This is a genomic window from Citrobacter sp. wls714 (assembly GCF_005281025.1).
Classification (GTDB): domain Bacteria; phylum Pseudomonadota; class Gammaproteobacteria; order Enterobacterales; family Enterobacteriaceae; genus Citrobacter; species Citrobacter werkmanii.
The window spans coordinates 1-93,221 of sequence record NZ_SZWZ01000061.1 but is presented as its reverse complement, the minus strand read 5'-3'; the positions used below and the strand labels follow the sequence as shown (position 1 = coordinate 93,221).

Below are 93,221 nucleotides of genomic sequence, written 5' to 3'. Positions count from 1 at the left end.
ATCCGCTCGAAAACCTACAAAGGCGGTGGTTTTAACGAGCTGCGCTTCGAGGATGCGACGGGTCAGGAGCAGGTTTATATCCATGCGCAGAAGAACATGGATACCGAAGTGCTGAACAACCGCACCACTGATGTAAAAGTTGACCACACGGAAACCATCGGTAACAACCAGAAAATCACCGTAGGGCTGGGGCAGACGGTCACCGTGGGTAAGGAGAATGCGGGCGGTCACGACCAGACCATCACCGTGGCGCATGACCGGAGAATCACGGTACGTAACGACCAGACGCTGAAAGTGAAGAACGACCGGATGGTGAGCATCAGCCATGACGACGGGCTGTACGTGGCGAATGACCGGAAAGTGACGGTGGACGGGAAACAGGAGCACACCACCACCGGAGACCATATCAGTCTGGTGAAAGGCAGCCACAGTCTGGAAGTGAAAGGCGACCTTGCGCGGAAGGTGTCGGGCGCGCTGGGGATAAAAGTGGAAGACGATATTGTCCTGGAGAGCAGCAGCCGGATAAGCCTGAAAGTGGGCGGTTCGTTTGTGGTTATCCATCCGGGTGGCGTGGACATTATGGGGCCGAAGATAAATCTGAACAGCGGGGGAAGTCCGGGGGCGCCAGTGGGGACAATGCAACCAGGCTTATTGAAGTCGCTGTCAGATGAGGACAGTGGTTCCGAGGAGTCTGGTGGGGCAAACGGATCGGATCAGACAACAATTGAACCTGAATTAAATCATATGTTTGGGTCCATAAAAGGTATTGATGGTATTCAAAGTAAAGAGCTTGTATTCAGACGGTTTACTGAAGAGGAATAAAAGTGACTGGCAAACCCACCCCATTCTTTGATGAACCACAGGATAAACCAACAAAATATGATGGCCTATTTGGCTGGTCTGCTGACTGGAAATGTTATCTTGATCAGGAGGATAAGCCTGTACCATTAGATGATATCTGGTCATTGTCACCGGATAAGCGTAGCGTGGTTGTTCTTAAAGGAGATACGCTTGGACAAATTGCAAGTGAATATAACTGTTCCGTTGAGGAACTTACTGAATATAATAACATAAAAAACCCGGAGTTGATCTACCCCGGACAGGTAATAAATATTCCTCAACGTCATTACACTCTAACTGACGCCGAAAAAAAGAAAGATGATAACCAATGTTCGTTATCGTTATCTTTTGAAGATCTGATAGAAAAGCCTCTTTCCGGATTGAAGGTTAAAGTAACATCAGCACTGGGTGAGGTTTTCGAGTTTATAACTGACGGTCTGGGAAAGATTGATGAATTTACAGTGCAAGCCGAATCTGAAATTAAAATCACTGTGTCCAGTGGTATGGGGAAGATAAAGGAAGTTGCCAGATTCATATCTCAGGAAGGTAAATTAAATGCTATTATTTCAAGCCCCAAGGTAAGAGTAAAAGGAAAAAGCGCAGCAATAACCGGTCCGGCAGGCAATGCTGACGGTAAAAGTGATGAAATTAATAAAATCAATGTTGGCCGAGACTCTGAGGGCAACCCCAGAGTTCATATAAACCATACCTGCCCTAACAGTTATGATCTTATGCTAGGTAAGAATGTTATTTACTGGAATGAGATTATTCGCGCATCTGAGCGGAGTGGCATTATACCCCAGGGCATAGCAGCAGTTATTCATTCTGAAGCGGCTAAATATCGTGGTGGAGTCTGGAAACCAACCTCAGTGTGTAAGGATTCAAAAAAATCGACAAAACAAAACACAATATATAAAAGTTCAGCGGCGGGTATTACACAATTTTTAAATGGGACATGGATGACGGAGACGTTAAAGGAAGGGACATATCTTTATGAAAAGGCATCTGAACAAGGACTGGTAGCAGACAGGCCCTTACTCAATAAAAATGGTGTGGTGGTAAAAAACAAAAAAGATGAGATCGTATATGAAAAAAAATTTCAGGTTTCTACCAATAAATGGAAAAATCTCAAGGAATTAAAAAAAGGCAGATATATCACAGGAATAACGCCGTACCCGGTTCACGCAACGGCAGAGGTACAGCAATGGTTAAATCTGCGATTTAAACCGGAATATGCCATTATGGCCGCAGTTGATTATGGTGTCGAAAATTTAGCATCTCTGAAAAGGGCAGGATATAATATCGACGGACTTAATGATGCTGAAAAAGCCAAACTTATATATTTAACACATCATCTTGGTCTGAGTGATGCAATACATTTTATTAAAAATAATATCACCGAGGATAAGGCAAAAAAATTATTAACAGCACAGGTAGGCGATGAATCAGCCAAAGCAAGGTCCAAAACAGCAGGGTATGTAAAAGCACACAGGCAATGGCTGATAGATTATATAAATAGAAACATTGATTTAAGTAATTATTTTTGCCATGAGAAAACAGCCCGAAACATCCCTGAAAACTTTGATCTAATAAATACAATTATAAAAATTAATGAGGCAATATAATGACCAAGCATTTTACTACCTTCTTAACCTTACTAATATTCTCATCTACGGGCATAGCTGATTGCAATTCTGATTCATCATTTTGTCATTATACTAAGTTTGGGATTCTCGACCAAATAACAAGATCCAAATCTGCCGATTATTACTCTTACCTAACCCTCAATGGAGTCAATATATACAAGGCAAAAACCGATTACATGTCATTCATGGATGATGACATGCTTGATGATGATATGGGTTTTTTCAAGAATAACAAATACTTTACCACTAAGACAGTTATTACATATACTTTAAACGAGCGTTGCCTTGATAAAATAGAATACCAAGGCTTTTGCAGTATTAGTGTGGTTCTCGACTTTTCTGGCAACAAACCCATTATTTCCAATGGTTTTACCCCAGACTCAGGAAATTCAGTTATCGACTGGGTCTCATGGGGAAAAGCAAATGCGATCATTGTATTTGAGGATGGATCAAAATTTAAATATATGAATGGACATGTTGAGCGCATCATTAAATAGAATCATCTCATACTTACGCTGACTAAATATTATGAAGGTTCCTCATGCCTACAGCAGCCCGACTTAATGACAAAGGCACCCAGCACGATGGTTATCACGAAACTGTTATTACAGCAGGTTCCCCCACAGTATTTATCGACGGATTGCCAGCTGCCCGTATGGGTGACCCACTGACACCCCACGATAAACCTAAACATCCGCCTCACCCACGTAAGATAGCCAGTAGTTCAGGCTCCGTATTTATTGACGGCCTGCCTGCTGCCAGAAGCGGTGATGCCATTGACTGCGGCGGCGTGGTTATCGGCAGCGGTACAGTCAACATCGGTTGATATACGCTGATATAAAAGGGAAAAAGTTATATCACTAAAATGGACAGCGCTTAACACTGGAAGTGGAGGGGGCATGGTGATTGACACTGCCGTTGTCGGTCTATAGCGGTCAAGTAATACTGGTCACTGGTTAGCTAAATTTTTTGCAAATCAGAACCTGCGATGTGCCAGCAGAGTCGAGCACAACAGAAAATTACTCTGCTTTTAACTAGAGGGCAGGATTCCCCGTAATTTTTAGCTTTCTATGCTAATTGTTACGCTTATGTTGCTCTGCCGATCACTTAATTGTGTTTGCTCACCCCGTAATGCCCTTTCTGCGATACAATGCCTTTAGGTTATAAATCGGAGAGTAAGGCATGCCACACCCTGCGTTAACGCAACTGCGTGCGCTGCGTTATTTTGATGCGATCCCGGCGCTGGACCCGCAACTGCTCGACTGGTTGTTACTGGAAGATTCGATGACCAAACGTTTTGAGCAGCAGGGCAAAGAAGTCACCGTCACGTTGATTCGCGAAGCGTTCGTTGGGCAAAATGAGGTGGCTGAAGAACTGACGCTGCTGCCCAAAGAGTCCCGCTATTGGTTACGCGAAATCCTGTTATGCGCGGATGGTGAACCCTGGCTTGCCGGGCGTACCGTGGTGCCTGAATCCACCCTGTGTGGCCCTGAACTGGCCTTACAAAACCTGGGGAAAACCCCGCTCGGACGCTACCTGTTTACGTCATCGACATTGACCCGAGATTTTATTGAGATTGGCCAAGATGCAGCGCTGTGGGGGCGTCGTTCCCGCCTGCGGCTGAGCGGTAAGCCGTTGATGCTTACCGAGCTTTTTCTGCCTGCATCGCCGTTGTACTGAGAGGAAGATAAAGATGGAGTGGAGTCTGACGCAGAATAAGCTGCTGGCGTTTCACCGCTTGATGCGTACGGATAAGCCAATCGGCGCCTTACTGCTGCTCTGGCCTACGCTGTGGGCATTATGGGTAGCAACCCCAGGTATGCCGCAACTGTGGATCCTGGCGGTTTTTGTCGCCGGCGTATGGTTAATGCGCGCCGCCGGATGCGTGGTGAATGATTATGCCGACAGGAAGTTTGACGGCCATGTTAAACGTACCGCGAATCGACCGCTGCCGAGCGGCGCAGTCACCGAGAAAGAAGCCCGAACGCTGTTTGTCGTATTGGTATTACTGGCCTTCCTGCTGGTCCTGACCCTTAATACGATGACCATTTTGTTGTCCGTTGCGGCATTAGCGCTGGCGTGGGTTTACCCGTTTATGAAGCGCTACACGCATCTACCGCAGGTGGTGCTGGGGGCGGCGTTTGGCTGGTCGATCCCGATGGCGTTCGCCGCCGTGAGCGAGTCCGTACCGCTGAGCTGCTGGCTGATGTTCCTTGCCAACATCCTCTGGGCTGTGGCCTATGATACGCAGTATGCAATGGTTGACCGCGATGATGACCTGAAGATCGGTATTAAATCGACCGCGATTCTGTTCGGCCAGAACGACAAGCTGATTATTGGTATCCTGCAGGTGGGCGTGCTGGTGCTGATGGCGCTGGTGGGCTGGTTAAACGGGTTGGGACTGGGCTATTACTGGTCTCTGTTAGTGGCTGGGGCGCTGTTTGTGTATCAGCAGAAACTGATCGTCAACCGTGAACGTGACGCCTGCTTTAAAGCGTTTATGAACAATAACTATGTTGGTCTGGTGCTGTTCTTAGGCCTGGCAATGAGCTACTGGCATTTTTGAGTTTGGCTTAGCCTGCAAAATAAAAACCGGTCATTATGACCGGTTTTTTTATGCTTACTCGCCTTGTGTGGCGCTCTCGATGGTCAGACGCACATCCGACGTGACCAGTTCGGCCAGCATCTGATAGATCTTCATCGTCTCTTCCGGTTCGGCATCTCCGGTATCGCTGATATATCCCTCGTCACGCAGCGTCAGCACCAGAGAACTGAACACGGCCTTGTCGAAGAATTCTGGCGCGTTAATGCCGTGCAGGACGGAAAGACGCTGAGCCACGGTGCGGCTCTCTTTCTCCAGCGTACCACGGTTGATAGACGGATTAGCGCTCAGCAGCCAGAAGGTAATAGCATAGCGCTGCAACGTCTCACGAGCACCCGCCGCCAGCAGCTGTAGCGTACGGGAGCGGGCCGGATTGATATGCAGTTCGTCATCGTCCAGGGTGATGAGTCCCTGGCGCTGCATTTCGCTGGCCAGTTCGTCGATCACGCCTGCAAGTTCGTCACGCTCCCAGCGCAGGAACAGCTCCGCTTTCAGCATCGGGTATAGCGCTTCAATATGCTGCAGCAGCGCGGCGCGTGAAATATGACGATGCTGAGTTACGATGGCCGCCATTAACGAAGGCAGTACCAGCATATGCGCAATGTTGTTGCGGTAGTACGTCATCAATACCGCCTGCTCGCGCGGCAGAATGATGATGTCGCCGATGGTGTCTTTCTCGACCTCAAACTTGTTCATCTGCAAGGCATGGTCAATCAGTTCACTGGCGCTCTGCGCAGGAACCGTCGCATCCGGGGCATACGGTACGTTGCGCAGCAGACTCAGATAGCAATCGAGTTGTTCAGTCAACTGCTCACGGGTCAGAGAGCGCTGGCGGGAAGCCAGTAACGCGGTACAGCACAGGTTCATGGCGTTGGCTGCGCCTGCGTTGTTAATGCGTACCATCAGATCGGCGGCAATGTTATTTACCGTCGGCGTCAGCCAGGCAGGACGAATAGACTCAATAGGATCGATAGATTCACGCCACTCCGGCACATGCTGGTTGAGGTAAGTCATCAACGGCATCGGCTCGCCAAAGTTAACGTAACCCTGACCCAGATTACGCAGCTTGCTTAAGCCACGCAGCATTTGCGGCAGGCTCTCTTTCTCTTTCGTCGCGCCCCGCAGTTCTTTCGCATACGTGCCCACTTCCATTACGTGCTCGTAGCCGATGTAGATCGGTACGAGGGTAATCGGACGCGTACCGCCGCGCAGCATCGCCTGAATGGTCATCGACAGCGTGCCGGTTTTCGGGTCAAGCAAACGACCAGTACGTGAACGACCGCCTTCGACAAAGTACTCAACCGAGTAGCCGCGGCTGAACAACTCGCCCAGGTATTCGCGGAAAACGGTGGAATAAAGCTTGTTGCCCTTGAAGGTACGACGAATAAAGAACGCGCCCAGGCGGCGGAAAATCGGACCCGCCGGCCAGAAATTCAGGTTGATGCCTGCCGCGATATGCGGCGGAACCAGACCCTGATGATACAGCACGTACGACAGCAGCATATAGTCCATATGGCTGCGATGGCACGGAACATAGACGATTTCGTGTCCATCGTGTGCCAACTGGCGTACACGCTCTGCATTATGAACGTTAATCCCCTGATACAGACGGTTCCAGGTAAAGCCCAGAATACGGTCTGTCAGACGGATCATCTCGTAGGAGAAGTTGGCGGCAATCTCTTCCATCAACGCTATCGCATTTTGCTGCGCTTTTTCGTGGGAGATTTTTTTACTGCGCGCTTCATCTTCTACCGCACGCGCGATAGCTTTTGAGGCCAACAGTTTGTTAAACAGATCCTGACGGGCAGGGAGGCGCGGCCCGACTGCGGCCAGGCGCTGGCGAGCAAAGTGCATACGCGCTACGCGCGCCAATTTCTGGGCGATAATTTTATCTGTACCGTGTTCATCCGCCATGCGACGCAGGGAAACCGACGGGGAGAAGCGGACAAAGCTGTCGCGACCCAGCCAGGACACAGCAAAGAATTTTTGTACGCCGTTCAGCATACGCAGCGGCGGGTTGACCTCGCCTTTTTCGCGTCCAGGCGCACGGCCAAACATCACCGAAACCGGCACCATCTGTACATCCAGGTCTGGATTGCTGCGATGCAAGTCGAGATAGTTATGGAACAGCTTAATAGACTCTTCTTTTGGCGTGTAATAGGTGAAGACACGTGGGCCGCCGTGAATAAACACGTAGCGCGGCAGTAGAGTTCCGTCTATCTCCAGCGGTTCCAGGGGATCCGGGAGATCGTGCGCCAGACATTGGGCGCGCAGCGTCAGCAAGTCTGCTTTGGAGTTGTACGGTAGGACGTACATAATGGGGCGAGAAGTATCGAGCCTCAATTCCGGTGCAGGTTCCGCCGGAATAGACTTGCTTTTTACCAGCACGCTTAATGGTAAATTCAGTAATTTGTAGTAAATTCGTGGCCAGCCGGACATAAACGATGTAAAGCCTCTGGTTAATAATGCAAATGCGCTGCAAGGATATCAGAAAGTTTAGTGAATTTCTGGTGTATCCGGTCATACTTCGCGCTGCTTTGCCACACCCTGAAACAAACGGGGTAACGTTACAATGACATTGACGCTAATAATGTAAAAAGGTTCTTTTTGATGGCCAATAATACCACTGGATTCACCCGAATTATCAAAGCTGCAGGCTATTCCTGGAAAGGTTTTCGCGCCGCATGGATTAATGAAGCGGCATTTCGCCAGGAAAGCGTTGCCGTTCTGCTAGGCGTTGCCATCGCCTGCTGGCTGGACGTCGACGCCATTACGCGCGTGTTGCTGATTGGTTCCGTGATGCTGGTGATGATCGTTGAAATTCTTAACAGTGCGATAGAGGCGGTGGTTGATCGTATCGGTTCCGAGTACCACGAACTGTCTGGTCGTGCGAAAGATATGGGGTCGGCGGCGGTATTGCTGTCAATTTTTGTCGCCCTGATCACCTGGGGCATCCTGTTGTGGTCGCATTTGCGATAAAGATTCCACAACTTCATCATTCTTCTGTTTTTTGTGCAGTTTGCGGTTCCAAAATCACCTTTAGCTGTATATACTCACAGCATAACTGTATATACACCCAGGGGGCGGAATGAAAGCGTTAACGGCCAGGCAGCAAGAGGTGTTTGATCTTATTAGAGATCACATCAGCCAGACAGGTATGCCACCGACGCGTGCGGAGATCGCGCAGCGTTTGGGGTTCCGTTCCCCAAACGCTGCTGAAGAACATCTGAAAGCGTTGGCGCGTAAAGGCGTGCTGGAAATTGTATCCGGCGCATCGCGTGGTATTCGTCTGTTGCAGGAAGAAGAAGAAGGTTTACCGCTTGTAGGTCGCGTTGCGGCAGGTGAGCCACTTCTGGCGCAGCAACACATTGAAGGCCATTATCAGGTCGATCCTTCACTGTTCAAACCGAACGCCGATTTTCTGCTGCGTGTCAGCGGTATGTCGATGAAAGACATCGGGATTATGGACGGTGATTTGCTGGCTGTGCATAAAACACAGGATGTGCGTAACGGTCAGGTTGTTGTCGCGCGCATTGACGACGAAGTGACGGTGAAACGCCTGAAAAAACAGGGCAACAAGGTTGAGCTTCTGCCAGAAAACAGCGAATTCAAACCGATTGTGGTCGACCTGCGCGAGCAAAACTTCACTATTGAAGGGCTGGCGGTAGGCGTCATTCGTAACGGTGAATGGCTGTAATCACAGGTTGCTTTCCCGACAGCCGGATAAGACGTTTGCGTCGCCATCCGGCAACTAGCCCGGTGGTGCTGTGCTTACCGGGCCTGAACAACATCTTCCAGTACGTCTAACTTCTTTTCAGGCGCTATTTCATGCCTTTCTTTACCTCCTCCGACAAAGCACTCTGGCGTCTAGCCTTACCGATGATCTTCTCCAATATCACCGTTCCCTTGCTGGGATTGGTCGATACTGCGGTCATTGGTCATCTGGATAGCCCGATTTATCTTGGCGGCGTTGCCGTTGGCGCCACCGCGACCAGTTTTCTCTTTATGCTGCTGCTTTTTTTACGCATGAGCACCACGGGCCTTACCGCCCAGGCATTTGGCGCGAAAAATCCGCAGGCACTGGCGCGTGCGCTGGTGCAGCCGCTAATGCTGGCGCTGGGTGCGGGGCTGCTTATCGCACTGTTTCGTACGCCGATTATCGATCTGGCTCTGCATATTGTCGGGGGAAGTGAAGCGGTACTGGAGCAGGCCCGACGTTTCCTGGAAATCCGTTGGTTAAGCGCACCCGCGTCTCTGGCGAATCTGGTGCTGCTCGGCTGGCTGCTTGGCGTTCAGTATGCGCGGGCGCCGGTTATCCTGCTGATAGTCGGTAATGTTCTCAACATTGTGCTCGATTTATGGCTGGTAATGGGCCTGCATATGAACGTGCAGGGAGCGGCGCTGGCGACGGTCACCGCCGAATATACCACCCTGCTGATTGGCCTGATGATGGTACGTAAAGTCCTGCATATGCGCGAAATTTCGCTGGCAATGTTGAAACAGGCGTGGCGTGGCAATTTCCGCCGGTTACTGGCGCTTAACCGCGACATCATGCTGCGCTCGCTGTTGCTGCAGCTCTGTTTTGGTGCCATTACGGTGCTGGGCGCGCGTCTGGGGAGCGATATCATTGCGGTAAATGCTGTTCTGATGACTCTACTGACTTTTACCGCCTACGCGCTGGACGGGTTTGCCTACGCCGTAGAAGCGCATTCTGGTCAGGCCTATGGCGCAAGAGATGGCAGCCAGTTACTGGATGTCTGGCGCGCAGCCTGTCGACAGTCCGGTCTTGTGGCGATTCTGTTTTCGCTGGTTTATGCCCTGTTTGGCGAGCACATTATAGCGTTGCTAACCTCGCTCCCGCAGATTCAACTGCTGGCCGATCGCTATCTTATCTGGCAGGTGATTTTGCCGCTGGTTGGCGTCTGGTGTTATTTGCTGGACGGTATGTTTATCGGCGCAACACGGGCTGCAGAAATGCGCAACAGCATGGCCGTTGCCGCCGCGGGATTCGCATTAACGTTGCTGGCTCTACCGCTGCTGGGTAACCACGGCTTGTGGCTGGCGCTCACCGTATTTCTTGCCCTGCGCGGGCTTTCGCTGGCCTTTATCTGGCGACGTCACTGGCGCAACGGGACGTGGTTCGTTGAAGCCTGACGGTTAAAAATTCTGAATAGTGAATCGAATGCCGAATCAGTGACTACACTTATTCTCACGTCCAGCAGAAAAGATAGCAGAGTTGGACGAGATACTCTGGCTATTCACAACCTAACGATGAGGATTTGATGATGAATAAAGACGAAGTCGGCGGCAACTGGAAACAGTTCAAAGGTAAAGTGAAAGAGCAATGGGGCAAACTGACCGACGATGATATGACGGTCATTGAAGGCAAACGTGACCAACTGGTCGGTAAAGTCCAGGAGCGTTACGGTTATGCAAAAGATCAGGCGGAGAAAGAAGTCACTGACTGGGAAACCCGCAACGATTACCGCTGGTAATTAGTCCCCTCCTGAGAGTACAGGGATGTACGCTCTCTTGCTTAGCGACCGACTTTCTTTTTCACCAGAATTGAGTGGTCATGCTGGCATTCGCCTGGATGCCGACAGGCTTCAACCTCCACGCATGCCGGGCAGAGTCCGTGAGCTTCAATCACGTTATGCCGCAGAGCAAAGCCCATTTTTGCCGCCAGCATATGCATGATGTCTTCCACACCTTCCGCACACTCTTCTTTTACCACGCCACAGCGATCGCAAATAAACATCGCAGAACTGTGGGTCGGTTGATCGAACAGGTGACACAGCACGTAGCTGTTGGTCGATTCCACTTTATGTACAAAACCTTGTTCCAGCAGAAAATCGAGCGCACGATAAACGGTTGGCGGCTTGGCCTGCGGCTCGGTTTCCCGTAGCAGGTCGAGCAGATCGTAAGCGCTGATGGCGCCTTCCTGCAGGCTCATCAGGCGCAGCACTTCGAGGCGCTGCGGCGTTAGCCGCACGTTGCGTTGCGCACAGAGTTTTTCAGCTTGAGCCAATAACTCCTGCGTGGTGGTTTTGTCCATTTGGCGCCTCGATTTGTGTGAAAGGTTAATCCCTTACTTTATCATGTTCTGCTTAAAACGCCGAGATCCGCCGCTGTGTGCTATACCTGACGCATCGTATTCTGGAGAATCAACATGAAAAGACCCGACTGTATTCGCCACTGGCGAGAGGTGGAGGGGGCTGATGACTCCACCTACCCCGACAGCAATGAACTTTTTGCTATTGGCGCGCCGCTTGCCCGTAAACTTGGGTTAGGAAGACTGGGTATTCATCATGAACGCCTGCCGCCGGGGCGTCGCACATCTTATCCTCATGCGGAAAGCGATGAAGAAGAGTTTATCTATGTGCTGGAAGGCTATCCGGAAGCCTGGATCAACGGTTATTTATGGAAGCTCGAGCCTGGCGACAGCGTCGGTTTTCCGGCTGGAACCGGGGTGTGTCACACCTTTATCAATAACACCAGTGAAGAGGTGCGCCTGCTGGTCGTGGGTGAGGCAAACAAAAAATATAATCGCATTTACTACCCGCTTAACCCGGTCTATGCCGCCACGCGCGAGGATCGCTGGGTGGACCATCCGCCGCAGTTTTTTGGCCCACATGACGGCAAGCCGGGGCGCAAATAACGCACTGTGAGAATATGCTGCGGTAGCCACGATGATGGGGCGCACTATCGCACCGGTCTATGCTATAGTAGCGCCCCTTTTTTAACCGGATGCTTGAATATTCGCCATGCTGCCTGAATCTCAGTCTACCGCTTTTCCCGCTCATCGTTTTTCTATCGCGCCGATGCTCGACTGGACGGACAGACATTGCCGCTACTTTTTGCGCTTACTGTCCCGCCAGACGCTGCTGTATACGGAGATGGTGACCACCGGAGCGATCATTCATGGTAAAGGCGATTATCTGGCGTATAGCGAAGAAGAACATCCGGTCGCGTTGCAACTGGGCGGGAGCGATCCGGCTGCACTGGCGCAGTGTGCGAAGCTCGCTGAACAGCGGGGTTATGACGAAATTAACCTCAACGTGGGTTGTCCTTCCGACCGCGTACAGAATGGCATGTTTGGCGCCTGTCTAATGGGGAATGCGCAACTGGTCGCTGATTGCGTCAAGGCGATGCGCGATGTGGTGTCGATTCCGGTGACGGTGAAGACCCGAATCGGCATTGATGATCAGGACAGCTACGAGTTCCTGTGCGATTTCATCAACACGGTATCTGGCAACGGCGAATGCGAGATGTTTATCATCCACGCCCGCAAGGCCTGGCTGTCCGGGTTAAGCCCGAAAGAAAACCGCGAGATCCCACCGTTGGATTATGACCGTGTTTATCAGTTAAAGCGTGATTTCCCGCATCTGACGATGTCGATCAACGGCGGTATTAAATCGCTGGAAGAAGCGAAAAAGCATCTGCAACATATGGATGGCGTGATGGTGGGGCGTGAAGCCTATCAAAATCCCGGAATTCTGGCGTCGGTCGACCGCGAAATTTTTGTTGCCGCTACCCATGATGCCGATCCGGTCGCCGTGGTGCGCGCCATGTATCCGTATATTGAGCGTGAACTGAGTCAGGGCACTTATCTGGGGCATGTCACACGCCATATGCTGGGACTGTTTCAGGGGATCCCCGGCGCACGTCAGTGGCGTCGTTACCTGAGTGAGAACGCGCATAAAGCCGGAGCCGATATTAACGTCCTGGAACATGCTTTGAAGCTGGTGGCCGATAAGCGTTAGTTTCTCACTAATAGTTAGTTAATTTCACCACGCCCTGTGCTTTGTCACGGGGCGTTTTGTTTATAAATCAGTAGATTAACTTTGGCATGTTTCTTGTAAAGGAATGGAGAGTATTTCATTTCGGGAGAGAGTCATGCTGGAACTACTTTTTGTGATTGGATTTTTTATCATGCTGATGGTCACCGGCGTATCGTTGCTGGGGGTGCTGGCCGCGCTGGTGGTAGCCACCGCCGTGATGTTTTTGGGTGGACTATTTGCCTTGATGATTAAACTGTTGCCCTGGCTGCTACTGGCCGTTGCCGTGGTGTGGGTGATCAAGGCGATAAAAGCGCCAAAAGTCCCCCAGTATCAGCGCAATAACCGCCGATTTTACTAAGGTATTGAGTGGTCCGTCACAACCTGAAACATTGCCTTTAGAACCAAATAGGAATTGATTATCAAATCTGTCACTATTGCCAGGTTAACGAATTCATCGAGCTGTACCCTACATACAGCCGAACTAAAAAAAGAAAGGGCTTCCTGCGGGAAGCCCTAATTCTTTACGGGATCAGCAAACTCGATCCCTGCGTGGCGCGACTTTCCAGCACTTCATGGGCACGCTGCGCGTCGTGCAGCGCAAATGTCTGACCAGGTGCGACATCCACTTTTATTACCCCACTGGCAATCAATGAGAAAAGCTCATTACTGGCTTCGGTTAATTCGCGGTGGTTGGTGATGTAACCCTGCAGAGAGGGACGGGTCACGTATAGCGAACCTTTCTGATTCAGAATCCCTAAATTTACACCGGTCACTGGTCCGGACGCGTTGCCAAAACTGACCATCAGTCCGCGGCGCTGCAGACAATCGAGAGAGGCCTCCCAGGTATCTTTCCCCACCGAATCGTACACCACCCGCACTTTTTTACCGCCGGTGATCTCTTTTACCCGCTCAACAATGCTTTCTTCACGATAGTTAATTACCTGCCACGCCCCGGCCTGCTGCGCAATTTGCGCTTTTTGCGCATTGCCGACGGTGCCAATCAGTTTCGCTCCCAACGCTTTCGCCCACTGACAAGCGATCAGACCGACGCCACCTGCGGCTGCGTGGAATAAAAACGGTTCGTCAGGCTGGATTTCATAGGTTTTGCGTAACAGGTAAAAAACGGTCAGCCCCTTCAGAAACGAGGCGGCTGCCTGTTCAAATGAGATAGCGTTAGGCAGAATAGCGGCTTTATCAGCCGGCACGTTATGCACTGAGCTGTAAGCGCCAAGCGCAGACTGAGCATACACCACGCGATCGCCAGCTTTAATGTGCGTCACTTTGCTGCCAACTTTGCTGACCACGCCCGCGGCTTCGGTACCCAGACCGCAGGGCAGAGAAGGTGGTGGATAAAGACCACTGCGGATGTAGGTGTCGATGTAGTTGATCCCAATCGCTTTATTCTCGACCTGGATTTCGTTTTCCGCCGGGTCAACTGGCGTAAACTCCACAGCCTTGAGTACATCAGGCCCACCATGCTTGTGAAATTCAATACGTGTTGCCATGCTTCCTCCAAAAGAAATGTGGTAATCTTTCGACCCAATCATTATCTCGGTAACTCCATTCACTATGGCAGGAAATAAACCCTTCAACAAACAACAGACTGATGCTCGTGAGCGCGATCCCCAGGTCGCCGGGCTGAAAGTACCGCCGCACTCGATTGAAGCGGAACAGTCGGTGTTGGGCGGTTTAATGCTGGATAACGAACGCTGGGATGACGTGGCCGAACGCGTGGTGGCGGAAGATTTTTATACCCGCCCGCACCGGCATATCTTCACGGAAATGCATCGCCTGCAGGAGATGGGAAAACCCATCGATCTGATTACCCTGGCAGAGTCGCTGGAGGTTCAGGGCCAGTTGGACAGCGTCGGCGGTTTTGCGTACCTGGCTGAGTTATCGAAAAATACGCCAAGTGCGGCCAACATTAGCGCTTATGCGGATATCGTTCGCGAACGTGCCGTTGTCCGTGACATGATTTCGGTCGCGAACGAAATTGCGGAAGCCGGATTCGATCCGCAAGGACGTTCCAGTGAAGACCTGCTGGATCTCGCGGAGTCTCGCGTCTTTAAAATCGCTGAAAGTCGCGCCAACAAAGACGAAGGCCCGAAAAACATTACCGATGTGCTCGACGCCACCGTCGCGCGTATCGAGCAGCTATTCCAGCAGCCGCACGACGGCGTTACCGGGGTGAACACCGGTTATGACGACCTCAACAAAAAAACCGCTGGTTTGCAGCCGTCAGACCTCATCATCGTCGCTGCGCGTCCGTCGATGGGTAAAACGACATTTGCAATGAACCTCGTCGAAAATGCGGCGATGTTGCAGGATAAGCCAGTTCTTATCTTTAGTCTGGAAATGCCCTCAGAACAGATCATGATGCGTTCCCTGGCCTCGCTCTCACGCGTAGACCAGACCAAAATCCGTACCGGTCAACTGGATGACGAAGACTGGGCGCGAATTTCCGGAACAATGGGTATTTTGCTGGAGAAACGAAACATCTATATTGATGACTCTTCCGGCCTGACGCCAACGGAAGTGCGTTCGCGTGCCCGTCGTATCGCCCGTGAACACGGCGGTATCGGACTTATCATGATCGACTACCTGCAGCTGATGCGCGTGCCGTCGCTTTCCGACAACCGTACGCTGGAAATTGCTGAAATTTCCCGCTCGCTGAAAGCGTTAGCGAAAGAACTGCATGTACCGGTGGTGGCGCTGTCGCAGCTTAACCGCTCTTTGGAACAACGCGCCGACAAGCGTCCGGTCAACTCGGATCTGCGTGAATCAGGCTCCATCGAGCAGGATGCCGACTTAATCATGTTTATCTATCGTGATGAGGTTTATCACGAAAACAGCGACCTGAAAGGGATCGCAGAAATCATTATTGGTAAGCAACGTAACGGTCCGATCGGAACGGTTCGCCTGACGTTTAACGGACAGTGGTCGCGATTCGACAACTATGCCGGTCCTCAATATGACGATGAGTAATTTCTAAGGAATACAAATGCAAGCGGCAACTGTAGTTATTAACCGCCGCGCTCTGCGACACAACCTGCAACGTCTGCGTGAACTGGCTCCTGCCAGTAAACTGGTTGCGGTCGTGAAAGCGAACGCCTACGGCCATGGTCTGTTAGAGACCGCGCGAACGCTCCCCGATGCGGACGCTTTTGGTGTCGCTCGTCTTGAAGAAGCCCTGCGGCTGCGCGCGGGTGGGATCACACAGCCTATCCTGTTGCTGGAAGGTTTTTTCGATGCCACCGATCTGCCGACTATCTCCGCGCAGCGTCTGCATACCGCCGTGCACAACCAGGAGCAGCTCGAAGCCCTGGAGGCTGCAAAACTGGCTGAGCCGGTCACCGTCTGGATGAAGCTCGACACGGGAATGCACCGCCTGGGCGTACGTCCTGAACAGGCCGAGGCGTTTTATCAGCGCTTAACGCAATGTGAAAATGTGCGCCAGCCGGTCAATATCGTCAGCCACTTTGCACGCGCGGACGAGCCTGAGTGTGGCGCGACCGAAAAGCAGCTCGATATCTTTAATCGCTTCTGTGAAGGCAAACCGGGGCAGCGTTCGATTGCCGCATCCGGCGGTATTCTGCTGTGGCCGCAGTCTCACTTCGACTGGGCGCGTCCGGGGCTGATTCTGTACGGCGTATCACCGCTGGAAAACCACTCTATCGGCGCCGATTTTGGCTGCCGGCCGGTGATGTCGCTAACCTCCAGCCTGATTGCGGTGCGTGAGCACAAAGCGGGCGAACCGGTTGGTTATGGCGGCACCTGGCAGAGCGAGCGCGACACGCTTTTAGGCGTGGTGGCGATGGGTTATGGCGATGGTTACCCGCGTGCGGCGCCGTCTGGGACACCGGTGCTGGTCAATGGCCGTGAAGTGCCGATCGTGGGTCGCGTCGCGATGGATATGATCTGCGTCGATTTAGGTCCCGAGGCGCAGGATAAGGCTGGTGATTCTGTGATTCTTTGGGGTGAAGGTTTGCCCGTTGAACGCATTGCTGAAATGACGAAAGTTAGTGCTTACGAACTTATCACACGCCTGACCTCAAGGGTGGCGATGAAGTATATCGACTAAGTTCATGATATGCCGGACAGGCGGGAACCCCGCCATCCGGCAATATGCTCGCCAACTGCAACATCCTCTCGATCTTCTTCCGCTTCCGGTTTATTGTGTTCTTATCCTCTGCCTGTAAACCTGGAGAACCACCTCGTGTTTCAAAAAGTTGACGCCTACGCTGGCGACCCGATTTTATCGCTCATGGAGCGATTCAAAGAAGATTCACGTAGCGACAAAGTGAACCTCAGCATTGGCCTGTACTACAACGAAGACGGCATTATTCCTCAGCTTAAAGCGGTGGCGGAGGCGGAAGCCCGACTCAATGCCAAACCGCATGGCGCTTCGTTGTATCTACCGATGGAAGGTCTGAACACGTATCGCCATACCATTGCGCCGCTGTTGTTTGGCGCGGATCATCCGGTTCTCCAGCAACAGCGTGTCGCAACCATTCAGACGCTGGGTGGTTCCGGGGCGCTAAAAATTGGCGCAGACTTCCTGAAACGCTATTTCCCTGACTCTGGTGTGTGGGTTAGCGATCCGACATGGGAAAACCATATCGCGATTTTTGAAGGGGCTGGATTCGAAGTGAGTACTTACCCCTGGTATGACAACGAAACCAACGGGGTACGTTTCAATGACCTGCTGGCCACGCTGAATACCTTACCGGCGCGCAGCATCGTGCTGCTGCATCCGTGCTGCCATAACCCGACCGGTGCAGATTTAACCCCTGCGCAATGGGATGCGGTTATTGAGATTCTGAAATCGCGCGATCTGATCCCATTCCTCGACATTGCTTATCAGGGCTTTGGTGGCGGAATGCAAGACGATGCTTACGCGATCCGCGCCATTGCCAGCGCCGGGTTACCGGCTCTGGTCAGCAACTCATTTTCTAAAATCTTCTCTTTATACGGCGAGCGCGTCGGTGGGTTGTCTGTGGTATGTGAAGACGCCGATGCCGCCAGCCGCGTTCTGGGGCAATTAAAAGCGACCGTGCGTCGTAACTACTCCAGCCCGCCAAACTTTGGCGCACAGGTGGTTGCTACGGTACTGGGTGACGACGCGCTGAAAGCCAGCTGGCTGGCGGAAGTCGAAGAGATGCGGACCCGCATCCTGGCAATGCGCCAGGAGCTGGTTAACGTGCTGAACGCTGAAATCCCTGGCCGTAACTTTGATTACCTGCTGCAACAGCGCGGAATGTTCAGCTATACCGGGCTTAGCGCCGCTCAGGTCGATCGCCTGCGTGATGAGTTTGGCGTGTACCTGATTGCCAGCGGTCGTATGTGCGTGGCCGGATTGAATCACGCTAACGTGCAGCGCGTGGCGAAGGCATTTGCTGCCGTTATTTAACCCGGTTTGTTATTTCTCGCACAGTGTTGCCGGATGGCGGCGTAAACGCCTTATCCGGCCTACAAAGGCAGTGGATTTTTCGTTTGTAGGCCTGATGAGCGTTGCGCTATCAGGCACGCTTTTCTGTGTGATCGTGCTCTTTTTCTGTAACAAAACCAGAGAAAATCCTTCCTTTCCCTTCCCTCAGGGGGTAAGGTCAGATAGTTTTTTGACCAGTTGTTAATAAAAAAATGATAACTAACTGACTACTTAGGGAAAAATATGCGCAAGTTTACGTTGGCACTGAGTGCCGTTTGTTTATTGTTCACGTTAAATCAGCCTGCTCAGGCATTAGTTTCTTCTCCCTCGCAGCTCAATCCAGGCACCAACGTTGCAAAACTCGCCGAGCAGGCTCCCATTCACTGGGTTTCCGTGGCGCAAATTGAAAACAGTCTGACAGGCCGCCCGCCGATGGCCGTCGGGTTTGATATCGATGACACCGTCCTTTTTTCCAGCCCGGGCTTCTGGCGCGGTAAGAAAACGTACTCTCCGGACAGTGAAGATTACCTGAAGAATCCGGCTTTCTGGGAGAAAATGAACAACGGCTGGGACGAGTTCAGTATTCCAAAAGAAGTGGCGCGTCAGTTGATTGATATGCACGTGCGTCGTGGTGATAGTATTTTCTTCGTCACCGGACGTAGCCCGACGAAGACTGAAACGGTATCGAAAACGCTGGCTGATAACTTTCACATCCCAGCCGCCAATATGAATCCGGTCATTTTTGCCGGCGACAAGCCGGGCCAGAACACCAAAACGCAGTGGTTACAGGATAAAAACGTGCGCATGTTCTACGGCGATTCTGACAATGACATCACCGCCGCTCTCGACGTGGGTATTCGCGGTATTCGTATTTTACGTGCCTCCAACTCCACCTATAAACCGCTACCCCAGGCTGGCGCGTTTGGTGAAGAGGTGATCGTTAATTCTGAGTATTAAAGGCGTAGGCTGCTATTTGGTGGTTTTTTAAACAAATTTGCGTTACTGGCTTTTACCTTTTGCGGACTTGCTGCACACTGAATAAAAGATGTTCTCATTAGGCGAGTGCTGGTAAGGGGAATAAAGATGACGAATTCGGAGTTGCTGCAATACTGCATGGCAAAAACGGGCGCGGAGCAGAGCGTGCACAGTGACTGGAAAGCCACACAAATCAAAGTCGAAGATGTACTCTTTGCCATGGTAAAAGAGGTAGAAGAACGCCCGGCGGTCTCTCTGAAAACCAGCCCTGAACTGGCGGAATTACTGCGTCAGCAGCATAGCGATGTACGACCAAGCAGGCATCTGAATAAAGCGCACTGGAGCACGGTGTATCTGGACGGCTCGCTGCCGGATTCGCAGATTTATTATCTGGTTGATGCCTCTTATCAGCTGGCGGTGAACACGCTGCCGGAAGATAAACGCCGGATACTGGCGCAGCCCTGATAAGCGCTGCGCCATTGGGCATGATTACAACAACGGTTTGAGGAAGCGTGCCGTGTGTGAAGCTTCACACTCGGCGACAGTTTCTGGTGTGCCGGAAACCAGAATTTCCCCGCCGCCACTGCCGCCTTCCGGACCGAGATCGACAATCCAGTCCGCCGTTTTAATCACGTCCAGATTGTGCTCAATCACCACGATGGTGTTGCCCTGATCGCGCAACTGATGCAGCACGTCCAGCAACTGCTGAATATCCGCAAAATGCAGACCGGTGGTCGGCTCATCAAGGATATACAACGTCTGCCCGGTGCCGCGTTTTGACAGTTCGCGCGCCAGCTTCACGCGCTGCGCTTCGCCGCCGGAGAGCGTAGTGGCCGACTGGCCGAGACGGATATACGTCAGGCCCACATCCATCAGCGTTTGTAGCTTACGCGCCAGCGCCGGGACGGCATCGAAGAACTCGCGTGCTTCTTCAATGGTCATATCCAGCACTTCGTGGATGGTCTTGCCCTTGTACTTAATCTCCAGCGTTTCGCGGTTATAGCGCTTGCCTTTACACTGGTCGCACGGCACGTAGATATCCGGCAGGAAGTGCATTTCAACTTTGATCACGCCGTCGCCCTGACAGGCTTCACAGCGTCCACCGCGGACGTTAAAGCTGAAACGACCCGGCGTGTAGCCGCGCGCGCGGGATTCTGGTACGCCAGCGAACAGTTCGCGCACCGGCGTAAACACACCGGTGTAGGTTGCCGGGTTGGATCGCGGAGTACGACCAATCGGGCTTTGGTCAATGTCGATCACTTTGTCGAAATGTTCCAGGCCCTGAACATCGCGGTACGGCGCAGGTTCAGCCAGCGTGGCGCCGTTCAGCGCCGTCTGTGCAATCGGGAACAGCGTGTCATTGATCAGCGTCGATTTACCCGAACCGGAAACCCCGGTAATGCAGGTGAACAGGCCAACCGGCAGCGTCAGGGTGACATCTTTCAGGTTGTTGCCGCGTGCGCCGGTTAGCTTTAGCACTTTTTCCGGATCGGCTGCCACGCGCTGTTTCGGTACTTCAATTTTACGCTTACCGCTCATGTACTGGCCGGTCAGCGACTCAGGCACCGCCATGATGTCGTCGAGCGTCCCTTCGGCAACCACCTGACCGCCGTGAACGCCAGCGCCGGGGCCGATATCGATAACGTGGTCAGCGGCGCGAATCGCGTCTTCATCGTGCTCGACCACAATCACGGTATTACCCAGATTACGCAGATGGATGAGCGTGCCCAACAGACGTTCGTTATCGCGCTGATGCAGACCAATAGACGGTTCATCCAGCACGTACATCACGCCGACCAGACCCGCGCCGATCTGGCTCGCCAGGCGAATACGCTGGGCTTCGCCGCCGGAGAGCGTTTCCGCTGAACGCGATAGCGTCAGATAGTTGAGGCCGACGTTGACCAGGAATTTCAGACGATCGCCAATCTCTTTAAGAATTTTCTCTGCAATCTTCGCTCGCTGGCCGGCAAGCTTCAGGTTGTTGAAGAAATCCATCGCATGGCCGATGCTCATGTCGGAAATGGCGGGCAGCGGCGTATTCTCGACAAAGACGTGACGGGCTTCCCGGCGCAAACGCGTTCCTTCACAGCTGGCGCACGGGCGGTTGCTGATGAATTTGGCTAATTCCTCACGTACTGCGCTGGATTCCGTCTCTTTATAACGGCGCTCCATATTGTGCAATACGCCTTCGAACGGATGGCGACGTACGGACGTATCGCCGCGATCGTTCATGTATTTAAATTCGATATTCTCTTTACCGGAACCGTACAGCACCACTTTATGCACGGTAGGGTTCAGGCTGGCCCATGGGGCTTCAACGTCGAATTTATAGTGTTCTGCCAGAGACTTAAGCATCTGGAAGTAGTAGAAGTTGCGACGATCCCAGCCGCGGATAGCGCCACCGGCCAGCGACAGTTCCGGGTTTTGAATCACCCGGTCAGGATCGAAATACTGTTGTACGCCGAGGCCGTCACAGGTCGGGCATGCGCCCGCCGGGTTGTTGAATGAAAACAGACGCGGTTCCAGTTCGCGCATGCTGTAACCGCAGATCGGGCAGGCGAAGTTGGCGGAGAACAGCAGCTCTTCCGCTTTCGGGTCGTCCATATCGGCAACCACCGCCGTACCACCGGACAGTTCCAGCGCGGTTTCAAACGATTCCGCCAGGCGCTGGGTAAGATCGTCACGTACTTTAAAGCGGTCAATCACCACTTCGATGGTGTGTTTCTTTTGCAGCTCAAGCTTGGGCGGATCGGACAGGTCGCACACTTCCCCGTCGATACGGGCACGGATATAGCCCTGGCCTGCCAGGTTTTCCAGCGTTTTGGTGTGCTCACCTTTACGCTCTTTAATTATCGGCGCCAGCAGCATCAGACGCTTGCCTTCCGGCTGCGAGAGGACGTTGTCCACCATTTGACTCACGGTCTGCGCCGCCAGGGGAACGTCGTGATCCGGACAGCGCGGTTCGCCAACGCGGGCAAACAGCAGGCGCAGATAGTCGTGAATTTCGGTAATTGTACCTACCGTGGATCGCGGGTTATGGGACGTCGATTTTTGTTCAATTGAGATGGCGGGAGACAGCCCCTCAATGTGGTCGACATCCGGCTTTTCCATCAGCGACAGAAACTGACGCGCATACGCGGAAAGGGATTCAACGTAACGACGCTGCCCTTCGGCATATAAGGTGTCGAAAGCGAGCGAAGATTTGCCTGAGCCCGAAAGCCCGGTGACGACAATCAGCTTGTCGCGCGGGATGACGAGGTTGATGTTTTTGAGATTATGGGTGCGGGCGCCCCGAACTTCGATCTTATCCATTCATCTTTCCCGGATTAAACGCTTTTTTGCCTGGCTGCATGGTGCTACCGGCGATCACAAACGGTTAATTATGACACAACCTGACCTGAATGGATATACAGTATTGGAATGCAAAACGCAGGTGTCTGTGCAACAATGTCTATCCGGGGTTGTTTACTGGAATCGATCTCGCAACGTAGTAAAAGCGCTATTGGAAATGCTACAATCCCGCGCTTACACTTATTCAGTAACGTTTTTCAGGAGACACGATCATGGCCAGCAGAGGCGTAAACAAGGTGATTCTCGTCGGTAATCTGGGCCAGGACCCGGAAGTACGCTATATGCCGAATGGTGGCGCAGTTGCCAACATTACGCTGGCTACTTCCGAATCCTGGCGTGATAAAGCGACCGGCGAAATGAAAGAGCAGACTGAATGGCACCGTGTTGTGCTGTTCGGCAAACTGGCAGAAGTAGCCAGCGAATATCTGCGTAAAGGTTCTCAGGTCTATATTGAAGGCCAGCTGCGTACCCGCAAATGGACCGATCAGTCCGGCGTAGAAAAGTACACCACTGAAGTTGTGGTTAACGTTGGCGGCACCATGCAAATGTTGGGCGGCCGTCAGGGTGGTGGCGCTCCGGCAGGCGGCGGTCAGCAGCAGGGCGGTTGGGGCCAGCCTCAGCAGCCGCAGGGCGGCAATCAGTTCAGCGGCGGCGCGCAGTCTCGCCCGCAGCAGTCAGCTCCGGCAGCGCCGTCTAACGAGCCGCCGATGGATTTCGACGACGATATTCCGTTCTAATTTTTCTGCTTTATACGAAAAATTATGGCTACCTCAAAACTGGGGTAGCCATATGTAATTTTTTATCAGTTCAACACCATCGGCCAGTCTGGCGGTGTGTGGCTCATCACTTCAACCATCACGTTTTCAATGTTTTTCCAGATTGCGGACATATCCACCAGGGTTATGCCGAGCAGCCCGGTTGCAAACCAGCAGGCGAAAACCAGTCCCAAACCGCTACTAATGACGGCCAGGCCAATATAATCTGATTTACGAAAACGGATATTGAGCGTACTGGCTAAAAACATCAGCACCGCGCTGAGTAGCTGCCATCGCAGAAGAACCACGCCAGTTGTTATCGTTGCCATGAAAAAACGTCCTCAGAAAGTCTTGATGCCCATGACAGCGCGGGGGTGTTCACCGAGGGTGTAGTACTCTGGCTCTCGACGGGCAATAACACGAATGAAACATTGTTTCTGTTACATGAATTGTGTGAACTATATCACATTTGCTCGTTTGTTCACCAGTGTTAGAGGTTATTTTTGCAAGGTAATAGCCATGCTTTCTATATGGTTATATTTAATAAAAAAAACCGATAACAAATAATCTAATAAAAAGATGCATATGAATTACCTGTTATGTTTATCCTAAATTATTCGTTAAAAAATTTAATGAATTTCTTAAACGCGACCAGGATAATGCTCATAAAAAATTACTACTTGTTGATAATAATGTTATGAAATAAGCATAACTTTAAGTTTGCCTTACGGAAAAATAATATCATCATCAACTATTATCAGATTTTTACATAGAGAAGTCTGTTGCTAATAATGATAGATTCATGCAACTTAATCAGTCAGTGTTTATAGCATCCCGCCTAATGGGTTCTGGCATATACGAAACAGGGAAATAGGGCTGACATGAATCACAGTGCGCGACGCAAGATGCTGAAGTTCTTCGGAACATTCATGGTGGTATTGCTCCCCGTGGTACTGGCGTTATGGTTTGCTCACATCCGGGCGATGTCCGAAACCCGTAATCAACTCAGCTCTTTTGCTCAACTGGTGTTAAATAAAACGGAATTGGTGATCTTCCAGGCCGATTTAGCGCGTGATATGGCCCAGTTGTACCAGGGTAAGATGTGTACTCCTGCCCATCAGAAAAGTATGCTGAATATTATTCGTGGTCGTTTATATATCAGTGAGCTAATTTATGCGCAGGGCGATCATTTTTTGTGCTCTACGTCAATGATGCCGCGAGTCCCATATATTATGGCGACAGCCGACTATAAACGCGCGCCGGACGTCTCCATCTATTACTACCGCGATACCCCCTTTTTCGCTGGCTACAAAATGACGTACATGCAACGGGGAAACTACGTTGTCGTCATCAATCCATTATCTTACAGCGAAGTCATGTCAGATGATCCGGATCTGTCATGGGGGGTGTATGACACGGTAACGGATACCTTTTTCTCTTCCAGCGAAGGGGCGAATATTGCGCAATTCTCGCCGCTGATACGCGATGAGGCCTCAACATTCCAGCAGGGCGAGCGCTTCTATACCATCGTACATTCAGAAAAGCGACCCATCGCGATTATTGTTTCGACCTCTGACGCTCGTGTGAATCAGATTTTCTATCATGAGGCGGCGTTAACGATCCCCTTTGGGATTATCTGCAGCATCCTGATACTGCTCATGTGGTGGCGCACGCGTCAGGAATACCTCTCTCCCCGCCGCTTATTGAAACGTGCGATCAAGAAACGTCAGCTTTGCCTGTACTACCAGCCGATCATTGACATCAAAAATGGACAATGTGTCGGGGCGGAGGCTTTGCTACGCTGGCCAGGCTGTAAAGGTGAGGTGATGAGCCCAACGGAGTTTATTCCGCTGGCGGAAAAAGAGGGAATGATTGAGCAGATCACGGATTACGTTGTTGAGGAAGTCTTCAACGATTTGGGGTATTTTCTTTCGGCGAATCCTCAGTTGTCTATCTCGATTAACCTCTCTGCTTCTGACTTTCATTCATCCCGACTGATTGCCCTGATTGCTGAAAAAAATCATGAGTACTCCGTGGCGGCCCGGCAAATTAAAGTTGAGGTGACAGAGCGTGGCTTTATCGATGTACATAAAATGACGCCCATCATCCAGGCGTTCCGCCAGGCCGGTTTTGAAGTGGCGTTTGACGATTTTGGCACGGGATATTCCAACCTCCATAATTTGTCAGCATTGAATATCGATATCCTGAAGATCGACAAATCGTTTATTAGCACGCTGGCCACTAACAGCACCAGTCACTTGATTGCCGAACATATCATCGAGATGGCGCAAAGCTTAAATCTGAAGACGGTTGCGGAAGGGGTGGAAACGGCGGAGCAAATCGCGTGGTTGCTTGAACGCGGCGTACAGTATTGCCAGGGCTGGTATTTTGCGAAGGCGCTGCCGCCGCAGGAGTTCATGGATTGGATAAAACGCTCGCCCGCCATACTGACGCAGAGCGGGCAATAATTTTACAGGCGGTGGCGGTAATCGCTGGGAGTACGATCAAACTCTCGGCGAAATACGCGCGAGAAGGTTTGCTGCGATACATAGCCAAGATCCATCGCAATATCGAAAATAGGCCGTTCGGTCGTCCGTAGTTCAACGGCGGCCAGCAGAAGCCGACGTTGGCGGATGTAGTCACCCAGCGTCTGGCGCATCACCGTGCGGAACATTCTCTGCAAATACCACTTTGAGTAACCTGATTTTTTCGCAACCGCCTCAATGTTCAGCGGTTGATCGATATGTTCATCAATCCATTCAATAAGGGTCTGAATAATCTGCTGATGGGACATAGAGTTGCCTCTTTCTCAGTGTTCGATTCGTCGTTTTGTCTGTGGGCGAGTATAATTCCTCAAGTTAACTTGAGGTAAAGCGATTTATGGAAAAGAAATTACCCCGGATAAAAGCGCTGCTCACACCAGGTGAAGTTGCAAAGCGTAGCGGTGTAGCGGTATCGACCCTGCATTTCTATGAAAGCAAAGGATTAATCAGCAGTATGCGCAACAGGGGCAATCAGCGTCGATACAAACGCGATGTGTTGCGTTATGTAGCGATTATCAAGATTGCCCAACGTATCGGCATTCCACTGGCCACCATCGGCGACGCGTTAGGCGTATTACCTGAAGGGCATTCGCTCAGCGCCAAAGAGTGGAAGCAACTCTCTTCGCAATGGCGCGAGGAGTTAGACCGACGCATTCATACTCTGGTGGCGTTACGCGATGAACTGGATGGGTGTATTGGCTGCGGCTGTTTATCCCGCAGTGATTGCCCGTTGCGTAACCCCGGCGATCAGCTTGGTGAGCAGGGGACCGGGGCGCGCCTGCTGGAAGACGATTGATTGGTATAAAACTAAAGCGCCACAGAGGGCGCTTTAGTTTGGTTCCGGTCTTTGTCTTTCACTCTATCCCGCTGGTTCACGGGAGGGTTTCCCCCGACATCAACACCCCTCAGTCGAGCACGTTTGGGGAGGTTCCGGTCTGTGTTGATAAAGTAAGTGTAAGCCACCCCGTTCTATTTGCCAGTGAATTGATTGCTTTTTAGCCAAAAAATTTTCTGTATCTTCATGCATTTTTTTGCGCGAGCAGACGTGAAAAATAAATGCAAATCTTGTAATAACTCAGCGAAATTTGTTGCCAGATTGCGCATTGACGATAACGTTTGCGCATCGTCTGGCTATTTCTTGCGCATTATAAGAAGAAATGAGTAAAAAGCGGCAAAGTTCAGTTGAAAACCAACGTATGATCGCTGGATAATCGTTTGCTTTTTTTTATCACCCGTTTTTTATGCGCGGAGCTAAACGTTTGCTTTTTTGCGACACCCCTATTGACGCAAAGCTGGCACATGGAGAAATCGTTTAGCAGGCAGTGGATTGTCCACCACGCATAATGACGAAAAAATAAACTCTCAGGGGATGTTTTCTATGTCTACGCCTTCAGCGCGTACCGGCGGCTCACTCGACGCCTGGTTTAAAATTTCGCATCGCGGCAGTACCGTTCGTCAAGAAGTCGTTGCCGGATTAACGACGTTCCTGGCCATGGTCTACTCCGTTATCGTCGTTCCGGGGATGCTGGGTAAAGCCGGATTCCCGCCTGCCGCTGTGTTTGTGGCAACCTGTCTGGTTGCGGGCGTCGGTTCTATTGTGATGGGCCTGTGGGCGAACCTGCCGTTGGCGATTGGCTGCGCCATTTCGCTGACCGCGTTTACCGCATTCAGCCTGGTGCTGGGACAACATATTAGCGTGCCTGTGGCGCTGGGCGCGGTGTTCCTGATGGGGGTTCTGTTTACCATCATTTCTGCGACCGGTATCCGTAGCTGGATCCTGCGCAATCTGCCGCAGGGCGTTGCGCACGGTACGGGGATTGGTATCGGCCTGTTCCTGCTATTGATTGCGGCCAATGGCGTTGGTCTGGTTATTAAGAACCCGCTGGATGGCCTGCCGGTTGCGCTGGGCGACTTCGATACCTTCCCGGTGATTATGTCGCTGGTTGGTCTGGCGGTGATTATTGGTCTCGAAAAACTGAAAGTACCGGGCGGCATCCTGCTGACCATTATCGGTATCTCCATCGTCGGCCTGATTTTCGATCCGGCCGTGCATTTCTCCGGTATTTTTGCCATGCCGTCTCTGAGCGATGAAAACGGCAACTCGCTGATCGGCAGCCTGGATATTATGGGCGCACTGAACCCGATCGTTCTGCCGAGCGTGCTGGCGCTGGTTATGACCGCGGTCTTCGATGCGACCGGAACCATCCGTGCGGTGGCCGGACAGGCGAATCTGCTGGATAAAGACGGACAAATTATCGATGGCGGCAAAGCGCTGACCACCGACTCCCTGAGCAGCGTGTTCTCTGGTCTGGTAGGGGCCGCACCAGCAGCGGTTTACATTGAATCCGCAGCGGGTACGGCGGCAGGTGGCAAAACCGGCCTGACGGCGATCACCGTTGGCGTATTGTTCCTGCTGATCCTGTTCCTTTCTCCGCTCTCTTATCTTGTTCCTGTTTACGCAACGGCGCCTGCGCTGATGTATGTGGGGCTGCTGATGCTGAGTAACGTGGCGAAAATCGACTTTGCTGACTTTGTCGACGCGATGGCGGGTCTGGTCACTGCTGTATTTATCGTCCTGACCTGTAACATTGTTACCGGCATTATGATTGGTTTTGCTACCCTGGTCATTGGTCGCATTGTCTCTGGCGAATGGCGCAAACTGAACATCGGTACGGTGGTGATTGCTATCGCGCTGGTGGCCTTCTACGCGGGCGGTTGGGCTATTTGATTTTGCTTCGATGACGCTCCTGAAAACGGGTGGCTCAGGCCGCCCGTTTTTATTTTCAGAACACACTCGTTGTCTTTTGCGTTACTCTCAAGTAGATAGAATTAAGGCACGACGCCTTTATCACCAATCATAAGAAACATCGCAAACAGGGAACGCATGGAAATCTTTTTCACCATACTCATCATGACCCTTGTGGTCTCGTTGTCGGGGGTATTTACTCGCGTATTGCCCTTCCAACTCCCATTACCCCTTATGCAGATCGCCATCGGCGCCTTGCTGGCGTGGCCGACGTTTGGTTTGCATGTGGAATTCGATCCTGAGCTGTTTCTGGTGCTGTTTATCCCGCCGCTGCTGTTTGCCGATGGCTGGAAGACGCCAACGCGTGAGTTTCTGGAGCACGGGCGAGAGATTTTCGGCCTTGCGCTGGCGCTGGTTCTGGTCACGGTGGTCGGGATTGGCTTTATGATTTACTGGCTGGTGCCGGGGATCCCTCTCATCCCGGCTTTTGCGCTGGCGGCCGTGCTGTCGCCAACCGATGCCGTCGCCCTTTCCGGTATTGTAGGTGAGGGGCGTATCCCGAAGAAAATCATGGGCATCCTGCAGGGCGAAGCGTTGATGAACGACGCGTCCGGCCTGGTCTCGCTGAAATTTGCCGTGGCCGTGGCGATGGGCACGATGGTATTTACCGTCGGCGGCGCGACGGTTGAGTTCTTCAAAGTGGCGATTGGCGGCATCCTGGCCGGTTTTGTCGTCAGTTGGTTATACGGACGCTCCCTGCGTTTTCTTAGCCGCTGGGGCGGTGATGAGCCAGCAACGCAAATCGTCCTGCTGTTCCTGCTGCCGTTTGCGTCTTATCTGATTGCGGAACACATTGGTGTTTCAGGCATCCTCGCGGCGGTCGCTGCCGGCATGACGATTACCCGTTCTGGGGTGATGCGCCGCGCGCCGCTGGCGATGCGTTTACGTGCTAACAGCACCTGGGCGATGCTGGAGTTTGTGTTTAACGGCATGGTCTTCTTGCTGTTAGGACTACAGTTGCCGGGAATTCTGGAGTCATCTTTGGCGGCGGCAGAAGTCGATCCGAACGTTGAAATCTGGATGCTGTTTACCGATATCGTGCTGATTTATGCCGCGCTGATGCTGGTACGTTTTGGCTGGCTGTGGACCATGAAGAAGTTCAGCCTGCGCTTCCTGAAGAAAAAGCCGATGGAGTTTGGCTCCTGGACAACGCGTGAAATCCTCATTGCCTCCTTTGCGGGGGTTCGCGGGGCTATTACCCTCGCCGGTGTGCTCTCCATTCCGCTGTTGTTACCGGATGGTAGCGGCTTCCCGGCGCGTTATGAACTGATCTTCCTCGCCGCGGGCGTGATTCTGTTCTCGCTGTTTGTCGGCGTGGTGATGCTGCCGATTCTGCTACAGCATCTGGAAGTTGCAGACCACTCGCAACAGCAAAAAGAGGAACGCATTGCCCGCGCTGCCACGGCGGAAGTAGCGATTGTCGCGATCCAGAAAATGGAGGAGCGTCTGGCTGCGGATAGCGAAGAGAACATTGATAATCAGCTGCTGACCGAGGTGAGTTCCCGTGTTATTGGTAACCTGCGTCGTCGCGCCGATGGGCGAAACGATGTAGAAAGCTCAATGCAGGAAGAGAACCTGGAGCGACGGTTCCGTCTGGCGGCGCTGCGTTCAGAACGCGCCGAGCTTTATCATCTGCGCGCCACGCGTGAAATCAGCAATGAAACGCTGCAAAAGCTATTGCACGATCTGGATTTGCTGGAAGCGCTGTTGATCGAGAATCAGTAAATGTAACCGGATGGTGATTATGTCGCCATCCGGCATTTTACGACGCCTGCGTTAACCAAAACCCTTCGCAGCATTTCAGCCACGCCTGAGCGCTGTGCGACAGATACACACCTTCGCGCCAAATCATACCCAACTGCCAGCGTAAGTCGCTTTCCAGAGGGAGCCAGCGCAGCGTTTGCTTATCCAACCGCTGGCAAATCGGCTCCGGTAAAATGGCGATCCCGACGCCGGCCTGGACCATTGCCGCCAGAAAATCCCACTGTCCGCTACGCACAGCGATACGCGGTTTTACGTTGTGCTGGTTAAACAACTCAAGCAGTTGACGGCTCAACGCGAAATCTTCGTTGTATATAAGCAGCGGATGCTCCGCCAGCGCTTCGGGGGAAATGGAGTCGCACGTTGTCCATTGACCGGAGCGGGGGACCAGCACGCAGAGCGGATGACTGAAAAGCGGTAAGGTCGCCAGACCACTCTCTTCTTCAACCGGTAGCGCGGTCATTGCAACATCCAGATCGCCGTTCATCACCGCCTGTTGGACGGTTAAACCGCCAAATTCAGACACCTTCAGTTCCACGCCGGGATAACGCTGGCGAAAAAGGCTGATGGGGCCAGCCATCAACATACCAACCATGGGCGGGATACCGAGGCGCAGTATTCCCTTGTTGAGGTGATTAATGTCGCTGAGTTCTGCTTCGAGTTGGCGAAACTCGGCGAGGATCGCCAGGCCGCGTTCGAACACGACCTGTCCGGTATCGGTTAACAACAACCGCCGCCCGTCGCGGATGAGCAACGTGCAATTAAGCTCGTCTTCAAGGTTCTTCAACATTTTGCTGATGGTGGGCTGGGTGACAAAGAGCTTCTCCGCTGCGCGGGTAAAGCTCTGCTGACGCACCACCTCAACAAAATATCGCAGCGTTCTGATATCCATGATTATTCCTTAAGACTATGCCTGCAATGATTTTAATTCATTTCAGTCCTGGACGGGGGCTCTCTATACTGGCGCTCTCTATTTTTTAAGGACATACCCTCATGGCTGTGGCGATAAGCCGCGTGACGCCTGCCGTTATTCATCGACTCCAGATCCCCGTTCAGGTTCTGTTGTACGCAGGTCTCTTTGTTTTTGCTCAATACCTTGTCTCCTGGCTGCATCTGCCGCTTCCTGCCAACCTGGTTGGGATGGTGCTGATGCTGGCGTTGATTGTCTGCCGGGTTATCCCGTTGAACTGGATCCGCGCGGGTGCTCGCTGGTTACTGGCTGAAATGCTGTTGTTTTTTGTCCCGGCGGTGGTCGCCGTCGTTAACTATACGCAACTGCTACTGGTTGATGGCTGGCGTATTTTTGCCGTTATTGCGCTAAGTACGATGATGGTGCTTGGCGCAACGGCATGGGTCGTGGATAAAGTGTATCGCTATGAAATGAGCAGGTTAAACCGTGAGTAATTTCCAGTTAAGCGTGCTGTGTCTGGTGATTACGCTGGGCATCTATTTTGCCAACAAGCGCCTGTATCGCCGCTTTCGTAAATTACCGCTGATGCCGTTAGTGCTTACTCCGGCGCTGTTGGTGCTGATGTTGGTCTTTGGACATATCTCCTGGCAAAACTATATTGGTGAATCGCACTGGCTGCTATGGCTGCTAGGTCCTGCAACCATTGCCTTCGCCGTTCCGGTCTATGACAACCTCGCCGTGATTAAACGTCACTGGATGTCGCTGACGGCGGGTGTGGTTACGGCGACACTGGTGGCGGTCACCAGTTCCGTCTGGTTGGCGCGCCTGTTTATGCTGCCTGATGAAATTCAGCGCAGTCTGGCGGTGCGGTCCGTCACTACGCCATTTGCGCTGGCGGCGGCAGAGCCATTGGGTGGTCAACCGGATCTGGTGGCATTGTTCGTGGTCGTGACTGGCGTATTCGGGATGGCGGTCGGCGATGTGCTGTTTTTGCGGCTCTCTATTCGCGAAGGGATGGCGAAAGGCGCAGGTTTTGGCGCTGCATCGCACGGCGCAGGCACGGCTCGCTCATATGAGCTTGGCCAACAGGAGGGCGTAGTGGCTAGCCTGGTGATGATGCTTTCTGGCGTGGTGATGGTGCTGGTAGCGCCGCTGGTTGCAAGGCTGATGTTCTGAGAGAGGCAGTAATCCTCCGGCCCGGAAGCCGGAGGAGAGGGAAGATTAGTGCGCGCGACCTTGTTCTACGCCATACCCGGTCTGGGAACGGATGAACTGAGCACGGAACTGCTCGCGTTCGCGGTTACCTTCTTCTGAGTTATCGGTAGCAGAGAAGAACCAGATCCCGAGGAACGCTACGCTGATGGAGAACAGCGCCGGATATTCATACGGGAAAATGGCTTTTTCGTGACCCAGGATTTGTACCCAAATTGTTGGGCCAAGCACCATCAGCACGACGGCCGTCAGCAGACCTAACCAGCCGCCCATCATTGCGCCACGCGTGGTCAGTTTTGACCAGTACATGGAGAGCAGAATGATAGGGAAGTTACAGCTGGCTGCGATAGCAAATGCCAGTCCCACCATGAAGGCGATGTTCTGGTTTTCGAACAGCACGCCGAGCACGATGGCAATCACACCCAGCACCAGTACGGTAATTTTCGATACCTTCAGCTCTTCGCGCTCGGTTGCGCCTTTGCGGAATACGTTGGCGTACAGGTCGTGAGAAACTGCCGATGCCCCCGCCAGCGTCAAACCAGCAACCACTGCCAGAATGGTGGCAAACGCCACTGCCGAGATGAAGCCGAGGAACAGGTTCCCGCCCACCGCATTCGCCAGATGTACCGCCGCCATGTTGTTACCGCCGATAAGCGCGCCAGCAGCGTCTTTATACACAGGGTTGGCACCAACCAGCATGATCGCGCCAAAGCCGATGATAAAGGTCAGGATGTAGAAATAACCCATAAAACCGGTGGCATAGAACACGCTCTTACGCGCTTCGCGGGCATCGCTGACCGTGAAGAAACGCATCAGGATGTGCGGCAAGCCCGCCGTACCAAACATCAGGCCGAGACCTAACGACAGCGCGGAGATCGGATCTTTCACCAGCCCGCCCGGACTCATAATGGCTGAACCTTTCGGGTGTACCGCCATCGCTTCGGTGAACAGGTTGTTGAAGCTAAAGCCGACGTGCTTCATCACCATAAAGGCCATAAAGCTGGCGCCGAACAGCAACAGAACGGCTTTGATGATCTGTACCCAGGTGGTCGCCAGCATGCCGCCAAACAGGACGTACATCATCATCAATACGCCAACCAGCACGACGGCAATGTGGTAGTTCAGGCCAAACAGCAGCTCAATCAGCTTACCCGCGCCGACCATCTGCGCGATCAGATACAGCGCGACTACCACCAGGGAACCACAGGCCGACAGTATACGGATTGGGCCTTGTTTCAGACGATAGGAAGCAACGTCTGCAAAGGTGTAACGACCCAGGTTACGCAAACGCTCAGCAATCAGGAACAGGATAATCGGCCAGCCGACCAGGAAGCCGAGCGAGTAAATCAGTCCGTCATAACCGGAGGTAAAGACCAGCGCGGAAATCCCGAGGAACGATGCAGCAGACATATAGTCGCCCGCAATCGCCAGCCCGTTCTGGAAACCGGTGATGTTACCGCCAGCGGTGTAATAGTCATTGCGCGAACGTACGCGCTTAGACGCCCAGTAGGTAATACCAAGCGTAAAGATGACGAAAATCAGGAACATGATAATCGCCTGCCAGTTGGTTGGCTGGCGTTGGACTGCTCCGCTTATAGCATCCGCCGCGTTTGCGGCGAAGGGCAGCGTGGCGGCAAGCGCCGTCAGGACTCTCTTCATGATGCTTTAACCTCGTGCATAACCGCATTGTTCAGGCGATCGAATTCACCGTTTGCCCGCCAGATATAGATCCCGGTCAGGATGAAGGAGATAAGGATCACGCCGACCCCAATCGGAATACCCCGGGTGACGCTGGTTCCCGCGTGCAGCGGAGTACCCAGCCAACCAGGCGCAAAGGCAATCAGTAAAATAAAGCTGATGTAAACTGCCAGCATGATGATGGACAGAATGGTGGCAAACCGTTGCCGTTTTTCAACTAACTCCCTGAAACGCGCACTGTCTTCTATCCGCTGATAAATATTGTCATTCATCACAGAGCTCTCCAGAGGTCCCCCTGCGTCTTTCGCGCTACAGGTTCGTTGGCCGCACTCGCCCACCCCAGTCACATAGTGAACTATGCTCCTGAGGATGTGCTCGCTTGCCGCCTTCCTGTAACACGAAATCCTTTGGGGGAGGGTTTTTATATTTCCCTCCCGCTCAGGGGAGGGGTAGGGATAGGATTTGTAGGCCCGATAAGCAGCGCGCCATCGGGCATTTCACGGTTATGGTTATGATGGCATCGCGATGGCCTGCTTCTCTTCGAGCAGTTTCTCAACGACGCCTGGATCGGCGAGGGTTGAGGTATCGCCCAGATTGCTGGTATCGCCTGCCGCGATTTTGCGCAGAATGCGGCGCATAATTTTGCCGGAGCGGGTTTTCGGCAGTGAATCGGTCCAGTGCAGCACATCTGGCGTTGCCAGCGGGCCAATTTCTTTGCGTACCCAGTTGCGAACTTCTGCATACAACTCAGGCGACGGCTCTTCACCGTGATTCAGCGTGACGTAGGCGTAGATCGCCTGGCCTTTAATATTATGCGGAATACCGACCACCGCGGCTTCGGCAATCTTCGGATGCGACACCAGCGCCGATTCGATTTCTGCCGTGCCCAGACGGTGGCCAGAGACGTTCAGCACATCGTCCACGCGTCCGGTGATCCAGTAATAACCATCTTCATCACGGCGTGCGCCGTCGCCGCTGAAGTACATATTCTTGAAGGTGGAGAAATAGGTCTGTTCAAAACGTTCATGATCGCCAAACAGCGTTCTCGCCTGGCCCGGCCACGAGTCGGTAATGACCAGGTTGCCTTCGGTTGCGCCTTCCAGCGGATTACCCTCGTTATCGACAATAGCAGGCTGCACGCCAAAGAACGGACGGGTTGCGGAACCGGCTTTCAGCTCAGTGGCGCCCGGCAGCGGGGTGATCATGAATCCACCGGTTTCGGTCTGCCACCAGGTATCGACGACCGGACATTTTTCGTTGCCGATCTTCTTCCAGTACCATTCCCACGCTTCCGGGTTGATTGGCTCGCCAACGGAACCCAAAATGCGCAGCGACGAACGGTCAGTACCTTCAATCGCTTTATCGCCTTCGGCCATCAGAGCGCGGATGGCGGTCGGCGCGGTATACAGAATATTGACCTGGTGCTTGTCTACAACCTGCGACATACGTGCCGGGGTAGGCCAGTTGGGCACGCCTTCGAACATCAGCGTGGTTGCGCCGCAGGCCAGTGGACCGTACAGAAGGTAGCTGTGCCCGGTTACCCAACCCACGTCAGCGGTACACCAATAGATATCGCCCTGATGGTAGTCAAACACGTACTTAAAGGTGGTTGCGGCGTAGACCAGATATCCGCCGGTGGTGTGCAGCACGCCCTTCGGCTTGCCGGTTGACCCGGAGGTATACAGGATAAACAGCGGATCTTCGGCGTTCATCTCTTCCGGCTGATGTTCCGGGCTGGCTTTCTCGATAAGATCGGACCACCACAGGTCACGACCTTCCTGCCATTCTGTTTTTCCACCGGTACGTTTGAGAACGATAACGTGTTCGACGCTTTTCACATTCGGGTTTTTCAGCGCATCATCGACGTTCTTTTTCAACGGGATAGCGCGTCCGGCGCGTACGCCTTCATCGGCAGTGATCACCAGGCGTGAATTAGAGTCGATAATACGTCCGGCGACGGCTTCCGGTGAGAAACCACCGAAGATGACCGAATGCACCGCGCCAATACGGGCACAGGCCAGCATGGCGACCGCAGCTTCCGGCACCATCGGCATATAAATTGCCACTACATCACCTTTTTTAATGCCTAAATCCAGTAACGTATTGGCAAAACGACAGACATCGCGATGCAGTTCGCGGTAGGTAATATATTTGCTTTGGCTGGCGTCGTCGCCTTCCCAGATGATGGCGGTACGATCGCCATTTGCCTGCAGGTGACGGTCAAGGCAGTTCGCTGCCAGGTTTAACGTGCCATCTTCATACCATTTAATAGAGACGTTGCCTGGCGCAAACGAGGTGTTCTTCACCTGGCTGTACGGCTTGATCCAATCAAGAATTTTTCCCTGCTCGCCCCAAAATGTGTCGGGTTCGTTAACAGACTGCTGGTACTTCGCTTCGTACTGCTCCGGATTTATCAGGCAACGATCCGCAATGTTTGCGGGAATAGCGTGTTTATGTATTTGGCTCATGGCTTTTGTTCTCCTTGTAGGATGTTAATAATATGTCGCATAAACGTTAAATGTAGGGGCTTTGCGAGTTTTGTTTAGTATTTGGGCGGCAGATCACGCAATAAACGAATTGTGCAAATTAGCGACAAACTGAATTTTGAAGAGAACTAGCAAAAATTGATTAATTCTCGCGATAACATGAGGTTATCTGAGAATTGTTGAAAAGGTGATCTGCCTCAGAATTAAACAAAAGAGTGAGGGGTTTGAGGGGGTAACTAACTCTAAAGTGGTATTTTACATACACTTACAATTGATTAAAGACAACATTTTCAGTGTGGTTTCTTGTTACAAATTGGGGGGAGCAATGTCATGACAGTATTCGTGTGGTTGCTGTTATGGAAAACAATAAAAGAACCGCCATTGCAGATAATGGCGTCATCTGGATGAGACCCCTATGGCAAGGACAAAATCACGCGTACGCCGTTTCTTCAGCCTGTTATTACCTTTATTATTTATCTCTGCTGTTCACGCTGAACAAACTCCTGTACCCGCAAAGACCGTCACCGTTGAAGCGAAGAATGAAACCTTCGCCCCTCAGCATCCCGATCAATATCTCTCCTGGAAAGCCACGTCTGAGCAATCAGCCCGTGAAGATGCGCTGGCAGAAGATCCGCGTCTGGTGATCCTGTGGGCGGGATATCCATTCTCGCGCGATTACAACAAACCGCGCGGGCACGCGTATGCGGTGACCGATGTACGTGAAACTTTACGTACCGGCGCACCAAAAACGGCCGAAGACGGCCCGCTGCCGATGGCCTGCTGGAGCTGCAAAAGCCCGGATGTGGCGCGTCTGATCCAGAAAGACGGTGAAGATGGTTACTTCCACGGTAAATGGGCGCGCGGCGGTCCGGAAATTGTTAACAACCTCGGTTGTGCCGATTGCCATAACACCGCGTCGCCGGACTTCGCCAAAGGCAAGCCAGAACTGACACTGTCGCGTCCTTACGCTGAGCGCGCGATGGAAGCCATCGGCAAACCATTTGAGAAAGCTGGTCGCTTTGATCAGCAATCCATGGTCTGCGGCCAGTGCCACGTGGAGTACTACTTCGACGGTAAGAACAAAGCCGTTAAGTTCCCGTGGGATGAGGGCATGAAAGTCGAGAACATGGAGAAATACTACGACACCATCGCCTTCTCTGACTGGACTAACTCTCTGTCCAAAACCCCGATGCTGAAAGCGCAGCACCCGGAATATGAGACCTGGAGCGCGGGCATTCACGGTAAGAACAACGTGACCTGTATTGACTGCCACATGCCGAAAGTGCAAAACGCGGAAGGTAAGATCTATACCGATCACAAGATTGGCAACCCGTTCGATAACTTCGCCCAAACCTGTGCGAACTGCCACACCCAGGACAAAGCGTCCCTGCAAAAAGTGGTCGCCGAGCGTAAACAGGCCATTCATGACCTGAAAATCAAGGTTGAAGATCAACTGGTACATGCGCATTTCGAAGCGAAAGCCGCATGGGATGCGGGTGCGACCGAAGCGGAAATGAAGCCGATTCTGGAAGATATCCGTCACGCGCAATGGCGCTGGGATCTGTCTATCGCCTCACACGGCATCCATATGCACGCGCCGGAAGAAGGTCTGCGGATGCTGGGTAGCGCAATGGATAAAGCCGCCGACGCACGTACCAAACTGGTTCGTCTGCTGGCGACCAAAGGTATCACGCATGAAATCCCGTTACCGGATATCTCTACCAAAGAGAAAGCCCAGGCGGCGATTGGTCTGAACATGCAGCAAATTAATGCTGAGAAGCAGGACTTCATCAAAACGGTGATTCCGCAGTGGGAAGAGCAGGCGCGTAAAAACGGTCTGTTAAGCCAATAACCCCATTCCGCCCCGTAAGGGGCGGATAACTCAACGGAGTGAATATGAGCGTATTACGTTCGTTATTAACTGCTGGGGTGCTGGCGTCAGGCCTGTTCTGGAGCCTGAGTGGAGTCACTGCCACGCCAACGCCGCAGGAGTCGGATCAACGCTGGACGGTTACTCAGCAGCGTAATCCGGATGCTGCCTGTCTGGATTGTCACAAGCCGGATACCGAAGGTATGCATGGTAAACATGCGGAAGTCATTAACCCGAACAACAAACTGCCGGTCACCTGCACTAACTGTCACGGCCAGCCGTCACCGAACCACCGCGAAGGGGTGAAGGATGTGATGCGCTTTAATGAGCCAATGTACAACGTGGAGCAGCAGAACAGCGTCTGTATGTCCTGTCACCTGCCTGAGCAGTTGCAAAAAGCGTTCTGGCCGCACGATGTCCACGTCACAAAAGTGGCGTGCGCCAGCTGTCACTCACTGCATCCGAAGCAAGACACGATGCAGACGCTAAGCGATAAAGGACGGATCAAGATTTGCGTCGATTGCCACAGCGATCAGCGTAACAATCCGAACTTTAACCCGGCGTCGGTTCCGTTGCTTAAGGAGCATCCATGAGTTGCTCTCGTCGCCAGTTTATCACCGGCGTCGGCGCGCTGGTGGCAGTGAGCGGGACGGCGGGGCGCGTTGTGGCGAAGACGTTGAACATCAACGGCGTGCGTTACGGTATGGTACACGATGAGTCATTATGCATCGGCTGTACGGCCTGCATGGATGCTTGTCGGGAAGTCAACAACGTGCCGGACGGCGTATCGCGCCTGACGATTATTCGCAGCGAGCCGCAGGGGACGTTTCCTGATGTGAAGTATCGCTTTTTCCGCCACTCGTGCCAGCATTGTGACCATGCCCCCTGCGTTGACGTCTGCCCGACAGGGGCATCGTATCGCGATGCCGCCAACGGCATTGTGGATGTGAACCCTGACCTTTGCGTTGGCTGTCAGTACTGCATCGCCGCGTGTCCTTATCGCGTGCGCTTTATCCATCCGGTGAGCAAAACGGCGGATAAATGCGATTTCTGCCGGAAAACTAACCTGAAAGCGGGCAAACAGCCCGCCTGCGTTGAGTCATGTCCGACGAAGGCGCTGACGTTTGGTAATCTGGACGATCCCAACAGCGATATCTCCCGTTTGTTGCAGCAGAAAACCACCTACCGTTACAAGCTGGCGCTGGGCACAAAACCGAAGGTCTACCGCGTTCCCTTTAAATATGGGGAGGTGAGCCAATGACACCCGCTTCTGCATTTCATTTTGAATCACTGGTGTGGGACTGGCCCATCGCCATCTATCTGTTCCTGATTGGCATCTCCGCCGGACTGGTGACGTTGGCGATTCTGCTGCGCCGCTTCCATCCGGAGGCGGGCGGTTCGGACAGCACGCTGCTGCGCACTACGCTGGTGTTAGGGCCGGGGGCGATTATCTTCGGTTTGCTGATTCTGGTATTCCACCTGACGCGGCCGTGGACCTTCTGGAAACTGATGTTCCACTACAGCTTCACTTCGGTGATGTCGATGGGGGTCATGCTGTTCCAGTTGTATATGGTGGTACTGGTGCTGTGGCTGGCAAAAATCTTTGAAAAAGAGGTGATTGCCCTGCAACAACGCTGGCTGCCGCGGTTAGGGATCGTGCAGAAAGCGTTGACGTTGATAACGCCGTTCCACCGTGCGCTGGAGACGTTAATGCTGGTGCTGGCGGTCCTGCTCGGGGCGTACACCGGGTTTCTACTGTCGGCGCTGAAGTCCTACCCGTTCCTGAATAACCCGATTCTGCCGGTACTATTCCTGTTCTCCGGGATTTCCTCCGGCGCGGCGGTGGCGCTGATCGCCATGGCGTTACGCCATCGTAGCAACCCGCACAGCACTGAAGCGCACTTTGTGCATCGCATGGAGGTCCCGGTGGTATGGCTGGAGATCTTCCTGCTTGCGGCGTTCTTCGTCGGCCTGGCGCTGGGCGATGACGGCAAAATGCGCGCGCTGGCGGCGGCACTGGGCGGCGGATTCTGGACCTGGTGGTTCTGGCTTGGCGTGGCTGGGCTTGGGCTGATACTGCCGATGCTGCTAAAACCCTGGGCCAACCGCAGTTCGACGTTTCATGGCGTGCTGGCAGTATGCGGCGCCAGCCTGACCGGCGTACTGCTGCTGCGCTTTTTCATTCTCTATGCGGGTCAGCTAACCGTTGCGTAAGGTGATATCTGGACGTTCTCCTTCCTGAAGCCGGTTTTCTGGCACTGTTATTAAGCCTCGGGGTCAACGTGTTGACCCCACTTGCCGTGTTGGTGGGTATCCGCCAGCGCTGGCAGGGCGTGATGCGCCTGGCAAGCGTGGGCGTATGGGCGCAGTTTGCGCTGCTGCTGCTGGCTTTTGCCATTCTGGTATTCTGCTTTCTGACCAGCGACTTTTCGGTGGTCTATGTTGCTCAGCACAGCTACAGCCTGCTGCCGTGGGGATTAAAACTGGCGGCGGTGTGGGGCGGTCATGAAGGGTCGCTGCTGTTGTGGGTGCTGTTTCTTTCCGGCTGGAGCGCGCTGTTCGCTCTTTGCTATCGGCGTGATTCTGACCCACTGTTTCCGCTGACGCTCAGCGTCCTGTCAATGGTGACGGCGCTGTTGCTGCTGTTTGTGGTGGTCTGGTCCGATCCATTCGCACGTATTTTTCCGCCTGCTATAGAAGGACGAGACCTTAACCCGATGCTGCAACATCTTGGGTTAATCCTCCACCCGCCGCTGCTGTACCTGGGTTACGGTGGTTTGATGGTAGCCGCGGGCGTGGCGCTGGCCTCACTGCTGCGCGGTGACTTTAACGCGCAGAGCGCCTGGGTGTGCTGGCGCTGGGCGCTGCCCGGCTGGTGTGCGCTGACGCTGGGGATAATCCTCGGCTCCTGGTGGGCCTACTGCGAGCTGGGCTGGGGCGGCTGGTGGTTCTGGGACCCGGTCGAAAATGCCTCCTTATTACCCTGGCTCTCCGCCAGCGCGCTGCTGCATAGCCTGTATGTCACGCGTCAGAGTGGGATCTTCCGCCACTGGTCGCTGCTGCTGGCGATTGTCACGCTGATCTTATCGCTGCTGGGGACGCTGATTGTGCGTTCCGGCATTCTTGTTTCGGTACATGCCTTTGCGCTGGATAACGTGCGCGCCGCGCCGCTGTTTGCGCTGTTTAGCGTATTGAGCCTGGCGTCGCTGGGGTTGTACGCCTGGCGAGGCCAGCAAGTCCGCCAGAGTGCGCGTTTTGGCGGCTGGTCGCGCGAGATGCTGATTCTGGTCGCGCTATTACTTTTTTGCGCGGTGCTGCTGATTGTGCTGATTGGCACCCTCTATCCGATGATTTACGGGTTGTTTGGCTGGGGGAGGCTCTCCGTGGGCGCACCGTACTTTAACCGCGCCACGCTGCCCTTTGGCCTGCTGATGCTGTTGGTTATCGTACTGGCGACAATCAGAAGCCGCAAAGTCTCTTTGCGTTGTCAGCTTCCCGCACTGCTGGCGCATGCCGGGGTACTGGTGTTTGCGGCAGGGATCGTCTTTTCCAGCGGTAGTCGTCAGGAGATAAGCCTGAATCTGAGCCCCGGGCAGCAGGTGGATCTGGCGGGCTACATTTTCCGTTTTGAGCGTCTCGACCTGGAAGCCAAAGGTAACTACACCAGTGAAAAAGCGCTGATCACGTTGTGGCAAAATGAGCAGAGTATCGGTAGCCTGCAGCCTGAAAGGCGCTTCTATGCCGCGCGTCGTCAACAGATGATGGAGCCGGGTATCCGCTGGAATCTGATGCATGACTGGTACGCAGTGATGGGAGAAAAAACCGGACCGGACCGTTACGCCATGCGCTTATACGTGCAGACTGGCGTGCGCTGGATCTGGGGAGGGGGATTGTTGATGGTGTTTGGCGCGTTGCTGAGCGCATGGCGAGGGAGGAAGCATCCTGAGTTATTGCCTGATGGCGCTGCGCTTATCAGGCCTACGAGTGAAAAGCAGGGTAGGCCGGATAAGGCGTTCACGCCGCCATCCGGCAAAACGATGTTACTTTTGGCTTTACTGATTTTTCTGCCTTTTGCCACCCATGCCCAGGTGGTGGACACATGGACGTTTGCCAACCCGCAGCAGCAGGAGAAAGCGCTGTCTATTGCCAGTCAGCTGCGCTGTCCGCAGTGTCAGAACCAGAACTTGCTGGAATCCAATGCGCCCGTGGCGGTCAGTATGCGCCATCAGGTTTACAGCATGGTTGCCGAAGGTAAAAGCGAAGCGGAAATCACCGCCTGGATGACCGACCGCTATGGTGATTTCGTGCGCTACAACCCGCCGCTGAATGAGCAAACGCTGCTATTGTGGGCGCTGCCGTGCCTGCTGTTATTGCTGTTGGGCGTGGTGGTCTGGCGGGTGAGAAAGCGTCAGCGTGCGCAGGAGGATGAACAATGAGCCAGGCCGAACATTCCACTGCGCCGTTACGTCCAATGCCCGTGAAGCGGCTGGCTGTTGCGGTGGGGCTGATGGTTGTGGCCTGCATCGGCGGTTACCTGTTAACGCCAAAATGGCAGGCGGCACGTCAGGAGCAGGCGCGTCTGGCAGACCCCTTACATGCTTTTTCTGATGAAAATATTCAGGAAAAACGGCTGCTATCTCTGCAATCGCAAATTCGCGCTAATCCACAGGACGCCGTGAAATGGGCGCAACTGGGTGAGTACTATCTGTGGCAAAACGCGTATCATAATGCGCTGCTGGCCTACGAACAGGCGCTGCGTGTCGGCGGTGAAAATGCTGAGATCTATTCAGCGATGGCAACGGTATTGTATTACCAGGCCGGACAACATATGACGCCGCCCACTCGCGAGATGATTGATAAGGCTCTGGCGCTTGACCCGGCAGAGGTCACTGCGCTGATGCTGTTAGCTTCCGATGCGTTTATGCAGGCAGACTACGCCCAGGCTATTTCAGTGTGGCAAAAGGTTATGGATTTAAACTCGCCGAGGGTGAACCGGGCACAGCTCATTGACTCTATTAATATGGCGAAGTTGTTGCAGAATCGGCAAAAATAAATTTGTTTTATTTGTGATTTGTATCATTTTGCCTGCTTAAAAAACAGGCGAACGAACAAGCGAGCAAAAAAAACTCATATCCTGACTTCTTCATTTTTGATCATATTAAAATTCTTTTATAACAAAAAGTTATTCATCATTACCCCGATAAAATTGCATTTTTATGCAAATAATCAGCGAAAGGCCCTGTTCTCAGAGGGTTGCGCTGAATGCCATGCAGATGATAATGATAATAAGCGTTAAAAAACTCCATAAACGAACGCAACACAAATCATACCCTTTCAGTATGTACTATTCCCACGCGCTGCATGTGGAATAGCGCTCCATCGAGGAAGTCCGTTGTTATGAAAAATTTGAAAGTCAGCCTGGCATGGCAGATTCTAATCGCTATGGTGCTGGGCATTCTGCTAGGGAGTTACCTGCATTACCATAGTGACAGCCGTGAATGGCTGATTGTAAACCTGCTGTCTCCGGCGGGCGATATCTTTATCCACCTGATCAAAATGATCGTCGTACCAATTGTTATCTCTACATTGATTGTCGGTATCGCCGGGGTAGGTGATGCCAAACAGTTGGGCCGTATTGGCGCCAAAACGATTATCTATTTCGAAGTGATCACCACCGTGGCGATTATCCTTGGTATCACGCTGGCGAACGTGTTCCAGCCCGGTACCGGGGTAGATATGTCGCAACTGGCAACCGTCGATATTTCGAAATATCAGAGCACCACCGCGGAAGTGCAGAGCCACGCGCATGGCCTAATGGGCACGATTTTGTCACTGGTGCCGACCAACATCGTCGCGTCGATGGCAAAAGGCGACATGCTGCCAATTATCTTCTTCTCGGTACTGTTCGGTTTAGGTCTGTCTTCTCTGCCGGCAACTCACCGCGAGCCGCTGGTTACCGTGTTCCGCTCTATCTCCGAAACCATGTTTAAAGTGACGCATATGGTTATGCGTTACGCGCCAGTCGGCGTTTTTGCGCTGATCGCTGTTACCGTCGCGAACTTCGGTTTTGCCTCCCTGTGGCCGCTGGCGAAGCTGGTGCTGTTGGTGCATTTCGCCATCCTGTTCTTCGCGCTGGTGGTGTTGGGGATCGTGGCGCGTATCTGCGGCTTGAGCATCTGGATCCTGATCCGCATTCTGAAAGACGAGCTGATTCTGGCCTACTCGACCGCGAGTTCCGAGAGCGTGCTGCCGCGTATTATCGAGAAGATGGAAGCCTACGGCGCACCGGCGTCAATCACCAGCTTTGTGGTGCCGACCGGTTACTCATTCAACCTTGATGGTTCAACGCTGTACCAGAGTATCGCCGCTATCTTTATTGCTCAGTTGTACGGTATCGATCTGTCGCTGTGGCAGGAAATCGTGCTGGTGCTTACGCTGATGGTGACCTCAAAAGGGATTGCGGGCGTGCCGGGCGTATCGTTTGTGGTGTTGCTGGCAACGCTCGGCAGCGTTGGGATCCCGCTGGAAGGTCTGGCGTTTATTGCCGGTGTTGACCGTATCCTCGATATGGCGCGTACTGCGCTGAACGTGGTGGGTAATGCGCTGGCCGTGCTGGTTATCGCCAAGTGGGAACATAAATTTGACCGCAAGAAAGCGCTGGCCTATGAGCGCGACGTGCTGGGTAAATTTGATAAGACCGCTAATCAGTAATTAATGACAGATTGCCGGATGGCGCTTGCGCCGCCATCCGGCAATGCAAACCATTAGCCGTTGGTTAACTTATCAAACTCTTCGCAGCCGGTATCGAATCCTTCCATACAGCTCAGATTCAACCAGTGCAGCGCTTTCTGTTTATTCTTCTCGATAAAACCCTGCTCACCGTTTAAGAACATCATCCCGGCCCAGTATTCGGAATAACCGGTGCGGGAAATGGCTGAACTACGCTTGAAATACCACGTCGCTTTCTCATCGTCAGCAGGAATGCCTACGCCGTTGGCGTAAATCAGCCCGAGCAGCATTTGCGCGTCGACGGCGGAGTCATTCTCCAGATCCTCGGAGGCGTTTTGCAGCAAGGTAATGGCTTTGGGGTAATCGGTGCGGCCTGCCTGGGTGTTCACCAGAATCCGCGCCAGCGTAATTTCCCCAGCCTTACTGCCCGCCTGCGTCGCTTTTTCCGCCAGCGTTTTGGCCTGAGGGTAATCCAGACTGACCGGGTTAGTTATCTTAATCTGCGCTAACAAAGCATATGCATCCGCATCACCGTTGTCGGCGGCTTTTTGCGCCCAGTATTCGGCTTTGCTTAAATCGCCGGAACTGAACCAGGTATCGGCGAGGAAATACTGCGCGCGTCGGTCACCTGCCTCTGCTGCCTGAAGATACTGGCTTCCTGGCTCAGTATCACTGGCATGGGCAAAGAATGTCACGAGGAACATCAATGCAAGAAGTTGTTTCATTTTGAGTTTTATTTAGGGTACGGAATGAACAGTATAAAGAGATCGTATGGATAAAAAAACAGCCTCCGGGCGGAGGCTGTTGCAGAACAGGTACGTAAACGGACTAACCCAGCGCGCTTTCGCGCAGGCTGGCTTTCAGCTTGGTGTACTCATCAATAACATACTGCTCGGCAGCGCGCTGATCGGCAATGCGTTCAACGTTAACGGCACAGTATTTGTACTCTGGCGTTTTGGTAATCGGGCTTAAGTTCTCGGTTACCAGTTCATTACATGCCCCAATCCACCACTGGTAGGTCATGTAAATCGCACCTTTGTTTGGACGATCGCTGACTGCCGCGCGGGTAATAACCCGGCCTTTGCGCGAGTTAACCCACACCAGCTCTTCATCCTGGATACCCAGACGTTCTGCGTCAGCGGTGTTGATCTGGGCATAGCCCGGCTCATCCGCCAGCGCGGCCAGCGCCGCACAGTTACCGGTCATCGAACGGCAAGAGTAGTGGCCGACTTCACGCACCGTCGACAGTACCATCGGGTACTCTGGGGTGAGTTTGTCGATTGGCGCTACCCAGTCGCAGGTGAAGAACTGCGCCAGGCCGTTCGGGGTGTCAAACTTCTCTTTGAAGAGGTAAGACGTACCCTGGTCGGCATCTGAGGTGTCGCGGCAAGGCCACTGGATATAACCCAGTTCGCCCATTTTCTCGTAAGTGGCGCCGTAGAAATCCGGGCACAGATGACGCAACTCATCCCAGATTTCCTGGGTGTTGTTGTAGTGCATCGGGTAGCCCATACGGGTGGCGATTTCACTGATAATCTGCCAGTCCGTTTTCAGATCCCACTTCGGCTCAACGGCTTTAAAGAAGCGCTGGAAGCCACGGTCAGCCGCAGAGAAGACGCCTTCATGCTCGCCCCATGACGTAGACGGTAAAATAACGTCTGCGGCAGCGGCGGTTTTGGTCATGAAGATATCCTGCACGATGACCAGTTCCAGATCCTCAAAGCCTTTGCGCACTGCGGAGAGCTCAGCATCGGTCTGTAATGGATCTTCACCCATAATGTACGCCGCGCGCACTTCGCCATGCGCCGCACGGTGCGGCAGTTCGCTGATGCGATAGCCGGTATGTGCAGGCAGGCTTTCCACGCCCCAGGCTTTAGCGAACTTCTCGCGGTTTTCCGGGAATTTAACGTACTGATAGCCCGGATAGGTATCCGGCAGCGCGCCCATGTCGCATGCGCCCTGAACGTTGTTCTGGCCACGAACCGGGTTAACGCCCACGCTTGGCTTACCAAGGTTACCGGTCAGCATCGCGAGGCTGGTCAGTGAACGCACGGTTTCCACACCCTGATAGAACTGGGTCACACCCATGCCCCACAGAATTGCCGCGCTTTTCGCCGTGGCGTACATACGCGCAGCCTGACGAATATCGTGCGCGCTAACGCCCGTGATATCTTCGACAGACTCCGGCGTATAGCCTTCGACAATCTTGCTGTACTCTTCGAATCCTTCCGTACGGGAGGCGACGAACGCCTGGTCGTACAGTTTTTCTTCGATGATGACATGTCCCATGGCGTTGAGCAGCGCGATGTTCGAGCCGTTTTTCAACGCGATGTGCATGTCGGCAATACGCGCGGTTTCAATTTTGCGCGGATCGCAGACGATAATTTTCGCCCCGTTACGTTTAGCGTTAATTACGTGATTCGCCACGATCGGGTGGGAATCCGCAGGGTTATACCCGAAGATGAACACTAAATCCGTGTTATCAATTTCATTGATAGCATTACTCATTGCGCCGTTACCGACCGATTGGTGCAGACCTGCAACCGAAGGGCCGTGTCAGACGCGAGCGCAGCAGTCAACGTTATTGGTACCAATAACGGCGCGCGCGAATTTTTGCATTACATAGTTGGTTTCGTTACCTGTACCGCGAGATGAACCGGTCGTCTGAATAGCGTCCGGGCCGTACTTCGCTTTGATGGCGCTCAGGCGATCGGCGACGTAATTCAGCGCTTCATCCCAGGAAACAGATTCCAGTTTGCCGCCACGCTGGCGACGGATCATTGGGGTTTTCAGGCGAGGGGTCAGGATCTGGGTATCATTAATAAAATCCCAGCCATAGTAGCCCTTCAGACACAGGGTACCCTGGTTGGTTTTCCCCTGCGCCGCCTCAGCCCGGACGATTTTGCCGTTATCGACCACCAGGTTGATTTTGCAACCTGATGCGCAATATGGGCAAACCGTGACGACTTTTTTCATCGGTCTCGCTCCAGTTAATCAAATCGCGCATACGCGCTTGTCGCTTTGCTTATGCATCTTTTATGCCATGTTTTTTTCAGGGGCATTAGTCGATATTACGGGCGATTTTTGGTCAAAACTCTGACGAAAAACAGGCTGTCGTCATATTTGACGTGACGAATCTCCAATACGTGACGGTCCGGCAGTGTGACCGAGGTTATGTTTCCCGCACAACCTTGTGCCTTATCGCTGTCACTCTGTGCAGAATCAATCACACTCATTTAAGTTGGCCTGAAATGGGGAAAAACAATGAAGCCAGCCATACTGGTTGTGGATGATGACGAGGCTGTCTGCACGCTATTACAGGACGTGCTGAGCGAGCACGTCTTTGCAGTGAGCGCGTGCCATAGCGGACAGGAGGCGCTGCGCTGCATTGAGACTCAGCCGGATATCGCTCTGGTATTGCTGGACATGATGTTGCCCGATATCAACGGTCTGATGGTGTTGCAGCAGGTGCAAAAGATGAGGCCCGGATTACCGGTAGTCATGCTGACGGGTTTAGGCAGCGAGTCGGATGTGGTGGTCGGACTGGAAATGGGCGCTGACGACTATATCGGGAAACCGTTCAATGCGCGGGTGCTGGTGGCGCGGGTAAAGGCGGTGCTCAGACGCGTTGGCGTGTTGACGCCTGAAAGCGGCAGTCCGCAAACCACGGGACTTTCCTTTAATGGCTGGCATCTGGATACCGCCGGTTGCCAGTTACATAACCCTCAACAACTGAAGGTGGAGCTGACGCAGGGCGAATACAGCCTGCTGCTGGCGCTGGCGCAAAACGCTCGTCGGGTGCTCAGCCGTGAGCAATTGCTGGAACTGACGCGCAGCGACAGCGTTGAGGTGTTTGACCGCACTATTGACGTGTTAATCATGCGGCTGCGGCGCAAAATAGAGAACAACCCGCACCAGCCAATGCTGATCAAAACCCTGCGCGGGCTGGGCTATGTGTTTGCCGCCGATGTGCAGCATCACGATAAAGCGGCGTGATCGTCAGGCATCAGCCATAGTCGCTTTTAACTCTGCCAGCGTTTTCGCGCCATCTATCGCGTTAGCGCACAGCAAGCTTGCCCGCGCACAGGCGTGCGCCAGTCTGATGCTGTCTGCCAGCGACCAGCGCTCATGACAGCCATACAGAAATCCGGCGCAAAACGCATCTCCTGCGCCGACGCTGCCGACAATCTCTTCTTGCGCCAGTAACTGTGACGGTATCCAGACGCCCGGCAGATCCGGCGTTTCACCCCAGGCACCTTCCGGGCAGTGGATCACCACCCGCTGGCGCACGCCTGCATCCAGCAGTTCGCGCGCGGCGGTAGCGATATGGGGAATATGCAGCTCGCCGTTGGGCTGGCGAATCTCCAGCCCGCTGAACTCCCCGGCCTCCAGCTCGTTAATCACCAGATAGTCGAGATGGCGCAGGGCCGGCATCACCAGTGGTTGGTAGCGCGGATCGCCCTTACGCGAGACCAGATCCAACGACGTTTCAAAGCCGTTGTCGCGCATTTGCGCCAGCAGCCGTGCGCTACGCGTCCCGTACTCCTCATCCGGCATGTCCAGACTGTCGAGCAGCAGCAGATAGCCAAGATGGAAGATTTTCATCGAGGTATCCAGTTGCTCAAAGGCGGGTAAATCCAGTAGTCGATTGGCACCGGGCGAATGAAAAAAAGTGCGCTGACCGCTGGGATCGGTCATCACCTGCGACATCGATGTGGGGGCGAATGTGGTGCGCTGCACATGTTGGCGATTAACGTGATACTGCTCCAGCATCGCCATGATGTAGTCGCCGTCGCTGTCCTGACCGATTAACCCCACCGCCTGCAACGGCAGCCCAGTGTGCATTTTTGCCAGCGTCAGCAGCACGTTCAGCGGCGCACCGCCCGTGGCGCGTTCGCTACGAGTGATTTCTGCCAGCCAGCCGCGTTCCGGCCACTGCACAATTTGATGGACATGATCGACCAGCATGTTGCCTGCGGCGATAACGCCTTTGCGTTCCATCAGACCTGCCCCGCACTGCCAAAAATGCGCATTTGTTCAGAAACGGTATCGGTAATGGCCTCTTCAATGGCCAGCAGCAGTTCGGCAAACTCGTCGTACAGCGGCTGGCGATTGGCCATCCGCGACTCTACCGCTGTCAGCGCCGCCTGCGACATGCCGGTGTAGAAGTTGATTTTGTGAATACCGAGTTCAATTGCACGCTTGAAATCGTTATCGCTGATGCCTGAACCGCCGTGCAGTACCAGCGGGATCGCCGCCTGCTGGCGAATAGCGTCCAGACGCGGGAAGTCGAGTTCCGGTTCGCCTTTATATTTGCCGTGCGCATTGCCAATGGCGACCGCCAGCGCGTCAATCCCGGTTCTGTCGACGAAATCACGCGCCATCATTGGGTCGGTAAACAACGACTCGTCAGCATGACCGTACAGCGCGCCGCCCTCATCACCGCCCACCGCACCCAGTTCGGCTTCCACCGAGACGCCGACGGCATGACACATCTTCACCACTTCGCGGGTCTGGCGGATATTTTCTTCATACTCCAGCGTGGAGCCATCGAACATCACTGAACTGAAACCTAAGCGTAGCGCCCGCACCACTGACTCAAAGTGCAGGCCGTGGTCAAGGTTCAGCACCACCGGAATGTCGTGCCTGGCGGCTTCGAATTTGACCGCTTCGACCAGAGAATCCAGCGAGATATATTTAAAATGCACCTCGGCGATGTTGATGATAAACGGCGAACGTTCCTGTTTAGCCGCGGCAAACAGGGCGCGCAGGAAATGCGAGTCCAGAACGTTAAATGCGCCTAATGCATAGCGGTGCTCACGGGCATGGGCGAGGCCATCGGCGAGAGATATCAACGGCATAATGCGCTCCTTGGTTAGCGGAACAGGCGATATTCGTTACACAGCACCAGCTGCGCCGGTTCATCTTCTTCAATGTCGTTATAGCGGGTGATAGGTTGCAGAAAATGGTTATCGTGGTCGTCGTCATTAATAGATGAGACCTCGCCAACCAGCACGTCGCCAAAACCTTTTTCCGCCCAGAAGCTGTGATACAGGCCCGGCGGCAGGCAGATGCTCTCACCCGGCGTCAGGCGCAGTTGGCTGCCCGCGGCATGGGTTTGCCGACAGCCGTCAATCACCACGTTCACGTCGCTGTCCTCCGTTTGCTCCCGCAGCCCCGCATTCCACAGTTCCACTATTAAATTACCGCCGCCACGATTGATAATGTCTTCGCGTTTGCGCCAGTGAAAATGCATCGGCGTGACCTGCGCCTCGCGAACATGCATGATTTTCTCGGCGTAGCATTTCTCGTAAGGCATACCTTTCGGCGAGCCATTACGCAGGGTGAACAGCGTTAACCCTTGCGCGGCGAAATTGTTGCCGCCAAAGGCGGTGACATCCCAACCGAGCTTAAGGTCGAAAACTTCGCTCCAGGCAGAAGCATCAAGCTTGCGCCATTGGGTCGGCGGGAAACTGGCGAAAGGGGGGAGGTGCACGTCGTGCAGAGAAAAAAACTGGCGCGTGTGGCCAAGGATTTCGTTTATTGCGGAGCGTTTCATCGCAGAATTCTCCTTAGAATAATGCCGGATGGCGCTGCGCTTCTCCGGCCTACAAATTCATACCGATCTTGTAGGCCGGAGAAGGCATTTTTGCCGCTATCCGACGTTGCTGTGGCGGGTTATTTCACCGTCCAACCTTTATAATTGGCAACGTTGTTTTTATCGATCATTGTCACCGGGATCAGCACGGGCTCTTTTGGGGCGGGTTTCCCCTGCAGTATGTCATAGCCGATTTCGACCGCTTTGGCAGCCATCACCTGCGGATCTTGTGCCGGCGTCGCCACAAATAATGAGTTTTCGCGCTTCAGCGCCTCTTCACCGTCTGGCGATCCGTCGACGCCGACAATAAAGAATTCGTTACGCTGCGCCTGTTTTGCCGCCAGATCGGCACCGATCGCCGTGGGATCGTTAATGGCGAATACACCGTCGATCTTCGGATTTGCCGCCAGCAGCGCGGTCATGATCTCCAGCCCGCCCTCGCGGCTGCCTTTGGCGTTTTGGTTATACGACAGCACCTTGATGTCCGGATGGCGTTTGAACTCGGTCTGGCAGCCTTCCACACGGTTCTGGACGGCGGAAACCGGCGGTCCGTTGATGATGACGACGTTGCCTTTCCCTTTCAGACGGTCGGTAATGTATTTGCAGGCCATTTCACCCGCCTGAGTGTTATCGGAGGTGATGGTCGCGTCTGCGCCTTCCGCCGCCACGTCAACGGCCACCACCACAATCCCGGCGTCTTTCGCGCGTTTTACCGCCGGACCGATGCCTTTGGAGTCCGCGGCGTTAAGGATAATCATGTCGACTTTGGCGGCAATAAAGTTGTCGATTTGCGACACCTGTTGCCCCAGATCGTAGCCGCTGGAGACCAGCGTCACTTTGACGCTATCACCCGCCAGTTTACGTGCCTCCAGCTCCGCGCCTTTGGTTATTTGCACGAAGAATGGGTTCGCCAGGTCGCCCACCGTAACGCCGATCGATTTCAGTTCTTTTGCCTGCACAAACGGAGCTGCAGCAAGCAGTGCGCCAGCACAGAGCGCGGTCACTAATGGCTTCAAACGCATACTCGTTTCCTCACGTAGGGTATTGTTGTTATCGGCCGGACAAAGCGATTACGCCGCCATCCGGCAAGCTTGTCTATGCACTTTGATGGTGTCGGGTACGGTATTTGTCGATCAGCACCGCTATGATGATCACCGCCCCTTTGATCACCAGTTGCCAGAAATAGGAGACGCCCATCAGCGTCATGCCGTTGTTGAGCGTAGCGATGATCAGCGCCCCCACCAGCGTGCCGGTGATGGTGCCGATCCCGCCGACGAAGCTGGTGCCGCCGAGGATCACCGCCGCGATGGCGTCCAGCTCGTAACCCATACCTAAGTTGCCGTTGGCGCTGTACAGTCGCGAGGCGCTCATCACCCCACCCAGGCCTGAAAGCAAACCGCTGATGCCGTAGACGAACAGCAGCACCAGCCACACTTTGATCCCGGTTAAGCGTGCGGCCTGCATGTTGCCGCCGACCGCGTAGATATGAACACCGAGCGTGGTGCGGCGCAGAATAAACCAGCACACCACCACCACCGCCAGCGCAATGACCACCAGCCACGGAACCGGGCCGAGATAGTTGTTGCCGATCCATTCAAAGCTGATGTTGGAGTTAATCACCGTGGTGCCATCGGCCAACAGATAGGCCGCGCCGCGCAGCGCGGTATAGGTTCCAAGCGTGACGATAAACGGCGGCAGCCCGGCAAAAGCCACCAGCGCACCGTTAAACAGCCCCAGCACCAGGCCGAGCATCAGCGCCGCCGGAATCGACAGCATGGCAAACTCAGGAATAAGAGAAACGACCATCGCCGCTACGGCGGTGGTGCCGAGAATCGAGCCAACTGAGAGATCGATCCCGCCGGTCAAAATGATAAAGGTCATGCCAGCCGCCAGCACGATATTGATCGAGGCCTGGCGGGTAATATTCAGCAGGTTGCTCTCGGTGAAAAAATTGGGCGCAATAAAGCCAAACACCGCCACAATCAGGATCAAAATCGGTAAGATGCCGACCGTTTGCATCAGATCGCTCATCAGCATCTTTTTTGCGGTGGTGGATTTCGCCACCTGCTGGGGAGTGGTTGGATTATTCATGGGGCACCGCCTGATGATGGGAGTCGTTCACGCCGGTCGCCAGCGTCATAATATTTTCCTGGGTAATACTTTGTCCGTTCAGCTCGCCGGCAATGCTGCCTTCGCGCATGACGTACACGCGATCGCTCATGCCAACGACTTCCGGCAATTCGCTGGAGATCATCAGGATCGCCACGCCTTTGCGCGCCATGTCGTTCATGATCCGGTAGATCTCGCTTTTCGCGCCAACGTCTACTCCGCGCGTGGGTTCATCGAGGATCAAAATGCGTGGGCCGATCGCCACCCAGCGTGAGATCAATAATTTTTGCTGATTGCCGCCGGACAGCCCACCTGCGCGTACCTGCGCGTGCGGCACGCGAATGTTGAGCAGTTTGATAGCGTCATCGGAAATGGCCTGCGCCTTTTTGCGATCGAGCATGCCCCAGTTGGCATCGCGTTCCAGCGTCGCCATGGTGATGTTCTCTGCTGCCGCCAGTTCTAAAAACAGCCCCTGTTCTTTGCGGTTCTCGGTCAGAAAGCCGATGCCGTGATCAATCGCTTCGCGCGGGGAGTGGATCACCACCGGTTCACCGTCTACTTCAATCATGCCGCCGATGGCTTTACGCACGCCAAAAATCAGCTGCGCCAGTTCGGAGCGCCCGGCGCCAACTAACCCGGCGAGGCCGACGATCTCCCCGGAGCGCACCAACAAGCTGCACGGCTGGACTTTATGGCCGTCGGTCAGGTGGTGGACGTTGAGGCGCGCTTTCCCTAAGGGAATATCGCGCTCTTTGTTGAACAGATCGCTTAGCGGACGGCCCACCATCATGCGCACCAGCTCCGCGGCGTTGAGCTTGTCGCGGGTCAGGCTACCGACGTATTGCCCGTCGCGCAGGACGCTGACGCGATCGGAAAGTTCGTACACTTCGGCCATGCGGTGGCTGATGTAAATAATCGCCATCCCTTCATCGCGCAGGCGCATGATCAGTTCGAATAGGCGGTGGGTTTCACGTGAGGAGAGGGCGGCGGTGGGTTCATCCATCACCAGAATGCGGCTGTTACGGTGCAGAGCGCGGGCGATTTCTACCTGTTGCTGTTCGGCGATGGTCAACGTCATCACGCGATCGCTGGCCTTAAACTGGGCGCCGAGTCGGTCGATCACTTTCTGCGACTGCAGCACCATCTCTTTACGCTGGACCAGACCGCCGCGCGACAGCTCGCTGCCAAGAAAGATATTTTCCGCCACCGTCAGGTTGGGCGCCAGCTGCATCTCCTGGTAAATCAGCGTGATGCCCGCGCTGAGCGCATCTTTTGGCCCACGAATGTGGAACGGCTGGCCATCAATCAGGATCTCGCCGCTGGTGGCGGTGTAGGCGCCCGCGAGGATTTTCATCAGCGTGCTTTTCCCCGCGCCATTCTCGCCCATCAGGGCATGAATCTCACCCGGCCAGACGGTTAAATCGACCCCTTTCAGCGCGTAAAATTTGCCAAACGCTTTGGCAATGTTGCGCATCTCCAGAACCGGTGTCCTGCTCATAGCGGATCTCCTGTGGGGTGGCCGATATCAGCAGTCCATCACAGGAATGTAAATGCAAAATGTCAGAAGCCGTTCATATTTGTCATATTGCGATTTTTCTTCACGGAGCGTGATATGCCGCAACCGGGACGTCACTTTTTCGCCAGTGCGCGCGGACGATTGCTGTTCTTCAATCTGCTGGTGGTGGCGGTCACGCTGATGGTGAGCGGCGTGGCGGTGCTGGGCTTTCAGCATGCCAGCCAGATCCAGGAGCAGGTGCAGCAGCAAACTGTCGATGACATGACCGGCAGCATGAACCTGGCGCGCGATACGGCCAATGTGGCGACGGCGGCGGTGCGGCTCTCGCAGGTGGTCGGTGCGCTGGAATACAAAGGTGAAGCGGAGCAGTTGCAGGAGACCCAGCGGGCGCTGAAGCATTCGCTGCAACAACTGGCTACCGCGCCGCTGGCTCAGCAGGAGCCGGTGCTGGTCGAGCGTATTATCCAGCGCAGCAATGAGTTACAAAGTAGCGTAGAAGGGATGTTGCAGCGCGGACAGCTGCGGCATCTGGAACGTAACGCGCTGCTCAGTTCGCTGTATCAGAATCAAAGCTATTTGCGCCATCTGCAAACGCTTACCGGCGCGCAGGATGACATGCTGCTGGGGCAAATAGACCGCTTGATCGTTGCCGCCATTGAGACTCCCACGCCGCGATCGGTGGTGAAACAACTCGACAGCGTGATGACCGCGCTGCCTTTACATCACTCCAGCCCGTTGATAAGCAGAATCCTCAACGATTTCAATCAGGAACTGTATAAGCTGGAGCCGCTCTCTTCCGCGCTGGAGCAGAGCGATCTGGCGATCAATTGGTATATGTTTCATATCAAAGCGCTGGTGGCGATCCTTAATAGCGATATCAATCAATATGCCTCGCAGGTGGCGCTGATTTCTGAGCAGCGGGTGGCGCAAAGCCATCAGGAACTGCAATCCGGCGCGTTGTTTATTATGGTGTTTGCGTTGCTGGCCGTAGTGATTACCGGTTTTGCCGGTTGGTATATCTATCGCAACCTCGGCTCTAACCTGACGGCAATTTCGCAGGCGATGACCCGGCTGGCGCACGGCGAATCGGACGTCAGCGTTCCGGCCTTGCAGCGGCGCGATGAGCTGGGCGAACTGGCCCGTGCTTTTAGCGTCTTTGCCCGGAATACGGCGTCGCTGGAGCACACCACCCGACTGCTAAAAGAAAAAACCAGCCAGATGGAAATCGACCGCACCGAGCGCCAGGAACTGGAAGAGGCGCTGCTGCACAGCCAAAAGCTGAAGGCGGTGGGGCAACTGACGGGCGGATTAGCGCATGATTTCAATAACCTGCTGGCGGTTATTATTGGCAGTCTGGATCTGGTGAACCCAGACTCACCCGATGCGCCGCGGGTCAATCGGGCGCTTAAAGCCGCCGAGCGCGGGGCGCTGCTTACCCAGCGACTGCTGGCCTTTTCGCGCAAACAGTCGTTGCACCCTCATGCGGTGGAGCTGAAAACGCTGCTGGAAAATCTGGGCGAACTGATGCGCCATTCGCTCCCGGCCACGCTGACGCTGGAGATTGAAGCCCAGTCTCCCGCCTGGCCTGCGTGGATTGACGTCAGCCAACTGGAAAACGCCATTATCAATCTGGTGATGAACGCCCGTGACGCCATGGACGGGCAGGCGGGCACGATTAAAATCCGTACCTGGAACCAGCGGGTCACGCGCAGCGATGGGCGTAAGCAGGATATGGTGATGCTGGAGGTCGCCGACCAGGGCTGCGGGATGTCGCAGGAGGTGAAAGCTCAGGTCTTTGAGCCGTTTTTCACCACCAAACAGACCGGCAGCGGCAGCGGGCTGGGGTTATCAATGGTCTACGGCTTTGTACGCCAGTCCGGCGGGCGCGTGGAGATTGAAAGCGCGCCGGGGCAGGGAACGACGGTCAGGTTGCAGCTTCCTCGCGCCGTAGTGCCAGTGCAGGCTCAGGCAGAACCGGTGGCGGTACATGCGGCGAACAGCGGTGAAAAACTGGTGCTGGTGCTTGAGGACGAGGCTGATGTGCGCCAGACGTTGTGCGAGCAATTACACTTGCTGGGCTACCTGACGTTAGAGGCCGCAAACGGGGAACAGGCGATGCATATGCTGGCGGCTTCATCCGAGATTGATATTTTTATCAGCGACGTCATGCTGCCCGGTAGTTTAAGCGGCGTGGATGTGGTTAATCATGCTCAGGTACATTATCCGCAGCTGAACATCCTGCTGATGAGCGGTCAGGATTTACGTCCGGCCAATAACCCAGCGCTGCCGGATGTGGCGTTATTGCGTAAACCCTTTACCCGGACAGAACTGGCGCAAGCGCTGCGACATTCGCGTAATTGAGATTCCTCCGCTACCCGCGCAAATTCGCTTTGATTACCGTGGGGCGAGTTTCTCGATGAGGCTGGTTTTATGCAACGCTCCACGACATTCTTACTTTTCACTCTGCTGATGATGACCACCGTTTCGGCGCAGGCGGATATTATCGATGACGCCATCGGCAATATTCAGCAGGCGATTAACGACGCATACAAACCGGACAACGGGCGGGATTATGATGACTCTCGTGATGAAAGCTGGCAGCGTCAGATGAGTGACGATCGACGCAGACAGTATGATAATCGCCGCCGTCAGTTTGAAGACCGACGTCGCCAACTGGATGACCGCCAGCGCCAGCTCGATCAGGAACGGCGTCAGTTAGAAGACGAAGAACGCAGAATGGAAGAGGATTATGATCGTTAGCTGTTACTCCAGCACAATCTCCATCCCATCATATCCTGCTTCGATGCCTGCCGGCAGCGGATTTTCCATTAACCACTGGTCGAACTGGTGGCTGATATGCGTCAGGATCACCCTTGGACAGCGCATAACCTCGTTCAGCGCGATGACGGTATTGAGATCGCAATGATTGCGCGGCGGCTCGGCTCGCGGGGCATGGCTGCAGTCGATGATAATCACCTGCGGTGGGTTATTGTGGAGAAACTTCAGCGTCTTATCGGGAAGCCCGGCGGTGTCGGAGAGCCACGCCACGCGGCTGTGCGCGGTCTCGAACAGATAGCCAAACGTTAGCTTTGAATGGTTGAGCGGCAGCGGCGTCACCTGCAACCCTTGCAGGTCAAATACCACGAACGGCGCAACGGTATGGCTAAAATCGAGAATACCGGGATGCTTAAACAGATCGTCGCAACCCTGTTCATCCGGCGGACCGTACACCGGGATATTCGCCCCTACGCCCCAGCGCAACGGGAACAACCCCTGCACATGATCCATATGATAGTGGGTCAGCAGAAACTGCTGAAAGCTGCCTGCTGGCCAGTCGTCCATCAGATGCGGGATCCCCGCATCCAGCAGGGTCACCGCATGATTGAATTTGACCACCCCGCTACAGGGGCGTCGACGGTATTGCGCCTGTAAGCGCGCCCGCTGACAGGCCGCGCAGTCGCAGCCAAATGCCGGCACCAGCTGCGCGCCGCCGGTTCCCGTCAGCGTAATGGTCAGACTCATGGCTCCTCCTACAACGGTTTGGTGAAGCGAAAATGGCTCTGGGTATAGCCTTCGCGCTGGTAAAAACGATGCGCGTTAAGGCGTTGGGTGCTGGTGGAAAGCTCGGTCATTTCTGCGCCTGCTTCGCGCGCGGTGGCTTCGGCCCAGGCCAGTAGTTGGCTGCCTACCGTTAATCCTCGCGCCTGTGGCATCACCACCAGTTCCTGAATCTCGCCAATCCAGTTGGCGTGGTGCAGATGAAACTGCAGGTGCAGACCGATCAAGCCGACGACCTGCCCGTCGAGCAGCGCCAGCTGGTAGTGCATATTAGGATCTTGCAGATTCGCGGCGTATCCGGCGTTAAAGGCCTGGTGATCGAATTGTCCCTGCTTGAGTTCACAGATAAGCGCGTAAACCACATCGGTATCGTAGAGCGTGGCGCGGCGTAATTCACAGACAGACATGTTTCTTCTCCTTGCGTCCCATCAGTGCGAGCAGTGTATCGACAGACTGTAGCAAACTGCCATCATTGTTGAGGACGTGGCAGTCATACGGCGCGTAGCGGGCCGCGCGTTCAAGGCGGGCGGCGATTTCCGTTTCACTCTCCCGCCCACGCGCCTGCAGACGCTGCCGTAGAATCGCTGGGGAGACCTGTAAGCAAATAGGAAGTAACGACGCGCCGTAACGAGCCTGCGCCTGGGGCAGATGGGCGCGCGATCCGTTGACCACCACATCAAAACCGGCGTGCAGCCAGAGGTCAATCTCCACGCCCACGCCGTAGTAGAAGCCGTTCGCGTGCCAGCTCAGCGCTAGCAGATTCTGCCCGGCGCGGGTAAAAAATTCTTGTTCACTCAGCGCAATATGATTTTCATTCCCGGCGTTAGCGGCACGGGTGATGTATCGATGCGCCACCAGCAGTTGCGCGGGTTCCTGCAGGCGGAGTTCTGCCAGCAGACTGTCCTTACCAGAGCCGGATGGCCCCATCAGCCAGATCAGTTTCCCCATAGTCAGAATACCCTTTTGCCCTGACGCCAGACGTGGTCGATATGGATGTTGCCGCCTTTGCGATGTGCCAGCACCAGATCCGCCCGTTTACCTTCGGCAACAACGCCGCGATCGTCGAGATTCAATGCCCGCGCCGGATTGCGGGTCACCAGACGAATCGCCTGCGGCAGCGTAAAGCGGTTGGTGTCGTCATCCGCTACGCGAAATGCCGCATCGAGCAGGCTGGCGGGGTAGTAGTCGGAAGAGAGAATATCCAGCAGCCCCAGTTCAGCCAGCTTATGCGCCGCCACGTTGCCGGAGTGAGAACCGCCGCGCACGATGTTGGGCGCCCCCATCAGTACGTTCATACCATGCTGACGCGAGGCTTCAGCCGCTTCGAAGGTGGTGGGAAATTCGGCGATCACGCTGCCAAGCTGGTGCGATTCCAGCACATGATCATGGGTGGCATCATCATGGCTCGCCAGCGCAATCTGGCGCTCACGACACATCTGGGCAATCGCCGTGCGATTGGGCTGTGACCAACGCGCCGCCAGCGCTAACTGTTCTTCTTCATAGCGGGCCATCTGCTCGTCGGTGAGCGAATATTTGCCCTGATAATACTCGCGGTACTTTTCTCGATTGGCGAACTGGCGCTGGCCCGGCGAATGATCCATCAGTGAAACCAGCGTCACCGGCTCGCGCCCGACCAGTTTTTCAAACAGCGGCAGTGTAGTGTGGTGCGGCAATTCGCAGCGCAGATGCAGGCGGTGTTCGGCGCGATTGACCCCGCGTTTTTGCGTCTCTTCCACGGCGTTGATCATCTTCTCCAGATTTTCCAGCCGATCGCCGCCGTCGCGCACGTCGCCAATCGCCACCGCATCCAGCACGGTAGTAATACCGCTGGCGACCATTAGCGCGTCATGGCTACTCATCGCCGAGTGGGCAGGCCAGTCGACCTTCGGACGCGGGGTGAAGAATTTATCCAGATTATCGGTATGCAGCTCAATTAATCCTGGCAGCAGCCAGCCGCCTTCGCCGTCTAAAGCCTCCGGCAGACGGCTCTGGGTTTCGGCAAAGGCGCGAATAAACCCGCCCGCAATTTCCAGCGATCCTTGCACCACTTCATCTTCCAGAACCAGCTTTACATTGTTGATAATCATGCGGTTGTTCCCATCAGGTGCAGGCGGTCCGCTACGCGGTCGCGCACGGTTTGATCGTGAAAAATACCGACAATGGCCGCGCCGCGGGCTTTCGCTTCTTCAATTAAAGCGACGACGGCGGCGCTGTTTTTGGCGTCCAGTGAGGCGGTCGGCTCATCGAGCAGCAGAATCGGGTAATCGACGATAAACCCACGGGCGATGTTGACGCGCTGCTGTTCGCCGCCGGAAAAGGTCGATGGCGCAAGGTGCCACAGGCGTTCCGGCACGTTGAGACGTGTTAACAGGCTGGCGGCTTTCGCGGCGCATTCTTCACGGGATACGCCGAGATCCAGCAGCGGCTGCATCACCACATCCAGCGCGGAAATCCTTGGGATCACGCGTAGAAACTGGCTCACCCAGCCGATGGTTGAACGGCGTACTTCCAGCACTTTGCGCGCCGGGGCCTGCACCAGATCGACCCATTCATCGCTGTGGCGAATGTGGATGTGTCCTTCATCTGGCAGGTAGTTGGCGTACAGCGAACGTAGCAGCGTGGATTTTCCGCTGCCGGAGTGGCCGTGCAGCACCACGCATTCGCCGCTTTTCACTGCCAGAGTGGCGTTTTGCAGCACCGGCAGACGTACGCCGTTTTGCTGGTGGAGCACGAAGGTTTTACTGACGTTTTCAACGCGAATCATTTTTGCCTCGAGATTTTTTGCCGGATGGCGGCTGCGCCTTATCCGGCCTACAAAAGTGCGATCCAGGTAGGCCCGATAAGCGCAGCGCCATCGGGCACAACAAAAAATCAGTTCTGCAATACGGATGACACCAGCAGCTGGGTATACGGATGATGCGGGTCGTCGAGCACGCGGTCGGTTAACCCACTTTCCACCACCTGACCCTGTTTCATCACCAGCAAACGGTCCGCCAGCAGACGCGCCACGCCCAGATCGTGGGTGACAATCACCACCGCCAGATCCAGTTCCACCACCAGGCCACGCAGCAAATCCAGCAGTTTGGCCTGTACCGACACGTCCAGCCCGCCGGTGGGTTCATCCATAAACACTAGCTTTGGGTGGGTGACGAGGTTGCGGGCGATCTGCAGGCGTTGCTGCATCCCGCCGGAGAAGGTGGTCGGCAGGTCGTCGATACGTGAGGCAGGGATCTCCACCTCCTCCAGCCAACGCTGTGCGGTGGCACGGATGTCGCCATAGTGGCGCGCGCCGGTGGCCATCAGGCGTTCGCCGATATTGCCGCCTGCGGAAACCTGACGGCGCAGGCCATCCAGCGGATGCTGATGCACCACGCCCCACTCGGTGCGCAGCAGACGGCGGCGGTCGGCCTCGTTCATGCCGTACAACGAACGGTTCTGATACAAAATGTCACCGTTCTGCGGCGTCAGCCGTGAAGAGATTGATTTCAGCAGGGTGGTTTTGCCGGAACCGGACTCGCCGACGATACCCAGCACTTCGCCAGGCCACAGGTCAAACGAGACGTCGCTGAAGCCTTTGCCCGGCGCGTAGAGATGAGTCAGGTTGTTGACTGAAAGCAGCGGTTGCGTCATTTGCTGAGAGCCTCGCTCTGTTGGCGGCAGTAGTCGGTGTCGGAGCAGACAAACATGCGTTTGCCGGTGTCATCGAGCACTACTTCATCGAGATAGCTGTGGGTAGAGCCGCAGATGGCGCAAGGCTCATCCCAGCTCTGCACGGTAAACGGGTGATCGTCGAAATCGAGGCTCTCTACGCGGGTGTAAGGTGGAACGGCATAGATGCGTTTTTCGCGACCTGCGCCAAACAGTTGCAGGGCCGGCATCATGTCCATCTTCGGATTGTCGAATTTCGGGATGGGCGACGGGTCCATGACGTAGCGGTTATTGACCTTCACCGGATAGGCGTAGGTAGTGGCGATATGGCCGAAGCGGGCAATATCTTCATACAGTTTCACCTGCATGATGCCGTACTCTTCCAGCGCGTGCATGGTGCGGGTTTCCGTTTCGCGCGGTTCAATAAAGCGCAGCGGCTCAGGGATTGGCACCTGGAAGATGATTATCTGATCTTCCACCAAGGGGGTTTCCGGGATGCGATGGCGGGTCTGGATCAGCGTGGCGTCTTCGGTACACTCCGTCGTCGCCACGCCCGTCACGCGTTTGAAGAAGTTGCGGATCGACACCGCGTTGGTGGTGTCGTCCGCGCCCTGGTCAATCACCTTCAGCACGTCCGGTTCGCCAATCACGCTGGCGGTAAGTTGAATGCCGCCTGTGCCCCAGCCGTAGGGCATCGGCATTTCGCGTCCGCCGAACGGCACCTGATAGCCGGGGATGGCTACCGCTTTTAAAATGGCGCGGCGGATCATGCGTTTGGTCTGTTCATCAAGATACGCAAAGTTGTAGCCGGAGAGGTTAGCGGTCACGGGCGGCCTCCTGTTGCAGGCGTTTGAGCAGTTCCAGTTCGGCCTGGAAATCGACGTAATGGGGGAGCTTGAGGTGCGATACAAAACCCGCCGCCTCGACGTTATCCGCATGCGCCAGCACGAACTCTTCGTCCTGCGCCGGTCCCGTGACCGTTTCATCGTATTCGACTGCCTGTAAGGCGCGGTCCACCAGCGCCATCGCCATTGCTTTACGTTCGCTCATGCCGAACACCAGCCCGTAGCCGCGGGTAAAATGGGGAGATTCGTTCTCTGGCGCGACAAAGCCGTTGACCATTTCACACTCAGTCATCAGCAGTTCGCCGACGTTTACCGCAAATCCCAGCTCTTCCGGTACGGTTTCCAGTGCTACGTAACCGCTGCGGATCTCGGCGGCAAACGGGTGGTTGCGTCCGTAACCGCGTTGGGTGGAGTAGGCCAGTGCCAACAGATAGCCTTCGTCGCCGCGCATCAGCTGTTGCAGGCGTGAGGCACGCGAGCACGGATAAACCGGAGGTGTGCGAGTGATATCGTCGGGTGCGTCGCCGTTGTCTTCTTCGCGTTTTGCCAGCCCCTGCTTTGCCAGCAGGGAAAAGACGTGCGGGGAGGCATCCTGCGTGCTATCCGCGCAGCGCAGCGGCGGCGTTTCACCATTGGCCAGCAGGGTAAAATCCAGCAGGCGATGGGTGTAGTCGTAGGTAGGACCTAACAACTGCCCGCCGGGGATGTCCTTGTAGACCGCCGAGATTCGGCGCTCAAGGCGCATTCCTGCACTGTTAAGCGGCTCGCTGACCGCCACTTTTGCCAGCGTCGTGCGGTAGGCACGCAGTAAAAAGATGGCTTCGACGTTATCGCCGCTGGCCTGCTTTAGCGCCAGCGCCGCCAGTTCACGGTCGGCGATGCCGCCTTCGGTCATCACCCGGTCGACAGCCAGGTTCATCTGCTGTTCGATTTGTGCGACGCTCAGTTCGGCAATGGTCTTCTCGCCCCGGCGTCGGTTTTCCTGCAGGGCGTGGGCGTTGGCTATCGCCTTTTCGCCCCCTTTTACGGCGACGTACATCAGCACACCTCCACATGAGTCGTTCGCGGAATAGCCAGCAGGCGTTCGCCGCAGGTGAGGATCAGATCGACTCCCAGCGGGAACGGATGCGGGCGTTCGGTGAGTTCGTGAATCAGGCATTCCGGCAGTTGGGGCGCGATCATGCGTTCTTCGGCAATACCGGCGCCGGTCAGACGCAGCATGCGTCCGCCGCTTAAGCCAGAGACCTGAACAATCAGCGTGGCGCTGGTCTCTGGCGCGACGGCGGAACCGGCGGAGAGGGCGTTTAGCTGTTCGCTGCTGATGCGTTCGTCGGCGACGGCAAATGCCGCCAGCTGCGGCTGATCCGCCAGCGGCGCGTTGGTATGAAAACGCAGATTCTGCCGGGCAATATCGTTATCCATCGACGGCGCCAGCCAGACCGGCGTGTCGCCATCAACCAGAGTCAGCAGCACGCTGGTGGTTGCCAGACCCAGCGGCTGCCAGCCGTGTTTCAGTTGATGCAGGGCGACGATCACGCCCGGCTCGCTCATGGCCTTCAGCAGGCGACGAAAGCTCTGCTGCGCATCCTGAACGGGTAAATTAAAAGCGGTTTGTAAGGTCATGCGTTATCTCCGCGTACCAGCGTGAAGAAGTCGACCCGGCTGGCGTTGATTTCGGCACGGCGTGCGCTAATCAGCGCATCGCGTTCCGCTTCCAGCGGGGCAATCAAGGTTTCCATTAAGCTTTGGAAATGCGTTTGTTCCTGCAGCAGTGCGTCAATTACCGCGCACTGCTCGGCATGGTGTTTGTTACGTCCCAGCAGGTAGCTGTAACCCAGCGTGCCGCTCTTCAGGCGCACCACCGCGCGGGTGAGCGTGGTGTCGCCAGCAAAGAAGCGATTGCCGGTGCCGCCCATGCGGGCCTGGATTTGCAGCAGTCCGCATTCCGGTGCGCGGATAAGTTCATAGTCCGGCGTCAGTTTGAGCGCGTTGATGCGGGCACTCAGGGCATCGGCATTGCTATAAGCCAGCGCGCGCATCCAGCGCTGGCGGGTGGCGGTATCGAAATGCATTCAGTGCTCCATAGTGAATTCGATCATGTCGGCGCGGGTCAGGCTGACGGAGTATTCCGCTGCCTGCTTTTCGCCTTCACGGTGGTTCAGGGTGCGCACGCACAGCAGCGGCGCCATATTGGGGATTTCCAACACCTTGCTCTCTTTGGCCTGGGCCCGGCGGGCGCTGATGCGCGTTTGCGTGCGCAGGAGTGTCAGACCGGACTCTTCGCGTAAGTAGTCATGCAGCGAACCGCTGTTAAAGCCCTGCATAAGCGGCCACAGCGTGAGGTCGGAAAAATAGTGGTCGATTTGGCACAAGGCGATGCCGTTGACCCGGCGCAGAGTACGCAGGTGAATAACGTTGTCGCCTTCGTTAATGCTGAGCGCGTCGGCAATATGGCTGGAGGCCGGGCGCAGCACCGCCAGCAGTTTTTCACTGGTGGGGTGGCTACCCTGGTCCAGCAGGTTCTGACTAAAACGCGCCTGGGCATTGAGCGGGTAATCAAACGGGCGCATCAGCACCAGCACGCCGACGCCCTGGCGACGTTGAACCCAACCACGCTCAACCAACTGGTCAATAGCGCGGCGTAGGGTATGGCGATTCACCTCGTAGCGTGCGGCAAGCTGCTGCTCGGCGGGGAGATAGTCCCCACAGCGATAATGTTGACGAAGCTCCTGCTCAAGTCTTGCGGCAATTTCCTGATAACGCGTTGGATAACTGGTCGGATGTGTAGACAAGTGCATAGCAATCAATGCCTCGCTAATCAGATAAAGTGCTTACGCAAACGCTGGGAAAGGAAATCCAGTAGACTGACGGTGACGATGATTAACACCATCAGGGCGCAGGTTTGCTGGAACTGGAAGCCGCGAATCGCCTCCCATAAGGTCACGCCGATACCGCCCGCGCCCACCATGCCGACCACCGTGGCCGAGCGAACGTTGGACTCAAAACGGTACAGCGAGTAGGAGATCAGCAGCGGCATCACCTGCGGCAAAACGCCGTAGAGGATCTCTTCAATTTTGTTAGCCCCGGTAGCGCGAATGCCTTCTACCGGACCTGGCTCAATGGCTTCTACCGCTTCGGAAAGCAGTTTGGAGAGCACCCCGGTAGTGTGGATAAACAGCGCCATCACCCCGGCGAATGGACCTAAGCCGACGGCGACCACGAACAGCATCGCGAAGACCATTTCGTTGATGGCGCGGCAGGCGTCCATCGCTCTGCGCATCGGCTGGTAAATCCACCACGGCACGAGGTTATCGGCGCACATCAGGCCGAAGGGGATCGACAGTACAACGGCGAGGGCGGTCCCCCAGACGGCGATTTGCAGGGTGACGGCCATTTCACCGAGATAGTCCTGCCACTGGCTGAAGTCCGGCGGGAAGAAGTCGGCGGCGAAGGTCGCCATATTGCCAGAATCCTGGATCAGCGTGAGCGGCGCCATTTCGGCACCTTTCCACGAGACCACCAGCACGGCGAGAAGAATGGCCCAGCTCAGCAGCGAGAACCAGCTACGTTTGGGCGGGGCGACGGTGATGGTTTGCATGTTTAGCTCCGTTGGTACGTGTGTTTGCGTTGTAGGCCGGATGGCGCTGTGCTTATCCGGCCTACAAATCACTGCACAGCTTTAGTGACGCTGGTCATGGCGCCCAGCGCGGCGGTCAGACGGTCCAGGTCGTCGAGCTGCGCTTTCAGCGCTGAGGTTTTGCTGGTTTTCTCTTCCTCGTTCAGCCCTTTGTTGTCCTTCACGCCCTGCATCTCTTTAAACAGCGCCAGTTGACGAATTGGCACCAGTTGCAGGTCGCTGGAGGCACGGAACGGCGCCCAGCCCAGACGCTCCAGTACGGTTTTCTGCTCCGGCGTTTTGCCGTAATTCATAAAGAAGTCGTACACCTTGTCCTTGGTGGTTTCGGAGAGGTTTTTACGCCAGACGATCGGATCGCCCGGGATCAGCGGTGACTTCCAGATCACCTTCAGCTCTTTCAGTTTTTCCGGTGCGGAAGTTTTCAGTTTGTCGAGGTTTTCGGTGTTGTTGGTGGCGACATCGACCTGCTTGTTGGCGACGGCCAGCGCGTTGGTTTCGTGTCCGGCGTTAACGGTGCGTTTGAAGTCGCTGGCGGAGATGTTGTTTTTGGCGAAGACGTAGTAGCCGGGGACGAGGAAGCCTGACGTGGAGTTGGGATCGCCGTTGCCGAAGGTCAGATCCTTACGTTTGGCGATCAGATCGTTCAGGTTGTTGATCGGACTATCTTTGTTAACGATCAACACGCTCCAGTAACCCGGGGATCCGTCGGCGGCGACGGTCTGGGCAAACACTTGTCCGTTAGCGCGATCCACCGCTTCCATTGCCGAGAGGTTGCCGTACCAGGCGATATCGACTTTGTTAAAGCGCATTCCCTGGATGATCCCGGCGTAGTCCGGGGCGAAGAAGGCGTTCACTTTCACGCCCAGGGATTTTTCCATGTCCTTCAGGAACGGTTCCCACTGCGGCTTCAGGTTTTGCTGTGATTCGGTCGAAATAATGCCGAAGTTCAGCGCTTTTTCCTGCTCTTCGGCATGGGCCGGGCTGAGCAGGGTGCTGAGACTAAACATGCTGGTAAAGGCCAGCGCGGCAACTGTCTTATAGCTCATTTCCATTCCTCATTGTGGGGATGTCAGGCAGCTTGCGCGTTCTGTTCGACGCGGTTCATGCTGCGATAGAGATGGTCAAATCGATCGTTATCAAAATGCTGGCTGCTGCCATCAAAGAAGACGTTGCCCTGGCGCAGCGCGACAATGCGTTCGCAATAGCGCAGGGCGTAATCCACCTGGTGCAGCGTGACGACCACGGTGATGCCGTCGGTCTGGTTAATGTCGCGCAGGGTATCCATTACGATGCGTGCGGATTCCGGGTCCAGCGAAGCAATTGGCTCATCGGCCAGGATCACTTTGGCCTGCTGCATCAGCGCCCGGGCGATAGCGACGCGTTGCTGTTGCCCGCCCGAAAGCGTAGAAACGCGCTGATACGCAAAGTGCGCCATGCCAACGCGGGTCAGCGCCTGGAGCGCGCGTTGTTTCTGCTCCTGACTGAACCAGCTAAAACAGGTGCGCCAGAATGGCGTGCTGCCGAGAGCGCCAATCAGCACGTTCTCCAGCACCGTCAGACGGTTCACCAGATTGAACTGCTGGAAGATGTAGCCGGTGTGGGCGCGGCTTTGGCGGATATCGCGCGCCAGCCGACCTTCGTGTTGAACGGTGCGACCCAGCAGCTCGACGTGGCTACCGGGCGATTTATCACCTGTGATCAAACCGCTTAAATGACGTAAAAGGGTGGATTTGCCGGAGCCAGACGGCCCAAGCAGAGCCACCATCTCACCGGAACAGATGCTCAGATCAACCGCATTGAGCGCCTGATGCTGGTTGAAAGATTTGGAGAGTTTCTCGACGCGGATAATCGTTTGCATGATGCGGCCTCCCTAAAAAAGTGGCCCCATCGTGGCGGATCAATGTGACGCTTTCGTTAAGGGATGGTTACTTGACGATGAAGAGTTGAGCGATTTTTAATGACAGTACGGGAGGGCAAGCCTCCCGTTGGATTACTCGGTAGGTTGCTGCTGTTTGACGACGTTGATCATCCACGGCACGCCATACTGGTCGCTCACTTTACCAAAACCGTGGGCCCAGAAGGTTTCCTGCCAGTCCATTTCGATTTTTCCGTTTGCCGCGAGGTTATCAAACCAGCGCTTACCTTCGTCGACATTTTGCGTGTCGAGCACCAGTGTAAAGCCAGAGTAGTGGGCATTTCCATCGGGGGCGCTATCGCTCATCATGATGTCGCTGCCCGCAACGCGTAGGTTGGCGTGGGCGATGGCGGTATCGGGGAATTTCATTCCTGAAGGGCAACCTTCTTCACTGTCCTGCGCCGATTTGGGCATTTCACCGAAGTTGATTTTGTAGAGAAGCTCGGCGCCTAATGTTTTTTGATAGTAGGCGATGGCGTCTGCGCAGTTGCCTGCAAAGGAGATATAGGGACTTAACGGCATGATCTTTACCTCAGGTAAAAGAAACCAGTTAAGTGTAGTTAGCGTCTGCAAAAATAAACCAGGCGGGAAGTATGAGCTTCCCGCCTGGCAGATGAGCTGACGTAGACCTGATTAGCGCAGCGCCATCAGGCAATTTGCATCAGTTCTTTTTCACAAACTCTGATTTCAGTTTCATTGGGCCAAAGCCATCGATTTTGCAATCGATGTTGTGGTCGCCTTCCACCAGACGAATGTTTTTTACTTTGGTACCGATCTTCAGCATTGAAGAGCTACCTTTTACCTTCAGGTCTTTCACTACGGTAACGCTGTCGCCGTCGGCCAGCAGGTTGCCGTTAGCATCTTTAACGATGAGCTCGTCGCTGTCCTGAGCCGGTTCAGCATCGTTCCATTCGTGAGCGCATTCCGGGCAGATGAACATGCCGTTATCTTCGTAAGTGTATTCGGAGTTGCATTGTGGGCAGTGTGGTAATGACATGTCGATTTCCTCAAAAGTCAGCAGGGGCAAATGCGCCCAAAAAATGGCAGATTGCCGAAAAAGGCCGCAATTATACATAAAATCCCTGCTTTTGTCGGGACTACTGCGCGATAAAGCAAAATGATCTGCTGTAAAGATCCTTTGCTTTCACATCAATGAAGTATGGCGCAATATTTTTTAAGGGAAATTGCTACCCCAGGTTATTTAAGATAAGGTGAGGCGAAATAACTGATATTCATAGGTAACACCGCTTACGGGTGTCTACGTCCTGATGATTGAATATCTCCTGCCCCCTTAATTTTAGTAGGGGAATTCAGCGGGGATTTTATAAAACTGAACTACGCTGTTTATCTTTCTTACTTATTACATAAGTGAGAGGCATCAGGCCAGCGGTTATATGCCAAATTTATTTTAATAATATCAATTGGTTGTTTCGATTTTAATTATTTCTACACGTAATTATAAAAGCCGAAAATCTATAAATAAAACGATTAGGCTAAATAAAAGCAATGCCATTTGCGTTAAGGAAAAATTTTCCATGCACACACAGACAATATATGAATTAAGTCAGGAAGCTGAACGCTTGCTGATGCTCTCTCTTGAACATCTCCGGCAATTACAAAAATTGCCCATCACGTCGTTGGATGATGTCGCGCTACAACATGGAGAGCACAGCAGACAGGTTGTTCAGCCCCTGCATTTCAGCGTGCGTGGCATGGATGTCCAGCAAGCAACGCTCAATAATGAACTGCGCAAGATTACGCGTCTGGAAATGGTGCTGGCCATCGTTGGCACCATGAAAGCGGGAAAATCGACGACGATTAATGCGATTGTCGGCACAGAAGTTTTACCTAATCGCAATCGCCCGATGACGGCGTTACCGACGCTTATTCGCCATACGCCGGGGCAGAAAGAGCCGGTGCTGCATTTTTCGCATGTCGCGCCGATCGACGCCTTAATGAAAGTTTTACAGCAGCGTATGCGGGCATGCGATCGCCAGCGTCTTACGCAGACGCTGGAAATTGATAAGGATATGAACGTCCTGCTGCAGCATATTGAAAACGGCGTGGCATTTGAACGGTATTATCTTGGCGCCCAGCCTATTTTCCATTGTCTTAAAAGCCTGAATGACCTGGTGCGTTTGTCAAAAGCGCTGGAGGCTGATTTTCCTTTTGCCGCCTATGCCGCGATTGAGCATATTCCGGTTATCGAGGTCGAATTTGTCCATTTGGCCGGACAGGCAAGCTATCCGGGGCAATTAACGCTGCTGGATACCCCGGGGCCGAACGAGGCCGGACAACCGCACTTACAAAAAATGCTGAATGAACAGCTGGCGCGGGCTTCTGCGGTCCTGGCGGTGATGGATTACACCCAACTGAAGTCGATTTCCGATGAAGAAGTCCGGCGGTCGATTATGGCGGTTGGGAAATCAGTGCCGCTGTACGCGCTGGTCAACAAATTCGATCAGAAAGACCGCAACAGTGATGATGAAGAGCAGGTGCGGGCCTTGATATCTGGCACGCTGATGCAAGGCGGAATCACCCCTGAGCGGATCTATCCGGTTTCTTCGATGTGGGGCTATCTGGCGAACAGAGCGCGTCATGAGCTAACCACCCGTGGGCGGTTGCCGGATCATCAGGTGCAACGCTGGGTACAGGATTTTGCCGAAGCGGCGCTTGGCAGACGCTGGCGTACCACCGATCTTGAGGATACGGAGCATATCCGTCATGCCGCCGATTTACTGTGGGAAGATTCGCTGTTTGAGCAGCCGATCCAGAAAGTGATTCATGCCGCTCACGCCAATGCCTCGCTATATGCGCTACGTTCCGCGTCGCATAAGTTATTAAACTATGCGCAAAGCGCGCACGAATATCTGGAGTTTCGCGCCCATGGATTAACGGTGGCCTATGAAAAACTGCGGCTGAACATTACGCATATTGAAGAGGATATGCAGCAGTTACAGGTGAGCCAGGGGCGAGTGAGCGATGAAGTTAACCATGAGGTAGAACTGGCGTTGGCGTCTGCCGCGGCCTATCTCAATGAGCAACAGACTGAGATTCTGTGTGGCATCAATACGTTTTTTGTCAAAGAAAACGTCCTGATGATGTCACCGCACGGTCAGGGATCAGGCGCTATAACGGCTGAAATGGCGGGTGAAATGCTGGTGCTGCATGATGAAGGGCAGGCAAAAATTGTCTTAGATAAAATGCGCTCCTCCTGTGAAGGGGTATTGCTGGCAGCGCAGGAGAGTATTAGCCGGGATTTAGCGCTACGTTTTGAGCAGCTTGAGTCGACCCTGTCCCGGGCTCTCAATGACGCTATGCACCCCATTGAATTGCGGGTGAAAGAGGAGCTGAATCACGCCGGATTTCGTGCGCGGATCCGTTTTCCTGCGTTTCATGCGGCGATGTTTAACTTCAATACCCGCCAGTTGTTCAATGAGGCCATTGAGCAGGATATTCCGGCGGAAAATGCGTCGACTACTGGCGGTGTGGTGCGTGACACCTTCTCCCGTTGGCTGAACCAACCCAACTGGGGGTGGAATGATTACGTCGAAACAAAAACGCGTTATCTCATTGATATGGGCGCGCTGCACAAGAGTCTTGTGCATTACGTTACCCAGTTTTGCCAACAAATTCGTAAAGCTTTAGTTGCTCAGGTCGATATTTCCGTTACGGCAGGCATGGCCACGTTTTTTGCTGATTTTTCACTGTGTCTGGCGCAATTACAGGCGAGCCTGCGTGAGAGCCTGACTCTGCGCCAGCAAAATGAGTCTGCGGTGAATGCGTTGAATGAACAATTGCAGCATCGCATTACGATGGCGGCATGGCTTTATGAAGATTCCCGCTTGCTGCGCGACGATATCAACACCCTTTTTGCAACTGAGCACACATGACTAACGTGTTACTGGAAGGCCCCGGGCGGACGCTGGAGTGTGTCTACCCGAAGTTTATGGTCGATCTGGTTCAAGGAGATGAAACCAAACGTTCCGGCGGTTTTCTGCAACAGCAGCAGCGGTTGCGTGCACGCCTGACGCAGGAGGTGCTATCCCAGACGCAACTGAGTGCGTGGGTGATGGCGGGCGTGTCCAGCGAGCACCTGGTGATGCGTCTGAAGCTGGTGGAGAAGCTGGCAGGCATGATCGATCCAGGCCATCTGGCGCTGGTGCGCATCGCTGAAGGGCTAATGTTTTTGCAACAGACCGAACATCCGCGGGGGCTGTCCACCCCCGGTCTCATACAGCAGATAAATTCGCTTATGGACGGGTTCACTCAACGCGGCGCGTATAAGGAGAAGGCGTTGACGCAACGCGGCCTGACGGTTCAGGCGGGTGAACACAGCGAGCAAATTTTTACCCGTTGGCGAGCTGGGGCGTATGACGGCTGGTCGTTACCCGGGCGCTGTTTTGTCGCGCTGGAAGAACTGCGCTGGGGCGCTTTCGGTGACGCCTGCCGGTTAGCGAATGCCGATGTGGTCTCAATGCTTAAAGACAATCTGCGCATCATGGCTGCTCAGACGCTGGCAGACAGCGTGAATGCGGCGCCCGCTACGCGTCATTATTATCATCATTGGCTCAGCGCGCCGACGGTCGGCGGCTCGGGCGAGCACAACGATATGTTGAGTTGGTTAGGCGACTGGTGTGATGCGCAGCGCCATCCGGTGAGCTGGTCTGTGACGCAGCGTTGGCAAAATGTGGCGTTGGGAATGCCGCGATTGTGTTCGGCAAAACGTCTGGTTGATGCGATGGTTGAGGAGATTTTTGCACCGCCCCCACTCATCAATTGAGCAGGGACGGTCAGTGAGGCTAAGGCAGAGTTAGTGGTGCAGAGTATCTGCCGGGGTTGCCGCCGTCTCGTTGGCGACCAGGTTTTTATTAAAGCGTTTGGCATACAGCGCGGTGATAATCGGCACCAAAATGGCGGTGACAATCACGCTGGCAGCAACCAGCGCCGTGGCGGAGGCGGCAACCGGTTCAAATGCCGGGTTAATCTGGGCGATAATCACCGGGTTTGCCACCGCAGCGCCTGCCGCAGAAGAGGCTGCCACACCTGCCGTACCGTTCCCGCCACCGATAACGCGGTCAGCAATAATCAGCGGGATACCGGTGATAACGATTACCGCGACGCCCAGCAGAATACCCAACAGACCGGTATCAACGATGACGCTCAGGTTAATGGTATTTCCCAGCGCAAAGCCGAAGAACGGGATTAGTACCGGCGTGGCTTTGCTGAAGAAAGAACGTAGATCATGATCCAGGTTACCCAGCGTAAAGCCAATCAGGAACGGTAATACCGCGCCGATAAAATGGTGTGGCTCGAAGGAGGCCAGGCCCGCTGAACCAAGGATTACCATCGTCATCAACGGACCGGATTCCAGAGACATTAATACAAATGCGCCGGACTCTTCTTTCGTTCCGTACTGGTTCATCAGGCTGGCGTACAGACCACCGTTGGTCATATCCATTGCGGAAACAATTGCCAGTACCGAAAGCCCTGCAAAGAACCCGGTTTGAATACCGGTATCAGGAATAAATGACGCGGCTATCATTGCCACTACCCACGCCACGGCTATTTTGGTGATGACCAACGTACCGGACTTACGTAATACTGTACCGGTTGCCCGTAAATCAATAGATGCGCCAATACAAAAAAACCACACCGCCAGAATAGGCACCGTTCCGCTGATCATGCCTTTGGTAAACGATCCGAAATACGCGCCAGTATCGGGAGCCAAGGTATTTAACACTGCGCCTAATAACAGGGGAATCAACATCATTCCGCCGGGGATGCGTTCAATCGTGGCTTTAATTTTCATAAACGTCCTCATATCTTGTCGCAGGCACTATATGCGCAAGGAGTTAAAAATTAATAAATTCAAATGGTTACTAAAATTTCTTAACAAAGGTAATCGCTATCTCTTTGTTTTATAGAATCTAACGCGGCATACGTTGAGCGTGTTACTGCTCCCAGGGATATTGCGTCTGGAATTAGTTTGCATTCATGGGAACATTGATTCAATCAAAATAAAACGATGTTTTAGTTATCTTCATCACATATTCCGCGCAAAAGTTCTCAAGCGCTCTGATTATTAAAAAAGCTGTGATCTTTTTGTGAAGTGATTAGGTGGTTTTTTTGCTAGCAGAATAATAGTGACCGCTGTGATTGTTGGTGCAATAAAGCGATTTATTCTTGTATTTAATTGTCAGTAAATCGCAAGCATGACATGTAAAAAAGTTGACTCAGAATGACCTTATTTACGCAGGTTGACGAAATGAAATACCATGTGTGAAGTTGATCACAAATTTAAACACTGTTAGGGTAAAGAGGTCATTAACCGCCCAATCAGGCGTCAACAGGTTCGGTTGTACTGCTCGTTTCCAGCCAGTGTAAGTAAACCTGCTACGCTTGTTACAGGGATTGCGTCTGTGCATTCCCCGCTCGGCGATGACCTTAGCGCATGTTGCGTTAGGAGCGTCGAACTGTGCGCGACAGGGCTAAGTCTAAGAGGACTGGTATGCTAAAAAGGAAAAAAATAAAACCCATTACGCTGCGCGACGTCACCATCATTGATGACGGAAAGTTGCGAAAAGCCATTACCGCTGCGTCGTTAGGTAATGCGATGGAGTGGTTCGATTTTGGTGTTTATGGGTTTGTTGCTTACGCATTAGGTAAAGTGTTCTTCCCGGGGGCTGACCCCAGCGTGCAGATGGTTGCCGCGCTCGCCACCTTCTCTGTTCCCTTTCTGATTCGACCGCTTGGCGGATTGTTCTTCGGTATGCTCGGCGATAAATACGGTCGTCAGAAGATCCTCGCTATCACCATTGTGATTATGTCGATCAGTACCTTCTGTATCGGTCTTATTCCCTCGTATGCCTCGATTGGTATCTGGGCGCCGATTCTGCTGCTTGTATGTAAGATGGCACAGGGATTCTCGGTCGGCGGAGAGTACACTGGGGCGTCGATTTTTGTCGCGGAATATTCGCCTGACCGTAAGCGTGGATTTATGGGGAGCTGGCTGGACTTCGGCTCGATCGCCGGGTTTGTGTTGGGCGCGGGCGTGGTGGTTCTGATTTCAACCATTGTCGGCGAGGAAAATTTCCTTGAGTGGGGCTGGCGTATTCCGTTCTTCCTGGCGCTGCCGTTAGGGCTGATTGGTCTGTACCTGCGTCATGCGCTGGAAGAGACGCCGGCGTTCCAGCAGCACGTTGATAAACTGGAACAGGGCGACCGTGAGGGTCTGCAGGAAGGTCCGAAGGTTTCCTTTAAAGAGATTGCTACCAAACACTGGCGCAGCCTGTTGGCATGTATCGGCCTGGTGATTGCCACCAACGTTACCTATTACATGCTGCTCACCTATATGCCGAGCTACCTGTCGCATAACCTGCATTACTCTGAAGATCACGGCGTGCTGATTATTATCGCCATTATGATTGGTATGTTGTTTGTGCAGCCGGTGATGGGTCTGCTCAGCGACCGCTTCGGTCGTCGCCCGTTTGTGATTATGGGCAGTATTGCGCTATTTGTGCTGGCCATTCCGGCATTTATTCTGATTAACAGTAATGTCATCGGCCTGATTTTTGCCGGGCTGCTGATGCTGGCGGTGATCCTCAACTGCTTTACCGGGGTGATGGCTTCAACGTTACCGGCGATGTTCCCGACGCATATTCGTTATAGCGCGTTGGCGGCGGCGTTTAATATCTCGGTCCTGGTTGCGGGTCTGACGCCAACCCTGGCTGCCTGGCTGGTGGAAAGTTCGCAGAATCTGATGATGCCTGCTTATTACCTGATGGTGATTGCGGTGGTTGGTTTAATTACCGGTATCACCATGAAAGAGACCGCGAATAAGCCACTGAAAGGGGCGACGCCTGCCGCTTCGGATATTCAGGAAGCGAAAGAGATCCTCGGTGAGCACTACGATAACATCGAGCATAAAATCGAAGATATTGATCAGGAAATTGCGGAATTGCAGCTTAAGCGTTCGCGCCTGGTGCAGCAGCATCCGCGTATTGATGAGTAATCAGCTCTCAGGCCTACAGGTAGCGTTGTACTCAGTAGGCCGGATAAGGCGTCAACTGCCGTCCGGCGCATTATGGTGATCTATCACAGCGACTTAAGGTTGGCTTAATATCTTTCAGGCAAACTCTCCTTCATAGTTTCGGAGGAGAGTGTCATGAAAACCCGCATTTATGAAAGTTTGACTGCCCTGTGTAGCGTACTGATCGTCAGCAGCTTTTTGTACGTATGGGTGAGTTCTTACTGAGCTTTCGCTAATTCCACCCATGCGCGAGTGCCGCTCGTTCCCTGACGATTCTGCAAATAGAAATGCCCGTGATGTAGCTGGGTGATCCGACTGACAATGCTCAGCCCCAGCCCAATTCCGCCAAAACGGCTGTCCATCCGCACAAACGCTTTGCTTAACTCCCCGCATTTACTTTCATCAATGCCTGGACCTTCATCTTCGACGGCCATGACGGCGTCATGCTCGGTATTCAGGCCGATCGTAATAGTAGTGCCTTCCGGGCTGTAACGGTGCGCGTTCTCTACCAGATTGCGCAGCAGCATGCGTAATAGCGTTGCGTCGCCACGTACGACAACGTCCGCCGCGCTTTGCGGGAGGAGCAGCGTCTGCTGGCGCTGGTCCAGCATGGTGCTGAGTTCGTCATAGGAAGGCAGAATCACGTCCTCCAGCAGTTTGACATGTTGGTAGCTTCCGGCCGAAAACGACTGCCCGACGCGGGCGAGTTGCAACAGTTGCGACACGCTGTCCATCATTTGGTCAAGGCGCGCAATTAACGGCGAAACATCGACTTTATGTGTTTTGGACAATAATTCCAGATGCAGGCGAACGCCTGACAGCGGTGTGCGCAGTTCGTGGGCGACATCGGCGGTAAATAAGCGTTCGTTTTCGATAGTGGTGGTCAGCCGCGTCACCAGCTCGTTGAGCGCTGAGACGACCGCCTGTATCTCAACGGTTGAACTGTGAATTTCAATGGGGGCCAGGTTATCGGCTGCCCGCGCTTCTAACTCTTTTTGCAGATCGGCAAGGGGACGGGTAATACGTCGCACCGCCTGGTAGCAAATCAGCAGCGTCAGGCTGACCATAAAGATGCCGGGGACGATCAGGCTGGCGATAGCCTCGCGGATCTCATGCATGATGTGGCGATCGTTGTTACGGTTATCGCGCAGCGCCTGTTCGAATAACTGTATTTGCTCGGTACTTTCGTGCCACAACCAGAAGGTGCTAATGAGCTGAAAGACCAGCAGAATTAGACCGATCGTCAGTATTAACCGTTGGCGAAGAGGGAGAGGTCGTTTTAGATATTGCAGCAGCTTCACTTAGCTTTCCTCAGTGGCGACCAGCATATAGCCAAATCCCCTGACCGTGCGGATACGTGATTTCCCCACTTTATCGCGCAGATTATGGATGTGGACTTCCAGCGTATTGGTCGACGGTTCGTTATCCCAACTGTAGATGTCGTTATACAGAATTTCCCGGTGAACCGGACTGCCTGCCTTGAGCATCAGACGCGACAGGAGCGCGTATTCTTTCGGCGTTAAGATAATCTCTTGCCCGTCCATCCACACCTGGCGACGACCGATATTCAGCGTCAGGTTACTGACAATTAATTCGCTTTCACCCTGATTGTTATGACGACGCAGCAGCGCCCGGATGCGGGCGTGCAGTTCTTCCAGCGCGAACGGTTTGACCAGATAGTCATCGGCGCCCACGTCCAGCCCGCTGACCCGGTCTTTTACCGTATCGCGGGCGGTGAGGATAAGCACCGGTACGGTGTATTTTTTCTGCCTGATCCTGTTCAGGAAGTGCAGACCGTCTTCATCCGGTAAACCCAGATCCAGAACCACCAGACTGTAATGTCCGGTCTCCAGACATTGCTCCGCTGCCCGGGCCGTTGATACACCGTCGCAGGCATAGCCTTCCGTTTGCGCGGCGAGTATCAGTCCCTGTAATAACAACGTATCGTCTTCAACAATCAGAATTTTCATTCGCTTAGCCTCCCCGGCAGGGTTGCAGAATATCATCTGCCGCCTGATATTTCTGTGTTTGCACGCCCGTTAATCCCAGCAGGGTCGAGAACAGATTATCCTGTGAGAAGTTCTCTGAGCTTGCTCGTTTTTGCAAACATGTCTGAGAGACCTGATAGCGTTGCTGATAATCTTCTGAGAGCCACAGCAGCATCGGCACATGTTTTTGTGTATCTGGTGCAATCGAATACGGCAGGCCGTGCAAATAGACGCCATTTTCCCCTAAGGATTCGCCGTGATCGGAAAGATAGACCAGGCTGGTGGTAAAATTATCCTGATGCTCTTTCAGTATATTGATTGCTTTATCAACAATATAGTCAACATATAGAATCGTGTTGTCGTACGTATTGACCAGCTGTTGCTGGGAACAGGTCTGGATCTCGTTGGTGTCGCAGGTTGGCGTAAATTTCTTGAACTGCGCAGGATAGCGGTTGTAATAGGTCGGACCGTGGCTGCCGATGGTGTGCAGCACAATCACGCCGTCGCTTTGCAGATTATTAATGTACTCTTCCAGCCCGTGGAACAGGACGTCATCATAGCATTCACCATCAATACACTGTCCTGGCAGGTTCAGCTTAGTCATATTCTGGTGCGGCACCCGATCGCAGGCTCCTTTACATCCACCGTCGTTATCATTCCACAGCACGTTAATTCCCGCCCGCTGGATGATGTCGAGTACGCCTTCCTGATGCTGAGCCAGTTCTTCATCGTAATGCGCGCGCGGCATATCGGAGAACATGCAGGGCACAGATACCGCTGTGGCCGTACCGCAGGACGTCGTGCGCGGGAAATAGACCACATTATCTTTTTCCAGTAGCGGGTTGGTCTGGCGCGCATAGCCGGACAGGGAGAAGTTGTCGCCGCGGGAGGTCTCGCCGAGAACCACAATTGTCAGGTTTTTACGCTTTTCTTTGACCATCAACGGATTGCGATGCGCATCTTCGCCAATGCGTACCAATGGCAGGTGGGCTAGCCTCTGATGCGAATACCAGGATGACGTCGCCACAATGCTGTTGGATGGGCTGAGGGATTTCACCAATTCTTTGTTGTTGCGAAACAGTGAGGCGTAATCTTTATAGAAGAACGCGGCGACCAGTACGATCAGCAGCGCGGAGATCAGAATGTTCGCGCCACGGAACAACACGCTGCGCAGCGCTGGAGTAATAGGCTTGATTCTTATCCAGCAGGCAATGAGCGCGGCCAGAATACCGCTCACCCCGAGCGTAATTACCATTTGTGGCGTCATCAGGGCGAAGGTTTCGGCGGGCGTGGTGTCCATCATATTGGCGATCATCGAGCGGTCGATGATGATGCCGTAGGTCATGATGAAATATTGAGCCGATGCGCCAACCAGAATGAAAATGCACGCCACCAGACGGTTAAGCCACAGGAATGAGGCCAGCGTCAGCACGATATTCATAACGCTGAAAGCGACGACCGGCATCGATAAAAACACCAACACGTTGCGCACAGAATCCAGAGGCAGGTCTTGCAGCACTTGTTTATAGAACGCAATGTTCAGAAAGGTCGCAAGATAAAATGAGAGCAGCAGAAGCCAGCTGATTAACCCGAGAGCGGGCCTTTTAAACAGGTGCTTTAACATGAAAGGGATTCCATCGACTAAGTGGGGCAGATCCTCTCAAAGTAAAATTAAGCCAACCTTAAGTTCTTAAGATTGGCTTTTTGTTGGATGTCGGCTATTCACCAGTGCCGCTTGCGTTAACTATTTTTTACCGGGGCATCCAATGGATAGGGGTTTTTATGGATCCGGTTGTAGTTAAGTGCGTACAGCGCGGTAATAATCATCAGCGTGACGAACGACCACATCACCTCTTTGGCGCCAGAACCAATAACCGCCCAGATGCAGTAGACAAAGGCGATAAAGGTTACCGCCAGATACAGCGGGCGCGCTTTGCCGAAGTGACCATGACCGAGCAGCAACAACGCGGCACAGGTGTACAGATATGGCACCAGCGTGAAGATGACCGAAACCGAAGAGACCAGACCAAACTCTTTTGCTGCGTTCGGCGACATGCTGCTGAACTGGAAAATGGTCATCAGGATGCCGACGATAATTAACCCGGCCACCGGGGTACCGGCTTTGTTAACGCGGGCAAAAATCGGCGGGAACAGACCGTCATCGGCCGCCGCTTTGGCGGTTTGTCCGGCCAGCAGCGTCCATCCGCCCAGTGAACCAAGACACCCGGCAGCAGCGCAGAAGGAGACGATAGCGCCTGCGGTGTCGCCCAGCGCCATTCTTGCGGCATCGCCGAACGGCGAGGCCGAAACACGTAGCGCAGCGTTAGGGATCATCCCCATAATCGCCGTTGTGGAGAGCACGTAGCAAACGGCAGCAATCAGCACCCCGCCAATGGTGGCGATAGGCACATTACGTTTAGGATTTTTAACCACGCCTGCCGCGACGGAGGCACTTTCCACCCCGATAAATGACCATAAGGTCACGTTCAGGGTGCTTTGAATTGCGCCGAAGGTATTCATACCGCTGACGTTCCAGGCCGCCATATAGGTTTCACCGCGGAACCAGAACCAGCCGAAGACGGCAATCCCAACAATCGGCACCAGCGCCAGCACCGTTGCGACAGCCTGTACACGGGTGATCATTTTCGGGCCGACAATGTTCAGCAATACGAAGATCCACAGCACCACGACACAGGTCAGCGTCAGGACCAGCGGATCTTTTAAGATGGGGAAGAAGTAGCTCAGGTAACCGACGCCAATGACCACCATGGCGATGTTACCAATCCAGCAGGCCAGCCAGTACAGGACGTTAGTCTGGTAGCCTAAAAATGGACCGAAGCAGCGGCGGGCATAAGCATAAGAACCACCGGGACTGGAGTCTAAGGACGACATTTTTGCGTACACCATCGACAGTGCCAGAGCACCGATAATCGTGACCAACCATCCGTAGATTGCAATCCCGCCAGTTGACGCAAGGTTTGCGGGCAGCAGGAATACACCGGAACCCATAATATTCCCCGACACCATAAGGGTGACGGGGATTAAGCCCACTTTGTGAGCATCAGCATCCGTCGACATATTTTTTAACTCCTGATAAGGATAAATGACGGACTTATCATACCTCTTCAAAAGACTATTTTATGATGACGGAGCTGGGGTATCGCTAATGCTGATATTATTATGGCTTATCGCTAACTGATTAAAACTCAGGCAGCGGATGGCTCCCGAAATTGACTAACATAATGCAGTGGCGTCATCCCATAAAATTCTTTGAATACGGAAATAAAGTATGAGGTACTGTTATATCCGCACAGTTGAGAGACCTGGGAAATGTTTTTCTCGTCCATCAGGAGTTGATTGACGGCATAACGCATGCGACATGTGGTAATTATTTGGCTATAACTTGTATTTTCACTTTTGAGTTTTTTCTTTAACAAACTGGGACTCAGGCATAAGCAACTGGCGACCATGCTTAAATTCCAGTCTTTGTGTATGTCGCTCTCAATAATGTGATAAACGCTGTCGCTGATACGACTACGCAGCATATGCATGAGCAAAGAGATAAATTTTTTGCTGTCAAGAAAGCGGGATAGCACCGTGAATAGTAGTGAGCGTGTGCGCTCTCTTTCACCTTCGTCCCCTGTTTCCATTACGCTATGTTGAGCGGCCACCCGGAAGACATCCGGCGTCAGACAGATAGCGGTGATCACTGGGTTAGCACTCCGCTGCCAGAATGGGATCTGTGAAAGGTCCTTATTTAAAAAACGCAGATAGTCTTTAATGATATCGCGGCTGATATGTACGACCTGTGCGTTATTAAGTGATGAGAAATCGATAATATTGTTATCACATGCCACTAATGCCATATGATTAGCTTTTAAACTGATGGCTTCTTTACCGTTAATCCTTAACCAAACATCCTTCTCTGTTAATACCACAACACACGCTTCTTTGCTGCAAAGTCTCATACCCAAACTCCAGGAATATGACATAAACTACCGTAACTCACCATTGGGCAAGAAATAACCGGCAAATGAAATTGTGTGATGAATCAAGACAAGCGATAAAATAGCGATATTTTGATTAATTACAATATCTGTAGGGATTATTGCCGTGTACATAAATTTTTACGCAAGTGGCAACGTACAATTTTCGTATAAAAAAAGCGCGGGGTGGTCCCGCGCAAAAAGGTATGACAATGTTATTGTTTTGCAGCAATACTCAGGAATTACTCAAGCATGACATGTCATCCTTCAAATCGGACTATCTAAAAAAGACATTATGCTTTCACGCACATGACGTGATACACACCGTCAATAATTTCCGTTCCTTCGGTTTCATGTTCAAATCCAGGGAAGTGGTGGTCCCAGGACTGCAACGAACGTAGATAACTAATCTGCGGGCTGTTAGCATCGCCAAAGTTTTCCCCGGACAACAGCATCGGAATTCCTGGTGGGTAAGGAATCACGGAGTTCGCTGCTATACGGCCCTGCAGATTTTCAATGGCCACCATCTCAACGTTATCGCTGACAATCGCGTTATAGGCTTCACGCGGTGTAATTTCAGCAACAGGCAGGCCGGAGTAGGCTGCATTGAGACGGCTGCCAGGGTTGTTCTCTTTCAGCCAGGCAAACATGGTGTCGCCAAGATCGTGAATGCCCATGTTTGCGTAAGTGTCTGGATGTTCCTCCACCAGTTCAGGCATTACCTGTGCCAGCGGAGTATTCGCATCGTAGTGATGTTTGAAAGAGCACAACGTGTTGATCAGTGTGCCCCATTTCCCACGGGTAATCCCCATTGAGAACAGGAACATAATCTGGAAGTCGGTGGTACGCGTCGGCACGATACCGTGACGGCCAAGCCAGGCGGTGACCAGTGCAGCTGGAACACCGGTCTCTTCCAGTTCGCCATTGTCGCCCATACCCGGCGCCAGAATACTGACTTTAATCGGGTCCAGCATGCTCCAGTTATCCGGCAGGTCTTTAAACCCGTGCCAGGATTCGCCCGGACGCATTACCCAGCAATTCTGGTCAGTGGTCAGGAGTTGGGTTGGCGCATCGGCAAAGTCATAGGTTTTGCCGGTCTGCGGATCGGTTACCACCTCTTTGTTCCATGGTTTGAAGAACCAGTCGCCTTCGGCGGTGAATTCTTTGTACAGCCGCGCCATGGCCTGGCGGAAATCGACCGCTTCGTCGATCACTTCCTGGGTGAGCGACAGGCCGCTGTTACCGTCCATCATGGAAACCGCCACATCGTTTGAGGCGCAGATGGCATACAGCGGAGAGGTGGTAGCGTGCATCATGTACGCCTGGTTAAAGCGGGAGAAGTTCACGGCCCCACGACCTTCACGGACGTGGATATAAGATGCCTGTGAGAGCGCATTCAGCAGTTTGTGAGTCGAGTGGGTGGCAAAAACGGTAGGGCCGTTATGATCGCCCGGCGCGCCACGCATGGCGTAGTGATCGGCATAAATTGGGTTAAAGCGGGCATAGCCGTACCAGGCTTCATCGAAGTGGATGCGATCGCTGGTTTGCGCGAGCAGATCCTGCGCCTCTTTTGCGTTGTAGCAAACGCCGTCATAGGTACAGTTAGTCACGACGCTGTATGACGGTTTTTGTCCGGCTTTGCCTTTTGTCAGTGGGCTTTCACTGATTTTTTTCTGCAATGTTTCAGGCTGCATTTCCTGCGGGTAGATAGGCCCGATAATGCCGTAGCGGTTGCGACTAGGCACCATGTATACCGGTTTTGCCCCGGTAAGGATCAGCCCCTGTTCAATCGATTTATGGCAGTTGCGATCCAGCACCACGACGTCGTTGTCGGTCATACAGGCTTGCATGATGGTGCGGTTAGAGCCGGAAGTCCCGACCACCACGGACCAGGAGCGGTCAGCCCCAAACACCCGGGCGGCATATTTTTCGCTCTCGCCAAATGCGCCAGTATGATCCAGCAGTGAACCCAGGGAGGTGCGTTCGATACCCATGTCGGTACGGAATAAGTTTTCACCGTAGTAGTCATGATAGAAACGACCGGCTGGGGTTTTGGTAAATCCGACGCCGCCCTGGTGGCCAGGCGCTGCCCAGGAATATTCATGGATGTCGCCGTATTTCATCAGCGCGCTGAACAGCGGCGGCAGAAGCTGCTGGCGGTAACGGGTCATTGCCGCCACGGCGCGCCCGGCGATAAAGTCTGCGGTATCTTCCAGAATCCAGGCGAATTCATCGACAAGCTCCAGCAGGTCGCGATCCAACGATGCAGTGGCTTTTTCGCGATCGCCCAACAGGAAAACGGGAACGTTTTGCTGGCGCTCGTGGAGCTTGCCGATCAATTGCCTGACATTCAGGTGCTCATCTTGTTGTTCCATTTGATAGCTGAACATCAGGCAATCAATGGCTTCATTTGCGGCGAGGATGCGTAACCATCGTCGAATGAGGTGGACTTAATGACGGTAACATTCTGGCGGCTTAATGCGTCAGCCAGACGTTCGACAGCGCTACCGACCCAGGTGTCCTGATGCAGAAACTCACTTTCAACAATTAATACTTTCATCATCTTTTACCCGGTTGTGGAAAGGTTGCAATTTATGGATTGCAGACACACCGTATGAATGTGACGCAGGCAAGTATTATCCTGAGAAAATGGGCTGTAAAGCGGGTGAAAAACAGACTGATTTGTATTTTATATGTTTTTAAACAATGAGTTATTCTATATTGATGGCGGATTTTAACCGCCGTTTATCGACAGGGGGACTATTTTTTTGGCTGATACTGATATTGCTGAATGGCAAGCGCGCAGGCCGGATGCGCATCAGCGACATCCGGTAATGATTTCATTCAGTTGGCGGTGACTAACCCATAATGGCGCAGTTGCTTGCAATGCGTCCTCGCCAGTAAAATCACGGTGGTTAAGGCCCCAAGCAGGGCGCAAAACATATCGGATTGGGTATCCCATGGGTCGCCCTGCGTGCCGAGAAAATCATCAGCTCCTTGACCCATTGCCAGCGCCGCCCACCATTCGATCAGCTCATAGGTCGCGCTAATCGCCAATGCCACGCAGCAGACTAAAAATGCCAGCATTTTTCGGCCACGGACAATATTACCGCGCACTAAAATCTCTCTTGCCGTCAGTGCTGGCACCAGCCCCTGAAAGAAATGACCCAGCTTGTCATAGGGATTGCGACTAAGATCCAGCCATTCCTGAACCTGAAAACCGACGGGGACTTTGGCATAGGTATACATACCGCCGACCATCAGAATGATGGCGTGAAAGAAAATTAGCGTGTAGAGCAGAGGCGTCAACGGGTAGCGCTTTACGGTAGTCAACAACAACGGTACGACGATAATGACCGGCGTGACTTCCATCAGCCAGGTGATTTTCTCAGTGGCACAGATGCCGGTGTAGATAAGGATCAGCGCCAGAATCAGCGCGCCAGACTGCAAAATCATGGGGTTCAGTGTGCGGAGCATTATGAATTCACACGTAATGGAAAAGATTACTATTCCCTGTGAGCAGGAAAAATTCAACGCCAGTAAATGGGGGGATTAAGGTGGCCCGGGGGGATCGCTGGACTGACGCCAAAAGTTTTAGTGTCAGTCCAGTGCCGGGCCGAATAGGTTACTTCGCGCAGTTAGCGCATTGTTGGCTGACGATTTGCTGGAAGAAATCGTTGCCTTTATCATCGACCAGGATGAACGCCGGGAAATCTTCTACTTCGATTTTCCAGATAGCTTCCATACCCAGCTCCGGGTATTCCACGCATTCCAGATGCTTAATGCTCTGCTGCGCCAGTACCGCTGCCGGTCCACCGATGCTGCCTAAGTAGAAACCGCCGTGTTTGTGGCAAGCGTCTGTCACCTGCTGGCTACGGTTACCTTTTGCCAGCATGATCATGCTGCCGCCGTGTGACTGCAACAGGTCAACATAGGAGTCCATACGACCTGCGGTAGTCGGGCCTAAAGAGCCGGACGGATAACCTGCTGGCGTTTTTGCCGGGCCCGCGTAGTAGATCGGATGATCTTTCACGTACTGCGGTAGACCTTCGCCGGACTCAATACGCTCTTTTAGCTTCGCGTGGGCGATGTCACGACCAACAATAATCGTGCCGCTCAGTGACAGACGGGTAGAAACCGGATACTGCGAAAGCTGGGCGAGGATTTCTTTCATCGGGCGGTTAAGGTCGACTTTAACCACTTCGCCTTCGCCAGCCTGGCGCAGAGATTCTGGGATGTATTGGCCTGGATTATGTTCCAGTTTTTCAATCCAGATCCCTTCGCGGTTAATTTTGGCTTTAATGTTACGGTCCGCGGAGCAGGAAACGCCCATACCTACCGGGCAGGACGCGCCGTGGCGAGGCAGGCGGATCACGCGGATGTCGTGCGCGAAGTATTTCCCGCCAAACTGAGCGCCGAGGCCGAGTTTCTGTGCCTCGATCAGCAGTTCCTGTTCCAGTTGCAGATCGCGGAACGCCTGGCCGTGGGCATTGCCTTCAGTCGGCAGTCCATCATAGTAGTGTGTGCTGGCCAGCTTCACCGTTTTAAGGGTGCTTTCCGCTGACGTGCCGCCAATGACGAATGCAATATGGTACGGCGGGCAAGCTGCGGTACCCAGCGTGCGCATTTTTTCCACCAGGAAGTTTTTCAGTTTCCCGGGAGTCAGCAGCGCTTTAGTTTCCTGATACAGATAGGTTTTGTTGGCTGAGCCACCGCCTTTGGCCACGCACAGGAATTTGTATTCGTCACCGTCCACGCTGTACAGATCGATTTGAGCAGGCAGGTTGGTGCCGGTATTCACTTCTTTGTACATATCCAGCGCCGCGTTTTGCGAGTAGCGCAGGTTATCTTCAATATAGGTATTAAATACGCCTTTGGAGAGCGCTGCTTCATCGCCGCCGCCGGTCCATACGCGTTGGCCTTTTTTACCCATGATAATGGCCGTACCGGTGTCCTGGCAGGTTGGCAATACGCCTTTGGCGGCGATTTCAGAGTTTCTCAGGAACTGCAGCGCTACGTACTTATCGTTTTCGCTGGCTTCGGGATCATGGAGAATTGAGGCGACTTGCTGTTGGTGTTCTGGGCGGAGCATGAAGGAGGCATCGTGGAAGGCTTGCTGGGCCAGTAGCGTAAGTGCTTCAGGGGCTACTTTCAGGATTGTCTCGCCTTCAAACTCGCCGACGCTGACGTGATCGGATGTCAGCAGGTAGTACTCAGTTTTGTCTTCCCCCAGTGGGAAAGCCGCCTGGTAAGTGAATTCAACTTTTGACATTTGCTTCCAGCCTTTTCATTTTTCTCAGGAATTTTAAAATTCTCTGTGTCTTAACGGTGGCGTGCCGTACCAACGTGGACGGCACGCGAACTGTAATTACAAGAAACCGTACATTGCGGCGAAGATCCAACCAAAGACACAGGATACGCTTACGCCGATCAAACCAGGCAGAATGAAGCTGTGGTTGATAACGAAGCGGCCGATGTGGGTGGTACCGGAACGGTCAAACTGAATAGCAGCCAGATCGCTCGGGTAGGTCGGCAGAATGTAGTAACCGTAACATGCCGGCGCCGAAGCAACGATGTACGCTGGATCAACCCCGATTGCCAGCGCGACTGGAACAATCGCCGCCAGCGCCGCTGCCTGGGAGTTTACAAACTTGGATACCAGCAGCAGAACAATTGCATAGGCCCACGGGTACTCTTTCACCATATTGCCCAGCACACCTTCGATTTCCGTCATGTGCGCGCCGAACATTGTTTCGGCCATCCAGGCAATACCGTACACCGCCACAATCGCGATCATACCGGAACGGAAGACTTCGTTTTTAGATATTGAAGCGGGATTGGTCTTCGTCAGGATAATAATCAGCGCACCGGTCAGAAGCATGAACATCTGGATAACCAGCACCATGGACAGCGGTTTGCCGCTGAAGGTAGGGCGCAGCTCAGAGAATGCGCCGAGCACGGCAACAACGGCGATAGCGGCAAGGAAGATCCACATAGCCAGCCAGTTGCTTTTCGGCAGTTTTTTGTCTAACAGCGTGGCGGTGTCGCCATAAACATAGTTGTGGTTTTCAGGTACGGAAATAAACTTCTGGAATTCTTCATCTTTATCCAGATCTTTACCACGGAACCAACTGAAAATACCGATAGCCAGTATACCCAGCAGGGTAGATGGGATGGTGATGCTGAGCAGGTCGAGGAATTCGAGATGTTTGCCTTCAAACGTCACGTTACCCAGCATGGCGACCAGTGACACAACGGCAACGGAAACCGGGCTGGCGATAATACCCATCTGCGCACCGATAGAACTCGCCGCCATCGGACGTTCCGGGCGAATATTGTTCTTAATGGCAACGTCATAAATGATTGGCAGGATGGTGTATACCACGTGGCCTGTACCACAGAGAATTGTCAGAGTGCAGGTAACAAACGGCGCGACGATGGAAACGTATTTTGGGTTACGGCGCAACAGCTTTTCAGCAATTTGCAGCATAACGTCAAGGCCGCCGGAGGCTTGCAAAGTTGCCGATGCGGCCACCACGGCAATAATAACCAGCATAACGTCTACAGGTGGTTTACCCGGCTGGAGATGGAAAACGAAAACCAGAATGACCAGGCCGATACCGCCTAATAAGCCCAGTGCGATACCACCTTTTCTGGCACCATAGAACAAACATATTAATATTATGAGAAGTTGTATACTAAATAACATTTTATTTACCCTCGCGAAAAACCCAGTCAATTTTTTGAAAAATGGATCTGTGCCACATTCTTTTTTGCCAGAATAGGCATCAAAAAATGGTCAGTATTCGATATGTCCGTATTTGCGATTAATGTTCAAATGTCTTGCTAGAATGTTTTTTTAAAGTTATGGCGATATTTAGCTTTTTTCTGTGGCGTTGAACAGAGGAGAGAATCCTCAGGCGATGGGAAGCATAACTGGGCATAGAGAGCTGCGGTTGACGCTGTAATTTATCTGTTTTGCGTTTTCCGCTATGGTATGAACCACCGACAGAATGAGTGAGTGGGTTATTTATGTGATCACGGTCACGCCATTTCATGATGTAATGAGATTGGCATGCGGATGCTTTTATTTGCTCACAAAAATGTACGGTGTCCATGGTACGTAGCATGGTCTCCATTGCTACCAGTCTAGATTTTGTATGTCTGGTTAATTGCAGACTAATCCTTTATGGGTAAAAATACACACTCTGCGAGTTAGATAATACTTAATTAACTTTTGTTAGCGATTTTGAAATTAAAAACAGTGTATGTTTATCAATATTGAAATATAGCGTTTGACATGTTGTGTACAAATATATTTGATCTAACGCAAATTAATAAAGCGTCTGCTTCAGCCAGTAAAATAGGGATTTTTCATTATTTTAATAATTGTTACTTTCAAATAACAAATAATCCCAAAAATGTATTTATTGGCAATATTGTTTAAGCAATGAGTATTGCTCAGCCTGAACGCGGTAACGATAAACAGGTCTACCGGTCACGCCATAGTGGATGCTGGTAAATAAGATGTGACAATTAACCAGCCAGATAAGGTATTTTCGGCAAGAAACACGAGAGATATTGACCTCATTGGCCAACTCATCCGTAGAGAACTCCTGATCCTGGTGCTCATCAATCCACTGGCACAGCGTGCGTAATGTTTGTGGCGTTAATCCTTTCGGTAAGCGACGTACTTCCTGTTCACTGGAGGAACTGCCGTGAATCAGTTGGTCAAGCTCAGACTGTTCATAGTACTGATGCTTTTCCATCTCTGTTTTCTTATGTAGCCAGCCGGTTAGCGCTTCTTCAAAACGGGAGGCCTGGAAAGGTTTGATCAGGTAGTCAACGACACCATAGTGAAGCGAGTCTTTGATGGTGGTGGCGTCAGCGGCGGAAGAGATGACAATAACATCACACTTGCAGCCTTCGCTGTGCAGAACGGGTAGCAGATCCAGACCATTTTCTTTTTGCATATAAATATCCAGCAAAATCAAATCGATATGATGACCGCTATGAAAGATGATCTCTTTGGCTTTCTCCAGCGTAGAGGCTGTTCCGCAGCAATGAAAACCGGAGAGTTGTGCGACATAACGACGATTTAATTCCGCTACCATTGCATCGTCATCGACAATTAAGACATTGATCATCTGCTGGCCCTCTCACCATTCCACGGTAACTGTACAAAAAATTGGGTGAAGACCCCAGGTTCAGACTCGACGGAAATATTGCCGCCAACACTTTCAACCTGCTGTTTCACAAGTGCTAAACCGACGCCTCGTTCGGTTCCTTTTGACGAGACGCCCTTTTCAAAGATGTGCTCAATGTGTTCAGGGACGATCCCTGGACCATCGTCATTCACTTCGCAATGCAACCAGCCGTGTCGATAGTGCAAGGATACGCTGATCTCGCCACCCGGTTCTTGACCTAGCGCCTCCAGGGCGTTTTCAATCAAATTCCCCAAAACGGTAATCAGCACCGCTACCTGATCTTCATTGCTGTTTTCCGGCAATTGGCTTTCATTGCTAATGACCAGACTATGGCCTAAATCAGATGTGCGATTAATCTTGCTGAGTAAAAATCCAGCGATCACCGGAGATTTTATTTTTCCTAACAGTGAGCCAATCTCTTCCTGATAATTGTTCGCGGTCTTCAGGATGTAATTTTCAAGCTGCTTATAACTTTTCAGGTGCAATAATCCCAGAATCACGTGCAATTTGTTCATGAATTCGTGGGATCGTTCACGAAGTGCGTCGGCATAGTTAACCATACCGTCCAGGCGTTGCATCAATTTCCGAACTTCAGTTTTATCGCGGAACGTTGAAATGGCCCCGATGATTTTTCCGTTGCTGAGTACCGGAACAGTATTAATTAAGAGTAGCCGATCTTTCACCGTGATCTCTTCATCGCGGCGTGGCGTTCCATCGCGTAGCACCTGCGAAAAATCGACCACCTGTGACCACGCGTGGCTGAGCGTTGAGAGTTGAGCATCGTCTTGTGATTTGTGGTAATCAAGCAGTTCCTGCGCCGCCTGGTTTATCAGCGTGACTTCACCACACTCGTCAACAGCAATGACACCTTCCTTTATAGAGTGCAGCATCGCCTGGCGTTGTTCGAACAGATTGGAGATTTCATACGGCTCCAGGCCAAACAGAATGCGCTTAAGGACTTTGACTAATACCCATGTGCCGAGTAACCCAACCAGAACGCCAAACAAGATGGACCAGAAGATGCTGCCGCGACTGTTATTGATCTGCTCAGTCACTCTGCTTAGCTCAAGGCCGATCGCCACCACGCCAATCTGTCGGTGATGCTCATCATAGATAGGAGTAAACACGCGCAGAGCTTTAGCCAGAAACCCGCGATTAATGGCAACATTCTCTTTGCCCTGCAAAGCCAGCAAAATGTCATCGCCTTTAAATGGCTGACCGATTCGTTGCGCTTCGGGATGGGAGTAACGAATGCTTTGCATATCGGTGACGACGATGAACAAAAAATCGTTGCTCTTATTCACCGCCTGGGCAATAGCCTGAATGCCGCTTTCCTCAGGTTTTTTCATTAATCCCTGACGGATCTCCGGCGAGTTTGCCAGCGTCCGCGCGACCGCAAGCGCTTTATCCGCTAACGCATCGCGCGTCATGTTGCTGATTTGCGAAAAGTAAATCAGATGAACAACAAGCAGCACTGAGAAGAGTACTGCACTGACCATGAGGATCACGGTAGTGCCGAGCTTCATCGGGCGTTTGCGTATAGCTGTACGTTGCAGTGAGTATCTCATCACGGTCCTGGAATCACGGTTTGTGCGGGTATTATTGCCTGATGGGATGCGTAATTCAAAGGTGGTAGGGATTATGGGGCTTAAGTTGTCAGTCCTTCTTCTATATATGTAGTGTGAATTGCTTTCTATATAGAGATCTCTGGACCGGTTCTCTCCACTTTTCAGCAATGCGCATCAGTAATTTTTCGGCGATTGTGGATAACTCTGTGTGTAAATGGGTA

General features: G+C 53.4%; 83 protein-coding genes and 2 pseudogenes. 39 read left to right on the top strand and 46 right to left on the bottom strand.

Annotated elements, in window-relative coordinates; translation table 11 throughout:
* The 6 genes and pseudogenes from FDX11_RS12285 to ubiA all read left to right on the top strand — a co-directional run.
* Window positions 1-822, top strand: a pseudogene (locus tag FDX11_RS12285) (type VI secretion system tip protein VgrG); the annotation flags it as partial.
* Between the two features lie 2 nt (window positions 823-824).
* On the top strand, window positions 825-2,465 hold the full coding sequence (locus FDX11_RS12280) for a LysM domain-containing protein (protein WP_137397988.1): 1,641 nt from the start codon (window positions 825-827) through the stop codon (window positions 2,463-2,465).
* Window positions 2,465-2,983: a hypothetical protein gene (locus FDX11_RS12275; RefSeq protein ID WP_137397987.1), complete on the top strand. Its 519-nt coding sequence runs from the start codon at window positions 2,465-2,467 to the stop codon at window positions 2,981-2,983. The genes FDX11_RS12280 and FDX11_RS12275 overlap by 1 nt, the downstream gene beginning before the upstream one ends.
* Window positions 2,984-3,027: 44 nt before the next feature.
* A complete protein-coding gene (locus tag FDX11_RS12270) occupies window positions 3,028-3,312 on the top strand; it encodes a type VI secretion system PAAR protein (protein WP_137397986.1) in 285 nt (94 codons plus the stop codon).
* 356 nt (window positions 3,313-3,668) lie between these two features.
* Window positions 3,669-4,166, top strand: coding sequence for a chorismate lyase (gene ubiC, locus FDX11_RS12265; RefSeq protein ID WP_042313004.1), 498 nt, complete (start codon window positions 3,669-3,671; stop codon window positions 4,164-4,166).
* A 13-nt stretch (window positions 4,167-4,179) separates the two neighbouring features.
* Complete coding sequence (gene ubiA, locus FDX11_RS12260; protein ID WP_003826589.1) at window positions 4,180-5,052, top strand: 4-hydroxybenzoate octaprenyltransferase; 873 nt, start codon at window positions 4,180-4,182, stop codon at window positions 5,050-5,052.
* 54 nt (window positions 5,053-5,106) lie between these two features.
* Here ubiA and plsB read toward each other — a convergent pair whose 3' ends face one another.
* Window positions 5,107-7,527, bottom strand: coding sequence for a glycerol-3-phosphate 1-O-acyltransferase PlsB (gene plsB / locus FDX11_RS12255; protein WP_137397985.1), 2,421 nt, complete (start codon window positions 7,525-7,527; stop codon window positions 5,107-5,109).
* A gap of 171 nt (window positions 7,528-7,698) precedes the next feature.
* Between plsB and FDX11_RS12250 the strand changes: the two genes are divergently transcribed.
* The 4 genes from FDX11_RS12250 (at window position 7,699) to FDX11_RS12235 (ending at window position 10,583) form a co-directional block, all read left to right on the top strand.
* Window positions 7,699-8,067, top strand: a complete 369-nt coding sequence (locus FDX11_RS12250) for a diacylglycerol kinase (RefSeq protein WP_003826594.1) — start codon at window positions 7,699-7,701, stop codon at window positions 8,065-8,067.
* A gap of 109 nt (window positions 8,068-8,176) precedes the next feature.
* Entirely contained in the window at window positions 8,177-8,785 is a 609-nt protein-coding gene (gene lexA / locus FDX11_RS12245; RefSeq protein WP_003826596.1) for a transcriptional repressor LexA, read from the top strand.
* A gap of 131 nt (window positions 8,786-8,916) precedes the next feature.
* Window positions 8,917-10,242: an MATE family efflux transporter DinF gene (dinF, locus tag FDX11_RS12240; protein WP_042312997.1), complete on the top strand. Its 1,326-nt coding sequence runs from the start codon at window positions 8,917-8,919 to the stop codon at window positions 10,240-10,242.
* A 131-nt stretch (window positions 10,243-10,373) separates the two neighbouring features.
* Entirely contained in the window at window positions 10,374-10,583 is a 210-nt protein-coding gene (locus FDX11_RS12235) for a CsbD family protein (RefSeq protein WP_006688302.1), read from the top strand.
* 41 nt (window positions 10,584-10,624) lie between these two features.
* On the opposite strand, the gene zur is transcribed toward FDX11_RS12235, so the two are convergent.
* The gene (zur, locus tag FDX11_RS12230; RefSeq protein ID WP_038636258.1) at window positions 10,625-11,143 is read right to left on the bottom strand and encodes a zinc uptake transcriptional repressor Zur; all 519 of its coding nucleotides are present in this window, start codon (window positions 11,141-11,143) and stop codon (window positions 10,625-10,627) included.
* 114 nt (window positions 11,144-11,257) lie between these two features.
* Between zur and FDX11_RS12225 the strand changes: the two genes are divergently transcribed.
* The 3 genes from FDX11_RS12225 to pspG all read left to right on the top strand — a co-directional run bounded on the left by FDX11_RS12225 (window position 11,258) and on the right by pspG (window position 13,227).
* Window positions 11,258-11,746, top strand: coding sequence for a cupin domain-containing protein (locus FDX11_RS12225; RefSeq protein WP_038636260.1), 489 nt, complete (start codon window positions 11,258-11,260; stop codon window positions 11,744-11,746).
* A gap of 106 nt (window positions 11,747-11,852) precedes the next feature.
* The gene (dusA, locus tag FDX11_RS12220) at window positions 11,853-12,851 is read left to right on the top strand and encodes a tRNA dihydrouridine(20/20a) synthase DusA (protein ID WP_061382693.1); all 999 of its coding nucleotides are present in this window, start codon (window positions 11,853-11,855) and stop codon (window positions 12,849-12,851) included.
* A gap of 133 nt (window positions 12,852-12,984) precedes the next feature.
* A complete protein-coding gene (gene pspG / locus FDX11_RS12215; protein WP_003031713.1) occupies window positions 12,985-13,227 on the top strand; it encodes an envelope stress response protein PspG in 243 nt (80 codons plus the stop codon).
* A 163-nt stretch (window positions 13,228-13,390) separates the two neighbouring features.
* Here pspG and FDX11_RS12210 read toward each other — a convergent pair whose 3' ends face one another.
* Window positions 13,391-14,374, bottom strand: a complete 984-nt coding sequence (locus tag FDX11_RS12210) for a quinone oxidoreductase (protein WP_137397984.1) — start codon at window positions 14,372-14,374, stop codon at window positions 13,391-13,393.
* 64 nt (window positions 14,375-14,438) lie between these two features.
* Between FDX11_RS12210 and dnaB the strand changes: the two genes are divergently transcribed.
* The 5 genes from dnaB (at window position 14,439) to FDX11_RS12185 (ending at window position 19,737) form a co-directional block, all read left to right on the top strand.
* Complete coding sequence (dnaB, locus tag FDX11_RS12205) at window positions 14,439-15,854, top strand: replicative DNA helicase (RefSeq protein ID WP_003826610.1); 1,416 nt, start codon at window positions 14,439-14,441, stop codon at window positions 15,852-15,854.
* Between the two features lie 16 nt (window positions 15,855-15,870).
* A complete protein-coding gene (gene alr, locus FDX11_RS12200) occupies window positions 15,871-16,950 on the top strand; it encodes an alanine racemase (protein WP_137397983.1) in 1,080 nt (359 codons plus the stop codon).
* A gap of 135 nt (window positions 16,951-17,085) precedes the next feature.
* The gene (tyrB, locus tag FDX11_RS12195; RefSeq protein ID WP_079225665.1) at window positions 17,086-18,279 is read left to right on the top strand and encodes an aromatic amino acid transaminase; all 1,194 of its coding nucleotides are present in this window, start codon (window positions 17,086-17,088) and stop codon (window positions 18,277-18,279) included.
* A gap of 261 nt (window positions 18,280-18,540) precedes the next feature.
* Window positions 18,541-19,254: an acid phosphatase AphA gene (aphA, locus tag FDX11_RS12190; protein WP_061382690.1), complete on the top strand. Its 714-nt coding sequence runs from the start codon at window positions 18,541-18,543 to the stop codon at window positions 19,252-19,254.
* Window positions 19,255-19,380: 126 nt separating this feature from the next.
* Entirely contained in the window at window positions 19,381-19,737 is a 357-nt protein-coding gene (locus tag FDX11_RS12185) for an MmcQ/YjbR family DNA-binding protein (protein ID WP_038636271.1), read from the top strand.
* A 24-nt stretch (window positions 19,738-19,761) separates the two neighbouring features.
* Here FDX11_RS12185 and uvrA read toward each other — a convergent pair whose 3' ends face one another.
* On the bottom strand, window positions 19,762-22,584 hold the full coding sequence (gene uvrA / locus FDX11_RS12180) for an excinuclease ABC subunit UvrA (protein ID WP_137397982.1): 2,823 nt from the start codon (window positions 22,582-22,584) through the stop codon (window positions 19,762-19,764).
* Between the two features lie 251 nt (window positions 22,585-22,835).
* On the opposite strand from uvrA, the gene ssb1 reads away from it, so the two are divergent.
* On the top strand, window positions 22,836-23,360 hold the full coding sequence (gene ssb1 / locus FDX11_RS12170; protein WP_003826621.1) for a single-stranded DNA-binding protein SSB1: 525 nt from the start codon (window positions 22,836-22,838) through the stop codon (window positions 23,358-23,360).
* A 65-nt stretch (window positions 23,361-23,425) separates the two neighbouring features.
* On the opposite strand, the gene FDX11_RS12165 is transcribed toward ssb1, so the two are convergent.
* Window positions 23,426-23,707, bottom strand: coding sequence for a YjcB family protein (locus FDX11_RS12165; RefSeq protein WP_038636276.1), 282 nt, complete (start codon window positions 23,705-23,707; stop codon window positions 23,426-23,428).
* Window positions 23,708-24,259: 552 nt separating this feature from the next.
* Between FDX11_RS12165 and FDX11_RS12160 the strand changes: the two genes are divergently transcribed.
* Complete coding sequence (locus FDX11_RS12160) at window positions 24,260-25,846, top strand: EAL domain-containing protein (RefSeq protein ID WP_137397981.1); 1,587 nt, start codon at window positions 24,260-24,262, stop codon at window positions 25,844-25,846.
* Window positions 25,847-25,848: 2 nt separating this feature from the next.
* Here FDX11_RS12160 and soxS read toward each other — a convergent pair whose 3' ends face one another.
* On the bottom strand, window positions 25,849-26,172 hold the full coding sequence (gene soxS / locus FDX11_RS12155) for a superoxide response transcriptional regulator SoxS (protein ID WP_005132611.1): 324 nt from the start codon (window positions 26,170-26,172) through the stop codon (window positions 25,849-25,851).
* A gap of 86 nt (window positions 26,173-26,258) precedes the next feature.
* Here soxS and soxR point away from each other — a divergent pair, with 86 nt between their 5' ends.
* The 3 genes from soxR (at window position 26,259) to FDX11_RS12140 (ending at window position 30,452) form a co-directional block, all read left to right on the top strand.
* Window positions 26,259-26,717 (top strand): redox-sensitive transcriptional activator SoxR, encoded by a 459-nt coding sequence (soxR, locus tag FDX11_RS12150; RefSeq protein ID WP_137397980.1) that lies wholly within the window; start codon window positions 26,259-26,261, stop codon window positions 26,715-26,717.
* Between the two features lie 582 nt (window positions 26,718-27,299).
* On the top strand, window positions 27,300-28,649 hold the full coding sequence (ghxP, locus tag FDX11_RS12145) for a guanine/hypoxanthine transporter GhxP (protein WP_038636284.1): 1,350 nt from the start codon (window positions 27,300-27,302) through the stop codon (window positions 28,647-28,649).
* 156 nt (window positions 28,650-28,805) lie between these two features.
* Entirely contained in the window at window positions 28,806-30,452 is a 1,647-nt protein-coding gene (locus FDX11_RS12140) for a Na+/H+ antiporter (RefSeq protein WP_061382687.1), read from the top strand.
* 37 nt (window positions 30,453-30,489) lie between these two features.
* On the opposite strand, the gene FDX11_RS12135 is transcribed toward FDX11_RS12140, so the two are convergent.
* Window positions 30,490-31,380, bottom strand: coding sequence for a LysR family transcriptional regulator (locus FDX11_RS12135; protein WP_137397979.1), 891 nt, complete (start codon window positions 31,378-31,380; stop codon window positions 30,490-30,492).
* A 101-nt stretch (window positions 31,381-31,481) separates the two neighbouring features.
* Between FDX11_RS12135 and FDX11_RS12130 the strand changes: the two genes are divergently transcribed.
* Window positions 31,482-31,892 (top strand): CidA/LrgA family protein, encoded by a 411-nt coding sequence (locus FDX11_RS12130; RefSeq protein ID WP_042312969.1) that lies wholly within the window; start codon window positions 31,482-31,484, stop codon window positions 31,890-31,892.
* Entirely contained in the window at window positions 31,885-32,574 is a 690-nt protein-coding gene (locus FDX11_RS12125) for an LrgB family protein (protein ID WP_003031745.1), read from the top strand. Before FDX11_RS12130 ends, FDX11_RS12125 begins: the two co-directional genes overlap by 8 nt.
* A gap of 45 nt (window positions 32,575-32,619) precedes the next feature.
* On the opposite strand, the gene actP is transcribed toward FDX11_RS12125, so the two are convergent.
* The 3 genes from actP to acs form a co-directional block, all read right to left on the bottom strand.
* Entirely contained in the window at window positions 32,620-34,269 is a 1,650-nt protein-coding gene (actP, locus tag FDX11_RS12120) for a cation/acetate symporter ActP (RefSeq protein ID WP_042312968.1), read from the bottom strand.
* On the bottom strand, window positions 34,266-34,580 hold the full coding sequence (locus tag FDX11_RS12115) for a DUF485 domain-containing protein (RefSeq protein ID WP_061382686.1): 315 nt from the start codon (window positions 34,578-34,580) through the stop codon (window positions 34,266-34,268). Before FDX11_RS12115 ends, actP begins: the two co-directional genes overlap by 4 nt.
* A 237-nt stretch (window positions 34,581-34,817) precedes the next feature.
* Window positions 34,818-36,776, bottom strand: a complete 1,959-nt coding sequence (gene acs / locus FDX11_RS12110; RefSeq protein WP_137397978.1) for an acetate--CoA ligase — start codon at window positions 36,774-36,776, stop codon at window positions 34,818-34,820.
* A gap of 433 nt (window positions 36,777-37,209) precedes the next feature.
* Between acs and nrfA the strand changes: the two genes are divergently transcribed.
* From nrfA to gltP, 7 genes are all read left to right on the top strand, one after another.
* Window positions 37,210-38,646 carry an ammonia-forming nitrite reductase cytochrome c552 subunit gene (gene nrfA, locus FDX11_RS12105; protein WP_038636304.1) on the top strand — a complete coding sequence of 479 codons (1,437 nt, stop codon included), beginning with the start codon at window positions 37,210-37,212 and terminating at the stop codon, window positions 38,644-38,646.
* 44 nt (window positions 38,647-38,690) lie between these two features.
* Entirely contained in the window at window positions 38,691-39,257 is a 567-nt protein-coding gene (gene nrfB / locus FDX11_RS12100; RefSeq protein ID WP_061382685.1) for a cytochrome c nitrite reductase pentaheme subunit, read from the top strand.
* Entirely contained in the window at window positions 39,254-39,925 is a 672-nt protein-coding gene (nrfC, locus tag FDX11_RS12095) for a cytochrome c nitrite reductase Fe-S protein (RefSeq protein WP_137397977.1), read from the top strand. Before nrfB ends, nrfC begins: the two co-directional genes overlap by 4 nt.
* Window positions 39,922-40,878 carry a cytochrome c nitrite reductase subunit NrfD gene (gene nrfD, locus FDX11_RS12090; RefSeq protein ID WP_006688269.1) on the top strand — a complete coding sequence of 319 codons (957 nt, stop codon included), beginning with the start codon at window positions 39,922-39,924 and terminating at the stop codon, window positions 40,876-40,878. The genes nrfC and nrfD overlap by 4 nt, the downstream gene beginning before the upstream one ends.
* Window positions 40,879-40,886: 8 nt before the next feature.
* Window positions 40,887-43,100 carry a heme lyase NrfEFG subunit NrfF gene (gene nrfF / locus FDX11_RS12085; RefSeq protein WP_137397976.1) on the top strand — a complete coding sequence of 738 codons (2,214 nt, stop codon included), beginning with the start codon at window positions 40,887-40,889 and terminating at the stop codon, window positions 43,098-43,100.
* Window positions 43,097-43,717 (top strand): heme lyase NrfEFG subunit NrfG, encoded by a 621-nt coding sequence (gene nrfG, locus FDX11_RS12080; protein ID WP_042312961.1) that lies wholly within the window; start codon window positions 43,097-43,099, stop codon window positions 43,715-43,717. The genes nrfF and nrfG overlap by 4 nt, the downstream gene beginning before the upstream one ends.
* A gap of 344 nt (window positions 43,718-44,061) precedes the next feature.
* Entirely contained in the window at window positions 44,062-45,375 is a 1,314-nt protein-coding gene (gene gltP, locus FDX11_RS12075; protein WP_038636320.1) for a glutamate/aspartate:proton symporter GltP, read from the top strand.
* 53 nt (window positions 45,376-45,428) lie between these two features.
* Here gltP and yjcO read toward each other — a convergent pair whose 3' ends face one another.
* Together yjcO and fdhF are read right to left on the bottom strand one after the other, a co-directional pair.
* Window positions 45,429-46,118: a Sel1 family TPR-like repeat protein YjcO gene (yjcO, locus tag FDX11_RS12070; protein WP_079225656.1), complete on the bottom strand. Its 690-nt coding sequence runs from the start codon at window positions 46,116-46,118 to the stop codon at window positions 45,429-45,431.
* A 103-nt stretch (window positions 46,119-46,221) separates the two neighbouring features.
* Window positions 46,222-48,369, bottom strand: a complete 2,148-nt coding sequence (gene fdhF / locus FDX11_RS12065) for a formate dehydrogenase subunit alpha (protein WP_137397975.1) — start codon at window positions 48,367-48,369, stop codon at window positions 46,222-46,224.
* A gap of 288 nt (window positions 48,370-48,657) precedes the next feature.
* On the opposite strand from fdhF, the gene FDX11_RS12060 reads away from it, so the two are divergent.
* Window positions 48,658-49,389, top strand: coding sequence for a response regulator (locus FDX11_RS12060; protein ID WP_042312951.1), 732 nt, complete (start codon window positions 48,658-48,660; stop codon window positions 49,387-49,389).
* Between the two features lie 3 nt (window positions 49,390-49,392).
* Here the strand turns inward: FDX11_RS12060 and FDX11_RS12055 are convergent, their stop codons facing one another.
* From FDX11_RS12055 to FDX11_RS12030, 6 genes are all read right to left on the bottom strand, one after another.
* Window positions 49,393-50,397: a carbohydrate kinase family protein gene (locus FDX11_RS12055; RefSeq protein WP_137397974.1), complete on the bottom strand. Its 1,005-nt coding sequence runs from the start codon at window positions 50,395-50,397 to the stop codon at window positions 49,393-49,395.
* Window positions 50,394-51,254 (bottom strand): ketose 1,6-bisphosphate aldolase, encoded by an 861-nt coding sequence (locus FDX11_RS12050; RefSeq protein ID WP_137361133.1) that lies wholly within the window; start codon window positions 51,252-51,254, stop codon window positions 50,394-50,396. The genes FDX11_RS12055 and FDX11_RS12050 overlap by 4 nt, the downstream gene beginning before the upstream one ends.
* A gap of 14 nt (window positions 51,255-51,268) precedes the next feature.
* Window positions 51,269-51,952, bottom strand: a complete 684-nt coding sequence (locus tag FDX11_RS12045; RefSeq protein WP_042312945.1) for a D-lyxose/D-mannose family sugar isomerase — start codon at window positions 51,950-51,952, stop codon at window positions 51,269-51,271.
* 119 nt (window positions 51,953-52,071) lie between these two features.
* The gene (locus FDX11_RS12040) at window positions 52,072-53,013 is read right to left on the bottom strand and encodes an ABC transporter substrate-binding protein (RefSeq protein ID WP_042312943.1); all 942 of its coding nucleotides are present in this window, start codon (window positions 53,011-53,013) and stop codon (window positions 52,072-52,074) included.
* Window positions 53,014-53,086: 73 nt separating this feature from the next.
* The gene (locus tag FDX11_RS12035) at window positions 53,087-54,082 is read right to left on the bottom strand and encodes a ribose ABC transporter permease (RefSeq protein ID WP_038636347.1); all 996 of its coding nucleotides are present in this window, start codon (window positions 54,080-54,082) and stop codon (window positions 53,087-53,089) included.
* A complete protein-coding gene (locus tag FDX11_RS12030; RefSeq protein WP_042312939.1) occupies window positions 54,075-55,598 on the bottom strand; it encodes a sugar ABC transporter ATP-binding protein in 1,524 nt (507 codons plus the stop codon). Before FDX11_RS12030 ends, FDX11_RS12035 begins: the two co-directional genes overlap by 8 nt.
* A gap of 114 nt (window positions 55,599-55,712) precedes the next feature.
* Between FDX11_RS12030 and FDX11_RS12020 the strand changes: the two genes are divergently transcribed.
* On the top strand, window positions 55,713-57,977 hold the full coding sequence (locus tag FDX11_RS12020; RefSeq protein ID WP_137397973.1) for a hybrid sensor histidine kinase/response regulator: 2,265 nt from the start codon (window positions 55,713-55,715) through the stop codon (window positions 57,975-57,977).
* Window positions 57,978-58,046: 69 nt separating this feature from the next.
* On the top strand, window positions 58,047-58,376 hold the full coding sequence (gene yjdP / locus FDX11_RS12015; RefSeq protein WP_042312933.1) for a DDRRRQL repeat protein YjdP: 330 nt from the start codon (window positions 58,047-58,049) through the stop codon (window positions 58,374-58,376).
* 3 nt (window positions 58,377-58,379) lie between these two features.
* Here the strand turns inward: yjdP and phnP are convergent, their stop codons facing one another.
* The 16 genes from phnP to FDX11_RS11935 all read right to left on the bottom strand — a co-directional run bounded on the left by phnP (window position 58,380) and on the right by FDX11_RS11935 (window position 70,216).
* The gene (gene phnP, locus FDX11_RS12010; RefSeq protein ID WP_042312931.1) at window positions 58,380-59,138 is read right to left on the bottom strand and encodes a phosphonate metabolism protein PhnP; all 759 of its coding nucleotides are present in this window, start codon (window positions 59,136-59,138) and stop codon (window positions 58,380-58,382) included.
* An 8-nt stretch (window positions 59,139-59,146) separates the two neighbouring features.
* Complete coding sequence (gene phnO / locus FDX11_RS12005) at window positions 59,147-59,581, bottom strand: aminoalkylphosphonate N-acetyltransferase (RefSeq protein WP_042312929.1); 435 nt, start codon at window positions 59,579-59,581, stop codon at window positions 59,147-59,149.
* On the bottom strand, window positions 59,568-60,122 hold the full coding sequence (gene phnN, locus FDX11_RS12000) for a ribose 1,5-bisphosphokinase (protein WP_038636371.1): 555 nt from the start codon (window positions 60,120-60,122) through the stop codon (window positions 59,568-59,570). Before phnN ends, phnO begins: the two co-directional genes overlap by 14 nt.
* A 2-nt stretch (window positions 60,123-60,124) precedes the next feature.
* Window positions 60,125-61,261 (bottom strand): alpha-D-ribose 1-methylphosphonate 5-triphosphate diphosphatase, encoded by a 1,137-nt coding sequence (gene phnM, locus FDX11_RS11995; RefSeq protein ID WP_042312927.1) that lies wholly within the window; start codon window positions 61,259-61,261, stop codon window positions 60,125-60,127.
* Window positions 61,258-61,938: a phosphonate C-P lyase system protein PhnL gene (phnL, locus tag FDX11_RS11990; RefSeq protein ID WP_042312926.1), complete on the bottom strand. Its 681-nt coding sequence runs from the start codon at window positions 61,936-61,938 to the stop codon at window positions 61,258-61,260. The genes phnM and phnL overlap by 4 nt, the downstream gene beginning before the upstream one ends.
* Before the next feature lie 107 nt (window positions 61,939-62,045).
* Window positions 62,046-62,804 (bottom strand): phosphonate C-P lyase system protein PhnK, encoded by a 759-nt coding sequence (gene phnK, locus FDX11_RS11985; protein ID WP_042312925.1) that lies wholly within the window; start codon window positions 62,802-62,804, stop codon window positions 62,046-62,048.
* Complete coding sequence (phnJ, locus tag FDX11_RS11980) at window positions 62,801-63,592, bottom strand: alpha-D-ribose 1-methylphosphonate 5-phosphate C-P-lyase PhnJ (RefSeq protein ID WP_061382714.1); 792 nt, start codon at window positions 63,590-63,592, stop codon at window positions 62,801-62,803. The genes phnK and phnJ overlap by 4 nt, the downstream gene beginning before the upstream one ends.
* A gap of 46 nt (window positions 63,593-63,638) precedes the next feature.
* Window positions 63,639-64,706 (bottom strand): carbon-phosphorus lyase complex subunit PhnI, encoded by a 1,068-nt coding sequence (locus tag FDX11_RS11975; protein ID WP_137397972.1) that lies wholly within the window; start codon window positions 64,704-64,706, stop codon window positions 63,639-63,641.
* Window positions 64,706-65,290, bottom strand: coding sequence for a phosphonate C-P lyase system protein PhnH (phnH, locus tag FDX11_RS11970; protein ID WP_137397971.1), 585 nt, complete (start codon window positions 65,288-65,290; stop codon window positions 64,706-64,708). Before phnH ends, FDX11_RS11975 begins: the two co-directional genes overlap by 1 nt.
* Window positions 65,287-65,739, bottom strand: coding sequence for a phosphonate C-P lyase system protein PhnG (gene phnG, locus FDX11_RS11965; RefSeq protein ID WP_042312918.1), 453 nt, complete (start codon window positions 65,737-65,739; stop codon window positions 65,287-65,289). The genes phnH and phnG overlap by 4 nt, the downstream gene beginning before the upstream one ends.
* Complete coding sequence (phnF, locus tag FDX11_RS11960; protein ID WP_042312915.1) at window positions 65,740-66,465, bottom strand: phosphonate metabolism transcriptional regulator PhnF; 726 nt, start codon at window positions 66,463-66,465, stop codon at window positions 65,740-65,742.
* Window positions 66,466-66,485: 20 nt separating this feature from the next.
* Window positions 66,486-67,265 carry a phosphonate ABC transporter, permease protein PhnE gene (gene phnE, locus FDX11_RS11955; protein ID WP_038636402.1) on the bottom strand — a complete coding sequence of 260 codons (780 nt, stop codon included), beginning with the start codon at window positions 67,263-67,265 and terminating at the stop codon, window positions 66,486-66,488.
* A 68-nt stretch (window positions 67,266-67,333) separates the two neighbouring features.
* A complete protein-coding gene (gene phnD / locus FDX11_RS11950; protein ID WP_137397970.1) occupies window positions 67,334-68,350 on the bottom strand; it encodes a phosphonate ABC transporter substrate-binding protein in 1,017 nt (338 codons plus the stop codon).
* A 23-nt stretch (window positions 68,351-68,373) separates the two neighbouring features.
* Window positions 68,374-69,162 (bottom strand): phosphonate ABC transporter ATP-binding protein, encoded by a 789-nt coding sequence (gene phnC / locus FDX11_RS11945; RefSeq protein WP_038636408.1) that lies wholly within the window; start codon window positions 69,160-69,162, stop codon window positions 68,374-68,376.
* 132 nt (window positions 69,163-69,294) lie between these two features.
* A complete protein-coding gene (yjdN, locus tag FDX11_RS11940) occupies window positions 69,295-69,741 on the bottom strand; it encodes a VOC family metalloprotein YjdN (RefSeq protein ID WP_038636411.1) in 447 nt (148 codons plus the stop codon).
* Window positions 69,742-69,880: 139 nt separating this feature from the next.
* The gene (locus tag FDX11_RS11935) at window positions 69,881-70,216 is read right to left on the bottom strand and encodes a zinc ribbon domain-containing protein YjdM (RefSeq protein ID WP_003031835.1); all 336 of its coding nucleotides are present in this window, start codon (window positions 70,214-70,216) and stop codon (window positions 69,881-69,883) included.
* Between the two features lie 538 nt (window positions 70,217-70,754).
* On the opposite strand from FDX11_RS11935, the gene crfC reads away from it, so the two are divergent.
* Complete coding sequence (crfC, locus tag FDX11_RS11930; RefSeq protein WP_061382673.1) at window positions 70,755-73,112, top strand: clamp-binding protein CrfC; 2,358 nt, start codon at window positions 70,755-70,757, stop codon at window positions 73,110-73,112.
* Window positions 73,109-74,002 carry a diguanylate cyclase regulator RdcB family protein gene (locus FDX11_RS11925; protein WP_137397969.1) on the top strand — a complete coding sequence of 298 codons (894 nt, stop codon included), beginning with the start codon at window positions 73,109-73,111 and terminating at the stop codon, window positions 74,000-74,002. The genes crfC and FDX11_RS11925 overlap by 4 nt, the downstream gene beginning before the upstream one ends.
* A gap of 30 nt (window positions 74,003-74,032) precedes the next feature.
* Here FDX11_RS11925 and kdgT read toward each other — a convergent pair whose 3' ends face one another.
* The gene (kdgT, locus tag FDX11_RS11920) at window positions 74,033-75,031 is read right to left on the bottom strand and encodes a 2-keto-3-deoxygluconate transporter (RefSeq protein WP_042312904.1); all 999 of its coding nucleotides are present in this window, start codon (window positions 75,029-75,031) and stop codon (window positions 74,033-74,035) included.
* A gap of 699 nt (window positions 75,032-75,730) precedes the next feature.
* On the opposite strand from kdgT, the gene proP reads away from it, so the two are divergent.
* Complete coding sequence (gene proP, locus FDX11_RS11915; protein WP_042312901.1) at window positions 75,731-77,233, top strand: glycine betaine/L-proline transporter ProP; 1,503 nt, start codon at window positions 75,731-75,733, stop codon at window positions 77,231-77,233.
* A 153-nt stretch (window positions 77,234-77,386) separates the two neighbouring features.
* Window positions 77,387-77,476, top strand: coding sequence for an LpxT activity modulator PmrR (gene pmrR, locus FDX11_RS25750; RefSeq protein ID WP_038636421.1), 90 nt, complete (start codon window positions 77,387-77,389; stop codon window positions 77,474-77,476).
* Here the strand turns inward: pmrR and pmrB are convergent.
* From pmrB to FDX11_RS11855, 11 genes and pseudogenes are all read right to left on the bottom strand, one after another.
* Entirely contained in the window at window positions 77,470-78,552 is a 1,083-nt protein-coding gene (pmrB, locus tag FDX11_RS11905; protein ID WP_038636424.1) for a two-component system sensor histidine kinase PmrB, read from the bottom strand. The genes pmrR and pmrB overlap by 7 nt on opposite strands.
* Complete coding sequence (gene pmrA, locus FDX11_RS11900) at window positions 78,553-79,221, bottom strand: two-component system response regulator PmrA (protein WP_038636427.1); 669 nt, start codon at window positions 79,219-79,221, stop codon at window positions 78,553-78,555.
* A gap of 4 nt (window positions 79,222-79,225) precedes the next feature.
* On the bottom strand, window positions 79,226-80,863 hold the full coding sequence (eptA, locus tag FDX11_RS11895; protein WP_137365730.1) for a phosphoethanolamine transferase EptA: 1,638 nt from the start codon (window positions 80,861-80,863) through the stop codon (window positions 79,226-79,228).
* 116 nt (window positions 80,864-80,979) lie between these two features.
* Complete coding sequence (gene adiC, locus FDX11_RS11890; RefSeq protein ID WP_038636433.1) at window positions 80,980-82,317, bottom strand: arginine/agmatine antiporter; 1,338 nt, start codon at window positions 82,315-82,317, stop codon at window positions 80,980-80,982.
* 128 nt (window positions 82,318-82,445) lie between these two features.
* Entirely contained in the window at window positions 82,446-83,207 is a 762-nt protein-coding gene (locus tag FDX11_RS11885) for an AraC family transcriptional regulator (RefSeq protein WP_137397968.1), read from the bottom strand.
* 311 nt (window positions 83,208-83,518) lie between these two features.
* A pseudogene (gene adiA, locus FDX11_RS11880) lies at window positions 83,519-85,785 on the bottom strand (arginine decarboxylase).
* 284 nt (window positions 85,786-86,069) lie between these two features.
* A complete protein-coding gene (locus FDX11_RS11875; protein ID WP_042312891.1) occupies window positions 86,070-86,702 on the bottom strand; it encodes a DUF2238 domain-containing protein in 633 nt (210 codons plus the stop codon).
* A 148-nt stretch (window positions 86,703-86,850) separates the two neighbouring features.
* Window positions 86,851-88,497, bottom strand: coding sequence for a class I fumarate hydratase FumA (gene fumA, locus FDX11_RS11870; protein WP_137397967.1), 1,647 nt, complete (start codon window positions 88,495-88,497; stop codon window positions 86,851-86,853).
* A gap of 96 nt (window positions 88,498-88,593) precedes the next feature.
* On the bottom strand, window positions 88,594-89,934 hold the full coding sequence (dcuB, locus tag FDX11_RS11865; protein ID WP_003031873.1) for an anaerobic C4-dicarboxylate transporter DcuB: 1,341 nt from the start codon (window positions 89,932-89,934) through the stop codon (window positions 88,594-88,596).
* A gap of 718 nt (window positions 89,935-90,652) precedes the next feature.
* Window positions 90,653-91,372 carry a two-component system response regulator DcuR gene (dcuR, locus tag FDX11_RS11860; protein ID WP_042312889.1) on the bottom strand — a complete coding sequence of 240 codons (720 nt, stop codon included), beginning with the start codon at window positions 91,370-91,372 and terminating at the stop codon, window positions 90,653-90,655.
* Complete coding sequence (locus tag FDX11_RS11855) at window positions 91,369-93,000, bottom strand: sensor histidine kinase (RefSeq protein WP_137397966.1); 1,632 nt, start codon at window positions 92,998-93,000, stop codon at window positions 91,369-91,371. Before FDX11_RS11855 ends, dcuR begins: the two co-directional genes overlap by 4 nt.
* Window positions 93,001-93,221: the final 221 nt, after the last annotated feature.

What these genes read in the sequence shown, in the direction of transcription:
- FDX11_RS12275 (WP_137397987.1), top strand. Translation starts at nt 2,465, where the DNA reads ATGACCAAGCATTTTACTACCTTCTTAACCTTACTAATATTCTCATCT.
- FDX11_RS12270 (WP_137397986.1), top strand. Translation starts at nt 3,028, where the DNA reads ATGCCTACAGCAGCCCGACTTAATGACAAAGGCACCCAGCACGATGGT.
- ubiC (WP_042313004.1), top strand. Translation starts at nt 3,669, where the DNA reads ATGCCACACCCTGCGTTAACGCAACTGCGTGCGCTGCGTTATTTTGAT.
- ubiA (WP_003826589.1), top strand. Translation starts at nt 4,180, where the DNA reads ATGGAGTGGAGTCTGACGCAGAATAAGCTGCTGGCGTTTCACCGCTTG.
- plsB (WP_137397985.1), bottom strand. Translation starts at nt 7,527, where the DNA reads ATGTCCGGCTGGCCACGAATTTACTACAAATTACTGAATTTACCATTA.
- FDX11_RS12250 (WP_003826594.1), top strand. Translation starts at nt 7,699, where the DNA reads ATGGCCAATAATACCACTGGATTCACCCGAATTATCAAAGCTGCAGGC.
- lexA (WP_003826596.1), top strand. Translation starts at nt 8,177, where the DNA reads ATGAAAGCGTTAACGGCCAGGCAGCAAGAGGTGTTTGATCTTATTAGA.
- dinF (WP_042312997.1), top strand. Translation starts at nt 8,917, where the DNA reads ATGCCTTTCTTTACCTCCTCCGACAAAGCACTCTGGCGTCTAGCCTTA.
- FDX11_RS12235 (WP_006688302.1), top strand. Translation starts at nt 10,374, where the DNA reads ATGAATAAAGACGAAGTCGGCGGCAACTGGAAACAGTTCAAAGGTAAA.
- zur (WP_038636258.1), bottom strand. Translation starts at nt 11,143, where the DNA reads ATGGACAAAACCACCACGCAGGAGTTATTGGCTCAAGCTGAAAAACTC.
- FDX11_RS12225 (WP_038636260.1), top strand. Translation starts at nt 11,258, where the DNA reads ATGAAAAGACCCGACTGTATTCGCCACTGGCGAGAGGTGGAGGGGGCT.
- dusA (WP_061382693.1), top strand. Translation starts at nt 11,853, where the DNA reads ATGCTGCCTGAATCTCAGTCTACCGCTTTTCCCGCTCATCGTTTTTCT.
- pspG (WP_003031713.1), top strand. Translation starts at nt 12,985, where the DNA reads ATGCTGGAACTACTTTTTGTGATTGGATTTTTTATCATGCTGATGGTC.
- FDX11_RS12210 (WP_137397984.1), bottom strand. Translation starts at nt 14,374, where the DNA reads ATGGCAACACGTATTGAATTTCACAAGCATGGTGGGCCTGATGTACTC.
- dnaB (WP_003826610.1), top strand. Translation starts at nt 14,439, where the DNA reads ATGGCAGGAAATAAACCCTTCAACAAACAACAGACTGATGCTCGTGAG.
- alr (WP_137397983.1), top strand. Translation starts at nt 15,871, where the DNA reads ATGCAAGCGGCAACTGTAGTTATTAACCGCCGCGCTCTGCGACACAAC.
- aphA (WP_061382690.1), top strand. Translation starts at nt 18,541, where the DNA reads ATGCGCAAGTTTACGTTGGCACTGAGTGCCGTTTGTTTATTGTTCACG.
- FDX11_RS12185 (WP_038636271.1), top strand. Translation starts at nt 19,381, where the DNA reads ATGACGAATTCGGAGTTGCTGCAATACTGCATGGCAAAAACGGGCGCG.
- uvrA (WP_137397982.1), bottom strand. Translation starts at nt 22,584, where the DNA reads ATGGATAAGATCGAAGTTCGGGGCGCCCGCACCCATAATCTCAAAAAC.
- ssb1 (WP_003826621.1), top strand. Translation starts at nt 22,836, where the DNA reads ATGGCCAGCAGAGGCGTAAACAAGGTGATTCTCGTCGGTAATCTGGGC.
- FDX11_RS12165 (WP_038636276.1), bottom strand. Translation starts at nt 23,707, where the DNA reads ATGGCAACGATAACAACTGGCGTGGTTCTTCTGCGATGGCAGCTACTC.
- FDX11_RS12160 (WP_137397981.1), top strand. Translation starts at nt 24,260, where the DNA reads ATGAATCACAGTGCGCGACGCAAGATGCTGAAGTTCTTCGGAACATTC.
- soxS (WP_005132611.1), bottom strand. Translation starts at nt 26,172, where the DNA reads ATGTCCCATCAGCAGATTATTCAGACCCTTATTGAATGGATTGATGAA.
- soxR (WP_137397980.1), top strand. Translation starts at nt 26,259, where the DNA reads ATGGAAAAGAAATTACCCCGGATAAAAGCGCTGCTCACACCAGGTGAA.
- ghxP (WP_038636284.1), top strand. Translation starts at nt 27,300, where the DNA reads ATGTCTACGCCTTCAGCGCGTACCGGCGGCTCACTCGACGCCTGGTTT.
- FDX11_RS12140 (WP_061382687.1), top strand. Translation starts at nt 28,806, where the DNA reads ATGGAAATCTTTTTCACCATACTCATCATGACCCTTGTGGTCTCGTTG.
- FDX11_RS12135 (WP_137397979.1), bottom strand. Translation starts at nt 31,380, where the DNA reads ATGGATATCAGAACGCTGCGATATTTTGTTGAGGTGGTGCGTCAGCAG.
- FDX11_RS12130 (WP_042312969.1), top strand. Translation starts at nt 31,482, where the DNA reads ATGGCTGTGGCGATAAGCCGCGTGACGCCTGCCGTTATTCATCGACTC.
- actP (WP_042312968.1), bottom strand. Translation starts at nt 34,269, where the DNA reads ATGAAGAGAGTCCTGACGGCGCTTGCCGCCACGCTGCCCTTCGCCGCA.
- FDX11_RS12115 (WP_061382686.1), bottom strand. Translation starts at nt 34,580, where the DNA reads ATGAATGACAATATTTATCAGCGGATAGAAGACAGTGCGCGTTTCAGG.
- acs (WP_137397978.1), bottom strand. Translation starts at nt 36,776, where the DNA reads ATGAGCCAAATACATAAACACGCTATTCCCGCAAACATTGCGGATCGT.
- nrfA (WP_038636304.1), top strand. Translation starts at nt 37,210, where the DNA reads ATGGCAAGGACAAAATCACGCGTACGCCGTTTCTTCAGCCTGTTATTA.
- nrfB (WP_061382685.1), top strand. Translation starts at nt 38,691, where the DNA reads ATGAGCGTATTACGTTCGTTATTAACTGCTGGGGTGCTGGCGTCAGGC.
- nrfC (WP_137397977.1), top strand. Translation starts at nt 39,254, where the DNA reads ATGAGTTGCTCTCGTCGCCAGTTTATCACCGGCGTCGGCGCGCTGGTG.
- nrfD (WP_006688269.1), top strand. Translation starts at nt 39,922, where the DNA reads ATGACACCCGCTTCTGCATTTCATTTTGAATCACTGGTGTGGGACTGG.
- nrfG (WP_042312961.1), top strand. Translation starts at nt 43,097, where the DNA reads ATGAGCCAGGCCGAACATTCCACTGCGCCGTTACGTCCAATGCCCGTG.
- gltP (WP_038636320.1), top strand. Translation starts at nt 44,062, where the DNA reads ATGAAAAATTTGAAAGTCAGCCTGGCATGGCAGATTCTAATCGCTATG.
- yjcO (WP_079225656.1), bottom strand. Translation starts at nt 46,118, where the DNA reads ATGAAACAACTTCTTGCATTGATGTTCCTCGTGACATTCTTTGCCCAT.
- FDX11_RS12060 (WP_042312951.1), top strand. Translation starts at nt 48,658, where the DNA reads ATGAAGCCAGCCATACTGGTTGTGGATGATGACGAGGCTGTCTGCACG.
- FDX11_RS12050 (WP_137361133.1), bottom strand. Translation starts at nt 51,254, where the DNA reads ATGCCGTTGATATCTCTCGCCGATGGCCTCGCCCATGCCCGTGAGCAC.
- FDX11_RS12045 (WP_042312945.1), bottom strand. Translation starts at nt 51,952, where the DNA reads ATGAAACGCTCCGCAATAAACGAAATCCTTGGCCACACGCGCCAGTTT.
- FDX11_RS12040 (WP_042312943.1), bottom strand. Translation starts at nt 53,013, where the DNA reads ATGCGTTTGAAGCCATTAGTGACCGCGCTCTGTGCTGGCGCACTGCTT.
- FDX11_RS12035 (WP_038636347.1), bottom strand. Translation starts at nt 54,082, where the DNA reads ATGAATAATCCAACCACTCCCCAGCAGGTGGCGAAATCCACCACCGCA.
- FDX11_RS12030 (WP_042312939.1), bottom strand. Translation starts at nt 55,598, where the DNA reads ATGAGCAGGACACCGGTTCTGGAGATGCGCAACATTGCCAAAGCGTTT.
- FDX11_RS12020 (WP_137397973.1), top strand. Translation starts at nt 55,713, where the DNA reads ATGCCGCAACCGGGACGTCACTTTTTCGCCAGTGCGCGCGGACGATTG.
- yjdP (WP_042312933.1), top strand. Translation starts at nt 58,047, where the DNA reads ATGCAACGCTCCACGACATTCTTACTTTTCACTCTGCTGATGATGACC.
- phnP (WP_042312931.1), bottom strand. Translation starts at nt 59,138, where the DNA reads ATGAGTCTGACCATTACGCTGACGGGAACCGGCGGCGCGCAGCTGGTG.
- phnO (WP_042312929.1), bottom strand. Translation starts at nt 59,581, where the DNA reads ATGTCTGTCTGTGAATTACGCCGCGCCACGCTCTACGATACCGATGTG.
- phnN (WP_038636371.1), bottom strand. Translation starts at nt 60,122, where the DNA reads ATGGGGAAACTGATCTGGCTGATGGGGCCATCCGGCTCTGGTAAGGAC.
- phnM (WP_042312927.1), bottom strand. Translation starts at nt 61,261, where the DNA reads ATGATTATCAACAATGTAAAGCTGGTTCTGGAAGATGAAGTGGTGCAA.
- phnL (WP_042312926.1), bottom strand. Translation starts at nt 61,938, where the DNA reads ATGATTCGCGTTGAAAACGTCAGTAAAACCTTCGTGCTCCACCAGCAA.
- phnK (WP_042312925.1), bottom strand. Translation starts at nt 62,804, where the DNA reads ATGACGCAACCGCTGCTTTCAGTCAACAACCTGACTCATCTCTACGCG.
- phnJ (WP_061382714.1), bottom strand. Translation starts at nt 63,592, where the DNA reads ATGATCCGCCGCGCCATTTTAAAAGCGGTAGCCATCCCCGGCTATCAG.
- FDX11_RS11975 (WP_137397972.1), bottom strand. Translation starts at nt 64,706, where the DNA reads ATGTACGTCGCCGTAAAAGGGGGCGAAAAGGCGATAGCCAACGCCCAC.
- phnH (WP_137397971.1), bottom strand. Translation starts at nt 65,290, where the DNA reads ATGACCTTACAAACCGCTTTTAATTTACCCGTTCAGGATGCGCAGCAG.
- phnG (WP_042312918.1), bottom strand. Translation starts at nt 65,739, where the DNA reads ATGCATTTCGATACCGCCACCCGCCAGCGCTGGATGCGCGCGCTGGCT.
- phnF (WP_042312915.1), bottom strand. Translation starts at nt 66,465, where the DNA reads ATGCACTTGTCTACACATCCGACCAGTTATCCAACGCGTTATCAGGAA.
- phnE (WP_038636402.1), bottom strand. Translation starts at nt 67,265, where the DNA reads ATGCAAACCATCACCGTCGCCCCGCCCAAACGTAGCTGGTTCTCGCTG.
- phnD (WP_137397970.1), bottom strand. Translation starts at nt 68,350, where the DNA reads ATGAGCTATAAGACAGTTGCCGCGCTGGCCTTTACCAGCATGTTTAGT.
- phnC (WP_038636408.1), bottom strand. Translation starts at nt 69,162, where the DNA reads ATGCAAACGATTATCCGCGTCGAGAAACTCTCCAAATCTTTCAACCAG.
- yjdN (WP_038636411.1), bottom strand. Translation starts at nt 69,741, where the DNA reads ATGCCGTTAAGTCCCTATATCTCCTTTGCAGGCAACTGCGCAGACGCC.
- FDX11_RS11935 (WP_003031835.1), bottom strand. Translation starts at nt 70,216, where the DNA reads ATGTCATTACCACACTGCCCACAATGCAACTCCGAATACACTTACGAA.
- crfC (WP_061382673.1), top strand. Translation starts at nt 70,755, where the DNA reads ATGCACACACAGACAATATATGAATTAAGTCAGGAAGCTGAACGCTTG.
- FDX11_RS11925 (WP_137397969.1), top strand. Translation starts at nt 73,109, where the DNA reads ATGACTAACGTGTTACTGGAAGGCCCCGGGCGGACGCTGGAGTGTGTC.
- kdgT (WP_042312904.1), bottom strand. Translation starts at nt 75,031, where the DNA reads ATGAAAATTAAAGCCACGATTGAACGCATCCCCGGCGGAATGATGTTG.
- proP (WP_042312901.1), top strand. Translation starts at nt 75,731, where the DNA reads ATGCTAAAAAGGAAAAAAATAAAACCCATTACGCTGCGCGACGTCACC.
- pmrR (WP_038636421.1), top strand. Translation starts at nt 77,387, where the DNA reads ATGAAAACCCGCATTTATGAAAGTTTGACTGCCCTGTGTAGCGTACTG.
- pmrA (WP_038636427.1), bottom strand. Translation starts at nt 79,221, where the DNA reads ATGAAAATTCTGATTGTTGAAGACGATACGTTGTTATTACAGGGACTG.
- eptA (WP_137365730.1), bottom strand. Translation starts at nt 80,863, where the DNA reads ATGTTAAAGCACCTGTTTAAAAGGCCCGCTCTCGGGTTAATCAGCTGG.
- adiC (WP_038636433.1), bottom strand. Translation starts at nt 82,317, where the DNA reads ATGTCGACGGATGCTGATGCTCACAAAGTGGGCTTAATCCCCGTCACC.
- FDX11_RS11885 (WP_137397968.1), bottom strand. Translation starts at nt 83,207, where the DNA reads ATGAGACTTTGCAGCAAAGAAGCGTGTGTTGTGGTATTAACAGAGAAG.
- FDX11_RS11875 (WP_042312891.1), bottom strand. Translation starts at nt 86,702, where the DNA reads ATGCTCCGCACACTGAACCCCATGATTTTGCAGTCTGGCGCGCTGATT.
- fumA (WP_137397967.1), bottom strand. Translation starts at nt 88,497, where the DNA reads ATGTCAAAAGTTGAATTCACTTACCAGGCGGCTTTCCCACTGGGGGAA.
- dcuB (WP_003031873.1), bottom strand. Translation starts at nt 89,934, where the DNA reads ATGTTATTTAGTATACAACTTCTCATAATATTAATATGTTTGTTCTAT.
- dcuR (WP_042312889.1), bottom strand. Translation starts at nt 91,372, where the DNA reads ATGATCAATGTCTTAATTGTCGATGACGATGCAATGGTAGCGGAATTA.
- FDX11_RS11855 (WP_137397966.1), bottom strand. Translation starts at nt 93,000, where the DNA reads ATGAGATACTCACTGCAACGTACAGCTATACGCAAACGCCCGATGAAG.